At 63.2% G+C, this 109288-nt stretch carries 118 protein-coding genes and 2 tRNA genes (2 of these 120 cut by a window edge); 65 read left to right on the top strand and 55 right to left on the bottom strand.

What is annotated here, in order from left to right; genetic code table 11:
• A protein-coding gene (locus tag NDI54_RS08770; protein ID WP_310896075.1) for an acyl-CoA carboxylase subunit beta crosses the window boundary here: on the bottom strand, positions 1-383 show its 5' end (the start). 1381 nt of this gene lie to the left of the window's left edge; the window shows 383 of its 1764 coding nt (coding positions 1-383); it begins with the start codon at positions 381-383; its stop codon lies off the left edge, out of view.
• 107 nt (positions 384-490) lie between these two features.
• Between NDI54_RS08770 and NDI54_RS08765 the strand changes: the two genes are divergently transcribed.
• Complete coding sequence (locus NDI54_RS08765; protein WP_310896074.1) at positions 491-2491, top strand: PKD domain-containing protein; 2001 nt, start codon at positions 491-493, stop codon at positions 2489-2491.
• A gap of 17 nt (positions 2492-2508) precedes the next feature.
• Here the strand turns inward: NDI54_RS08765 and NDI54_RS08760 are convergent, their stop codons facing one another.
• A complete protein-coding gene (locus tag NDI54_RS08760) occupies positions 2509-3384 on the bottom strand; it encodes a class 1 fructose-bisphosphatase (protein ID WP_310896073.1) in 876 nt (291 codons plus the stop codon).
• Between the two features lie 280 nt (positions 3385-3664).
• Between NDI54_RS08760 and NDI54_RS08755 the strand changes: the two genes are divergently transcribed.
• Both NDI54_RS08755 and NDI54_RS08750 read left to right on the top strand, forming a co-directional pair.
• Complete coding sequence (locus NDI54_RS08755) at positions 3665-4522, top strand: 3-hydroxyacyl-CoA dehydrogenase family protein (protein WP_310896072.1); 858 nt, start codon at positions 3665-3667, stop codon at positions 4520-4522.
• A gap of 111 nt (positions 4523-4633) precedes the next feature.
• Positions 4634-5782: an acyl-CoA dehydrogenase gene (locus NDI54_RS08750; protein ID WP_310896071.1), complete on the top strand. Its 1149-nt coding sequence runs from the start codon at positions 4634-4636 to the stop codon at positions 5780-5782.
• On the opposite strand, the gene NDI54_RS08745 is transcribed toward NDI54_RS08750, so the two are convergent.
• Both NDI54_RS08745 and NDI54_RS08740 read right to left on the bottom strand, forming a co-directional pair.
• Positions 5779-6033, bottom strand: coding sequence for a hypothetical protein (locus NDI54_RS08745; protein WP_310896070.1), 255 nt, complete (start codon positions 6031-6033; stop codon positions 5779-5781). The genes NDI54_RS08750 and NDI54_RS08745 overlap by 4 nt on opposite strands.
• 73 nt (positions 6034-6106) lie before the next feature.
• Positions 6107-6397 carry a PadR family transcriptional regulator gene (locus NDI54_RS08740; protein ID WP_310896069.1) on the bottom strand — a complete coding sequence of 97 codons (291 nt, stop codon included), beginning with the start codon at positions 6395-6397 and terminating at the stop codon, positions 6107-6109.
• A gap of 87 nt (positions 6398-6484) precedes the next feature.
• Between NDI54_RS08740 and NDI54_RS08735 the strand changes: the two genes are divergently transcribed.
• From NDI54_RS08735 to NDI54_RS08705, 7 genes are all read left to right on the top strand, one after another.
• Complete coding sequence (locus NDI54_RS08735) at positions 6485-6772, top strand: DUF7111 family protein (RefSeq protein ID WP_310896068.1); 288 nt, start codon at positions 6485-6487, stop codon at positions 6770-6772.
• A gap of 204 nt (positions 6773-6976) precedes the next feature.
• Positions 6977-9388 carry an alkaline phosphatase PhoX gene (locus NDI54_RS08730; protein WP_310896067.1) on the top strand — a complete coding sequence of 804 codons (2412 nt, stop codon included), beginning with the start codon at positions 6977-6979 and terminating at the stop codon, positions 9386-9388.
• A 66-nt stretch (positions 9389-9454) separates the two neighbouring features.
• On the top strand, positions 9455-9877 hold the full coding sequence (locus tag NDI54_RS08725) for a hypothetical protein (protein WP_310896066.1): 423 nt from the start codon (positions 9455-9457) through the stop codon (positions 9875-9877).
• 132 nt (positions 9878-10009) lie between these two features.
• Complete coding sequence (locus tag NDI54_RS08720) at positions 10010-11545, top strand: TrkH family potassium uptake protein (protein ID WP_310896065.1); 1536 nt, start codon at positions 10010-10012, stop codon at positions 11543-11545.
• A 90-nt stretch (positions 11546-11635) separates the two neighbouring features.
• Positions 11636-11770, top strand: coding sequence for a hypothetical protein (locus tag NDI54_RS08715; protein WP_310896064.1), 135 nt, complete (start codon positions 11636-11638; stop codon positions 11768-11770).
• A 131-nt stretch (positions 11771-11901) separates the two neighbouring features.
• Entirely contained in the window at positions 11902-12780 is an 879-nt protein-coding gene (locus NDI54_RS08710; protein ID WP_310896063.1) for a shikimate kinase, read from the top strand.
• Positions 12777-13070 (top strand): chorismate mutase, encoded by a 294-nt coding sequence (locus tag NDI54_RS08705; protein WP_137682055.1) that lies wholly within the window; start codon positions 12777-12779, stop codon positions 13068-13070. Before NDI54_RS08710 ends, NDI54_RS08705 begins: the two co-directional genes overlap by 4 nt.
• Positions 13071-13259: 189 nt before the next feature.
• On the opposite strand, the gene NDI54_RS08700 is transcribed toward NDI54_RS08705, so the two are convergent.
• From NDI54_RS08700 to NDI54_RS08690, 3 genes are all read right to left on the bottom strand, one after another.
• Positions 13260-13646: a PIN domain-containing protein gene (locus NDI54_RS08700; RefSeq protein WP_310896062.1), complete on the bottom strand. Its 387-nt coding sequence runs from the start codon at positions 13644-13646 to the stop codon at positions 13260-13262.
• Entirely contained in the window at positions 13643-13888 is a 246-nt protein-coding gene (locus tag NDI54_RS08695) for an AbrB/MazE/SpoVT family DNA-binding domain-containing protein (RefSeq protein WP_310896061.1), read from the bottom strand. Before NDI54_RS08695 ends, NDI54_RS08700 begins: the two co-directional genes overlap by 4 nt.
• Positions 13889-14025: 137 nt before the next feature.
• Positions 14026-14706, bottom strand: coding sequence for a carbonic anhydrase (locus tag NDI54_RS08690; RefSeq protein WP_310896060.1), 681 nt, complete (start codon positions 14704-14706; stop codon positions 14026-14028).
• A gap of 215 nt (positions 14707-14921) precedes the next feature.
• On the opposite strand from NDI54_RS08690, the gene NDI54_RS08685 reads away from it, so the two are divergent.
• Positions 14922-15737: a tyrosine-type recombinase/integrase gene (locus tag NDI54_RS08685; RefSeq protein WP_310896059.1), complete on the top strand. Its 816-nt coding sequence runs from the start codon at positions 14922-14924 to the stop codon at positions 15735-15737.
• A gap of 830 nt (positions 15738-16567) precedes the next feature.
• Here NDI54_RS08685 and NDI54_RS08680 read toward each other — a convergent pair.
• The 6 genes from NDI54_RS08680 to NDI54_RS08655 form a co-directional block, all read right to left on the bottom strand.
• The gene (locus tag NDI54_RS08680) at positions 16568-18211 is read right to left on the bottom strand and encodes a hypothetical protein (protein WP_310896058.1); all 1644 of its coding nucleotides are present in this window, start codon (positions 18209-18211) and stop codon (positions 16568-16570) included.
• 249 nt (positions 18212-18460) lie between these two features.
• Positions 18461-18829 carry a hypothetical protein gene (locus tag NDI54_RS08675; RefSeq protein WP_310896057.1) on the bottom strand — a complete coding sequence of 123 codons (369 nt, stop codon included), beginning with the start codon at positions 18827-18829 and terminating at the stop codon, positions 18461-18463.
• Between the two features lie 471 nt (positions 18830-19300).
• Positions 19301-19678 carry a hypothetical protein gene (locus NDI54_RS08670; RefSeq protein WP_310896056.1) on the bottom strand — a complete coding sequence of 126 codons (378 nt, stop codon included), beginning with the start codon at positions 19676-19678 and terminating at the stop codon, positions 19301-19303.
• Between the two features lie 423 nt (positions 19679-20101).
• Positions 20102-20282 (bottom strand) — tRNA-Trp (locus tag NDI54_RS08665).
• Positions 20283-20336: 54 nt separating this feature from the next.
• Positions 20337-20564 (bottom strand): DUF5795 family protein, encoded by a 228-nt coding sequence (locus tag NDI54_RS08660; RefSeq protein ID WP_310896055.1) that lies wholly within the window; start codon positions 20562-20564, stop codon positions 20337-20339.
• 38 nt (positions 20565-20602) lie between these two features.
• A complete protein-coding gene (locus NDI54_RS08655) occupies positions 20603-21490 on the bottom strand; it encodes a DUF5794 domain-containing protein (protein ID WP_310896054.1) in 888 nt (295 codons plus the stop codon).
• 413 nt (positions 21491-21903) lie between these two features.
• Between NDI54_RS08655 and guaB the strand changes: the two genes are divergently transcribed.
• Positions 21904-23388, top strand: coding sequence for an IMP dehydrogenase (guaB, locus tag NDI54_RS08650; RefSeq protein WP_310896053.1), 1485 nt, complete (start codon positions 21904-21906; stop codon positions 23386-23388).
• A 297-nt stretch (positions 23389-23685) separates the two neighbouring features.
• Here guaB and NDI54_RS08645 read toward each other — a convergent pair whose 3' ends face one another.
• Complete coding sequence (locus NDI54_RS08645) at positions 23686-23910, bottom strand: hypothetical protein (RefSeq protein WP_310896052.1); 225 nt, start codon at positions 23908-23910, stop codon at positions 23686-23688.
• 87 nt (positions 23911-23997) lie between these two features.
• Between NDI54_RS08645 and NDI54_RS08640 the strand changes: the two genes are divergently transcribed.
• Positions 23998-24438, top strand: coding sequence for a GNAT family N-acetyltransferase (locus tag NDI54_RS08640; protein ID WP_310896051.1), 441 nt, complete (start codon positions 23998-24000; stop codon positions 24436-24438).
• A 138-nt stretch (positions 24439-24576) separates the two neighbouring features.
• Positions 24577-25368, top strand: coding sequence for a YihY/virulence factor BrkB family protein (locus NDI54_RS08635; RefSeq protein WP_310896050.1), 792 nt, complete (start codon positions 24577-24579; stop codon positions 25366-25368).
• 425 nt (positions 25369-25793) lie between these two features.
• Here NDI54_RS08635 and NDI54_RS08630 read toward each other — a convergent pair.
• Positions 25794-25867 (bottom strand) — tRNA-Lys (locus tag NDI54_RS08630).
• A 153-nt stretch (positions 25868-26020) separates the two neighbouring features.
• Here NDI54_RS08630 and NDI54_RS08625 point away from each other — a divergent pair.
• Positions 26021-27487: a DHH family phosphoesterase gene (locus NDI54_RS08625; RefSeq protein WP_310896049.1), complete on the top strand. Its 1467-nt coding sequence runs from the start codon at positions 26021-26023 to the stop codon at positions 27485-27487.
• Here the strand turns inward: NDI54_RS08625 and NDI54_RS08620 are convergent.
• The gene (locus NDI54_RS08620; RefSeq protein WP_310896048.1) at positions 27484-27789 is read right to left on the bottom strand and encodes a PRC-barrel domain-containing protein; all 306 of its coding nucleotides are present in this window, start codon (positions 27787-27789) and stop codon (positions 27484-27486) included. The two genes, NDI54_RS08625 and NDI54_RS08620, sit on opposite strands and share 4 nt — an antisense overlap.
• Positions 27790-27985: 196 nt before the next feature.
• Between NDI54_RS08620 and NDI54_RS08615 the strand changes: the two genes are divergently transcribed.
• Both NDI54_RS08615 and nth read left to right on the top strand, forming a co-directional pair.
• Positions 27986-28441: a redoxin domain-containing protein gene (locus NDI54_RS08615; RefSeq protein WP_310896047.1), complete on the top strand. Its 456-nt coding sequence runs from the start codon at positions 27986-27988 to the stop codon at positions 28439-28441.
• Positions 28442-28588: 147 nt separating this feature from the next.
• On the top strand, positions 28589-29272 hold the full coding sequence (gene nth, locus NDI54_RS08610; RefSeq protein WP_310896046.1) for an endonuclease III: 684 nt from the start codon (positions 28589-28591) through the stop codon (positions 29270-29272).
• Positions 29273-29277: 5 nt separating this feature from the next.
• On the opposite strand, the gene NDI54_RS08605 is transcribed toward nth, so the two are convergent.
• Positions 29278-29787, bottom strand: a complete 510-nt coding sequence (locus NDI54_RS08605) for a universal stress protein (RefSeq protein ID WP_310896045.1) — start codon at positions 29785-29787, stop codon at positions 29278-29280.
• A gap of 96 nt (positions 29788-29883) precedes the next feature.
• Entirely contained in the window at positions 29884-30366 is a 483-nt protein-coding gene (locus NDI54_RS08600; RefSeq protein ID WP_310896044.1) for a DUF7321 family protein, read from the bottom strand.
• Positions 30367-30453: 87 nt separating this feature from the next.
• On the opposite strand from NDI54_RS08600, the gene NDI54_RS08595 reads away from it, so the two are divergent.
• The 8 genes from NDI54_RS08595 (at position 30454) to NDI54_RS08560 (ending at position 35620) form a co-directional block, all read left to right on the top strand.
• A complete protein-coding gene (locus tag NDI54_RS08595) occupies positions 30454-31353 on the top strand; it encodes a DUF7319 domain-containing protein (protein ID WP_310896043.1) in 900 nt (299 codons plus the stop codon).
• A 64-nt stretch (positions 31354-31417) separates the two neighbouring features.
• Positions 31418-32074: a halocyanin domain-containing protein gene (locus tag NDI54_RS08590; RefSeq protein WP_310896042.1), complete on the top strand. Its 657-nt coding sequence runs from the start codon at positions 31418-31420 to the stop codon at positions 32072-32074.
• The gene (locus NDI54_RS08585) at positions 32074-32493 is read left to right on the top strand and encodes a DUF7318 family protein (RefSeq protein WP_310896041.1); all 420 of its coding nucleotides are present in this window, start codon (positions 32074-32076) and stop codon (positions 32491-32493) included. Before NDI54_RS08590 ends, NDI54_RS08585 begins: the two co-directional genes overlap by 1 nt.
• Position 32494: 1 nt before the next feature.
• The gene (locus NDI54_RS08580) at positions 32495-33361 is read left to right on the top strand and encodes a Rieske 2Fe-2S domain-containing protein (protein WP_310896040.1); all 867 of its coding nucleotides are present in this window, start codon (positions 32495-32497) and stop codon (positions 33359-33361) included.
• Between the two features lie 3 nt (positions 33362-33364).
• Positions 33365-34168: a cytochrome b gene (locus NDI54_RS08575; protein WP_310896039.1), complete on the top strand. Its 804-nt coding sequence runs from the start codon at positions 33365-33367 to the stop codon at positions 34166-34168.
• A gap of 4 nt (positions 34169-34172) precedes the next feature.
• The gene (locus NDI54_RS08570; protein ID WP_310896038.1) at positions 34173-34937 is read left to right on the top strand and encodes a cytochrome b family protein; all 765 of its coding nucleotides are present in this window, start codon (positions 34173-34175) and stop codon (positions 34935-34937) included.
• A 103-nt stretch (positions 34938-35040) separates the two neighbouring features.
• Positions 35041-35340, top strand: coding sequence for a DUF7315 family membrane protein (locus NDI54_RS08565; protein ID WP_310896037.1), 300 nt, complete (start codon positions 35041-35043; stop codon positions 35338-35340).
• A gap of 10 nt (positions 35341-35350) precedes the next feature.
• Positions 35351-35620, top strand: coding sequence for a DUF7314 family protein (locus tag NDI54_RS08560; RefSeq protein ID WP_310896036.1), 270 nt, complete (start codon positions 35351-35353; stop codon positions 35618-35620).
• 46 nt (positions 35621-35666) lie between these two features.
• On the opposite strand, the gene NDI54_RS21530 is transcribed toward NDI54_RS08560, so the two are convergent.
• The 4 genes from NDI54_RS21530 to NDI54_RS08545 all read right to left on the bottom strand — a co-directional run bounded on the left by NDI54_RS21530 (position 35667) and on the right by NDI54_RS08545 (position 38665).
• Positions 35667-35846, bottom strand: coding sequence for a DUF7317 family protein (locus NDI54_RS21530; RefSeq protein ID WP_455032222.1), 180 nt, complete (start codon positions 35844-35846; stop codon positions 35667-35669).
• A gap of 306 nt (positions 35847-36152) precedes the next feature.
• A complete protein-coding gene (locus NDI54_RS08555; protein ID WP_310896035.1) occupies positions 36153-36614 on the bottom strand; it encodes a DUF7313 family protein in 462 nt (153 codons plus the stop codon).
• Positions 36615-36655: 41 nt separating this feature from the next.
• Positions 36656-37369 carry an NAD(+)/NADH kinase gene (locus NDI54_RS08550; protein WP_310896034.1) on the bottom strand — a complete coding sequence of 238 codons (714 nt, stop codon included), beginning with the start codon at positions 37367-37369 and terminating at the stop codon, positions 36656-36658.
• 60 nt (positions 37370-37429) lie between these two features.
• Positions 37430-38665 (bottom strand): digeranylgeranylglycerophospholipid reductase, encoded by a 1236-nt coding sequence (locus NDI54_RS08545; RefSeq protein WP_310896033.1) that lies wholly within the window; start codon positions 38663-38665, stop codon positions 37430-37432.
• 111 nt (positions 38666-38776) lie between these two features.
• Between NDI54_RS08545 and NDI54_RS08540 the strand changes: the two genes are divergently transcribed.
• The 3 genes from NDI54_RS08540 to NDI54_RS08530 all read left to right on the top strand — a co-directional run bounded on the left by NDI54_RS08540 (position 38777) and on the right by NDI54_RS08530 (position 41101).
• Positions 38777-40000: a hypothetical protein gene (locus tag NDI54_RS08540; protein WP_310896032.1), complete on the top strand. Its 1224-nt coding sequence runs from the start codon at positions 38777-38779 to the stop codon at positions 39998-40000.
• Between the two features lie 67 nt (positions 40001-40067).
• Positions 40068-40616, top strand: a complete 549-nt coding sequence (locus NDI54_RS08535) for a hypothetical protein (protein WP_310896031.1) — start codon at positions 40068-40070, stop codon at positions 40614-40616.
• Positions 40616-41101: a metal-dependent hydrolase gene (locus NDI54_RS08530; RefSeq protein WP_310896030.1), complete on the top strand. Its 486-nt coding sequence runs from the start codon at positions 40616-40618 to the stop codon at positions 41099-41101. Before NDI54_RS08535 ends, NDI54_RS08530 begins: the two co-directional genes overlap by 1 nt.
• A gap of 23 nt (positions 41102-41124) precedes the next feature.
• On the opposite strand, the gene NDI54_RS08525 is transcribed toward NDI54_RS08530, so the two are convergent.
• The 4 genes from NDI54_RS08525 to NDI54_RS08510 all read right to left on the bottom strand — a co-directional run bounded on the left by NDI54_RS08525 (position 41125) and on the right by NDI54_RS08510 (position 46262).
• A complete protein-coding gene (locus NDI54_RS08525) occupies positions 41125-42495 on the bottom strand; it encodes a cryptochrome/photolyase family protein (protein WP_310896329.1) in 1371 nt (456 codons plus the stop codon).
• A 110-nt stretch (positions 42496-42605) separates the two neighbouring features.
• Positions 42606-43394, bottom strand: coding sequence for a methyltransferase domain-containing protein (locus NDI54_RS08520; protein WP_310896029.1), 789 nt, complete (start codon positions 43392-43394; stop codon positions 42606-42608).
• 247 nt (positions 43395-43641) lie between these two features.
• The gene (locus tag NDI54_RS08515) at positions 43642-44505 is read right to left on the bottom strand and encodes a 2-oxoacid:ferredoxin oxidoreductase subunit beta (protein WP_310896028.1); all 864 of its coding nucleotides are present in this window, start codon (positions 44503-44505) and stop codon (positions 43642-43644) included.
• Positions 44502-46262, bottom strand: coding sequence for a 2-oxoacid:acceptor oxidoreductase subunit alpha (locus tag NDI54_RS08510; RefSeq protein ID WP_310896027.1), 1761 nt, complete (start codon positions 46260-46262; stop codon positions 44502-44504). The genes NDI54_RS08515 and NDI54_RS08510 overlap by 4 nt, the downstream gene beginning before the upstream one ends.
• A 204-nt stretch (positions 46263-46466) precedes the next feature.
• Between NDI54_RS08510 and NDI54_RS08505 the strand changes: the two genes are divergently transcribed.
• Positions 46467-47102: an FAD-dependent oxidoreductase gene (locus tag NDI54_RS08505; protein ID WP_310896026.1), complete on the top strand. Its 636-nt coding sequence runs from the start codon at positions 46467-46469 to the stop codon at positions 47100-47102.
• A gap of 6 nt (positions 47103-47108) precedes the next feature.
• On the opposite strand, the gene NDI54_RS08500 is transcribed toward NDI54_RS08505, so the two are convergent.
• Positions 47109-47978, bottom strand: coding sequence for a universal stress protein (locus NDI54_RS08500; RefSeq protein ID WP_310896025.1), 870 nt, complete (start codon positions 47976-47978; stop codon positions 47109-47111).
• 635 nt (positions 47979-48613) lie between these two features.
• Between NDI54_RS08500 and NDI54_RS08495 the strand changes: the two genes are divergently transcribed.
• A complete protein-coding gene (locus NDI54_RS08495) occupies positions 48614-48718 on the top strand; it encodes a DUF211 domain-containing protein (RefSeq protein WP_310896024.1) in 105 nt (34 codons plus the stop codon).
• A 153-nt stretch (positions 48719-48871) separates the two neighbouring features.
• On the opposite strand, the gene NDI54_RS08490 is transcribed toward NDI54_RS08495, so the two are convergent.
• Complete coding sequence (locus NDI54_RS08490) at positions 48872-49321, bottom strand: pyridoxamine 5'-phosphate oxidase family protein (RefSeq protein WP_310896023.1); 450 nt, start codon at positions 49319-49321, stop codon at positions 48872-48874.
• 107 nt (positions 49322-49428) lie between these two features.
• Here NDI54_RS08490 and NDI54_RS08485 point away from each other — a divergent pair, with 107 nt between their 5' ends.
• Positions 49429-49719, top strand: coding sequence for a transcriptional regulator (locus NDI54_RS08485; protein ID WP_004592932.1), 291 nt, complete (start codon positions 49429-49431; stop codon positions 49717-49719).
• Between the two features lie 25 nt (positions 49720-49744).
• Here the strand turns inward: NDI54_RS08485 and NDI54_RS08480 are convergent, their stop codons facing one another.
• A complete protein-coding gene (locus NDI54_RS08480) occupies positions 49745-50161 on the bottom strand; it encodes a Rieske (2Fe-2S) protein (protein ID WP_310896022.1) in 417 nt (138 codons plus the stop codon).
• 103 nt (positions 50162-50264) lie between these two features.
• Here NDI54_RS08480 and NDI54_RS08475 point away from each other — a divergent pair, with 103 nt between their 5' ends.
• Positions 50265-51323 carry a saccharopine dehydrogenase family protein gene (locus NDI54_RS08475; protein ID WP_310896021.1) on the top strand — a complete coding sequence of 353 codons (1059 nt, stop codon included), beginning with the start codon at positions 50265-50267 and terminating at the stop codon, positions 51321-51323.
• Between the two features lie 85 nt (positions 51324-51408).
• Here NDI54_RS08475 and NDI54_RS08470 read toward each other — a convergent pair whose 3' ends face one another.
• The 5 genes from NDI54_RS08470 to NDI54_RS08450 form a co-directional block, all read right to left on the bottom strand.
• Positions 51409-52281: an aminotransferase class IV gene (locus NDI54_RS08470; RefSeq protein ID WP_310896020.1), complete on the bottom strand. Its 873-nt coding sequence runs from the start codon at positions 52279-52281 to the stop codon at positions 51409-51411.
• Complete coding sequence (locus NDI54_RS08465; protein WP_310896019.1) at positions 52266-52979, bottom strand: anthranilate synthase component II; 714 nt, start codon at positions 52977-52979, stop codon at positions 52266-52268. Before NDI54_RS08465 ends, NDI54_RS08470 begins: the two co-directional genes overlap by 16 nt.
• The gene (pabB, locus tag NDI54_RS08460; RefSeq protein WP_310896018.1) at positions 52976-54445 is read right to left on the bottom strand and encodes an aminodeoxychorismate synthase, component I; all 1470 of its coding nucleotides are present in this window, start codon (positions 54443-54445) and stop codon (positions 52976-52978) included. The genes NDI54_RS08465 and pabB overlap by 4 nt, the downstream gene beginning before the upstream one ends.
• Positions 54446-54514: 69 nt before the next feature.
• Positions 54515-55147 carry a helix-hairpin-helix domain-containing protein gene (locus NDI54_RS08455; RefSeq protein ID WP_310896017.1) on the bottom strand — a complete coding sequence of 211 codons (633 nt, stop codon included), beginning with the start codon at positions 55145-55147 and terminating at the stop codon, positions 54515-54517.
• Positions 55148-55197: 50 nt separating this feature from the next.
• The gene (locus tag NDI54_RS08450) at positions 55198-55995 is read right to left on the bottom strand and encodes a shikimate dehydrogenase (RefSeq protein ID WP_310896016.1); all 798 of its coding nucleotides are present in this window, start codon (positions 55993-55995) and stop codon (positions 55198-55200) included.
• 137 nt (positions 55996-56132) lie between these two features.
• Here NDI54_RS08450 and NDI54_RS08445 point away from each other — a divergent pair, with 137 nt between their 5' ends.
• The 7 genes from NDI54_RS08445 to NDI54_RS08415 all read left to right on the top strand — a co-directional run bounded on the left by NDI54_RS08445 (position 56133) and on the right by NDI54_RS08415 (position 64819).
• The gene (locus tag NDI54_RS08445; protein WP_310896328.1) at positions 56133-57494 is read left to right on the top strand and encodes a sodium:calcium antiporter; all 1362 of its coding nucleotides are present in this window, start codon (positions 56133-56135) and stop codon (positions 57492-57494) included.
• Entirely contained in the window at positions 57494-58846 is a 1353-nt protein-coding gene (locus NDI54_RS08440; protein WP_310896015.1) for a D-aminoacyl-tRNA deacylase, read from the top strand. The genes NDI54_RS08445 and NDI54_RS08440 overlap by 1 nt, the downstream gene beginning before the upstream one ends.
• A 102-nt stretch (positions 58847-58948) precedes the next feature.
• Positions 58949-60109: a cell division protein FtsZ gene (ftsZ, locus tag NDI54_RS08435; protein WP_310896014.1), complete on the top strand. Its 1161-nt coding sequence runs from the start codon at positions 58949-58951 to the stop codon at positions 60107-60109.
• A gap of 258 nt (positions 60110-60367) precedes the next feature.
• On the top strand, positions 60368-61606 hold the full coding sequence (locus NDI54_RS08430) for an ABC transporter substrate-binding protein (protein WP_310896013.1): 1239 nt from the start codon (positions 60368-60370) through the stop codon (positions 61604-61606).
• Positions 61603-64047, top strand: coding sequence for a methyl-accepting chemotaxis protein (locus NDI54_RS08425; protein ID WP_310896012.1), 2445 nt, complete (start codon positions 61603-61605; stop codon positions 64045-64047). Before NDI54_RS08430 ends, NDI54_RS08425 begins: the two co-directional genes overlap by 4 nt.
• A gap of 150 nt (positions 64048-64197) precedes the next feature.
• On the top strand, positions 64198-64377 hold the full coding sequence (locus tag NDI54_RS08420) for a protein translocase SEC61 complex subunit gamma (RefSeq protein ID WP_004592944.1): 180 nt from the start codon (positions 64198-64200) through the stop codon (positions 64375-64377).
• A 4-nt stretch (positions 64378-64381) separates the two neighbouring features.
• Positions 64382-64819 (top strand): transcription elongation factor Spt5, encoded by a 438-nt coding sequence (locus NDI54_RS08415; RefSeq protein WP_310896011.1) that lies wholly within the window; start codon positions 64382-64384, stop codon positions 64817-64819.
• 233 nt (positions 64820-65052) lie between these two features.
• Here the strand turns inward: NDI54_RS08415 and NDI54_RS08410 are convergent, their stop codons facing one another.
• Positions 65053-65352, bottom strand: coding sequence for a DUF7565 family protein (locus NDI54_RS08410; RefSeq protein WP_310896010.1), 300 nt, complete (start codon positions 65350-65352; stop codon positions 65053-65055).
• A gap of 111 nt (positions 65353-65463) precedes the next feature.
• On the opposite strand from NDI54_RS08410, the gene NDI54_RS08405 reads away from it, so the two are divergent.
• The gene (locus NDI54_RS08405) at positions 65464-66225 is read left to right on the top strand and encodes a PHP-associated domain-containing protein (protein WP_310896327.1); all 762 of its coding nucleotides are present in this window, start codon (positions 65464-65466) and stop codon (positions 66223-66225) included.
• Here NDI54_RS08405 and NDI54_RS08400 read toward each other — a convergent pair.
• The gene (locus NDI54_RS08400; RefSeq protein WP_310896009.1) at positions 66222-66728 is read right to left on the bottom strand and encodes a metal-dependent hydrolase; all 507 of its coding nucleotides are present in this window, start codon (positions 66726-66728) and stop codon (positions 66222-66224) included. The two genes, NDI54_RS08405 and NDI54_RS08400, sit on opposite strands and share 4 nt — an antisense overlap.
• Positions 66729-66764: 36 nt before the next feature.
• Positions 66765-67274 (bottom strand): CinA family protein, encoded by a 510-nt coding sequence (locus tag NDI54_RS08395; RefSeq protein ID WP_310896008.1) that lies wholly within the window; start codon positions 67272-67274, stop codon positions 66765-66767.
• 78 nt (positions 67275-67352) lie between these two features.
• Between NDI54_RS08395 and NDI54_RS08390 the strand changes: the two genes are divergently transcribed.
• Together NDI54_RS08390 and NDI54_RS08385 are read left to right on the top strand one after the other, a co-directional pair.
• Positions 67353-67496 carry a hypothetical protein gene (locus tag NDI54_RS08390; RefSeq protein ID WP_310896007.1) on the top strand — a complete coding sequence of 48 codons (144 nt, stop codon included), beginning with the start codon at positions 67353-67355 and terminating at the stop codon, positions 67494-67496.
• A gap of 38 nt (positions 67497-67534) precedes the next feature.
• Positions 67535-68653: a pyridoxal phosphate-dependent aminotransferase gene (locus NDI54_RS08385; protein WP_310896006.1), complete on the top strand. Its 1119-nt coding sequence runs from the start codon at positions 67535-67537 to the stop codon at positions 68651-68653.
• A 15-nt stretch (positions 68654-68668) separates the two neighbouring features.
• On the opposite strand, the gene citE is transcribed toward NDI54_RS08385, so the two are convergent.
• Genes citE through glmS form a run of 5 tightly spaced genes read right to left on the bottom strand, consistent with a single transcriptional unit; the run spans position 68669 to position 73939 of the window.
• The gene (gene citE, locus NDI54_RS08380) at positions 68669-69709 is read right to left on the bottom strand and encodes an L-malyl-CoA/beta-methylmalyl-CoA lyase (RefSeq protein WP_310896005.1); all 1041 of its coding nucleotides are present in this window, start codon (positions 69707-69709) and stop codon (positions 68669-68671) included.
• The gene (mch, locus tag NDI54_RS08375; RefSeq protein WP_310896004.1) at positions 69706-70782 is read right to left on the bottom strand and encodes a 2-methylfumaryl-CoA hydratase; all 1077 of its coding nucleotides are present in this window, start codon (positions 70780-70782) and stop codon (positions 69706-69708) included. Before mch ends, citE begins: the two co-directional genes overlap by 4 nt.
• Positions 70775-72043: a methylaspartate ammonia-lyase gene (locus tag NDI54_RS08370; RefSeq protein ID WP_310896003.1), complete on the bottom strand. Its 1269-nt coding sequence runs from the start codon at positions 72041-72043 to the stop codon at positions 70775-70777. The genes mch and NDI54_RS08370 overlap by 8 nt, the downstream gene beginning before the upstream one ends.
• Positions 72033-73496 (bottom strand): methylaspartate mutase subunit E, encoded by a 1464-nt coding sequence (locus NDI54_RS08365; RefSeq protein WP_310896002.1) that lies wholly within the window; start codon positions 73494-73496, stop codon positions 72033-72035. Before NDI54_RS08365 ends, NDI54_RS08370 begins: the two co-directional genes overlap by 11 nt.
• A gap of 2 nt (positions 73497-73498) precedes the next feature.
• Positions 73499-73939, bottom strand: coding sequence for a methylaspartate mutase subunit S (gene glmS / locus NDI54_RS08360; RefSeq protein WP_310896001.1), 441 nt, complete (start codon positions 73937-73939; stop codon positions 73499-73501).
• Between the two features lie 121 nt (positions 73940-74060).
• On the opposite strand from glmS, the gene mct reads away from it, so the two are divergent.
• The 6 genes from mct to NDI54_RS08335 all read left to right on the top strand — a co-directional run bounded on the left by mct (position 74061) and on the right by NDI54_RS08335 (position 80490).
• Entirely contained in the window at positions 74061-75251 is a 1191-nt protein-coding gene (gene mct / locus NDI54_RS08355) for a succinyl-CoA:mesaconate CoA-transferase (RefSeq protein ID WP_310896000.1), read from the top strand.
• Positions 75252-75321: 70 nt separating this feature from the next.
• Entirely contained in the window at positions 75322-75762 is a 441-nt protein-coding gene (locus NDI54_RS08350; RefSeq protein ID WP_310895999.1) for a TRAM domain-containing protein, read from the top strand.
• 203 nt (positions 75763-75965) lie between these two features.
• On the top strand, positions 75966-76526 hold the full coding sequence (locus NDI54_RS08345; RefSeq protein ID WP_004516850.1) for a TATA-box-binding protein: 561 nt from the start codon (positions 75966-75968) through the stop codon (positions 76524-76526).
• Between the two features lie 140 nt (positions 76527-76666).
• Positions 76667-79114, top strand: a complete 2448-nt coding sequence (locus NDI54_RS08340; protein ID WP_310895998.1) for an ATP-dependent DNA helicase — start codon at positions 76667-76669, stop codon at positions 79112-79114.
• A 74-nt stretch (positions 79115-79188) separates the two neighbouring features.
• Entirely contained in the window at positions 79189-79350 is a 162-nt protein-coding gene (locus NDI54_RS21525) for a DUF7563 family protein (protein ID WP_004516852.1), read from the top strand.
• Between the two features lie 51 nt (positions 79351-79401).
• Positions 79402-80490: an ArsA family ATPase gene (locus NDI54_RS08335; RefSeq protein ID WP_310895997.1), complete on the top strand. Its 1089-nt coding sequence runs from the start codon at positions 79402-79404 to the stop codon at positions 80488-80490.
• A 20-nt stretch (positions 80491-80510) separates the two neighbouring features.
• Here NDI54_RS08335 and NDI54_RS08330 read toward each other — a convergent pair whose 3' ends face one another.
• The 3 genes from NDI54_RS08330 to NDI54_RS08320 are packed head-to-tail and all read right to left on the bottom strand — an operon-like array spanning position 80511 to position 83146.
• Positions 80511-81335, bottom strand: coding sequence for an SDR family NAD(P)-dependent oxidoreductase (locus tag NDI54_RS08330; protein ID WP_310895996.1), 825 nt, complete (start codon positions 81333-81335; stop codon positions 80511-80513).
• 54 nt (positions 81336-81389) lie between these two features.
• Positions 81390-82199, bottom strand: a complete 810-nt coding sequence (locus NDI54_RS08325) for an endonuclease V (protein ID WP_310895995.1) — start codon at positions 82197-82199, stop codon at positions 81390-81392.
• 2 nt (positions 82200-82201) lie between these two features.
• Complete coding sequence (locus tag NDI54_RS08320) at positions 82202-83146, bottom strand: rhomboid family intramembrane serine protease (RefSeq protein WP_310895994.1); 945 nt, start codon at positions 83144-83146, stop codon at positions 82202-82204.
• Between the two features lie 141 nt (positions 83147-83287).
• Between NDI54_RS08320 and NDI54_RS08315 the strand changes: the two genes are divergently transcribed.
• Genes NDI54_RS08315 through NDI54_RS08305 form a run of 3 tightly spaced genes read left to right on the top strand, consistent with a single transcriptional unit; the run spans position 83288 to position 85980 of the window.
• On the top strand, positions 83288-83740 hold the full coding sequence (locus tag NDI54_RS08315; protein ID WP_310895993.1) for a DUF5788 family protein: 453 nt from the start codon (positions 83288-83290) through the stop codon (positions 83738-83740).
• Between the two features lies 1 nt (position 83741).
• A complete protein-coding gene (locus NDI54_RS08310) occupies positions 83742-85523 on the top strand; it encodes a helix-hairpin-helix domain-containing protein (RefSeq protein ID WP_310895992.1) in 1782 nt (593 codons plus the stop codon).
• Positions 85516-85980 carry a Mut7-C RNAse domain-containing protein gene (locus tag NDI54_RS08305; RefSeq protein WP_310895991.1) on the top strand — a complete coding sequence of 155 codons (465 nt, stop codon included), beginning with the start codon at positions 85516-85518 and terminating at the stop codon, positions 85978-85980. Before NDI54_RS08310 ends, NDI54_RS08305 begins: the two co-directional genes overlap by 8 nt.
• 24 nt (positions 85981-86004) lie before the next feature.
• Here NDI54_RS08305 and NDI54_RS08300 read toward each other — a convergent pair whose 3' ends face one another.
• Positions 86005-87024: a LolA family protein gene (locus tag NDI54_RS08300; RefSeq protein WP_310895990.1), complete on the bottom strand. Its 1020-nt coding sequence runs from the start codon at positions 87022-87024 to the stop codon at positions 86005-86007.
• A gap of 115 nt (positions 87025-87139) precedes the next feature.
• Here NDI54_RS08300 and NDI54_RS08295 point away from each other — a divergent pair, with 115 nt between their 5' ends.
• The 3 genes from NDI54_RS08295 to NDI54_RS08285 are packed head-to-tail and all read left to right on the top strand — an operon-like array spanning position 87140 to position 89608.
• Positions 87140-87847: an ABC transporter ATP-binding protein gene (locus NDI54_RS08295; protein WP_310895989.1), complete on the top strand. Its 708-nt coding sequence runs from the start codon at positions 87140-87142 to the stop codon at positions 87845-87847.
• Positions 87847-89082 (top strand): ABC transporter permease, encoded by a 1236-nt coding sequence (locus NDI54_RS08290; RefSeq protein ID WP_310895988.1) that lies wholly within the window; start codon positions 87847-87849, stop codon positions 89080-89082. Before NDI54_RS08295 ends, NDI54_RS08290 begins: the two co-directional genes overlap by 1 nt.
• Positions 89083-89128: 46 nt before the next feature.
• Entirely contained in the window at positions 89129-89608 is a 480-nt protein-coding gene (locus NDI54_RS08285) for a DUF5797 family protein (RefSeq protein WP_310895987.1), read from the top strand.
• A gap of 22 nt (positions 89609-89630) precedes the next feature.
• Here the strand turns inward: NDI54_RS08285 and NDI54_RS08280 are convergent, their stop codons facing one another.
• From NDI54_RS08280 to NDI54_RS08265, 4 genes are all read right to left on the bottom strand, one after another.
• Positions 89631-90659: a DUF5787 family protein gene (locus tag NDI54_RS08280; RefSeq protein WP_310895986.1), complete on the bottom strand. Its 1029-nt coding sequence runs from the start codon at positions 90657-90659 to the stop codon at positions 89631-89633.
• 80 nt (positions 90660-90739) lie between these two features.
• The gene (locus tag NDI54_RS08275) at positions 90740-91396 is read right to left on the bottom strand and encodes a double zinc ribbon domain-containing protein (RefSeq protein WP_310895985.1); all 657 of its coding nucleotides are present in this window, start codon (positions 91394-91396) and stop codon (positions 90740-90742) included.
• A 4-nt stretch (positions 91397-91400) separates the two neighbouring features.
• The gene (locus NDI54_RS08270) at positions 91401-91736 is read right to left on the bottom strand and encodes an NINE protein (protein WP_310895984.1); all 336 of its coding nucleotides are present in this window, start codon (positions 91734-91736) and stop codon (positions 91401-91403) included.
• A gap of 180 nt (positions 91737-91916) precedes the next feature.
• Positions 91917-92348 carry a bis(5'-nucleosyl)-tetraphosphatase gene (locus NDI54_RS08265; protein ID WP_310895983.1) on the bottom strand — a complete coding sequence of 144 codons (432 nt, stop codon included), beginning with the start codon at positions 92346-92348 and terminating at the stop codon, positions 91917-91919.
• A gap of 95 nt (positions 92349-92443) precedes the next feature.
• Between NDI54_RS08265 and NDI54_RS08260 the strand changes: the two genes are divergently transcribed.
• Together NDI54_RS08260 and NDI54_RS08255 are read left to right on the top strand one after the other, a co-directional pair.
• Positions 92444-92776, top strand: a complete 333-nt coding sequence (locus NDI54_RS08260) for an uS10/mL48 family ribosomal protein (RefSeq protein WP_310895982.1) — start codon at positions 92444-92446, stop codon at positions 92774-92776.
• Between the two features lie 63 nt (positions 92777-92839).
• Positions 92840-94111 (top strand): amidohydrolase, encoded by a 1272-nt coding sequence (locus NDI54_RS08255; protein WP_310895981.1) that lies wholly within the window; start codon positions 92840-92842, stop codon positions 94109-94111.
• On the opposite strand, the gene NDI54_RS08250 is transcribed toward NDI54_RS08255, so the two are convergent.
• Positions 94112-94564, bottom strand: a complete 453-nt coding sequence (locus tag NDI54_RS08250) for a type IV pilin N-terminal domain-containing protein (RefSeq protein WP_310895980.1) — start codon at positions 94562-94564, stop codon at positions 94112-94114.
• Between the two features lie 217 nt (positions 94565-94781).
• Positions 94782-96200 carry a geranylgeranyl reductase family protein gene (locus NDI54_RS08245; protein WP_310895979.1) on the bottom strand — a complete coding sequence of 473 codons (1419 nt, stop codon included), beginning with the start codon at positions 96198-96200 and terminating at the stop codon, positions 94782-94784.
• A gap of 184 nt (positions 96201-96384) precedes the next feature.
• Here NDI54_RS08245 and NDI54_RS08240 point away from each other — a divergent pair, with 184 nt between their 5' ends.
• Both NDI54_RS08240 and NDI54_RS08235 read left to right on the top strand, forming a co-directional pair.
• Complete coding sequence (locus NDI54_RS08240; RefSeq protein WP_310895978.1) at positions 96385-96717, top strand: 2Fe-2S iron-sulfur cluster-binding protein; 333 nt, start codon at positions 96385-96387, stop codon at positions 96715-96717.
• A 195-nt stretch (positions 96718-96912) separates the two neighbouring features.
• Positions 96913-97515: a DUF7110 family protein gene (locus tag NDI54_RS08235; RefSeq protein WP_137682131.1), complete on the top strand. Its 603-nt coding sequence runs from the start codon at positions 96913-96915 to the stop codon at positions 97513-97515.
• An 84-nt stretch (positions 97516-97599) separates the two neighbouring features.
• Here NDI54_RS08235 and NDI54_RS08230 read toward each other — a convergent pair whose 3' ends face one another.
• A complete protein-coding gene (locus NDI54_RS08230; protein ID WP_310895977.1) occupies positions 97600-98217 on the bottom strand; it encodes a stage II sporulation protein M in 618 nt (205 codons plus the stop codon).
• 136 nt (positions 98218-98353) lie between these two features.
• Here NDI54_RS08230 and NDI54_RS08225 point away from each other — a divergent pair, with 136 nt between their 5' ends.
• Together NDI54_RS08225 and NDI54_RS08220 are read left to right on the top strand one after the other, a co-directional pair.
• Positions 98354-99331, top strand: a complete 978-nt coding sequence (locus NDI54_RS08225; protein ID WP_310895976.1) for a phosphoadenosine phosphosulfate reductase family protein — start codon at positions 98354-98356, stop codon at positions 99329-99331.
• Between the two features lie 919 nt (positions 99332-100250).
• Positions 100251-101441, top strand: a complete 1191-nt coding sequence (locus NDI54_RS08220; protein ID WP_310895975.1) for an MFS transporter — start codon at positions 100251-100253, stop codon at positions 101439-101441.
• On the opposite strand, the gene NDI54_RS08215 is transcribed toward NDI54_RS08220, so the two are convergent.
• Together NDI54_RS08215 and NDI54_RS08210 are read right to left on the bottom strand one after the other, a co-directional pair.
• Positions 101442-103565 carry an acyl-CoA synthetase gene (locus tag NDI54_RS08215; RefSeq protein WP_310895974.1) on the bottom strand — a complete coding sequence of 708 codons (2124 nt, stop codon included), beginning with the start codon at positions 103563-103565 and terminating at the stop codon, positions 101442-101444.
• Positions 103566-103700: 135 nt separating this feature from the next.
• A complete protein-coding gene (locus NDI54_RS08210) occupies positions 103701-104570 on the bottom strand; it encodes an SDR family oxidoreductase (RefSeq protein WP_310895973.1) in 870 nt (289 codons plus the stop codon).
• 230 nt (positions 104571-104800) lie between these two features.
• On the opposite strand from NDI54_RS08210, the gene NDI54_RS08205 reads away from it, so the two are divergent.
• The 5 genes in view from NDI54_RS08205 to NDI54_RS08185 are tightly spaced (at most 9 nt apart) and all read left to right on the top strand, a layout consistent with a single transcriptional unit that may run on beyond the window.
• Complete coding sequence (locus NDI54_RS08205) at positions 104801-106153, top strand: ABC transporter substrate-binding protein (RefSeq protein WP_310895972.1); 1353 nt, start codon at positions 104801-104803, stop codon at positions 106151-106153.
• 9 nt (positions 106154-106162) lie between these two features.
• Positions 106163-107107, top strand: coding sequence for a branched-chain amino acid ABC transporter permease (locus tag NDI54_RS08200; protein WP_310895971.1), 945 nt, complete (start codon positions 106163-106165; stop codon positions 107105-107107).
• The gene (locus NDI54_RS08195; protein WP_310895970.1) at positions 107107-108255 is read left to right on the top strand and encodes a branched-chain amino acid ABC transporter permease; all 1149 of its coding nucleotides are present in this window, start codon (positions 107107-107109) and stop codon (positions 108253-108255) included. The genes NDI54_RS08200 and NDI54_RS08195 overlap by 1 nt, the downstream gene beginning before the upstream one ends.
• A 1-nt stretch (position 108256) precedes the next feature.
• Complete coding sequence (locus NDI54_RS08190) at positions 108257-109012, top strand: ABC transporter ATP-binding protein (RefSeq protein WP_310895969.1); 756 nt, start codon at positions 108257-108259, stop codon at positions 109010-109012.
• Positions 109005-109288, top strand: partial view of a branched-chain amino acid ABC transporter ATP-binding protein gene (locus NDI54_RS08185; RefSeq protein WP_310895968.1) — the 5' end (the start) only. It continues 454 nt past the right edge of the window; 284 of the gene's 738 nt are visible here — the first part of the coding sequence; its start codon is at positions 109005-109007; its stop codon lies off the right edge, out of view. The genes NDI54_RS08190 and NDI54_RS08185 overlap by 8 nt, the downstream gene beginning before the upstream one ends.

The raw sequence follows: 109288 nt of genomic DNA, 5'->3' as shown, positions 1-109288 counted from the left end.
CTGGGGTGCCACGAATCGAAGTTCGCGAACCGGCCGTCCTCGAAGTCGAGGCCGTCGTCGCCGAACCAGAGTTCGAGCCGATCGCGGACGAACAGTTTTCCCTGTTCTTCCAGGCGGTCCCGGTACTTCTGTGGGCCGCCGCGCTCGATGTCGTCGATTTCCTCACGGAGGCGCTTTTCGCGGTCCGTCGGTTCCGCGTCCGTCGCGTTGTCGTTCGGGACCGCTTGAGATGTCTCACTCTCGTCGGTCACCTCACGGACCAGCGTGGGGGTTGCCTCGTCGCCGACGTACACTTCGACGGTTCGACCTGTGTGTTCGGCGACAGCGGCTGCGATAGCCGACGCCTCCTCGCGCGTAGCCTCGGCTGCGATATGGACCCTCATACCATACCCAACGACCCCAGGGGTCACAGTAGTTGCCCCGCGTTCGATTATCACGTCTCGTAATGATGGCGCACCATTGATATCGGCTGCCGGAGTAGTCATGCATCATGAGCGCCATCGGCCACGCCCGAGAGGCACCTATGTCGACCGGGCGTCGCCGCCGGTGGCTCCCGCTTTTCGCCCTCCTGCTTGCGGTTCCACTGCTCACAGCGGTCGCTGCGGGCACCGCCGCGGCCGACGACACGGACCCGCCGGAGTGGGGCAACGCAACGCGTGGCAACGCGACGACAATCGACGTGTTTCTGTACGATAACGGATCGCTGGATACCGATACGATCGAGGCGGACGATTTCAGACTGACCACGGGTCGGATCGAAAACGTCTCGGTCGCGCCGATAAACGCGACGGGAGCGAACCGGTCCGGTGCACGTGTCTCGCTGCTGCTAGCGAACAAAGTGGACACCGACAACGTCACTGTCAGGCTCCGCGATACCGGTCGGATCACCGACGAAGCGGGCAACCGACTCCCACACGAGTCGGTCACCGCGACCGGGATGGATTCTGTCGTACCGAAGTACCGTTCGTTCGAGGTACGCCGCGTCAACAGTTCGACCGCCCGTCTCGCCGTCGGGGTTCACGAACCGATACGGCAACTGCAGATATCCATCGGCGGACAGTCGATCGACACGCTCAATATATCCGGGTTTTCCGAACGCACTGGGAACACGATTACCTACACCCGGGAGTACAGGTTCCCGGAAGAGGGGGAGTACTCCCTGCTTTTGCTGTCGGTGACCGATAGGAACGGGAACGACAACTCCTTCAGCCGCCAGCAAACCTTCCTGTATGACGGGTCCCCGCCGAACGTCACCATCACCGGTCCGGAGAACGCGACGGTCGGCGAGTCGGTGACCTTCTCTGCGGCGAATTCAACGGACGATCAGGGTGTCGATTCGATCCGGTGGCAGGTGGGGAGAGAGACGATTCTGACCGGTGAGAACATCACCGTCGCGTTTGCAACCCCCGGCAACCACGAGGTGACGGTGTCAGCCGCCGATCCGCTCGGGAACACGGAGACCGTGACCAGCGTCGTGTCTGTAACAGGGGACGGGACCGCTGGGAACGTGACCGTGCGGCGGCCGAACGCGACGACAGCGAATATCTCGGTGAACGGGACGGGCCAGTCCCAGCGGATACAGCCCCCAGACGGCGCACTCGTCAGCAGTGAGAACGGGACACTGGAGCGCCTTACCGTGACGTTCCTGCGCAACGAGTTAGCCGAACTCACCATCCGCTCGCGCCGCCCCGCCTCGTCGTTCGCGGCCGCGACGGACCACGCCGGCCTCAGCCGGTTCGACATCGACCACGGCTCCGTTCCGGCGGCGGACGTGACGTTTACATTTACTGTGCCCCGGGAGACGCTGGAAGCGACCGGTGTGGAGCCACGTAGCGTGACATTGTTCCGGAAAAACGACGGCTGGTCGCCGTTAGCAACTGAAATCGCGTCCCGGGGCGAATCACAGATTGTCTATCGAGCCCAGTCGCCGGGGCTCTCGACGTTCGTCGTGGGGGCCGAACGGACGACAGCAACGGACGCAGAAGCGGCGGCCGCCGAGTCGGAGCCATGGACTCCCGAACCCGAGACGACCGAAAAACCGACGGAAAACACCGGACAGCCGGATATCACGGTCACGAACGCGACAGCCGTTCCATCGACACTCGGCCCGGGCGAGCGGACCGTCATCACTGTCGAACTGACAAATAGAGGCACAGCGAGCGGCGATCATCCCGTCGTTGTCTCGCTCAACACGTCGATACTGACGACGCGAACGGTGACAGTGCCGGCCGGCGAGACGCGAACAACGGAGTTCGCCCGCACGGTCCCGGAAAACGCCACAGGGGATCTGACTGTTGACGGGCAACGCGTCGGGAACGTGACCGCTGCTGGCGGCGGCTTACCGATTCCGGCGCTGCCATCGCTCGGTGTCCCGAACCCGCGCTCGCTGTGGCCCGACGGCATCGTCGGGACAGTGCTGGGCGGACTACTGGGCGTCGCTATCGGTCTCTATAGCCTTCTCAAAGGGTTAGCGATCTATCTCGGGTACTGAAACGAAAACCGCAGGTGTCAGTCGATGTTCGATTCGAGACGGTCGATCAGGTCGTCGTTCCCGAGATACAGCGGCGTTCGTTCGTGTAGCTCGTCGGGTTCGACCTCCAGCAGTGACTGTTCGCCGTTCGAGGAACGGCCGCCGGCGGATTCGAGGATGTAGGCCATCGGCTGGCCCTCGAACTGGAGCCGCAGTTTCCCTTCGGGGCGGGACTCCAGTTCCGGATACGAGAAGACACCGCCGTAGGTGAGAATCTGATTAATGTCGGCGACCATTGCGCCGCCGTAGCGGAGTTTGAGTTCGTGGCGGATCTCCTCGGCGTAGGCCGCGAACTCGTCGGTCCAGGAGTCGATACCGCCGCCGAACCCGAACACTGTCGGGTCGTCCGGGACCGTTACGTCGTCGTCGACCATCCGCTTGTCGCCGTCTTCCAGGATGTACTCGCTGACGCCCCCCTTTCGAGCGACAACCATCGAGGTTATCGGTCCATAGATGACGAAGCCGGCGGCGAGCAGGTTAGTGCCGACCGTCGGCGGGCGCTCGCTGTAAACGCCGAAAATCGTTCCCATCCCGCTGTTGGGTTCGAGGTTGCTCGACCCGTCAAGCGGGTCCATGGCGACGTGCAGGCGGCCGTCCGTGGCTTTCACCTCCGCACGCTCCTCGCTGGCGTAGGTGGCGACGCCGTCGATACCGAGGAGCCGCTGTTCGAACAGTTCGTCGGCGCGCAGGTCGGCCGCGAGCTGGTCGTCCCCGCTGGGGTTGACGGAGTTGCTCTGGCCGCGGTGGTCGGCAACGGCACGGCGAACGTCCGGCGTTGTTTCGACGATGCCGTCGATGACTTCAGTAACCGTCTGCTCGGCTTCGGTGGTCGAGGTGTCGAGTGACTTGCTCATTTGTCAGATGTAGGGGGTTGTCCGGGCAGAGACCGGAGACGCGACGACCGGTCGAATTATTCGTCTGAACTTGCTGCCCGAAGGGTCTCTCATCACCAAATCGTTCTCCGGCACACCATAAGTATCTTTTCGCTGACATTTACTACAGTTCGAGTGAATCTTCGAGCGACCGTCAGCGATTGCCGCTAAGTGTGTGACTCCGTGACTCGGCTGTGGGCTGGTGTCTCGTCGGCTCACTACCGTCGGCAGACTTACACGACGGCCGGCCGAAGGTGGGACCATGCACCTCGAAGCAGTGGACACCGTCGGCGTCGTCGGGGCTGGGACGATGGGCAACGGGATCGCCCAGGTCTCGGCGACGGCCGGCTACGATGTCGTTATGCGCGACGTGTCCGAGGAGCTACTCGCCGGCGGGTTCGAGGACATCCAGGCGAGCTTCGAGAGCCTCGTCGCGCGCGGGACAGTCACGAAGGCGGAAGCTGAAGCGGCGACGGACCGCATCACAGGGACGACCGAGATGGACGACCTCGCCGACGCCGAGCTCGTGGTCGAAGCAGTGACGGAGGACATGGGGATCAAGCAGTCAGTGTTCGCGGATCTCGACGGGATCTGTAAGCCGAGGACCGTACTCGCTAGCAACACTAGCACGCTGTCGATCACGACTATCGCCAGCGCCACTGACCGGCCCGAACAGGTCCTCGGATTGCACTTCATGAACCCCGTGCCGGTGATGAAAGGCGTCGAACTCGTCGTCGGCGAGAAGACCAGCGACGAGACGGTGACGCTGGGTCAAGAGTTCGCCCACGACATCGGTAAGGAGACCTGGGAGGCCGACGACAAGCCCGGCTTCGTCGTCAACCGCGTGCTGATGCCCTGGATCAACGAGGGCGTCCGCGCCTACGACGAGGGCGTCGCCGACAAGGCCGACATCGACCGCGGGCTGACTCTCGGGACGAACGTGCCGATGGGGCCGCTCGAACTGGCCGACCACATCGGCCTCGACGTGGTGCTCGACGCTTCCGAAACCCTCTACGAAGAATTAGGTGACCGCTACAAGCCGGCGTACCTGCTCAAGCGGAAGGTCGCGGCGGGTGACCTCGGGAAGAAGTCGGGCCGGGGTTTCTACGACTACGAGTGAGCCGCCTTCGATGATGACCGGCGACGACGACAGTGGCGGTTCGAGTACGATACCCAGCAACGGGCCCGCCGTTGGCGAACAGTAAAGACCCGGCCCGCGTTAGATTTTGCCATGGACTTCAGTGCCACACAGGAACAGCGACAGATACAGGAGATGGTCGCGGAGTTCGTCGATGAGGAGGTCAAGCCGCGAGCGGCGGAGATCGACGACACCGACGAGTTTCCGTGGGACCTCGTCGAACAGATGGCCGACCTCGGCCTGATGGGGATGCCGATTCCGGAGGCCTACGGCGGGGCCGAACTTGACTATCACAGCTATGCGATGGCGCTGGAGGAGATTTCACGCGGGAGCGGCGGACTCGGGACTATCGTTGCCGCCCACATCTCGCTGGCCTGCAACATGATCTACGAGTTCGGCGACGAAGCGCAGAAAGAGACCTTCCTCACGCCGCTGGCCGAAGGCGAGGAGATCGGCGCGTTCGCCCTCTCGGAAGCGGGCGCGGGCAGTGACGTGCCGGCGATGGACACGACCGCCGAACCGATAGCGGGCGGGGACGCCTATCTGGTCAACGGCGGCAAGCTCTGGATTTCGAACGGCTCCGTCGCCGACACCGTCGTCCTGTTCGCCAAGACCGACCCCGAGGCCGGCAACAAGGGCATCTCCTCGTTCATCGTCCGGCCCGAGGAAGACGACGGCTTCATCGTCGAAGGCACTGAGCACAAACTCGGCGACAAGGGGTGTCCGACCGCCGAACTGCGGTTCGACGACATGCGTCTGCCGGCGGACCGCCGCCTCGGCGAGGAGGGCCGCGGGTTCGTCCACGCGCTCAAGACGCTCAACGGCGGGCGCATCACCATCGCGGCCCGCGGGGTCGGCATCGCACAGGCCGCACTGGACGAGGCGCTGCGCTACGCCCAGGACCGCGAGCAGTTCGACCAGCCCATCAGCGACTTCCAGGCTATTCAGCACAAACTCGCGGACATGGACACGAAGACCCAGGCCGCCCGCCTGCTGATGCACCAGGCCGCCGACAAGAAGATGGCCGGCGAGTCCTTCGTCAAGGAGGCCGCCCAGGCCAAGCTGTACGCGTCCGAGGTGTCCCGGGAAGTGGCGAACGAGGGCATCCAGATTCACGGCGGCTACGGCTACACGAAGGACTTCCCCGTCGAGCGGTTCTACCGGGACGCCAAGCTCAACGAGATCTACGAAGGCACGAGCGAGGTCCTTCGCAACACTATCGCCAGTGAGCTGCTCGACTAGGGAAACGACAGCAGCCCTTCGACGACGACCGCACGCGTGAAATAGAACCGCTTGCCGTCCGCGCGATAGCGGTTCGCGCTGATGGTGCCCAGCGCAAGGAGCACCGCCACGCCGACGGTGGCGGCGAGCATGCCGACGATAACTGGTTGCTGTTTGCCCGCGCGTGCGAACACGTACGTTGCGATGCTTGCGAGCGCCGCGAACGGGAGGGCGTCCAGACCTGCCAGGAGGAGTGACCGGGACAGGGACATATTTTCACGCTATTTCGCTCGCCGATAAAAAGATACCGCCACCCCTGATTCGCGGTGGTCGCCACACAGAGCCCTATCCGTCCTCGCCCAGCGCCTCGCGCATCCACTCGAACTGGTCTCGAAGCCGTCGCTCGCCGGCGTCGGTCAGCGAGTACTTGTCGGCGATACCGTCCTCGCGGTGGGCGACGAACCCGGCCGACTCCAGCGCGTCGAGCGCGCCGTAGAAGCTCTTCGGTTCGATTCGTGTGTCGTAGCGGCGTTCAAGCCGCGTCTTCAGCCGCTGGCCGGAGAGTTCGCCGTCCTCAGCGGCGGCCAGCAGAACGCACATGTCGCGCCGGCGGCCGCTCTGGAGCCACTTCGCCATAGGTGTCCGGTCACAGCCGCCCGGTTTCGCGTTTGCGGTTCCGAGCGGACCGCCAGGTTCGCATACCCCCACTCCCTAGGACCGCCGATGACTGACTCCGAACTCCCTGTCGAGGCGTCAGCCGACGGTATCACGGCCACCTACCGCGAAACGGCGGATGAACGGCTGCTGACCTTCGAGAGCGACACCGGCAGCGCCGCAATCGCCCAGAACATCGAGGGCTACGCGATGCTGAAGGTCCGGCCGACCGCCGACGGTGACGAACTGGAGCGGTACTACGGGTTCGACATGGCGCTCGACCACGCAGCGGAACTGCTGGGCCGGTCACCGCACGACCTTCCCGTTCCGGAGGCCGCCGCCGACATGGGAATGTAACGCTCACACGCTTGTTTTCGCGGGGTTGACGATTCTGGACTGTATCTCTGAGCAGTTGGTACGTATCTCGCAAAAATATATCTGCTTAGTTATCTTTTCACCATCCATCAGCTTCCCTGCTATCAATATTCATCTGTGACGAAAACAGACACATGCGAGCGTATTATAAACTGGTTTTAAAATACCATCCTGCTGAACACTTGCATGGTCGACTTTACTCGACGACAGGTACTCTCGAAATCGGTGGCGGCTGCGCTTGGGGCCAGCGTCATCGGTGTGGCAAGTGGTGACGAGGTCGAAGAATCCAACACAGACGGCGCGCCCAGCGTCAAGGGGGAACTCAAGCGGTTCTCCACGACAGCCTTTGGGGCCGAGGTAACGGGTCCGTTTGTCTTCCAGGACGGGTCACTGCTCTACAGTCTCCAGCATCCCGAGGGGGAGAACCCCGAACCGTTTGGCACCGCCGGCATCGGCTACTTCAGCGGCTTCCAGTTCGAACTCGACGGGAACAACGACGACTTCGACGAACTGTCGACGCCACAGTCCGAGGAAGAACAACGCCGGGTCCGGTCGGGCAACGGAAACTACACGGTCTTCGCCCACGGCCGAGACGAGATCAACGGCGGCCAGGAGCGCCTGGGCGTCACGCAGACGCCGGACGGGACCGACATCACCCTGGATAACTTCGAGGGGACACAGTACGGGGCCGCCGCGACGAACCCCGACTGCAACCAGTTCGTCCCGACGAACAAGGACGGGACCGAAGGCTACCTGTTCACCAACTGGGAGAACAGCCCGGGCAACGTCAGCAAAATCCCACTGAGCAAGACCCAAGGTGGCGAGTGGGTGGCTGACCTCGAAAACGCGTACAACCTGGCGAACACGGAGCCGCTTCGCGAACTCGGCGGCACGCGGATCAACTGCTACGGCGATCTGAGCCCGTGGGAGACGATGATCTCCTCGGAGGAGAACTACGCCCACCCGCGCGTCTCGCTGACCAACCAGGTCGGCGACATCGTCGATGCCGGCACCGGAAAGGGACTCATCGGCGGCTGCCAGTTCTGGAACCGACCGAACCCAACCGGCATCCAGAGCGCCGTCGACGACTACTACGGCGACGAGTCCTGGGGAATCCAGGGGTACTGGGCGCTGGACGGCGTGGAGTTCCTCGCGTACTATCTCGGTGCCGAGCAGTCGGACCAGACGGACTACCTCAACACCACCGAGCCGATCACCGACGTGTATCCGAACCCGTACCGCTACGGCTACCACATCGATTTCCGGGAGCCGACGGCCGACCCGCCACAGCCGATCAAATACTACGTGATGGGGCGGGCCTCCTGGGAAGCGCCGAACATTCAGGCCGACGAACAGACCGTCTACGGCTGTTCCGACGGCGACAGCAAGGGCATCTACAAGTTCGTCGCCGACGAGCCGATTCCGAGCTACGAGGACCCGATGGACGTGGCGGGGACGCTATACGCGCCGAAGATCACCAACGCACAGGCCAACGCCTCCATGGTCGGGACGCGCAAATCCCCGGCGCAGTACCCGCTCGACATCGAGTGGATCCCGCTGGGCCACGCGAGCAACGCGGAAATCGAGGAATGGATCGCCGAGTACGACGACGTTACGCAGGCCGACTACCTCGAATCCCACGCGGAAACCGACTGGGAGGAGGACCTCGAAGCAGCCCTCGAAGAAGCCGACCGGGCTGTCGTCGAGAACGGGAACCAGAACTACATCACGAACGAGGCAATCGTCGAGTGGGCCGACCAGTACTACACCGACGGCCCCGACAGCGTCGACGAGGAACTCCGCCGCGTTCCGTTCCTCGAAACCCGCGCCGCGGCCAAGGAGATCGGCGCATCCATCGAGTTCAACAAGGCCGAGGGCGTCGACAGCAGGGACGGCGCTGGCCCGGGCGACCCGGTGTATTTCGGTATCTCCGAGTTCAACGACGACCTCGCCAACGACGAGGGCGACATCCAGATGGATCGCGTCGACGGCGGCGTCGTCTACCGTGGCGAACTCGAAGCGGACTACAACATCTCGACGCTCGAACCGGTCATCGTCGGCCCGGACTTCACCGACGAACCGGAAGACGCCGACGACGCGCTCCGGAACGTCGACAACGTCTACGTGATGGACGACGGCCGCGTCCTCTGCTGTGAGGACGGCTTCGGCGGTCCGGCACGTTCCTACCCCAACGACTGTCTCTACGTCTACGAGCCGCCGGAATCCGAAGAAGACGAGGATGAGACTGGAGGCGGAGACGAGGAGGAAACCGAGGACGGAGACGACGAAACCGAGACACCCAGCAACAGCACTAAGACCCCCGGAAACAGCACTGAAACCCCCGGTAACAGTACAGACGCACCCAGCAACACCGAGACACCGGGGGACAGCACCGATGCACCGGGCAACAGTACTGACGCCCCCGGGAACAGCACCGATGCTCCCGGTAGCAGTACCGACACACCCGCCAACAGTACTGGGACTCCCCGCAACAGTACAGACGCCCCCGGAAACAGCACTGCCACTCCCGGGAACAGCACCAGCGGGAACGGAAGCAGCACTAGCACGCCCGGCAACGGCAACAGCAACAGTAGCTAACGAGTCGGCGCAACCGACTCAGTATCACTTGGACACACAATCCTAATTTTTGTACTACAGCAGACAATGACTCAAACCGACAACTCGAAGACAGTCACGGACATGGAGACGTATCGCCAGTACATCCTCGGCGTGCGCATTGTCGAGTGGACCACGACCGGTGGCGAGGTCCGGTATCGCTTCGAAGCCCCGGACCACCAGGGGATCGAGTTCGATGACCCCGAAACGGCGACGCTGTACGCCGACGTGTACTTCGACGTGAACGGCTTCCAGGAGGCCGGGACCGGCGAGCGTGGCGTCCCGCCGACGGTCATCCAGGCCGGTCGTGACACGCTCGTCGCCTACTTCCTCACCCAGGACGGCGTCGATGTCCACTGGGCCGCGTCGTTCTATGGCGAGAAACCGGAGAAGATCGAGCGATACGCCTCACGCGTCCGCAAACGGTCGAAGAAGATCCGCGAGGGGGCGAAAGAGCAGGGCCACGCCTGAGACGCGTCGGTGTCTGGCTCCCTGTGGGGTACTGTCACGGACCGTTCTACCACCAGACTGCGGACGAATCACTGGAACGGGAACTTTTTCCTGCCGGCAGTGTCACCGTAGGTCAATGATTGGAGGTCAGTGATGTCGGTCAGAGTCGACTGGCGACAGAGTGTCGCCTTTACCGGCAGCGTACTCAAGTACATTGCCGTCGCGATGCTGATACCGCTCACGATAAGCCTGATTTACCGCGAAGACATCGTCGTCTTTCTGGCCTCGATGGCCATCACCGTTGCCATCGGAGTGGGGCTGGAACAGCTAAATGACGACACGGACCTCGGTCCACGCGAGGCGCTCCTGCTGGTCGGGCTCTCGTGGGGCGCAGTGGCCATCGTCGGGGCTATCCCCTATCTCATCGCGGGTTACGGCACCGAATCGACGCTCCGGTATCCGGTCAACGCGCTGTTCGAGTCGACATCCGGGTTCACCACCACTGGCGCGACCGTTCTGGGGGAAATATCGACAGAAAAACACTCTCACGCGATTATGATGTGGCGGCAACTGACCCAGTGGCTCGGCGGCATGGGGATTATTGTCCTGATGGTCGCAATTCTCCCGGAAGCCGCGGTCAACGGCGCACAGCTTATCGAATCGGAAGCCCCCGGCCCGGAACTCCAGAAACTGACGCCGAAAATCGCAGAGACGGCGAGACTTCTCTGGCTGTTCTATCTCAGCTTCACTGTGTTGCTTGCAGTGCTTCTCATCGCCTTGCACTACCTCGGGTTCGCGCCGAATATGGACATCTACAACGCCGTCGCTCACGCGTTTTCGACGCTCCCGACCGGGGGGTTCTCGCCGCAAGCCGACAGCATCGCAGCGTTCTCGCCAGCCGTCCAGTGGGTTATTATTCCGTTTATCCTCATCGCCGGGACGAACTTCGCGCTGTTTTACTTCCTGACTCAGGGCAATTACGGCGCATTCGTCAGAAACCGGGAGTTTCAGGTGTATCTCGGTGCAAACATTGGGCTGACAGTCATCCTCGCGGGCCTGCTGTTTACCGGGTCCGCACCAGTACTCGAACTGGGTGGAACAACGGAGGGGGCCATCGAAAACTCGCTTCGGCAGGCGGCCTTCCAGATCGCGTCGTTATTAAATTCGACGGGGTATGCGACCAGTGACTTCGCGCAGTGGGGGACGACTGCACAGGCGCTGTTGCTGTTTGCCATGTTCATTGGTGGGTCCGCGGGGTCGACCGGCGGCGGTGTCAAAATCATCCGCTGGCTAGTCGTATTCAAGGGAATCCACCGCCAGTTGGTCACGACTGCCCATCCGAGCGCTATCAAGCCAGTCCGGTTCGGCGATAGCGTTATTGATGAGGATGTAATCAAAGCTATTTATGGCTTCACGCTTCTGTATCTCCTCACATTCGGCATCTCGACCGTTCTCATCATGTTCGACGCCAGTCGCGTCGGGATGGAGCTAACGCTGCTCGAAGGACTGAGTGCCAGCCTCGCGACAATCGGCAACATCGGACCGGGCTTTGGCTTCCTCGGCCCGTTCGGGAGCTATCTGTCGTTCCCCAGAACGTCGAAGCTCTTGATGATCTTCCTGATGTGGGTCGGCCGACTCGAAATAATCCCAGTGTTCGTGCTGTTCACAGGCGCATTCTGGACCGAGTAGCGACGCTCACAGAGGGGGACGCTATTTTTTTGATTCGTATCGATTGTGTGCGCCACAACCGTTTTACTATCACCGGCCAGTAGCTGTTGTATGGCACACGTCATCGACCAGTTCGACCATCCGGCCTGGCTGACGGCCGCCGGAACGCTCGCCGGGTACGGCCTCATCCTCCTGTTCATGTTCCTGCTGCTGTTCATCGTCCCGTATCTCCTGTTCCCCGCCTGAACCGCGCCAGTGCCGTCCGACGCTACTCGTATACAATCTGATTTCGACGCAATCCCCACGACTGCAGCCGTAGACCGACCCCACACAGGGTATCGCAGTTAGTAAATAGGTCCGTGCGGGAGTACACGACGATGGAAGGGAAGGCAGCAGCGCCCGCAGCAGGGACGGTCCTCAACGCACTGGCGACCGGTCGCGGTGCGGCGTTTGCTATCGACGAGTACACGACAGCCACCGTCGCGCTCTCGACCGAGACCGACGGTGTCACCGGCGAGGTCGCCGGCGCGCCGGACGCCGACACGCGGCTCATCGAACGTTGTGTCGAGTACGTCATCGACGCCCACGGCGGCCCACAGAACGTGGGCGTGCCGGCGGTCTCCGGCGGAACCGTGCGCACCGAGAGCGAGGTCCCGATGGCCTCGGGACTCAAGAGCTCCAGTGCGGCCGCGAACGCGACCGTCATGGCGACCCTCGATGCGCTCGATGCGACCGAACGGATGAGCCGCGAGGACATGGCCCGCCTCGGTGTCATGGCCGCCCGCGACGTGGGTGTCACCGTCACCGGAGCCTTCGACGACGCGTCGGCGTCAATGCTGGGCGGCGTTACCGTCACCGACAACGAGGACGACGCGCTCCTGGCCCGCGAAGAAATCGACTGGGACGTGCTCGTCTGGACGCCGCCGGAACAGTCCTTCAGCGCCGACGCGGATGTCGAGCGATGCCGCCAGATCGCACCGATGGCTCGCCTCGTCGAGGACCTCGCACTCGACGGCGACTACCAGCGGGCCATGACGGTCAACGGCCTCGCGTTCTCGGCTGCGCTGGACTTCGAGACTGACCCAGTGCTCGACGCCCTCGGGCACGTCGAGGGCGTCTCGCTGTCCGGGACGGGGCCGTCCTTTACCGCCGTTGGCGACCGGGCGGCACTCGAAGCCGTACAGGACGCCTGGGACGAGCGACCCGGCGAAACCTGGTTGACGACGACACAAACCGAGGGAACACACACAGTATGAGCACGAATCCGAACCCAGAGGACATGTCGCTGGACGAACTGCGCGACGAGATCCGGACGATCGACCGCGAGATCGTCGAGAAGATCGCACAGCGGACCTACGTCGCCGACACCATCGCACAGGTCAAAGACGAGAAAGGGCTGCCGACGACCGACGAACAGCAGGAGCAGGCCGTCATGGATCGCGCCGGCGACAACGCCGAACAGTTCGATGTCGATGCGAATCTCGTGAAAGCGATCTTCCGGTTGCTGATCGAACTGAACAAAGTGGAACAACGAGAGAGCCGATAGGCGATAGAAAGGCTGTTTTAGGGCTTTTAGACACTTTTTCGCCGGCCATGACGCCGAGCTTAGACGCTACCGTCCGAGTTTTGGGATCGATGAGCGACTGGAAGATTCGATCAAGTCTATCGCACACGCTGTCACGACAACTGCTGCGGGTTCCACGCTTCTTTCAACCGCTCTATCCTTAGCCCAGAGTTATTCCTCGTCAGATGGTTCGAGTGGGACTCGTTCGACCTCGATCTCTTCGTAGTCTTTCTCCGAAGAAAGTACGTCCATTTCCCGCGTCTCAGCAGTCGCCGCGTGGAACGCGTCGAACGGTGTCATTCCCTCGTCGTAGTAGTTGACGGCTTTCAGCACGACCTGTTTCTCTTCCTCGTTCCGCACGGGGACGAGTTCGAGCAGGTTTGCCACCAGCGGAACGTAGTCGAACTCGTAACGTTCCCGAGCGAGGAGGAGTTCGAGATACGAGAACGGTGACGTTTCAACATCGTATTCCGCGAGGGCGTCCTCTGCGGGGCCCTGCAACCAATCAGTATCTTTGGCGAGTGCGAGAAGGAAATCCGTTTCGACGTACACCGTCATCTGTTGCCGCCAGCTCCCTCAGCTTCGTCTTTCGCCGCCGCCTCGATATCCTCTCGAATTTCTTCGACGGATGCATCGTGAAGTTCGCCCGCCGCATCGCGGACAGCGGCGAGTGGGTCGTCCGCGACCGGAATCAGCTCGATCCTGTCCTCGTACATAACGATGTGATACTTTTGACCGTACTTCTCGCGCACCTCCTTCGGGATGTACAGCCGGCCCTGCCCATCTGTCTCTGTTGACATAGCTGGTGCTACGTTACCACGTTCAAAGAATCTTACCACTAAATCCTGACTGGTGGTGTTCGGTGGGGTGTTTCAGTATCTTGTATGGTGAATTCCACTCATTTGAACAAGGTCGAACAGCGGGAATTCCGGTAGTACTAGTACGCCCAGAGCCGGTTGATCCGCGATTCGATCTCCGGATGTGCCGTCCGGAGCGTGTCGACATCGGTTTCGCCGTCGACGTTGATGACGTGGATTTCACCCCGTCGGCCATCGTACGCGTCCTGAAAATCGTAGACGACGCCGAACACGTCGACCTCGTCGGGAACGTCGTCGCTGTTGCTGAGGAATTCCACTTGCCTGTCGACGTTGTACTCGACGAGTCGGTTGATAGCAGCCGCTCGTTCGATATCATCGGGGAGCAGCTCCACACCGGGCGCAAGGTGTGGCTTGAGAACGCTAAGACAGTGCTCGATCCCCGCCGGTTCGTCGAGTCCATCCGTCAGGTCGTCGTAGGTCGCCGTCACCGCGCCACAGCCGGTGTGTCCGACGACAACAGCGGTTTCAGTCATCGTGTGTTCGATTGGATACAACACGTCACCGGACACCGCCTCGCCGGATGCGGTCCGTTGGATGACTCGGTTCCCGATGTTGCTACATGTAAAGAGATGGCCCGGCTCGTCGTTGCCCCACATATGGTCCTGAAGGACGCGCGAATCGGAGCAACAGACCGTGACAGCGTCCGGCGTTTGCGAGTGCTGGACGCTGTCGAACCGGTCCCGGAACGCCGCCGCGTGGTCTGCGTTTCCGGAAAGTAAATCGTACAAAAGCTGGCTCATGCGTGGGCAGATACCCGCCATGAAGTAAACTCATGGGGCTCTCATAGTGTTGTCTGCCCATCGTCAGCAAGAAATGGGGTCGGAGGGATTTGAACCCCCGTGCTACTACGTAGCACACGACCGCGTTGTCTCCTGATTTCTGGCCTCGGAGAGTTGCAGAGAACCGCGCCACAAACTGTCGGGTGGTCAACAATAGTCAAGGATTTGAACCCCCAATGATGGACCCAAACGTCGACAACCCCGAAGAAAAGACAACTCCCCGACAAGCCCGCAGACAATTCCTCAATGCCAGAAAAGGAGAATACAAACAATCCACCAATCGGTCATACGAGTACCCCACCAAACACTTCGTAGAATTCTGTGAAAAACACGGAATCGACACCACAGGCGAAATCAATAGCTACGCGCTGGAGAGCTGGAAAGAAGCCCGGAAACAAGAAGACCTGAAACTAATCACCGTCCATAACAATGTCAAACACGTCCGCGTCTTCATCCGGTGGTGCGAACGGAACCAACTGATTGAACAGGGAACCGCCGACCTCATGGACATACCTAAGGTCACAAACTCCCAGAGCGTCAGCGAAACCACAATAGAATTGGACCACGCCGAACAGGTGCTCCGCTACCTCAACACCTACGAGTACGCCAGCCGCCAGCACGCCGTCTTCAAAACCCTCTGGCACACTGGTTGCAGAGCTTCGGGGGCGATTGCCCTGGACCTACGGGACTTCAAGCCTGACCACGACGGAACCCCCATACTGAAATTTCGAAACAGAAAATCAACCGGGACGCCACTGAAAAACAAAGACGCCAGTGAACGGAACGTTGGAATCAGCGAGAACCTGCGGGATGTTCTCGTAGACTACATTGAGGGCAAGCGGCACGATGTGAGAGACGACTTTGACCGGAATCCCCTGTTCACTACCCGGAACGGTCGGGTCCGCCGACAGCGTATCTACAAGAACTACCAAAAAAAGGGCGGGACCATCTGGGGCTTGACCAGCATAATCGGGAGGTTGAAATATGGATAGATGAGGCAGACGAACCCGAATCAGCCCCAGATTCGTCGGATGATTCGCAGAAGCAGACCTCTCTCACAGGTGCTAAGACAGAGGACCAACCGTACGTGGTTATCCCCGATGACAGCCCATTCCGTTACCACCATGTCAATATGGACAAAACAGATGAAACGGAATGTGGTCTTCAGTTCGCGGACCGAGAATCACGAAGATTTAGCGAACCTTCCGACGCGTTTGACGAGTGCAGCGACTGCTCAATAAGAAGTTCGGAGGACATGACCAACGAACAGTTAATTCGCTGGTTCGGGGAGCAGGCTGGATTTGACCATAATGATGGTACTCCCACGTATATGAGTCAGGAACAAATGACCGCATTGAGAGACTATGTTTTGGAGCTTCAAGACACGGTAGAGTCAGAAGGAAAGGAAGATTCTGACGACATGATGGTCTTCAATTCTTAAGAAGCCAGAGTAGGGAATCAATCCGTTGAGCGGTTTAAAAAGTGTAATTTTCTTTTATATACTAATCTCTGTTTTATTGCAACGAGAACGGCGCAGTCTATCGATTCTCGCACCATAACATAGGTGGGTGTGTGTTGGGGTGCTATAACAACACTACTGTTAAGAAACACAGTACAGAGACACCAAGAACATAGAACAGTGGTGTCCCCAAATCACCCTTTACGCTGAACACAGTTTCTCGTAATACTCTCATCTGTGGGGTGTCAGAACGGGTTCTATTCTTCCGAGGGATATGGGCCAGATAACTCTCATCGTTGACTCTCAGTTCGTTTAGAGCCGACTTTTTTCGGCGTCTGAATACAGCGAGAAGCGGCCGGCGGGTTACCGTGGCTTAGGTGGCACTACCGCAGGAATGTCGTAGTATTCTACGATTCCTTTCAAATGTTTCCACGTTACCTCCAGGTCAAACTGGTCGCCGAATTGAGTTTCACACCACCCCCACGCGAGTGACCAGCCACCGATTGTGAGCAGTCGATTTGCAACGTTAGAGAGTTCAATATGACTGAGAGTTTCAATACCGTCATGTTCTGCTTGGTGCTGGAGTTTCGCAGATTCAGTATTCTGCTTCCATTGTGAGGTTTCGGACCGTCTGAATTTTCTCTTCCTCTTCAAGGTCGGGGCCTTCACGCTGGAACCAGATTTGCCGGTATTATACCCTTCATTCTCCAAGTAATGAAGCGCATCTTGACGGCACCCATCTTCTCCAGTCAAAATTAGGCCCAAGTCTGAGGCCTGCTGAGAGCTGGCCTGGAAGATGATTGAGCTACCACTTTTCCCGCCGATGATGACGACGTGGTCACCTGGCTGGTAGGTCCATTTTGTGTAATCGGTTTTCGAGAGTTGGAGAGGTGCATGTTCGTGGTCCTTGATGAATTCCTCACCGGCACAGCCTCGCGCCCCATAGAAGAACGCTGGAATCAAGACATAAACTGGTCTACCATAGCTACCGCCGGTAACCTCCTTTCGGCTGAATGGTGACCCCTTCACTTCCAAGACCGCAACACTCCGAGAGTCCCCCTTGGCGAGTGCATACGGCGAGAACTCTTTGGCGTTATACTGGAGCCATTTGATTGTATCTGCCGGGTTATTGGGGTATTGCTCTTGTTCAATAAGTGGGGTTCCAATGTCTCGTTCGTCCGATTTGAACTCCAGCACGGTCTTCTCGCTGTTGAGAACCCGGAACAAGTCGTAGGGTGGGTCAAGTGTTGTTTGTGAATCAACTGTCAGCGACCGATGCGTAGTGAACACATTGCGAAGCACCGCCTCATACGACTCGGGAATGACCGGTGTGGCTTCGTTGGTTTCCCGGAAGATACGGTCACGACCCCAATCGGGTTTTATTTCGACTTTCCGTAGGCCGGTATTCGCGTGTTCGACGCTGGGAAGCCGGAACAGTCGCTTGGCGTAGTACAGACCACAGTCTAACTCCGCGCCATTATCGGTACAGAACATTTCAGCCAGTTCCTTGAGCCGTTCCCGTTGGTCTTCACCAGAAACGAATCGGGGTACATGGACGTGAATCGAGCGATTTCCCGAAAAGTACAGCGTACATGTATGGAACGGCACGCCAAGATAGTCTTCAACGAACTCGCAGAACCATTCAATGAGGGTAGCTGGCCCTTCCTCGTGATACACGTCGCTCTCGATATGGACGGGGTAGAAGACGCGGTCGTCGGCTTCACACTCGTCTTGGAGTTCCGTTGCTATCGAGGTGTAACCCTTGACTTCGTAGCCGCTCTCGAAGTCACTTTGCCGTTCGTACTGCTCGCGACTCAAGAGGTACACTGGGCTGGCCGTCTCAGCGTCATTGGGAATAGACTCGAAGATGGTTCGAAGTTTCGGGGCGCGCGTCGGCCCTTTGTCGTCTGGAAACCCGTACTGAATACACGGGATATGCTCCCACTCGTCAGGGATAGTTTTAGTTAGCGTACTATTCGAAGCGTTGTTACTGCCGGATTTGCTCATTATGATTAGAAGTCGGGGTTGGTCCAAGCGAGAAGCGCGCCTTCCCGCTGAGTCGGAACTATAGTGTCGGAGAACTGGGAGTCGGATACACCAGATAATTCTTTTATATACTGGTTGGTCTGGCCTATTGTACTATCTCGCTTCCCTCTTGCATTTCTCGCACCATAACATAGGGGTCGGTGGTGTGTGGTAGTGGAATAGAGAAGAGAGACCCAGTTGTTACTCTGACCTACTCTCTCCTGTCGGGGTCTACTTCACAAGGTCGGCATGGCTGTTGCTGTTTCGGGGAGTCCCAATGTTCAAAGCCCCTACAGGCAGCTGTCCGGTCACCCCGATGATGGTCAGGTTCTCCTCAGCAGCCTCACTGAGACAGTCAACGGTTCCTTGCCGACCGTCGCCATCAAGAACATGCAGGCACTTCACGCTGAACTCGGGTCGTTGTAGCAGCTTTGAGTAAACCACTTTTTTGAACGAGGTCACAGAGAAGTATGCACCATCTCCCTCGACGTGAAAGCCAGTCTCTTTCTCATGAGGTTCCCGCTGAGGGTCTTCGGAGAACTGTGTACTGATTGATTCAACAGCTTTGCAACTCTTAGGGTTGTAGTTTTCTACAGACATGATTGTCAGAGGGGATGTGTAGTGCGCTATTCCTTGTTTGAAGGAACTACGTCAATTGAACAGCATCTGCATAAGCACGTGCAAGTTAGAACCTTGCGTTAGACTGTTCCAGTGGGTCTATCTGTTATTTTCGACAGCAGAAACAAGATAGAAGAGCGTTTCTCTTCCCTCTTATACAACTCTCGTCAGGGGTCTTAAACATATGCATTATTTTATAATTTTCATCTGATTTTGAGAGGTTGTAGTTAGGTCGCCTTCTCGCTGCCCAGAAACCATCCTCTACCTGATTCCTTTGTTACTGTACTAATCATAGAAATAGAAACAATCTATACCCGACAGACTATACTTCTCCTCCCATATCTGGGATAAGATGGTTTAGACACCACTGTTAGATTTGAATCAAACGACTTTGTTGAAATATCTACTAACTGATAAAAATTTTATACTTAGTACAGAGCGTGAATTCAACGGCTATTTTTCTTCAGACCACGCTTCATCGATATTGGATTTGAGGTCTTTTTCGTCAATTCCTTCTACATTAATTTCCACGCCTTCGGCTATAATATATTCTATATCATTATTTTCAGAAATATAGTCATACAATATATTAGCAAGAACTCCAAGAGTAATGCCAGAACCTACCTGTATGGAAACATCGACTATTTCGGTAGGCATAGGCGCGGACAAATCATAGCCTGATGAATACAGAACAGACACATCTGCATGCTCAGTGTGAGAACGAATTGCTTGATTTTCAGCATTTAGTGAAGATGCTAAACTTTCTGCTGCTGATGCAGTCCCTTCGGACTCAGGATTAAATATCAACTCCAACTTCAGCTCATCTGACATCTGTTGTTTCGCTTATGGTTGTAATGTGTAATAAACCATTACACTTGTCTGACTTACAACCTGGTAATAGATAGTTCGTATGTTGTATAAGCGCGCTATATTTACCACGACTACTAAAACGTCAGACTTCCTGAAAATTTCAACAGGCCCAATCAAACCCAAATCCGTGTATGGTCTGGGCACGTTCTCGCTGGCGCGCACTTTCTGGAAACGAATTTCTCGAAACAATTGGCCGGAAACGATTGTCTGACCGATAGCTCTATGCTGCTACTCTGTGAAGTCTAAATAACCACCAGACAGCGAGGGCGATGCATCGCTTCGGGGTTCAAATCAATTCTGGAATCTTCGAATTCTGGGTTGATGGGAAATCAGAATGCCGGTAGAACCGCTCGCAAGGCTGTTTCGAGCGTGAAACGCGAGAAATGGGGTCGGAGGGATTTGAACCCCCGATCGGCTGATATCTCCGTCCTGCGCCTCGGAACTCCAGAGGGTCATCGTTGCGAACCGGTGATCAGCCGGCCGCTCAGTATATCAGCCCTTGGAGTGTCGTCCCAGGCGCGTGGCCTCTGGAGTCAGCCGCCTTCCCGGACTAGGCCACGACCCCGCACTCCGGCGTAAGCCGACTCGCATTAAAGGGATTTCGATTGGCAGACGGCGGTCAGTCCCGGTCGGTGTCCGACCAGTCGCATTCCTGGCACTTGTAGCCGGTGACAAACTCCATGGCAGAGGGCATGTATCCCACGGAGATGACGTTCTCGCCGCATTCCGGGCAGTCATCGTCGGCGTCTTCGATCGGTTCGGCGTCCATGACGCTCTCGCCTTCGATCAGTTCGGCCAGGCTCTCCGGGGTCTGCATCCGCCCCTGCACAACGCGATTATTGCTCATACCAGAGGGCCGGGCCTAACGGGCCTAAAAGTTCCTCATCAGAGCCACGGGGCGCGCTCCTGGTCGGGTTCGTACTCGACAGCGGCCCCGTCGTCGGTCTGCTCGTCGGCGGCGACGCCCTGGGACGCGCCGCCGTCGGAGAAGGCGGCGGTGAGGTCCACGGCATCGGGGCGGTACTCCGTGTGGCGCGTGCGGGCGTTCTCCGGATCGAAGGAGAGCAGCGCCGTGACGGCGAGCACAGCCAGCGCCACGGGAGCGTCGGTCGGCATCACACCGAGGACGGAGAGGGCGAGCACGCCGAGGGCGACGGCGCTGCCGAAGCGGAAGCGGTCGATGTCGACGGCGTTGCGGAGCCATGGGCTCGCCAGCGCGACGGCGAGCGCGAAGCCGATACCGACGCCGGTGGTGGCGGCCGCCCGGAGCAACACGCCGGGCTCAATGGCAGTGACCAGCGTCGCGCCGGCGGGGTCGAGGCTCGCCAGCAGGCCGAGTCCGACGATGACGGCCGGCCTCGGCAGATACTCGCCGATACGCGCGCTCGCCGTCTGGGCGGCGATAGCGAGGATGACGAGGCCGGCGAACCGTTCGAGGGTCGCGAGTTCGACGACACCCGCGATGGTCGGGGCGAGCGCCGCTTCGATAAGGGCAATCGGCATCAGTACGGCTCCGATGATGAGCACCGAGCGCGCCTGCTGCCGGGGACCGCCTTCGAGTTCGGCCAGCACGACGGCGACCGTGGCAGACCCGCCGAACACCAGCAAGCCGACTTCGAGGACACCGGTCCAGGTCGACAGCGCCCCCGCGAGGACCAGCACCGGGAAGATGCCGTCGACTAACGGGAGGCCCATGACGGTCGCCAGGAGCCGGCCGCCGCGGCCGACCTGCTGCTCGATGTCGAGCGCAATCGGGTGTCTGGAGATACTCATGTCGTGTTACGGTCGAGCGTAACCCAACTCCCGTCGGGGGGTTCTCGCTCGGTCCTGACGGGCACGACAGAACTGCCAGAACTGTTTACCGAACCGCGTGAACGTTGTGTTGCCCGACGCTATCGGCGTCGTCTGACGGGCAGTACCGTTCCGCGCGAGTTCGGTGAGTCGCATGTTTATAATTATCCTTCATTCCCACATAACCGTTGCGTGAGAACTGGGCACACACGCCACCGTTTCTCCGGAATCGGCCGTCGTTTGTGGACGGATGTCGCACCTTTGAGGAGAATGCATGACAAATGAGGTGGTATGGGATGGTTTTCGGACGGTCGCTCCCTGTGTGAGTGTGGCACCGAGCCCCATGTAGCGCCGAGTCTCGCAACGTTTTTGCCGGGCCGTCGTGGACGATTTACATGGCGAACGATTCCGAGCCTTTCTCAGAGAAGCTCCGAGTACCGGAGGCGCTGACGTTCGACGACGTGCTCCTCAGACCCAAGGAGTCCCGCGTCGAGCCGGACGAAGCGGACACGGCGACACGGGTGTCGAAGTCCGTCGAGCTGACCGTGCCGGTGCTGTCCGCGGCCATGGACACCGTCACCGAGAGCGACATGGCGATCGCGATGGCGCGACAGGGCGGTCTCGGCGTCCTCCACCGCAACATGAACGCCGACCAGATGGCGACCGAAATCGAGCGGGTCAAACGCGCCGACGAACTCATCATCCGCGACGTGGTGACGGCCAGCCCGAACCAGACCGTCCGCGAGGTCGACGAGATGATGGAACACGAGGGGGTCTCCGGCGCGCCGGTCGTCGACGACGACACCGACGAAGTGCTGGGCATCATCTCCGGGACGGACATCCGGCCGTACCTGGAGGTCGGCGAGGACGACGCCGTCACGGACGCGATGACCGACGAGGTCGTCACCGCTCCCGAGGACGTGACCCCGCGGGAAGCGCTGGAGCTGATGTATGACCACAAGATCGAGCGCGTTCCCATCGTCGACGACGAGAACCGCCTCGTCGGGCTGGTCACGATGCAGGGAATCCTCCAGCGCCGCGAGTACGATCAGGCCGCCCGCGCCGACGACGGCTCGCTTCGCTGCGGTGCCGCTGTCGGCCCCTTCGAAATGGATCGTGCACAGGTCGCAGACGAGGCCGGCGCAGACATTCTTTTCATCGACTGCGCGCACGCCCACAACGCCAACGTCATCGAGAGCGCCCGCGAAATCAAGGCCGAAGTCGAGGCCGACGTGGTCGTCGGCAACATCGGCACCCGCGAGGCCGCCGAAGCTGTCGTTGACTTCGCCGACGGCGTCAAGGTCGGCATCGGCCCCGGTTCCATCTGTACGACCCGCGTCGTCACTGGTGCCGGGATGCCACAGATTACGGCCGTTTCACAGGTCGCCGACGTGGCGAGCCAGCACGACGTGCCGGTCATCGCCGACGGTGGCATCCGCTACTCCGGCGACGCCATCAAGGCCATCGCCGCCGGTGCGGACGCCGTCATGCTCGGCTCCTACTTCGCCGGGACCGACGAGGCACCGGGCCGCGTCATCACGATGAACGGCAAGAAGTACAAGCAGTACCGCGGCATGGGCAGCGTCGGCGCAATGAACGAGGGCGGCGGCGACCGCTACCTCAAAGACGACGAGGAGGGCGAGGAGTTCGTCCCCGAAGGCGTCGAAGCTGCGACGCCGTACAAGGGCTCGCTGGCCTCCGAACTCCACCAGCTCGTCGGCGGGATGCAGTCCGGGATGGGCTATGTCGGGGCCGAGACGATCCCCGAGTTCAAGCAGCGCGCAGAGTTCGTTCGGGTCTCCGCGGCCGGCCAGCAGGAGAGCCACCCACACGACGTGATGATTACGGACGAAGCGCCCAACTACAGCCCCGATAGCTAACTGCGCACTGATCCAGAAAGAACAGAACCGCGACCGACTACAGCGCCGTTTCGCAGGCCGGACTACACGCCTCTTTTTCGGCTGCGTTCGAGTCGGGGAAGGCTTTGAACGACGCACCACAGTTCGCGCAGTCGAACGTATCGAAGTCGGACATAACGGGCGGTCGTACTAACGCCGCGAAAAAAATTATTGCGGCCTCCCGGCGTCGGCAGGCTCATACGGATTGGTGGAAATTATTTCCGGAAAGTGCCGACACCGGGGTCAACACAGACCGGTAAACCGCTCCAACAATCCGTCTCAGTCGTAGTAATCCTCGTCCAGCGGGAGTTCCGTTCCGGAGGAAGTGACCTTGCCGACGGCGGTTTGCAGGGTCAGGGTCTCGCTACACTCGGGACAGATAACCGCCACGTCGACCTGTAGGGTATCGCCGGATTCGTAGATGCCCAGAACCTCCGCATCCGAGGCGTACAGATACTCCGCCGACAGTTCGTGCTCGTGCTCGCGAGCGTAGTCGTACGTCATACATCCCTGCTACACTCGGGTCTGTGTTGACGGTTTCGGCGACTCCCAGTAGCAGCACATACGGGCACCCCTCCCCAAGAGACGGCCATGAGCGACTACGAGATCAAGGTCGGCACTTGGAACGACCTTTCCGAGGGTGCGACGGCCGTCCGAAGGGCGGTATTCGTCGAGGAACAGGGCGTCGCCGAGGCCGAGGAACTGGACGGGAAGGACCCGGACGCCGTGCAATTCCTGGCCCGCGACGGGGAGTCTCCGGTCGGGACCGCCCGGCTTCGGTTTCCAGAGCCCACAGTTGGCAAGGTCGAACGGGTCGCGGTCCGCAAGTCACACCGGGAAGCCGGCGTCGGCTCGGCACTGATGCGGGCCGTCGAGGACGCCGCTCGTGACGAGAACGCGACGAAGCTCAAACTCCACGCACAGACTCGGGTCGAGGCGTTCTACCGACAGTTGGGCTATGAGACGGTCAGCGATCAGTTCGAAGAAGCCGGCATCCCACATGTCGAGATGCGCAAGCGGCTGGATAGCTGAGCGGGGCACGCGGTGGACCAGCAAGCCGAGTGACCCGTCAAGGACACGGATGGCGTCACGGGCAACCGGGCGTAGCCAGCTTCTGCCGTATCTTATTCAAGTACAAACATGTTTCCCTGATTCGATCCTTTCGACGGTATGTTGCGACGAACCGAGAAGGTAGCCACCGCGAAGACGGTCGCTCGCATCGCCTACGAGAGCGACATCAGGTACATCGCGACATCGCTGGCGTACTACGCGTTCATCTCGCTGATGCCGGTCCTACTGCTGGTTCTCGTCGTCTTCGGCCGGCAACTCGGCGGCGTCATCTCGGCCTCGGAGGCGCAGTTCCTTACCCCCGACACACAGCAACTGGTGTACGAGGGGTTGACAACAGCGTCAGGACGGACAGCGGCGACTGTCCTCTCCGTCGTCGTCCTGGCGTGGAGCGGTGCCAATGTCGCCGTCGGCTTTCTGACAGTCGTCGAGCGGATCGAGGCCGCGACGGAGCGTCCCCTCGGGCGGCAGGTGTACGACGCTGTGACCGTCCTCGGGACGCTCTCGGCCACGGTTCTCGTCATTATCGTTCAGAGCGTAGGTTTGGCTCTCTTTGCGACCGGCCCCCTGAGCGTGGTCGCCGGGTTCGCCGTCCTGTTCGTCGTCCTGACCGTGACGCTGTTGCCCCTGTATTTCGTTCCGTCTCGCGTCGCCAGTACCCTAACCGATGCGCTCCCCGGCGCGATGACGACCGCTATCGGGTGGACCGTCCTTCACGCAGCGATTCAGTTCTTCGCCGCCAACGCCGGCCAGTACGCGATCTATGGCGTCCTCAGCGGACTGATACTCATTCTCACGAGTACGTACGTGGCCGCGATCGTACTGATGGTCGGTGTCGTCGTCAACGCCGTGCTCGCGACCGACACTGACGACCTCTACGACGTGAGCGGGTGAGCCTGTGGGTAGCACCGCCGAAGTCCGTCGAGAGCCCTCTTTCCGATGACCGTCTCGCTCGCTTTGGCGTCGATAGCTGGGAGGGACACAAACCGGACCAAGGCAGTCGGTATCACCCAGTTCGACCGCTACGGCTTGTCGGGTGCAAATCCCACAGCACAGCAGTCGCTCACGGATTTTTCGCCGCGAGTGTGCTCGACCAGGGATTTGAACCACGGTCGGACGTGCTCGCTTCGCTGTGCGCGACCTCCCTGTTCCAAATCCCTTCCTATCGAATTCGCGCCGCTCACGGATTTGTTCGCGGCGAAAGAATACGGGCCGGAAAGGATTTGAACCACCTGCACGCCGCTCACCTTCGTTCGCTCGTGCCATCGTTCAAACCCTCCGTTGCCGCTTCGCTCCTCACGAACTGTTCGTCGCAGAAGCGGGCCGGAAGGGATTTGAACCCTCGACCGACGGCTTAAGAGGCCGTCGCTCTGCCAGACTGAGCTACCGGCCCAGTGTACTCAATTCTCTGGACGGCCCGGTAAAATAGGTTTTCATTCGGACGCCTTGTGTCGGTCGGTCTCACGCCGCCCACCCCGTCGAACGGGGAGGTAGCGGTAGAAATAGCTGGCATTAAAGAGGCTCGACGCCAAGCGAACAGACACTAATGAGTACAGCCAGCGGCATCACGATGGCCTCTATGTCGACCTACGCCATCCTCGGGTGTGGGAGTGTTGGCCACGCCGTGGCGGAAGAACTCGTCGAGGAGGGGAAGGACGTACTCATCCTCGACGCCGACGAGGGGCGAGTCGAGGCGCTCCGCGATCAGGACCTCAACGCACAGCAGGCGGACATCTGCGAGGCCGACGTTGCCCAGACGGTCGCCGACCGCGATGTGGTGCTCATCATGTCCCCGGACGTGGACGCCAACGCCGAAGCGGTGCGAAACATCCGCGAATCCGGCGGCGAGCAGTTCGTCGTCGCCCGCGCTGACGACCCGGTATCGGCCGACGAACTCACCGAACTCGGCGCGGACGTGGTCATCAACCCCTCCGCGGTCATCGCGGACTCGGCGCTTCGGGCGCTGGAAACCGGCGAGCTGGAGTTCAAGGCCTCACAACTGGGGGACGTTATCGACGGGACCGAGGAACGCATGGCGATTCTCATTCACCGGTCGCCGGACCCCGACTCCATCGCCTCGGCGGCCGCACTGCGGGCCATCGCTGCGAGCCGCGATATCGAGGCCGACATCATCTACGAGGGCGAGATCGGTCACCAGGAGAACCGCGCGTTCGTCAATCTGCTGGGCATCGAACTGACCTCGAACGAGGACGTGGACCTCGACGAGTACGACACGTTCGCGCTGGTCGATGTCGCCAAGGGCGGCGAGCCGGCCATCGAGTCGGTCGACATCGTCATCGACCACTACGAGCACGAACACGAACTGGAACACGACGCCGCCTTCTCCGATATCCGGCCGAACATCTCGGCCACCTCGACGATTCTGACGAAGTACATCCAGGAACTGGACCTCAATCTCGACCAGAGCGTCGCCACGGCGCTGCTGTACGGCATCCGCGCCGAGACGCTAGATTTCAAGCGGGATACGACGCCGGCCGATTTGACCGCCGCGGCGTACCTCTATCCGTTCGCCGACCACGACACGCTCGAACAGGTCGAATCGCCGTCGATGAGTCCGGAGACGCTAGACGTACTCGCCGAGGCCATCCGGAACCGCGAGGTTCAGGGGAGCCACCTCGTCTCAAACGCCGGCTTCATCCGGGACCGCGACGCGCTGGCCCAGGCGGCCCAGCATCTCCTTAATCTCGAAGGGATCACGACCACGGCGGTGTTCGCCATCGCCGACGACACCATCTACCTCGCCGCTCGCTCGAAGGACATCCGGATGAACATCGGGAAGGTGCTGTCGGACGCGTTCGGCGGCATGGGCGAGACTGCAGGCCACTCCACCGACGCCAGCGTTGAGATACCGCTTGGCATCTTCACGGGACTAGATACGAGCGACGACAACAGAGATACACTGCTTGAACTCACTGAAGAAGCAGTCAAGCGGAAACTGTTCGAAGCGATGGGCGTCGACAGTTCCAGTAGCGAGAGTTCGAACGGAAACTAGGCGGGGACTTCCTCTTCTTCGTCGCCGGCCTCGGGCTGGCGAAGCCGTTCGACGATATCACTGACGATGACTACATCGCCGACGGCCTGGACCCATCGATACGGGATGATAACGCCTCGGGCCGCGTTTACGTCCGCGTCGAACAGTTCCGTGTTGAGTTGGTGGAGCGCCAGCCCCGTCACCTCTTTACGGTCCAGTTCCAGACGCAGGTCCTCGACCTCGCCGACAAAGACGCCGTTTTTCGAGTACACCTCACGACCCACGAGGGCTGTAATCTCCTGTGGCGGATTCTCCGTTCCCATACGACGGTGGTTGGTCGGGCGGCTTATAAAGTTTCTTTGCGAGTGAACAATCGCGTAGTTCGGCGTGGCAGTCTCGTCGGAGATTGGGACACCAGCCTCTGAACTGCCTCTGATCCGTCGTATCACTGTCCCTGAACAGGCAACCTCCACTCGTGCGGTCCGCGGGGTTTTTGCGCCGGGTTCTCGTTCGGACGGTATGCTCACCCCCGGCGACCCAGCCCCGGACTTCGACCTGCAGGGGACGGCAGACGACGGCGTCGGAGCCTACCGGCTGTCAGCCGCGACGAGCCATGCGCCGGCAGTCGTGGCGTTTGTTCCCGGTGACGACGCCGAGTCGCGGAGTCTCCTCACCGAGTTGGCCGAGACAGACTGGGCGAGCGTCTCGGACGCTGTCGCTGTCTTCGGTGTTCTCCCGGCTGGTATTGATGACTGCCGGTCGCTCGCCGCGGCGTTGTCGCTGCCATACCCACTGCTGTCCGACACGCACGGCGTGGCTACCCAGTTCGGTGTTCGAAAGCATGACGGGAGCGTTCAGCGGGCGGCGTTCGTCGTCGACCAGCAGTGTCGTGTTCGTGTCGCCACAGCCGTCGGCGATTCGGGGGAGACCGCGCCGGACCTCGATACGATTCGTCGCGGCCTCGCCGAGTTGTAGCTACTCGGCGCGTTCCAGTTCTCCGGCCAGCAAACCGAACAGGGACACGTCCTCGCGGTGACCGTCGCGTAGCCGTTCCCCCAGATCCGGGGTGAGCCAGTAGCCACAGAACGACACGCCAAAGGCGACCCAGCACTGCGCTGTGGTATGGGAACGCCGTTGGATTCACGCGAGCAACAGGCAACGGAGGTCGTCGACCGGCTCCACGAGGAATATCCCGATTCGACTATCTCGCTGAACTACAGCAACCGCCTGGAGCTGCTGGTCGCCGTGGTACTCTCGGCGCAGTGTACCGACGAGCGGGTCAACGAAGTCACCGAAGCCCTGTTCGAGAAATACGAGAGCGCCCAGGACTATGCCGACGCCAGCGAGGAGCAACTCGCCGAGGACATCTACGGGATCACGTTCCACAACAACAAGGGCGGCTATCTGAAGGGGATCGGCGAGATACTGTCCGAGGAACACGATGGCGAGGTCCCCGATTCAATGTCGGCGCTGACCGACCTGCCGGGCGTCGGCCGCAAGACGGCCAACGTCGTCCTCCAGCACGGCCACGACATCGTCGAGGGCATCGTCGTCGACACGCACGTCCAGCGTATCTCACGGCGACTGGGACTCACCGAGGCAGAGCGCCCGGAGGCCATCGAGCAGGACCTGCTCGACGTGGTGCCCAGCGACGAGTGGCAGCAGTTCACGCACCTGCTCATCGACCACGGACGAGCGGTGTGTGGGGCACGCTCCGCGGACTGTGAGGCATGCGTGCTCGCGGACATCTGTCCCTCGGAAAAAGGCGACAGCGATATCGACCTCGCCAGCGGCGAGGCGTGGTAGGCCGGTCACTCCGTATCTCCGTCTCCGAGCCGAACGGTGAGCACCGGCACGTCTGACGTTCTGACCACTTTCTCCGTGACACTACCGAGCAGGTACCGTCCGACCCCGGTCCGCCCGTGGGTCCCCATGACGACCAGGTCGATATCGTTCTCGGCGGCGTAGTCGAGGATGGCGCTATGTGGGACCCCACTCTCGACGGCGGTAACGGTGTCTACCGTATCGACCGCATCCGCCGCTGCGTCGACGATGGCCTCGGCCCGCTCACGGAGGTGCGCTTGGACACTGTGGTCTTCTCCGACCATGCCCGACTCTGCCATGCCCGGTTCCTCCGCTATCATTCCGGTCGAACCGGACGCTGGACCCGCCGCAGTCATCCCGATATGTGGGGATGTCGTGTCCAACACAGTCAGTATGTGTAGCGTCCCGTCGTAGGTTTCGGCGATGTCGCGGGCGTGCTCCAGCGCCACGTCCGCGCCGTCGCTGCCGTCCGTGGGGAAGAGGATCTGTTCGTACATTGTTACCACAGGCTGGATTTGACAGCCAACGATAATGAAACCGCCAGACGATTCGCAGAACCCGAGAACGCAGACGACCGGTCCGGATCCTGGCCCTCAAGCGACGTACCGGAGCGCGTACCGAGCGATACCGACCAGGTACGCCAACAGCCAGAAGATGACGTATCCGAACACGCCGATACGGAGCCGTGAGCGCCAGTGACTGAACGTCTCGTCGCCGATCTCGTCCAGCAACAGGTCTTCGTCGTACTCGTTGTAGAGGTCATGTTTCCGTTTCGCGCGGAAAATGCGGACAATACCCGTCCCGCCGAAGGCCAGCAGCGCGTACGCTTGCAGGCCAAGCATCGCGTGGACAGCGGACAGGCCACCGAGCTGGTCCGGGAGGCGCGGGATCATCCAGAACACCATCGGAACAGTGGTCAGCACCAGCCCCGTCGTGACGAACTTCAGGTGATGGACGAGCACGTCCCAGGTGACCGGCTCGGTTTCGATGATGTAGTACGCGCCGTACAGGAAACAGGGGAGGCTGAGCGTCACCGACAGTAACACGACAGTGGCTACGAGGCCGTCCGACACCATAGGCCGACCTAGGGACAGTGCTCGCTAAAGACTGCCGGATGCAGAAGGTCAGAACTTGTAAGCCGTCGCGGTCCGTACAGCCGGCCAATGGCCGACCCGGACTCTACGTCTCCCACGGAGGACGAGCGCGGGAACACCCCTGCGGACGCAGTTTCCGCCGAAACCGAACCCGGCGAGACCGAGGCCGAGAGCGGCGACGATGTACCAGCCGATGGCGACGACCAGGACCTCGATACGGAGGCCCTCCGGAAACAGGTCGAAGAAAAGTACGACTTCGACAACTTCGGCCCGGCGGACATGGCCGAAATGACCGCCGAAGAGTGGGACGTGGCCTTCGACGAGGATTCCTGGATCACCGGCGACGAACTCCTCGACCGGGTCACGCGGGACCTGCGGACGCGGGTAGCGAACCGCGATGTATTCGCTCGCATCGAGCGCCATCAGGACCCGCCGCGGGTGCTCGCGTACTCTGATGAAGGGTACGCAGTCGTCTACCCAGACGGGAGCCTCGAAGGGGAGGGGACGGTTATGCGCGACGTAAAGCCCACGGTCGCGCTGAGTTCGATGGATTCCTACGACGTACCGGATGAGGTCCCCGACAGGCCGCTTCCCGAGCCAAAGGAGGTCCCCGAGGGCGGCGGCGAACTCGGTAACTGGATGCTCCAGGCGATTGCCGGGGCGCAGTTTCTCGCCGGCTTCGCCTTGCTTGCGGGGGCAGTACTAGCGACCGCTGGCGTCGTCGGCAACAGGGGGACCAGTATCGCCCTGCTGGTGGTGGCTGGCGTCGCCTTCATCGGCGTCTCTCTCGTCCTCTTTTTCACCGTCGCAAACGCGAGGCTCTCTGACACGTTCCGGGCCGAGGAGTACCGGGACAGACTGCGGGCCATCGGACTTGAGGACGGCGAACGGCCGGAGTTCGTCCCGGAACTCGGCCCACAGAATACGGGGTCTGAAGACGGGGCAAGCGAGACCGACGAAGCCGGGTAATGACGGTTCCTGCGGGTGGTATTCGGTGGGTTTATACAAACTCAGTCCTGATTCCAGAGTGTATATGAACAGACGGGAGTTCGTCCGGACAGCAGGGGGGGCCGCCGGCGCAGCGGCGACCCTCAGTGCCACCGGCGCAGCCGCCGCACAGGAGGACGGCGGTGGCGGTGGCGAAACCGTCCCGGACTACGGCGGTTACCTGGATTCGGTCGGGAACTTCGACGGGTCGACCGTCGACGCAACCGGGCAGGACACGGCAACTGTCGAGGTCGGCGTGCAGGCCAACGGCGGCGCGTACGGGTTCGGCCCGCCCGCGATTCACGTCGACAACGGCGCAACCGTCCAGTGGGAATGGACGGGCAACGGCGGCGGCCACAACGTCGTCTCGGACGGCGACGGGCCGCTCGATTCCGGCAGTACGACCTCCAGTGCTGGCGTCAACTACGAGCACACCTTCGAGGAGGACGGCATCTACCCGTACCTATGTGTCCCACACGAAGGACTCAACATGAAGGGCGCTGTCGTCGTCGGCGAGGAATACCCGACACAGACAATCGGCGGCGGCGGTCCGGTCGAGGTCGACCCACACTACGCCGGCGTCCCGATCCAGCCGCATTACGTCGGATTCGGCGCTGGACTCGCGGTCATCATCCCACTGATCTACACGTTCTTCCAGCTGAAGTACGGCGAGTCGCCCCACACTAGCGGAGGGAACAACTGATGGCGTCCGAAGGCTCCACCTACGGCGATATCCACCGGTACGAACCGCCACGCGAGAGCACAGCGGCGGCCGTCGGCATCGTACTCCTGACGGTGATTCAGGTCGGTCTCGTCGGCCTGTTCACCTACGGCATGATCGCCGGCTGGGCGTCCGGTATCGGCACGACGTTGACTGTTCGCCTCATCGAGGCCAACATGTTCATGGGCGGTGTGTTGACGGCGATTTTCATCGACCTGTCGTTCATCATGCTGCTGTACCGCAAGGAGTTCCTCCCGGACGTGATGATCGTCAAGAAGCGCCGTCGCAAGTGGGAAGACCTCTACATCCGTCAGGAAGACGTGGACGGAGAGACGATGGCGGACGGCGACAAGTTCGCAGAGACATTCAAACGCGCAGTGTACCCATACTACAAGAAATAACATGCCACTTGATGAAGACAAATACCCGGCCGAAACAGGCCGTCGCCGCTTCGTAAAGGGCGTCGTCGGAAGCGCGGCTCTCTCCGGCGTCGGCGTCGGTGGCGCTGCAGCCGTTGACGCGACGACAGACGCCGCCGGCGAAGGTGGCGGGACGACCCCGTTCGTCGCCGTCGAAAACACTGACGGACCGGCCCCGCGCGGGATGCCGATCATCCCCATCGAAATCAACGGCGGCGAAATCAGCGGCTTCTGGCCGGAGTACGACGAGAACGCTGGCGCGGCTCTCGCACCGGACTTCGGCGGGAGCGGTATCGACTACTCCTCGCAGTGGTTCCAGTACTGTGGTATTCAGAGCACTGCAGCTATCTACCCGCAATCCGAGCGGAACAACACGTTCCTCAACGACACTGGGACCTTCTCCTGGCAGGGCGAGTACGAATCCGGCGCACCGCTCACGGTCGATATGTTCTCCGACTACCAGGAGTGGGGCAACGGCATCGGCGACCCCGGCGTCGGAAAGCCTGCAAGCGTCGTCTGGCGGACCAACAGCGAGGGCAAGAACGGCGCTCCGGTCCAGATAATCAGGTCGGTCGAAGTCGAGAAGATGGCCAACGGCGAGGGCGAGTACGCGAACCTTCCCGGAAGCGTTCAGTCGTTCGTCTCCGAGGCGACCGACCAGGGCTTCATCGCCTGGCTGAACAAGTGCACGCACTTCTGCTGCGTGCCCGGATTCAAGACCCAGGAAGGGAGTGCGAACTTCGGCGGCGCAAACTCGATCTACTGTCAGTGCCACCAATCAGTGTACGACCCGTTCAGTCCCGTGCAATCGACGTTCGTGGCGCTGCCACGCCCACCACAGACGGAGTAACCAATGAGTCTCGAACGCAAAGACGAACACGACCACAAAGGCTGGATGGAATCGCGCGAGCTGACGCCGGTCGAATCGGTGTATCTGACGGTGCTCATCTGGCTCGACAAGCGGCTGCGCGTCGTTGACTACCTGGAGATCCTCGAAGATCTCTACTACAAGGTCAACATGCAGATGCCGAAGAGCCACACGGAACAGTACAACCTCGACAACAAGTTCTGGTACTGGTACCCGCTGTACGCACTCGGATCGTTCTCGACGGTCGCGTACATCGTCGCCGCGATATCCGGCGCGTTGCTGGGCTTTTATTATGCACCAGCCGCCGCGGCCGCTGACGGGTCACCGACCGTCGCGTACGATTCGGTGCTGCTCATCATGGGACAGCTCAATCTGGGCTACTTCCTGCGCTCGGTCCACCGCTGGGCCGCCCAGATTATGGTCGCTGCCGTGTTCCTTCACATGCTCCGCGTGTACTTCACCGGGGCCTACAAGGAACCGCGCGAGCTGAACTGGCTCATCGGGATCGTCCTGATCTCGCTAACCCTGGTGTTCGGATACACTGGCTACCTGCTGCCGTGGAGCCAGCTCTCGTTCTGGGCCGGCCAGATCGGCGTCGAGATGTCCCTCTCCATCCCGCTTATCGGTGAGTGGGTCGCACAGCTGATGTTCGGCGGGTTCACACTCTCGCAGGCCACGCTACAGCGCATGTACATCCTGCACGTGTTCTTCCTGCCGTTCATCACGACTGCAATCATCGCGGTCCACATCGGCATCGTCTGGATGCAGGGGATCGCTGAACCACACTAATACTATGAGCGACAACGACACAGACGACGTTCGCACGGACGGTTCCGGCACCGGTATCGTCTCGCCGGACGACGAGACTCCCGCGTGGTCCGAACGCAAGGAGCGGACCCAGGGACTCTCCCGGCTGACTTACGAGTACTTCGAGCGGGCGCGCCGCGAGGACCAGGACCTTCGACAACAGTCGGACTACGTCGAGCGTGACGTGCTCGCGTTCCCGGCCTGGCCCCACGAGATGATGCGCAACATCGCGCTGACATCCTTCTTCGTGGGCATGATCCTGTTCGTCTCGGCGACACTGCCCCCGGAAATGCCGAACGCCGCCAACTCCAGCGTGACGCCGGCGATCATCCTGCCGGACTGGTATCTCTACTGGTCCTTTGGCCTGCTCAAGCTCGGCCCGCTGAACCCCGAACTGAGCATCCTCGGCGGCTCGAAGCTCATGGCTGACCGAACCTACGGTGTGCTGGCAAACGTCGTGGTCGTCGGCTTCGTCGCCATCGTCCCCTTCCTGAACAAGGGGTCCGCGCGCCGCCCCGTCGAGCAGCCGTTCTGGGCTGCGGTCGGGATGTCCGGCGTCATCTTCAGTCTGACCATCGCCGCGCTGTCCATCAAGAACCTCGTTCCGATGGACTCGCACCTGCTGTTCGACCTGACGTTCCTCGTTCCCATCGTCAGCGCCACCATCACCTACGCGGTGCTGAAGACGATGCGCGAGGGCTACATGTTCGATCTCAACCGCCGATACTACCGGCTGCGACCGCCGAAGTAATCGGCCGGCGACGCCGACGGGTTCGTTTTTTCGCCTGTTCTCCGCTCGCCCCAGAGCGACGCGTCTCGCCGCAGTAAAGTAGCTCCCGTCCGTATATAGGGCGATGACAGAGCGCGAGTCAGCGGGATCTGACGAGGGGTCCGAGCGGCGGGATGTCGTGGTCCCGCTCCGCGTGTACAAGGCCGTGACGGTGTTCTCGACGTTGTTTGCGATCGGCAGCGTCGTCGCCGGATTCATCCTCGTCGACGTGGCGACACAGCGGGCGGCAGCGCCCGCCTCGGAAATCGACGTTCCGGTCGGGATCGCTGGCATCGCCTGTATCCTCGCTGGCACAGTGGTCTATGCCTTCTCGACGCGGTTCCGAACCGAGGAAATGGGAAAGTCTAAAGACGACGCTACCTAACGTTCAGATAATGGCTGACGAGTTCATGAAGGGGTTCGCGTGCCTCATGGTCGGCGGACTGGGTTGGATGACCATCAAGGGCTGGTACAACACGCCGAGTTTCGAGGGGGCACAGCTCACCGGCGAACTTACCATCGAGGAACCGACCGTGTTCGATCAGATGGCGCTGTTCATGGGCGATGCGTTCTTTTGGTTCGCGGTTCTGGGCGCACTGACCTTCTGGGTCGTGCTCCCACTGGTCAGCGAGTTCCAGACGTACCTCAGCGAACGCTCGGCGTAACGGTCAGTCAACACCGTACTTCTTTCTACAGACGCTGATACCGGTCTCAGTTCGCCGTGTGGTCAGAAACCGTGATGCTGTCTTCGTCGCGTACTTGAATCCCGCGTGAACGAAGCGCCACTGCGAACTTTGTCGGTGACACCCCACTATACGCTGCTCCTTCTTCGAGTGAGAGTGTTTTCCCGCGATACAGTGTCAGTGCCGTTGTGAGGGATCTGTGTGACATCTTCGTCTACAACGACACAAACACGGTAGAGGTATTAAACTATTTCGGCATATACTAGACCAATCAGTCGTAGAAATAGCTATTTATTGGATATTCATTTTCAAAATAGCACAGAAACTGTATGATAGTGTACTATGAGTATGGAAATAGTCTGCAGACCGCATACGGAAGGCGTTGATACTGTCAGCTATACCATTGCGAGGTGCTTGTCATCCGAGTGTGGCGACATTCGTCGCAGACGTACAGCCGACAGCCAACTACCGATGTTCGCGAGTGACGGAAAAAGACGGAAACGCGGCGACAGGTTCAGACGATGGCGCCCCAGGGACCCTTGATGATCCAGAACAGACTCTGGTAGCCCGCGTACATGAACACCACGAGGGCGGCGACGATGGCCCCTTTCGGCCGTTCCAGTGGGATATCACGGCGCGCTTCGACTTTTCGGGACTCGAACTCGAAGAAGTCAGTGATGACTGCGCCCAGCACGAGTACGGACAGGACCATCCCGCCGTGATGATGCATCGTCATGTAGAAAAACGACAGGACGACCAGTGCGATGTTCGTGAACACGTGTGCCGGATGGCGGCTGAGCGCGTCCGCACCGTCGTTTTCGTACTGTTTGACGTGGCGTCTGTGGGCGAGCTGCCGGGTCAGGAAGTTGGCAACCACCACTCCGAAGATGATGTATTCGATGAGGAGCGCGCCGCCGACTGTGGGGCTCCCCAGAATGGTATCCAGTGGCCCGAAGAACGTTACGGATGGCTGCATATGCAAAGCTCTGTCCACCGTCCATTAGTGTCTTTCCAATCTCACTCGAATCTAGACTGGCTTTGGTCGACGACCGCGGTTCGAACGGGGGAGCCGAGCGAAATCGTGATACGCTCCTGATAGGTGACGGTCCGCGAGATCCGGTCATCGACCAGCAACTCCACAGTCGCCTCGTCGCGCTCAACCGAGGCACTGAGACCCGGAATCGGCAGCACCCAGTGGTCCGGGTCGGTCGCAAACGGCGCAATCGGTGCGACCACTGCCTGGTTCGACGGCGTCAAAATCGGGCCGCCGACACGGTGGGCGTAGCCCGGCGAGCCGGCGGCCGTGGCGATGACGACGCCGTCGGCCCGGAACTGGCCGATGCGGTCGGCCGTCGACGCGATAGTGAACTCGGAGATACGAGCGGCGTCGGCGGTGACGAGCGTTACGTCCCAGAAGGCCTGCTCGACCGCCCCATCAGGCATCGTTACACGGAGGACGGGGTGTGTTTCGACACGGGCATCCGAAAGCGCTGAGACGGCGTCGGCAGCGTCGGCCCGCGGTACTGATCGGACGCCGCGGCCAGCCGCAACCGGCAGCACGAGGGGGTCACCGTCGGCCCGTGCCACAGCAGCGACGGCATCCTCGCCGACAGCGACGAGCCGGTCAGTGGTTGGAACCGAGCCATCGCTACCCCGTTCGACAGCCACGCCGGCGTCTCGAAGTACGTCTGCCAGGGCATCGTCACCGACTACACCAACGGGGGTTCCCATCACCAGACAGTCCGGGCCGGCGGAAAAAAACCTGCCGCACTTCGCCCCGCTGTGTCGGCCTCAGATATCGAGGCGACGGCGCGCGTATTCGGCGAGAATCGGCACATCAGAGAGGTGGGTTAGCTTCGCAATTGCCCGACGGTCGCCGCCGTTGATCTGCCTGAGGGTGTCCTGTCCGGTACTCCGGAGGTCGTTCATCAGCTGATCGTACCGGTCGTTGGGGGCGAGATACAGCAGTTCCGTCATCATCAGGCGGGCGTTGTGCTTCGGAGCGACCTCACTGTGCCAGAGTTGGTCGTAGACAGAGAGGTTTTCGGCGGAGGTGTCGGGTTCATCCGGTTTGAGCGCCGAATCCGCCGTCGCGGCGGCGGCACGGGCTGACTTCATTCCCTTGTGGATGCCCTCGCCCCACAGCGGGTCGACGGTCGGGACGGTATCGCCGATAGCCATGAAATTGTCCGTGCTCATCGAGTCTGGGGGTTGAATGTGGGCCGAGCCGCGGTGGGCCTGCGTGCCCTCGATTTTTTCGGCGTCGTCGAACCGTGGATCCGAATCGAGCCAGTAGTCCAGATAGTCGTCGATGCCCATCCCGTCTTTCGCGTACTTGTCGTGCGATTCGTTCTGAATGTAACAGAGACCGACTTTCGCCGTGTCCTCGCCAGTGTGGAAGATCCAGGAGTAGCCACCCGGGGCGAGATCGTGATCGAGCCGGAGCATCATCGCGTCCCGGAGGTCGGCGTAGTCGTCGTGGTCGACCTCGAGGCCCTCGAACTCGTACTCAACGCCGATGGCCTGGTGGTCGCGCTGGAGGTCACACACGTCGAGTTTCTTCGCCAGCGGCGCGGCGGGGCCGGTCGCGTCGATGACGATGTCGGCGGACACCTCTTCGTCGCCGTCGTAGCGGACGCCGACGATCTCACCGTTCTCCATGATCGGCGCGGACACGCGGGAATCAAAGCGGTAGGTCGCACCCTTCTCCCGGCCTTCCGAGACGAGCCACTGTTTGAACTCCGCGAACTCGAGGACGGCCCCGGTCTGGTTGCGGACGTAGTGGTCGTTGGGAGACTCAAGTACGACGTTGTCTGTGTAGTTCATCACCACGTCGTCAGGGATCCCGAAGCCCGTCATCGCCGACATGAACGTCCCGGCAGTGGACTTGTTGCTCTGACGCGGGAACCCGTCTTCGGGCTCGGTTTCGAGAACAAGCACCTCGTAGTTTCGCTCCGCTAGATCACGGGCACACTGCGCCCCCGCAGGCCCGGCCCCGGCTATCACCACGTCAAAGCGCTCGCGCATGGTTGTGGGTATTCCCTGTCGGTAATCAGTCTTTCCGAATACACCGACAGCAGTCTCGAAAGGGTAAAGACGGCCCCACTACCATCACGGGAACACCCGGGGCGACATACAATGGTTCTCAAGACAGGCGCGGGCGTGCTCGCGGACAGACGGCGACTCCCCACGGCGCTACGGGCAGTGCTGGGATATTATGCGGATACTGGCGTCTTCGACGCCGCCAGCCTCTCACTGAAATCCGAGATCGACGACCGCACCGAGGCGATGGTCGACGACGTGACCGACCGCATCGAGGACGCGCTCGAAGACGAGTTCGGCCGTCCCGTCGACTTTTCCTACGACACGAAGCTCATCCTGCCCGCACAGCTGACGCTTGGCTACGTCTACCGCAAGGCCCGCCAGCAGGCCCCCGGTGACCCCGTCATCGATACCATCGCCGATGGGGTCCCGAAAGTCGACGAGACGGCCCTTGAACAGGGGCCGGCACAGGACCTCGCGCCCCGCGAGATGGTCGTCCGGGCCGAGCAGATGACCCGCCTCTCCATCGAGGCGCTCATCGACGGCGACATGCGCGACGCCATCAACGACGACGAGTTCGAGGACTTCGAGGTGGAGTTCGAGGCGGGCGAGGGCAACCCCTCGAAGGGACACGGTGAGCGAAGCGAACCGTGGAGCGGAAGCGAGGCCGACCGCCGCCGCGCCGCCGAAGTCGCCCAGTCCGCGCTGCAGTCTCATCTCGACGGCCTGTTAGCGGATATGCCGCCGGTCGTCGAGAGCGCTTATCAGTGGGCTGTCGACTACAGCGAGGCCCACCAGGACCGAGACGACCACTTCCGGGAACTGATGACCGCTGCGGAGAACGGCGACGAGGACGCGAAGACTGCCATCCGTGACGAGTACAAGTTCGCAGAGTATGACGAGGAGCCGGCGACGCTCACAGAGACGGAGAAGGAACTCCCCTACAGCAAGACCCAGTACGCCCGCGTCGGGGTGCTGTACGACGGCATGCTCGATCTCTATCGGCTTGCCGGCCTCGACATCGACGAGGAGTTCGCGAAGGCTATCGTCCTCGCCATCATCGGCGCGCAGGTGTGGCTCGACGACGTGGACGACTACGACGACGACCGCGCGGAGGGGCAGTTGACGCCTGTCACCGCCGAGTACCTGCTCGCGCCCGACGACGAAGCCGCCTATCGGCGCGTCGTCGATGTGACCGAACAATACCTCGACCTTGCGAAGACCTACGCGACAGCCGCAGACTCGCCGCTGACCGGCGTTGCCGTCGAATACATCTACCGTTCCGGCGACCCGGACGTGCTGCCCGGCAAGCCTGAGTAGTCGCGGGAGGAGGACGGTTCGGCTCAAGCGCCAGAGTTTATATCCCGCTGCCCCCACCGAAATATGAATGTTTCACTCGTGGGTGGGCCGACTCGCTGCGGTCGGCGTCCTCCTCGTCGCCCTCTTTGGACTGATGGTCGCGTTCGGTGCAATCACGCCGGCCCCGGCGCTTGGTGACTACCCCGGTGAGGAAGAACTGGCCCAAGACTACGACGGCCACGTCGGCGACTACGTCCAGGTGACCGGCACTGTGGTCGGGACCGACCCCGTCGAAATCGCTCTCGAATACGACTACACCGATGCCGGCGAGCGCCACAGCGGGACGATCACGGTCACGGTCCGCAATGTCGAGACAACCGTCACTGACGGCGAATCGCTGCAGGTGTACGGTACGCCTGGGCCGGACCGAACCATCACCGCCGAGAACAGCGTGAGCGTGCCGGCGACGAACTACACTGCGATGTACCTCGTCTCCGCGCTCGCCGGCCTGTGGACACTCTGGCGACTGGTCTGTGGCTGGCGACTTGACTGGCAGACGGGCGCACTGGTCCGACGCGAGGAGTCTCGCAGACCGGCCCAGGCACTCCTCGACCGGGTACAGGAGGTGCTTGCCTGATGCCGGACCTGCTGTCACACGCCTTCATCGCCTTCACCATCTGTACGCTTCTGTCACTGCGATACGACTGGCTCAGCGGCGAGTACGTCACCGTCGGGATGGCCGGGGCGTTCATCCCCGACATGGCGAAGATAAAGCTTCTCGTAGACGCTGCAACCGTCGAGGCAGCACTGGACCTCCCGTTCGGCTGGCTGGGCGTCCACACGCTTGGCGGGGCGTTCGTTTCCGTCCTCATCGGCACTGTCGTCGTGAACCGCGCGGACCGACGGCGTGTGTTCGGCCTGCTGTCGCTGGGTGCGGCCAGCCACCTGTTCGCCGACGCGCTCCTGCTGAAAGCATCCGGGCGCTCATATGAGGTCCTGTGGCCCCTGACGCAGTACCACCCGCCGACGCCGGGGCTGTATCTGAGCACGGATGTCTGGCTCACCGGCGTTACCGGAATCGTTGCAGTGGTGGCGTACCTTCTGGCGCGGTACAGGTCGTAGTGCCACTCCGGCCTCCGCACCTCTCACCGCTTCCCGAGTGCCGTCTCGAACACCCGTTGGGCTCGCTCGTAGGCGGCGTTTCGGTCGACGATTGGATGGCAGTAGTCCGGCGCGAGTTCCTCGCGTTCCTCGTCCGAGAGCGTGGGCCAGTCGACGATCTTGGTCGCCGGAACGCCGCGCAGTTCCGGGACGTACTCGGTGACGTAGTCCGCGCCGCTGTCGTACTTGTGCATCTGTGCGACGGGATCGAAGATACGCACGTCCACGGAGTCGGTCCCGGTCGAGGCCGTCCACTGCCAGCTGGCGGCGTTGGTCGCGGGGTCGTGGTCGACCAGTCGCTTACGGAAGTGTCGCGCCCCATCGCGCCAGTCAACGAGCAGGTGCTTCGTGAGGAAGGAGGCGACGTTCTGGCGTGGCCGGTTGTGGATGTACCCCTCCCGTTCGAGCTGGCGCATGCCGGCGTCGACAAGCGGGTAGCCCGTCTCGCCGCGCTTCCAGGCTTCGAAGTTACCCTCGTCATTTCGCCACGCTATTCGGTTCGGGAAGGACTTGTAGTTCTCCGACAGCAGCGTCGGGGTGTAGTACAGCAGGTGGTAGCTCTGTTCGCGCCAGGAGAGCTCATAGCGGTACTTTTGGATGTTGCGCTGGGCGTCGCCAGTCGCTTCCGTATGCCGTTCGGTTGCGTCCCGCCACATCTCGCGGATGCCGATCATTCCTGCGGCGAGATACGGTGACATACGGGAGACGGCGCTCGTGGGCCGTTCGACGGCGGCCTGCATGTCGTCGCGGGTGTCGCTGTACGTTTCGATGCCGTCGGCGAGAAAGCCGTCGTACCGCTCTCGTGCGCCCGCATAGCCCGCCGTCGGCAGGTCGATGTCCACATCTATGGTCGGCGCAGTCGTCGGGTCCGAGACGGCCACGAGCGAGTCCGAATCTGGACCGTCGACCGGCGGTAGCTTGTGGTGGGCCTGCCAATCGTCGTAGAAACGGCTGTGGTTCTCGTAGCGGCTATCAAGCCTCGCCGGGTCGACGAGGACGAGGTCGGTCAGCGATTTTGTCGGGAGTGCCCCGTCGACCCGCTGCTGGCGGTTCTGACGGACAGGCCGGTAGTGATCGTTGTAGTACACCCGGTCGGCATCGTACTCCGACACGACCTCCGAGAGAACGTCGACGGTAGAGCCGTCCCTGACGAGCAAGTCCCCGCCGTGGTCGCGGTAGGCCTGTTTCAGTGCCCGGACACCGTCAAGCAAGAACGCCCGCTGTCGCTTGCCGATGTTTGACAGCAGGTCCGTATCGAAGACATACACCGGCAGCACTGCGTCGTCCGCGGCGGCAGCAGTCAGCCCCCGGTTGTCGGGTATCCGGAGGTCCCGCTGGTGCCAGAAGACGTTCATACTGCTCGTTGGGGATGCCGGCATATGGGTTCGAACCCGATTCTATTGTGTGTGAGACCGGAGGCCACGACGCTGTCCGCGTTCGCTGGTACTGACTCGCGCTGTGGCCCCTACGCTGGCTTGCGGACGAGATAGCAGTACTGTGTGAAACTGAAGAACGTCTCCCCGCGGGCGTCCTGCTCCCGAAGGTCATCAGCCCAGGCACGGGCCGCCTTGGGGCCGATTGCCCCGTGGTCTGCCGCGTAGTCCTCGATGAACGTCATGAGATGGGCCGCGAAGGTGTCCTCGTCCAGTTGGGTGTTGACGATGGCGTTCGGTTCAACCCGGGAAACTGTCAGTCCGGCTCCGTGTAGCTGCGGAGCGAGGCGGGACCCCAACCGCGGGTGCTGGCAGTGGTCGTCGAAGGCGTCGAGAACTCGGGCCATCCGCTCCGGGTTCGGGCTCCGCCAGACCAGCGACGCGAAGTCGGCGTCACAGACGACGGCGGAGCCGCCGGGTCGGAGAATACGGGCCAGCTCCGCCACCGCTGTATCGACGGCCTCCAGGTACTCGAACACCTGTACCGCGACGGCCGCGTCGACCGATTCGTCGGCCATGGGGAGGTCCAGCGCATCACCCCGAGATAGCGTCACTTGCGACAGCGGACCACAGCGCTCCCGGGCGAGTGCGAGCATCGCCTCGCTCCGGTCGATACCGTAGACCTGTCCCTCTTTCCCGACTGCCCAGCCGATTTCCGCCGGCTCGAAACCCGGACCACAACCGATAGAAGCTACCTCGTCACCCGATTCGAGACCGAGCATCTTCCTGACCCGTTCCCGCCGCGCCGTTGCTGCGGGCGTTCGATATATGACTGCCTCCTGGCGCGCTTCCGCCTCGTCGTAGTCGAGTGTCCCGCCCATTTCCGCACACTGCTCATTCAACTGTCATAAATAAAACTGTTCGGCAGTGTTGCACTCGCATCAACTCGGTCCCGGGATTTAATTCTGAGAAATATCTCGTTCAGCAGTAACAGAACCGAAAGTAGCATACGGCGGCCTGCGGCCGCCGTTTCACGACTTCGCGGCGAACGCCGCGAAGTCGCCTTTTTCGCCCACGTTTTTATGCCGAGCGGTGCGCTTCGCGCACCGCTCGGCATAAAAACGTGGTCTAGTAGAACTCGCGGACGAGATCCATCGCGCCCTCAGGCGCGCCGTCTGGGATCTCGGCCATCGAGCCTTCGACGCCCTCGCGCTCCTCGAAGGGCACCGAGTCCTCGTCCTGGTAGAGGACGCCCATGTACTCCTTGTCGCTTTCGAGGATCTTGTCCTTGGCCTGATCGCGGTCCGACGGGTCGTGGTCGGTCTCGTCCAGGTCGACGATGGCGTCGCGGAAGTAGTCGTACGTGTCCACGTCGTTGAACGTCACACACGGCGAGTAGACGTTCACGAAGCCAAAGCCGTCGTGTTCGACGGCCTGCTTGACGATCTCTGCGTGTCGCTGTGCGTTCGAGGAGAACGACTGGGCGATGAACGTCGCACCGGAGGCCAGCGCCAGCGCCTTCGGATTGACCGGCGGCTGGTTCGGCCCGTCGGGCGACGTGGAGGTCTCGAAGTCCTCGCGGCTCGTCGGCGAGGCCTGGCCCTTGGTCAGCCCGTAAATGCGGTTGTCCATCACGACGTAGCTCATGTCGACGTTCCGGCGCACGGCGTGGATGAAGTGGCCGGCACCGATGGAGTAGCCGTCGCCGTCCCCGCCCGAGACCATCACTTCGAGGTCCGGGTTGGCCATCTTCACGCCGATGCCCACCGGCAGGGCGCGGCCGTGGACGCCGTGGAGCGCGTAGCTGTGCATGTACGTCCCGATCTTGCCGGAACAGCCGATACCGGCGACGATGAAGGTGTTGTCGGGGTCGTTGCCCGTCTCCGCCAGCGCCTTCATCATGCCGTTCATCGTCCCGAAGTCACCGCAGCCGGGACACCAGGTCGGTTGCTTGTCGGATTTGAAGTCTGTGAAGCGAACGTCGGAACTCATTGTGTTGCCTCCGCAGGTGTGTCAAGCGTTTGCTTGATCTCTGTCGCCAGTTCGTCCGCCTTGAACCGGACGCCGTTGTACTTGTTGATGCGCTGGACGCGTTCGAGGACATCGTGTTCGATGATGTCCGCGAACTGCCCCGTGGCGTTACATTCGACGACGATGACATCCTCGGCGGCCTCGATTTCCTCGGTGAGGTCCGGCCGCGGGAAGATGTACGGCACCGAGAGGAACCGCACGTCGTAGCCCTCGTCCTCCAGCAGCGTCAGCCCCTCGCGCAGGGCTCCCTCGTTGGAGCCCCAGGAGATGACCAGCGTGTCGGCGTCGGGGTCGCCGAACTCCCGGTAGTCGAAGTCCTCCTGTTCGCGGGCGGTCTCGACTTTCCGCTGGCGCTTGTCGACCTGCTCGATGCGAACCTCCGTGTCCTCGGTCCGGCGACCGAGTTCGTCGTGTTCGAGGCCGGTCGTCATGTGCGCGCCGTCGGTCGTCCCGGGGAAGGCCCGGGGCGAGACCCCGTCGGCGGCCGCGAAGTGGGCCTGGAAGCGGCCCTTCTCGTCGAGCCACGTGTCGATTTCGTTCTCGTCGACGACCTTCCCGCGGTCGATTTCGACCTCGTCCATGTCGAAGGTGTCGGGCGAGAACGTCTGCTCGGTCACGGCCATCGCGAGGTCCGAGACGAGGAAGACAGGCGTCTGGTACTTCTCGGCGAGGTTGAACGCCTCGACGGTCTTCCAGAAGCACTCCGAGACCGTGGTCGGGGCGACGACGAACCGCGGAATCTCGCCGTGGCCGCCGTACAGCGTCATGTTGAGGTCGCCCTGTTCCTGTTTGGTCGGCATCCCGGTCGAGGGACCGGAGCGCATCACGTCACAGATGACCAGCGGCGTCTCGCTGGTGGCGACCAGCCCGAACGTCTCGGTCATCAGGTCGATACCCGGCCCGGACGTGGCGGTCATGGCTCGGGCACCGGCACGCGCCGCGCCAAGCGCCATGTTGATCGCCGAGAGTTCGTCTTCGGCCTGGACGACCTTCCCGCCGAACTGGTCGACACGGCCGGTCATGTACTCCATCACGTCCGTCGCCGGGGTGATGGGGTAGCCGGAGTAGAAGCGACAGCCGGCGGCGATAGCACCCATGCCGATGGCCTCGTCGCCGTTGAGGAGCACGTAGTCCTCGTCGGTGGTCTCCATATCGTAGTCGAACTCGCCGTACTCTTCTTGGACGTAGTGCTGTCCCTTCCGGGCGGCTTCCTTGTTGTTCTCGACGATGGCTTCACCCTTGTCGCCGAAGCGCTTTTCGAGGCTTTCATCGAGGTTCTCGATGGGGAAGCCGGTGACCTCACACGCCGCGCCCAGCGCGACGACGTTGAGCATAATTGCCCCACCCGCGTCCTCCGCGAGTCGTTTCAGCGGTACTTCGAGCGCCGTCGCGTCGCCGGGAACCTCCACGTCCTGCATCGTCGAGCGCTCGCCGTCGTAGATGATGACGGAGTCCTCGTGGAGCTCCTCTTCGTTCTCGTGGATGGTGCGCTCTGTGAGTGCGATCAGGATGTCGAGGCGGTCGACGACACTCTCGACGCGGTCGACTGATGTCCGTACCTTGTAGGCAGTGTACCCACCACGGATGCGGGAGGCGAAGTCCTTTGAGGTGAAGACGTGTCGACCAGCCCGGGAGAGTGCCTGCGCGAAAATCTTCCCGGTGGAGTCGATTCCATCGCCGGCTTCGCCGCCGATGGCCCAGTTCAGGTCCTCTGGCATTATATCGCACGGGTAGCCAGCGTGGTAGGAAAAGCCTTCCGTAACCGCCCGCAAGCGGGAAACTCGGATCCGAGTTAATATTGAGATATTCCGTCTACCAACCGCCGTTATTTCTCGTATATCGGGACACGGAGGCTCCCCTTTCAGCATTATAGAACACGTGGCGACCGTAACCGCCTTGGCCGGTCACGGCAACTCCCAAGTATGGATGAACGAGTCCTCGACGTTGTCGTTGTCCGGGATGTCGGACCGGACACCGTGGCGATTGATTTCGAAACGCCGGACGCCTTCGACGCACAGCCGGGCCAGTTCGTCAAACTGACCCTGACCGTCGACGAGGAGGACATCTCGCGGTTCTACACGATTTCCTCGCCGACGGTCGAGGAAACCTTCGAGATCACCGTCGGTATCGACCCCGACGGCGAACTGGCTCCCCAACTCGGCGCGCTCGACGCCGGCGACGGCGTCCGCATCGCCGGCCCGTTCGGCTCTGATTACTACGAGGGCGAGAGCCGCGTCGTCGTCCTCGCTGGCGGTCCCGGCGTCGGCCCGGCCGTGGGTATCGCCGAGCGTGCGCTGGAGGATGGCAATGAGGCCGCCGTCGTGTATCAGGACGACGCACCGGTCCACGAGGAGCGACTGGACGCACTTCGGGACGCCGGGGCGCTCGTTTCGGTCATCGACGGCGACGAATCGCTCGTCGACCCAGTGGCCGAGGCCATTGAGGACGGCGGCCAGGTGTTCATCTACGGCTTCGCGGACTTCCTCGACGCCGCCACGGAAGCGCTGGAAGCCGCCGGTGTCAGTACCGACGACGCGAAGGTCGAGAACTTCGGCTAGCGAGGCCTACGCTTCGTCGCCGGCATCGGGCGACCGGACAGTCAGGACGGGCACCGGCGCGGTCCGGACGAGTTTCTCCGTGACGCTCCCGAGCAGGTAGCGGTCGATGCCGGTCCGCCCGTGGGTCCCGATAACGACGAGGTCCACGTCGTTGTCGTCGATAGCTTTGAGGATGACCTGATAGGGAATCCCGTGGGCGACGGCCGTCTTGACAGCCCCGACGCCTTCCTCGTGGAGGCGCTCCGACGCGGTGGCGACGGCGTCTTCGGCGACGGACTCCAGTTCGTCGATGATGACGGTCGACCCCACGTCGATCCCCAGCGAGCGCGTGTCCACGGCCGACAGGACGTGGACGGTCGCGTCGGTCTCGCTCGCGAGCGCCGCGGTGGGTTCGATCGCCGCCTCGGCCCCGCTGCTGCCGTCGGTCGGGAGCAGGATGTCCTCGAAGGCCACCGCACCCGACTCGGCGTCGGCCTTGACAGACAGGACAGGCACGTCGGACAGGCGGACCACTTTCTCGGTGACGCTGCCGAGCAGGTAGCGCCGGACACCGGTGCGACCGTGGGTCCCCATGACGACGAGGTTGACGCCGGTCTCGTCGGCGTAGTCGAGGATCTCGTCGTGGACGACGCCCTCCCGCACGGCCGGCGTCACGTCGATTCCGTCGGCGTCAACTGCGCCGGAGTGAGCGTCGATGAATGCCGCCGCCGGCGAGTCGCCGTCTCTGTCCCACTCGTCGTCGCGTGGTCCGTGTTCGTCGACCACGGCGAGGACGTGGACGGCCGAGCCGTACTGCTTTGCGAGGGTCACCGCGGCCTCGAAGGCCCGCTGGGAACCAGGGCTGTCGTCGATGGGGACGAGAATAGTATCGAACATCGCGTATCGGCCCGGTGTTCGCCGGCGAGTGTGATAAAGTGTCGTGACGGGAGCAGGTACGAGAGGCAGTCACCGGTAGAGCGCGACCTATTGACGCATGTTGTACTCCTTTCAGCCGATGGAGAGTCGCTTACCCACGCAGTTCGGTCTGCGAAATTCTGCTGTCGGCCCGAAATCGAGAATTCGGTTTTACCCCAGGTTTCGGACCTTCAGACGGACGGATAGGCCGCTCTGGTGATCTGCGTATCGAGGAGTCCAGTGGGAACGCGGCAGAAGACTTAGTACGCGCTGTGCCGGTTTTATCGCACGGAAAGCGTATGGTGCTTACTGAGGTGACAGGCGTTCTCTGTATCCTTGTCGGGGGATATGCATTGGCTCGGCCACTGTCGATCCGCAACTATCCAAGCGCAACCCAGTGGGAGTCAGAACCTGAAACGGCGAAACAGGAACAACGCGCATACGCCGCTATGACTGCGTTCTTTGCGATTCTGGGCGGTATCGTTCTTCTCATTCTCGGTCTACTTGGCTACGGTCCCTGAACAAAATGGATGGGACGGGCCATGGGGGCGCAGTCAGGGGATGGAAGCCGTGTCTGCCACCCGCACATTGAGGGAAAACACGGTCGACCTGGAAGCATGGCAACCGTCCGCCGACTCGTCATCGACGTGCTGAAACCCCACGACCCGCCGCTGATCGACTTCACCGAGCGCATTACGCCCAACACAGCGTCGCCGGCGTGACCGCCTCGCTGGTCGAGCGCCTCGAACACGTCCTCGACCGGCCGTGTGTGCCACGGCGTGGTACTCCCGTCGGGATACTCGTCGGGGTACCAGTCGAGCGATTGCGGTCCGCTCGCGCCGGCCGACTGCGACCCGGTGTCCGGCATCGACCGTTCAGGTGCCGCGCAGAACTTCCTCGCGGGCGGTCAGGTCGTCCGGCACCAGCCGGAAGAACTCGAAGGTGACCTCGCGGACCGGCCGGTCGAACACGTCGACGAGCGGGATGTCGACGCGCTCGAAGCCGTCGAGGACCTCGCTCGTGATGGCCTCGCGCGACGCGTCTTCGAGGCGGCCGCTGGCGACGACGCTCTTCGATGGCTCATCGCCGTCGTCGTATGTCACAAACGTCACCGGACGGCCGTCGAGATGACCCTTCTCGCTGTCGCGGTTGGCGGCCAGCCGGAAGTAGAAGACCGACTCCTCGGGGTCGTAGCCATACGAGACGGGGGCCGCGTACGGGGCCGTCTCCTCGTCCACCGCGAGCGACAGCACCCCCGTTCCGCCGACGCCGAGGAACGCGTCCCGGTCGTCGGCACTCATCTCGGCGCGGTTCGTTTCAGCCATGTATCAGATAACTCACCGGCGTTAGATAAAGCCCCACGCACGGCCGGGTCAACCCGGACGCTCGCGAACGGAATAAGACCTATAACGGTCGGTTGCCAACTGTTCCCATGCGCGAGGCAAGTCGGACGACGCGCCAGCGCATCGCTGACCAACTACGCGACGAAGCGATGGCCGCCGGGACAATCGCCAACGAGTTCGAAATACAGACCAGCGACGCGCTCACACACGTAGAGCACATCTCGAAATCCTTAGAATCGACTGACGAACAGCTCCTCGTCGCGCCGCCGGAGTGCGAGGAGTGTGGCTTCACCGACTTCGACGACCTGACGAACCGACCAAGCCGGTGCCCGGAGTGTAAATGCGAGGCCGTCTCGGAGCCGGCGTATCGAATAAGCTGAGTCCGGACACTACCGATTCCGACCGTTAGTTCCCGGAGAAGCCGATGCGACCGCGCGAGGAGAGGTCGTGGTCGCCCGACGGCCCCTGGTTTTCGAACTCGTATCGGTCGTCGGTGAGGTAGACGACGCCGTCCTCCGTGGTGATCGACACCTCTTCCAGAACCGCCCCCTCACAGGGACCGTAGTTGCACAGCCCCGAATCGGATTCGAACGTCGCCCCATGTTTCTCACACACCAGTTCCCCGTTGCGGACCGTCGCTCCGTCGCCCTTGTCCAGTCTGATGTCTGTCCAGTGGGGGCAGTAGTTCTCGAACGCGACGACGGCGTCGGACAGTTCGACGATGATCGCCTCCTTCGTGTCGAAGCCGTCCCGAACAGTGAACAGAAAGGTTCCGTCGTCGGGCACCTCGTCCAGCGCGACAATCCGGCTGTCCTCGTCCATAATAAATAGCGGTACGGCAGTCAGTCGTTTCAAACCGCCGGTCCCTGCTCTGACTATCGAACCCGTGTCAACTGTTATCGGGGTGCGCTGAGAACGCCACGCCATGGGCGACCTCGTCATTTACGGTTCGTACGGCTATACTGGAAATCTCATCACACGGGAAGCTATCGACCGGGGGTTGGACCCCGTACTGGCTGGCCGGAATCGGGACGAACTCACGGACCAGGCGATCAAACTGGGCTGTGAGTCCGAAGTCGTCGCGCTGGACGAGCCCAAGGTACTCGACATGGTCCTCGACGACGCCGACGCCGTCATCCACTGTGCCGGCCCGTTCAGCCGGACGTGGGAACCGATGGTGGCGGCCTGCCTGCGAACCGGGACGCACTACCTCGACATCACCGGGGAACTCGACGTGTTCGAGGCCATCCACGAGCGGGACAGCGAAGCACGAGAGACCGGGGTGATGCTCCTTCCGGGAACCGGTTTCGACGTGGTCCCGACGGACTGCATGGCCGCCCACCTCGCTGACCGGCTGCCCGAGGCCGACACGCTGGAGCTGGCGTTTCACGCCGAGATGGGCGTCTCGAAGGGGACTGCGAAGACGATGGTCGAACACATCGACGGTGGTGGGGCGGTGCGCCGCGACGGCCGCATCGAACGGGTGGCTGTCGGGAGCGAATCGCGCGAGATAGACTTCGGCTGGGGACACGACGACATGCACGCCGTGTCGATCCCGTGGGGCGACGTGTCGACGGCGTACCACACCACCGGCATTCCAAACGTCACCGTGTACATGTCGATGCCGCCCGCGATGGCCCGACAGCAGCGGTTCGCGGGGCTGTTCGCGCCCGCTCTCGGCTTCCCGCCGGTGCAAGCCACGCTCAAGTGGCTCATCGAGCAGACCATGGACGGACCTGACGCCGAGGAGCGTGCGAGCGACCCAACGTTCGTCTGGGGCGAGGCCCGAACCGACGACGGCGACCGGGTTGAGTCCCGGCTGCGGGGGCCACACACCTACGACCTCACCGCGGCGACAGCGGTCGAAATCACCGAGCGGGTCCTCGACGGTGACGCGCCCGCCGGGTTCCAGACGCCCGCTGGCGCGTACGGTCCCGACCTGATTCTGGCTATCGACGGTGTCGAACGCGAAGACGTTGCGTAAGTCTCATACGGACTGCTGTACCTGTTTTCTCCGACGGCCGCCCGACTGCAAGCGGCCAATACGGAAACGGCTACAGCAGTCCGTATCAGTAGTGACGGTCCTCGATGCGTTCGTCGAACAGCCGTTGAAGGAGTTTCGTCATCGGTCCGGACCCCACAGAGATGCCGTCGACGGTCGCGATGGGGCGGATTTCCCACGTCGAGTTGGTGAGAAACGCTTCATCCGCGTCACGCAGCGCATCGAGCGAGTAGTGGCCGGTTTCGACGGGGAAATCTTCGCCGCGGGCGATGTCCATCACCACGTCGCGGGTGACTCCCGGCAGCAGGTCCAGATCCGTACTCGGCGTCCGGAGGCCGTTGTCCGTGACGAAAAAGAGGTTGCTCGTCGCCCCCTCGGCCAGATTGCCGTCCATGTCCCGAATGAGACACTCGTCGGCGGGATTGCTACCGGCGGCGGCCTTCCGGAGTTCGAGCCGGCCGAGAATCCCGTTGAGGTAGTTGTGGGTCTTCGCGTCCGCCGGGACGGCCTCGCTGGGAATCCGCCGGGTCCGGACCGTCTGGACGGACGCCGGCCCGTCCCAGACGCGCTCGCCGTCGAGCCCGCCCCGCTGGAGTTCCTTGCAGATCACCACGACCGTCGGGTCGACATCGCTCCCCGGCGTGAGCTTCCCGGGCTGGACGCCCCGTGTGACCGACAGCCGGACGTACGCCTCTTCGATGTCGTTGGCCGCGAGCGTCTCGGCGACGCGCTCCCGGAGGTCGTCGGGCACGGCCTCATCAAAACCCAGCGTCTCGGCCGTCCGCTGGAGGCGCTCGCGGTGGGCGTCCCACCGGAACGGCTCGCCGCCGTAGGCTCGGAGCGTTTCAAACGCCGCGTCGCCGTACATGAACCCGCGGTCGCGCACCGATACCGTCGCCTCGTCCTCGGGGACGAGCGCCCCGTCTACGTGGTATTGCATAGCAGGCAGAAGTTCTCGATCATGGTCTTGCCGTGGTCGGTCAGAATGCTCTCGGGATGGAACTGGACGCCGATGTGCGGTCGGCTGCTGTGGCGAACGCCCATGACGACCTGGGACTCGTCCGTGCCGTCGGCGGTGACAGAATCGGACGCATCTGGCGTCCCATCGGCTCCGCCGGAGCCGTCTTCGCTGACGGTGTACGCCGTCTCGGTCAGCACGTCGGGGAGGTTCTCGCGGTCGACCGCCAGCGAGTGATAGCGGCCGACCTCAACGGGGTCCGGCAGGTCCGCGAACACGCCGGTGCCGTCGTGGGTAACCGACGACGATTTGCCGTGGACGACCGCCTCGGCGTGGCCGACGGGCGCGCCGTTGGCCGCACACAGCGCCTGGTGACCGAGACAGACGCCCAGCGTCGGGTATTCCAGCTCCTCGAAGATCGGCATCGAGACACCTGCGTCCTCGGGCGTCCCCGGCCCCGGCGAGACGACGATGCCGTCGGGGTCCAGTTCGCGGATGTCTTCAACGTCGATGGCGTCGTTGCGCCGGACGATTACGTCGTCCTCGGTCCCGCCGAGCCGCAGGACCACCTCGCCGACGTACTGGACGAGGTTGTACGCGAACGAATCGTAGTTGTCGACGACGAGGACGGTGGGGGCGAGCGCGTCGGGGTCACCGGCTGTCGCACCAGCTCCACTCATTGCTGATCCTCCATCGCCAGATCGACGCGCCGCCCCAGCGCCTCATCGACGGCGTTAATCAGTGCGCGGCCCTTGTCCAGCGTCTCCTGGTACTCTCTGTCCGGGTCCGAATCGTGGACGACGCCAGCGCCGACGCGGAGGTGGTACTCCTCGGCGTACCGGACCAGGGTCCTGATGACGATGTTCAGCGTCGCCCGGCCGTCGAAGCCGAACAGGCCGATAGAGCCGGTGTATGGCCCCCGCCGGGTAGTCTCCACTTCGTCAATTATCTCCATCGTCCGGGGTTTGGGCGCGCCGGTGATAGTCCCGCCGGGGAACACCGCGGCGATGGCGTCCTGCAGGGTCGCGCCGTCGCGGAGCCGCCCCTCGACGACCGAGACGAGGTGCATCACCTCGGAGTAGCGGTCGACGCGCCGGTAGTCCGACACCTCGACGCTGCCGAATGAGCTCACTTTCCCGAGGTCGTTGCGTTCCAGGTCGACGAGCATCGCATGTTCGGCCCGCTCCTTTGCGTCGGCGAGCAGGTCCGCCTCCAGTCGGTCGTCTGCTTCGGGTGTGCCACCTCGCGGGCGGGTGCCGGCGATGGGTTCAGTCTCGATTCGGTCGCCGTCGCGGTGCAGGAGGAGCTCCGGGCTAGCGCTGACGAGGTCGACACCGGGGAACTCAAGCAGAGCGGAGTACGGTGCGGGATTAACCGTTCGAAGCGCGTCAAAGGCCTCGACCGGGTGGACCGCGGCGGGGGCGCGAAGGCGCTGCGAGACGTTTGCCTGGAAGGTGTCGCCGTCGCGGATGTACTGCTTCACTGTCCGGACACGGTCGGCGAACTCCTCGCGCGTGCAGTCGCTCTCGAACGTTGCTTCGTCTGCCTCGACCGGCGGGTCCCCGACGGCAGGGTCGCCCTGTTCGGCCGCCCGAGCCAGATCAAGGGCGTGTTGCTTGCCGAACTCGTAGGCCAGTTCCGGCGTCTCGAAGTCGCCGATCCGCGGGCAGGCTGTCACGCGCAGCGTCACCGATTCATCGCGGGGTTCTTCCCATGCGGCGAAGCGGTCGTAGCGAGCCACCTGCAGGTTCGGGAGCGCGCGGTCGGCGTCGGCGCTGTCGGGCAGTGACTCCAGTTCCCGCGCCACGTCGTAGGATAGCCACCCGACGGCTCCACAGGGGTACGGCACGTCACAGTCGCCGCGGACCAATCGCTCGCCGTCGAGGAACTCGGTTAGCGCGCCGAGAGTCGCACCCGCTCTCGGATCGACCTCGCGGAAGTCCGCCGGGGCCGTCCCGAAGTAGCCCCAGCCCGACTGACCGCCGGTGGTCGCCAGATACACGCCGCCAGTCTCATCGCGCGCCCGCCGGTAGGCGAGAAACGGGTCGTCGACATCTACGCGGACCTCGACGGGGACGCGCGCCTCCGGGGACGCGTCGGCTGCGAGGTCGGTGAACGCGGTCCGGTCGGTTGCGACCGATGGCATTAGCGAACGAAAACAGTGCGGCGACTAATTCCCTTGCGGTTCGGCACAAACAGATGGAATGCCTGCCCCTCAGTAGTCTTGTGCTCGCTCGATCCAGCCCGAGACGCGACTCTCCGAGAGGTCAGTATCGGCAGCGATAGCAGCCGCGTCCGCTCCGGCCAGGTCGCCCACCGTCTCGATACCGATATCCACGAGTCGGTCGGCGTAGGCGGGTCCGATTCCCTTGATGTCGGTGACGGGCGCAGTGCTTCCCTCGTCTTCGGTCTCGGCCGATTCGTCGTCGGTCTCGGCCGTTTCATCGTCGGCCCCAGCCTGTTCGTCGTTGGCCGGATCCTCTTCAGCCGCAGCCGATTCTTCGGCAGCGGAGACAGCCGAATCATCGGCCCCGTCTTCGTCAGATGTCTCGGCCTCTGTGGCGGCGTCAGCGGTCTCAGCCGATAACTCGTCGTCGGCCGTAGCCGGGGATTCCGCGGTCGCCGCCTCGTCAGTGTGAGCGGACGTGTCACTCTCCGTGGCCGACTCAGCACCCGCAGTGTCGGAGGTCTCGGTAGTCGTCGCGGTGTTCGTCCCTTTGACGGCGTCCTCGTCTTCAGTAGAGGGCTCTCGTTCGACGGTCACGTCCACGTCGCGATTGGTCCCTGACGCGGATGACCCCGTCCCGTCAAGCCCGAGAGCGGATTTCAATTTCTGAAGCAGACCCATACATGGACGTATTTATCCCCAACACAAATCTCTTGCTGGTGGCCGTTTCGCTACAGGCTCTCGCGTAACTGCCCGTTCATCCGGTCTACAGGTGCGTCTTCGCCGGTCCAGAGTTCGAACGCCTCGACGCCCTGATACAGGAGCATCCACGCGCCGTCGACCGTCGTCGCGCCCGCGGCCGCCGCGTCCCGCAGCAGTCGGGTCTCGATCGGCGTATACACCGCATCGAGTACCGCGAGGTCGCCGTGTAGCGCGTCCGCGGGCACCGGCGTCTCGTCTTCCTCCATGCCCACACTCGTGCAGTTGACGAGGATGTCAGCGTCAGCGAGCAGGTCCGAAAGCGAATCGAGTCCGTGACCAGTCGCGTCCGGGACATCTTCGGCCAGCGCGTGTGCCTTCGATTCGGTCCGGTTCGCAATGTGGACCGACAGCCCCTCGTCGGCGAGGCCGAACGCGACCGCGCGCCCCGCGCCGCCAGCTCCGACGACGACAGCGGTTCCGGACAGCGACACGTCGTGGTGTGCCAGCGCCCGGACCGCGCCGACGGCGTCCGTGTTGTAGCCCGTCGGCGTTTCGCCGGTGAAATCGACGGTGTTGACAGCGCCGATCCGCTCGGCAAGTGGCGCGGGATCGACGGCGTCGAGTACGTCTTGCTTGAACGGAATGGTGACGTTGAGACCGTCGATTCCGAGCGTCGCTGCCGCCTCGATAGCGTCGGCACCGGAGTCGGCCGCCGGTTCGAACGTGACGTAGCGCGCGTCAAGATCCAGTGCTTCGTAGCCCGCCTCGTGCATCGGCGGCGACAGCGAGTGCCCGACCGGGTTCCCGATGAGACCGTAAACGTCCATACCAACGCCAGCGTCCCCCGGTGGTATGAACGCCACGCTCTCCCGCGAGTGGTCAGGGTGCTCAGCCGACACTTTCGCAAGCTTTTCAGCCGGACCCAGCCACATCTGAGGTAGTGAGTCGTCTTCGTCATCCGCTGGTGCAGGTCGCGGTAACAGTGTCTCTGACACTCGGCTGGGTCTATTTGTTCGTCACTGGTACCGAAGTCGGGAACGTGGCGACCGTTGCCGTCAGCGGGATCGCCGTCCTCGGGGCGTCGTTCCTCCTGGCCTGGGGAGCCGAGACGGCCGAGAAAGACGTGCCACGGTCGTTTGCCATCGCCGTGCTGGCTGTTCTCGCCGTGGCCCCGGAGTACGCTGTCGACGCGCTGTACGCCTGGAACGCCGGGGCTGGCGGGGCAACAACAGAGGCCTGTAGCCAACTTTCCGCACAGGCCATCGAGAACAGCGCGACGCCGCTGGCCCGCGCCTGTCACGACGCGAACCTGGCGATTGCGAACATGACCGGCGCGAACCGCATTCTCATCGGCATCGGCTGGGCCGGCATCGCCGTGTTCACTGTCTGGCGCGCCGCGAAGACGCGGGACCCCGCAGTAAAGAAACGCGACGGGTTCCTGAAAGACGCCGTCCAACTGGACACCGACATCGCGACCGAAATCTCGTTTCTCTTCCTGGCGACGCTGTGGGCGTTTCTCGTTCCCTTCGGCGGCGGTATCGGTATCTTCGATACGCTGTTTCTGGTCGGTCTGTACGTCACGTACATCGGCCTCGTCCTCAAGTCCGACATCGAACACAGCGAGCACACCGTCGGCGTCCCGAAGTACTTCCAGGAGTGGTCGCTGCCGTGGCGGCCCATCGTCGTCCTGCTCCTGTTCGGCTACTCTGGCGCGATGATTTTCACGGCCGTCGAGCCGTTCGCCCACGGACTGGAAGAGATCGGCGTCGCCAACGGCATCCCCGAGTTCTTCATGATCCAGTGGGTCGCCCCGCTCGCCAGCGAGTCGCCGGAACTCATCGTCGTCGCCGTACTGGTCAACAAGGCCCGGTCGACGGCGGGGTTCAACGCGCTCATCTCCTCGAAACTCAACCAGTGGACGCTGCTCATCGGGACCATCGCGGTGGTGTACTCCATCGCGCTCGGCGGGTACGGCGTCCTGCCGTTCGACGCCAGACAGGGCGCGGAGATCTGGATTACCGCTGCCCAGTCCTTCTTCGCGCTCGCCATTCTGGTCAACTTCGAGATCAGTATCCGCGAGGCGGTCGGACTGTTCCTCCTGTTCATTTCGCAGGTGATCCTGGAGTTCGCCATCATCAGGGACCTCGTCGCCCTGCCGATATCGAGTCATGGCCTCCTGCTTGCGTACACGGGAATGTACCTCGTTATCGGCGTGGCGCTGTTCGTCCAGCGTCGCGAGGCGCTGAAACACCTGCTCGGGCTGGCTGGTGACGCCGTCCGGTCCGCGGTGGGCCGAGAGCCGGTCCATCCGGAGAACGCCGACTGATGCTCGGGATCGTCGTCTCACAGGCTGACGCGGCGTCGGTTCACATCGGCGAGCAGTTGCGCGCTCTGCGGGACTGGGACACCAGCGTCGACGAGACGCGGCCCGACGCCGAGGGCGGCGGCACAGTGTATCGCACTGACAGCGTGGAACTCCGCGAGTTCGAGGCGCTGCATCTGGACATCGAAGACATCGGGGCGGCGTTCGACGACCTGGACCTGCTGGTGTTCGCCTCGAAACACGCCGGCGAGACCGAGGAACTCCTGACGGCCCACCACACCGGGAACTTCGGCGTCGCGGAGTTCGGCGGCGAGGACGGACACTTCGCCCGCGCCTGCCCCGGCGCACACGAGGCCGTGGTTTCGGCGCTCCAGCGCCACGCCCCGCCCGAGTACGAGGTCGGGATGGAGTGTACTCACCACGGCCCGACGACCGTCGGCGTCCCGTCGATGTTCGTAGAGGTCGGGAGTGCTGAGCCACAGTGGGAGGACCCCGATGCCGCCGAGGCTGTCGCCCGGGCGATACTGGACCTCGCGGACGAACCGGCTGACAAGCCCCGGGAGAACGGGACGCGTCGCCACCTCCTCGGCGTCGGCGGCGGCCACTACGCCCCGCGATTCGAGCGGGTCGTCCGCGAGACGGACTGGGCAGTCGGCCACATCGCCGCCAACTGGTCGCTAGACGCCCTGGACGAGTGGGCCGACAGCGACGCGGAGCGCGACGCCGTCCTCGAACGCGCGTTCCGGGCCAGCGCGGCCGACTACGCCCTCATGGAGGGCGACCGCCCGGCGCTGCAGGAGACCATCGAGTCGCTCGGCTATCGCGTCGTCAGCGAGACGTTCGTTCAGGAGACGAGCGGCGTCGACCTGAGCCTCGTCAAGTCACTGGAAGACGCTATCAGACCGGTCGACAAGGGACTCAGATTCGGCGAGCTTGCGCCCGGCGACGGTGAGTGGACGATGCTCGACCTCCCTGACGAACTCATCGCGGACGCACGCGGCGTCGACAGCGAGACGTTGCGTGAGACGATAGAGCGCCGGTCCATCGCGTACGGAACCGAACAAAACGGAACCGTCCTCACAGGGCCGATTGTCTGTCCGGAGGACACTGAACTGCCGTCCTTCCTCGCCCCGATTGTCAATATTCTCGAACAGCGCTTCGACAGCGTCGAGCGACGCGCGGACGAACTGGTCGCCCGCGAAACGGCGTTCGACCCGGACCTCGCGCGAACGGCTGACATCCCTGAAGGCCCGAAGTTCGGGAAACTCGCATCGGGCCAGCCCGTCGAAATCGACGGAGAGGAAATCGACCCGGAGCGGTTCCAACGCGAGCGTATACGTCGATATACGCTGTGAACACCGCCGTGTCAGCCGCCGAAACGGAGATTCAACACGTCAGACGCTCGTCAGACAGAGGGGAAAACTAATAACTATTCGTCTGCAAGGGGGTTTTAAATTATGGATTCGATAATTGACGACGCTATCGACGAGGCTGAACAAGACGGGGAGGACGCGGCTGGCGGCAGCGACGACGAAACGACATCGTCGCCGACCCAGGACATGTCCACGTCGGGAACGATGTCCGACGAGGAGCTGTCGAGCGTCGTCAAAGACCTTGAAACGAAAATCACCGTGGTCGGCTGTGGCGGTGCCGGCGGGAACACGGTCACCCGGATGATGGAGGAAGGCATCCACGGGGCCAAGCTCGTCGCCGCAAACACCGACGCACAGCACCTCGCCGACGAGGTGGCCGCCGACACCAAGATTCTCATCGGCCGCAAGCGCACCGGCGGTCGCGGGGCCGGCTCGGTCCCGAAAATCGGCGAGGAGGCCGCACAGGAAGACATCGAGGACATCCAGCAGTCTATCGACGGCTCGGACATGGTGTTCGTCACCGCAGGGCTTGGCGGCGGCACCGGGACCGGCGCGGCCCCGGTCGTCGCACAGGCCGCACAGGAAGCCGGCGCGCTGACTATCTCTATCGTCACGATTCCGTTCACCGCGGAGGGTGAGCGTCGCCGTGCAAACGCCGACGCCGGACTCGAACGACTCCGTTCGGTTTCGGATACGGTCATCGTCGTGCCGAACGACCGCCTGCTCGACTACGCGCCCAGCATGCCGCTGCAGGACGCGTTCAAGATCTGCGACCGCGTGCTGATGCGCTCGGTCAAGGGCATGACCGAACTGATCACCAAGCCCGGCCTCGTCAACGTGGACTTCGCCGACGTTCGCACGATCATGGAGAACGGCGGCGTCGCCATGATCGGCCTCGGCGAATCCGACTCCGAGAACAAGGCCCAGGACTCCATCCGCTCGGCGCTGCGCTCGCCGCTGCTTGACGTAGAGTTCGACGGCGCGAACAGCGCCCTCGTCAACGTCGTCGGCGGCCCAGACATGAGCATCGAGGAAGCCGAGGGCGTCGTCGAGGAGATCTACGACCGCATCGACCCCGATGCCCGTATCATCTGGGGCGCGTCGGTCAACAACGAGTTCGAGGGCAAGATGGAGACAATGATCGTCGTCACCGGCGTCGAGAGCCCGCAGATCTACGGCCAGAGCGAGGCCGAACAGGAGAAGGCCGCCCAGCAACTCGGCGAAGACATCGACTACGTCGACTGACGGCCGCGTCGACCGCGGCCCGGGACTCGACGGCCCCGATTTTCAAAATCAATACCCAGATAGACACGCACAAGCGGTAGCTGGTTCCCCATCTACAGTTTCTGCTTATTCTCTTCTAATAGGGGTTCTACAGCGCTATATCGACGACTCAGCTCCGACAGAGCGCCGACACAACAGTGGAAAAGTACACGAACAATAACTATTAGTATCAATAATCGTAACGAAGGGGATTTATATTGATATCATCTGCTCGTTCGCATGGCGATGGATTCACGCCGCAGTATCCTCAAGAAAATGGCGGGAACGGGGGTGCTGGGCGTCTCGTCCGGGTGTCTCGGTTCGCTCTCCGGTCGGGGTGAAACAGTACAGTTCGGTGCATTACTTCCGCTCAGTGGCTCACTCGAACGCCTCGGAACCCACGGGAAACGGGCGACCGAACAAGCGGTCGCCGATATCAACGACGCCGGCGGTATCAACGGAGCCGAAGTCGAGCTTACCGTTCTTGATACTGAGGCAAGCGTCGAAACGGCGACCGAACAGTATCGCTCGCTCGTCGAGCAGGGAATCGTCGGATTCGTCGGCGGTCTCATCAGCGACGTGTCGATAGCACTCGCACCGGAAGCAGCATCGGATGCTGTCATGGAAGTCAGTCCTGCGAGCACGGCCCCACAGCTATCGACTGCGGGCCGAGCGAACGGCGCGAAATACTTCGGGCGGGTGGTCCCGAGCGACGGGGCACAGGCCGCGGTGATGGCGAAGGCGCTTGCCGACCCGATGCACGTCGGCGCTGACTCGGTCGCGCTGTTGAGTATTGACAACTCGTTCGGCGCTGGCCTCGCCGAGGCCCAGAAGGAGACCCTCGATAGCGAGGTCGTCGCCGACGTTCGGTTCGACCCGACGGCGGAGTCGTTCGACGATGTCATCGGTGCTGTCTTCGAAAACGACCCGGACGCGGTCGGCTTTACCTGTGCTGCCGGCCAGGAGCAGGGCGTTCTCGATGCCTACGGGCAGTCCGATCATGATGTGCCGTGGGTGTTCTCCTCGGGGATGTTCGGCGGTGACCTCCCGTCGTACTACGAAGGGTTCTACAGCGCGTCGTTCTCCTCGGGGCGAACGGACGGCTACTTCGACCTGGTGCGGCGGTTCACCGACATCGACGAGCCCGCAGCGTACGCGGTCAACGCCTACGACGCGCTGTTCTTGATGGCGAGTGCTGCCGAGAAGGCCGGAGAGAGCAGCGGTCCGGCAATCGCCGAAACGATCCAGTCGGTCTCCGGCGGGTCGGGCCACACCGTCTCCGTCGGTGATTTCGACCGCGTCCGGTCGCTCGTTGAAGCGGGCCGTGACGTGAACTACCAGGGCGCGTCCGGTAGCGTCGACCTGACCGACGATCTGGAGCCGCTGAGTTCGTACGTGATCGAGCGGGTTACCGACGGGACAATCGAGTCGCTGGAACTGCTGCAACCGCAGTACTTTGAATCAGGAGGTGGCCGATGAGTTCGCTTCACAAGCGGATTATTGCGGCGACGGAGCGGTCACTCCCCGACAGTATCCGAACGCGATACGCCGCGAAGTTCGGCGTCCTGTTGCTCGGTGTGGTTCTCGTGCTCGCGCTCGGCGGGGCGGCCATCCACCTCGAAACGCAATCGCTGGTCGAGGGCCAGACCGAGGACCAGATCCGCGGCGTCGCCGAATCGGAGGCCAGTTCCATTTCGGACTGGGCCGCGACCAAGCAGTCGACGGCGTCGTTCCTCGCGGACTCCGTCAGCGACCGGTCCGCGTCAACGTCGGCGACGGACCATCAGCGGTGGCTCGAACAGAAGCTCATCGGGCTCCCCGGTGACGTGCGGTCGCTCCATTACGTCGACGCCGACGACGGGACCGTCATCGCCAGTACCGACGACGATCTGAACGGGGCGTCGCTCGCCGCCGTCGACCAGCCGTGGACCGACGACAGCGGCGCGGTCGTCTCCTCGGGGCCGACGGGCTCCTCCAAGCCCTACAAGCGCGGGAACGAGCCGGTCATCGCGTTCCTCCAGCCCGCCGGCGACGGCAAATACATGGTCCTGACTGCTTCGCTCGAATCGCGCTCCCACGGGTTCACGTCGCCGTTTGCGACCGGCGACGTGAAGGTCGTCGGCTCGGACGGCACCATCATTCTGGACAACCGGAAGGCATCGATCCTCGAAGCGTACGAGGCCACCGGAGACGGAACAGCGACGGCCGTTGAGTCGGCCCTCAGCGGTGAGACGGGGTACGCACAGGTCTCGGCCAGAACGGGCATGGACGAGGGCGAGTACGTGATGGCGTACACGCCGGTCACCGGTACCGAGTGGGCGTTGCTGTATCACGTCCCGGCGAACCAGGCCTTCGCGCTCCAGTCGGCGGTCTCTGAGAACATCGCGCTCCTCGTGGCGCTAGCCGTCGGGGCGCTGTTCGTCGTCGGCATGACAATCGGACGTGGGACCGCACAGGCGCTCTCCCGCGTGGCCGAAACCGCGGAGGACATCGCCGCGGGCGAGATCAACAGCACCCTCCCCGAGACCACACGCGTTGACGAAATGGGACAGCTGTACAACTCCTTTGCGTCCATGCAGTCGTACCTGACGACCGCCGCAAACCAGGCCGATGCGCTCGCCGAAAAGCGGTTCGACGACCCGGCGCTCGACGAGAGCATCCCCGGTGAGTTCGGGGCGGCACTGGAGGAGATGGGCGAGGACATCCAGACGCTGATTACCGATGTCGAGGCCGCCAGGGACGAAGCGGAAGCGGCGAAGGAAGACGCCGAATCGATGGCGTCCGCCCTCGAATCGAAGGCGGCCGAGTTCAGCGACGTGATGGACAGATCGGCGGCCGGGGACCTCACCCAGCGGATGGCGACCGACAGCGACTACGACGCCATGGTCGACATCGCCGAGAGTTTCAACGAGATGATCGCGGAACTCGAACGAACGGTCACCCGCATCGAAGGGTTCGCCGGGACCGTCGACACCTCGACGGAGGCGATTTCGGCGAGCGCACAGGAGGTGCGGTCGGCCAGCGAGCAGGTGAGCGAGTCGGTCCAGCAGATCGCTGACGGTGCCGAAGAGCAAAACGAGAACATCCAGCAGGTGAGCGACGAGATGACTGATCTGTCGGCCACTGTCGAGGAAATCACGTCGTCGACCGACGAGGTCGCATCGAAGTCACAGCAGGCCGTCAACGCGGGCGAATCTGGCCGTGAGTACGCCCAGCAGGCCGCTGCCGAGATCGAGACGCTGGAGCGGAAGTCCAGCGAGGCTATCGAACAGGTCGAGTCCCTCGCCGAAGAGATGGAGCGGATCAGCGAGGTCACGACGCTGATCGACGAGATCGCGGAGCAGACGAACATGCTCGCGCTCAACGCGAACATCGAGGCCGCGCGCGCCGGCGAGGCGGGCGAAGGATTCGCCGTCGTGGCCCGTGAGATCAAGACGCTCGCCGAGGAAACGCAGGACGCGACGACCGACATCGAGTCGATGATCGCGGAGATCCAGTCCCGAACGGACGCCACCGTCGAGGACATGCAGGACATGGGCGAGAGCGTCGACACCGGCAAGGAGACGGTCGAGAACGCGACGGACGCACTGGCCGACATCGTCCAGCGAGTCGACGAAGCGAACGACGGCGTCCAGGCGATCAGCGACGCGACCGACGAGCAGGCGGCCTCGATGGAGGAGGTCGTCTCGATGGCCGAAGAAGTCGGCTCGATCAGCGAAGAGACCTCCGCCGAGTCCGAAAACGTCGCCGCGTCAGCCGAGGAACAGACCGCCTCGATCACGGAGGTCACAGAACGGATTCAGTCGCTCTCCAGTCAGGCAAGCGACCTCAAGGGCCTCATCGACCAGTTCGAAACCGGACGTGTCGGCGACAGCGAAGGCACGCGCGGACGCGGCGAGGCTGCACCGACTGACGACTGATCGGACTGAACCGAACTGTCGTTCCGACGACCCGCCATTGCTGTTAGCGAAGCGCTCTTGCTGGGACCGTGTACGGGGCACACCGTCACGGCCGCGGACTCGTCGCCGCGCACCACAATATAGAAAAGCCACCAGTGGGTACGACCCGCTATGGACGTTCCATACGATCTCACCTCCTACATCCGCGTACTCAAACTGGCGAGTACGCCGTCGTGGGAGGAGTTCTCCCAGATCGCGAAAATCGCCGGCGCGGGCATCGCGCTGGTCGGACTGCTCGGGTTCATCATCTTCGCCGTGATGACCTTCATCCCTGGCAGCAAGCCGGTGTAAACCGATGGGCATCTACGCAGTCAAAACCACGGCCAGCCAGGAACGCACCGTCGCCGACATGATCATCTCCCGCGAAGAAGACGAGATCCACGCCGCGCTCGCGCCGGACTCGCTGACGAGTTACGTGATGGTCGAAGCCGACAATGCCGCGGTGTTCGACCGCATCCTCGACGAGATCCCCCACGCCAACGGCGTCGTACAGGGCGAGTCCTCGATGGCGGAAGTCGAGCACTTCCTCTCGCCGAAACCGGACGTGGAGGGCATCGCGGAGGGCGACATCGTCGAACTCATCGCCGGCCCGTTCAAGGGCGAGAAGGCGCAGGTCCAGCGGATCGACGAGGGCAAGGACCAGGTCACTGTCGAGCTGTACGAGGCGACGGTCCCGATTCCGGTTACCGTGCGTGGTGACCAGATTCGGGTGCTGGATAGTGAAGAGCGCTGAAAGCCCTCTTCAGACAGTTCGAGCGGCGAAGCCGCGAGAACATAGCGAGGAACGGTAGTTCTCGGACCACGTGAACGGGCGTTTTGCGCCCGTGAACAGACAGTGAAGAGCGCAGCGATGCGCTCCTCGATGCATCGGAACAGAGAGCGAAGCGGCTCGTGAGAGAGCGGAGTAGTCAGTTTTCAGTGACGTAACAATTGCGTCCCCGCCTCCGTCTTCAAAAACCCGCAGTCCTACGCTTCGCCGCCTTCCAGTCGGTCGATGACCTCGCTCATGTTGGCGACGGCCTCGACGGACTCCTTGATCTGTTCGCGGCGGCGGACCTGCGCGGCGGAGGCGTCGTAGGCGCGGACGTACTCGGCGCGGGAGTGTTCGTCGAAGGCGTGCTTGATGGCGAAGTAGCCATCGGGGACGATAGCGCCACACACCTTGCACTCGATGCGGTCGTGCTCGACCGACTGATGGATGATGAGTTCCTCGACGCTGTCGAACTGTCTGTCGTCCCCTTCGATGTCGCACTCCCAGCGTGGCATTTGCTCAGTGGCAGGCGACGCGGGGGTAAAAACCTTGGCTGCACCTGTCAGCGGTCTGTCCCGCAGACTGCCGAAACGGAAACCCCTAATGGCACCACGGAGATAGCGTTCATCGTGCAAGAGGGGTACGCCGTCGACCTTCACGTAAAAGTACTCGACGAGGCAGTCGTCGAGCGTGCGAAAGCACGGGGACTCGACGCGCTGGTGTACGCGCCGCATTTCACGCGGCTGCCGGAGATACGGCGGCAAGCCGAGGCCTTCTCCGACGACGAGCTGACGGTCTTCCCGGCCAGAGAGATATTTACCGGGACTTGGCAACAGCGCCGGCACGTACTTGGCATCGGCCTTGACGATCCGATCCCGGATTTCATTACCTTCGACGGCGCGATGCGGGAACTCGCACGCCAGGACGCGGCCGTCCTCGTCCCCCATCCCGGCTTTCTCAATGTGAGCCTCGGACTGGATGACATCGAAGCCTACGCGGGGACCATCGACGCGCTGGAAGTGTACAATCCGAAGCAGTTGGGACACCACCGGGACCGCGCACAATCGTTCACGTCGGATACAGGACACAAGCCGTTTGCCTCGTCGTATGCGCACGTCCGCGGCACCGTCGGCGAGGCGTACGTGACCTTCGCCGAGGCGTTCGACGACGTGACGAGTCTCAGTGCCGCGCTGAAAAACGACGCGGAGCGGACGCTGTTCCATCGTGACGGCATCTCACACAATTTTCGGCGGGCAGTCGAGTGGGCGCATCTGGGGCTGGAAAACACCTGGGGGAAGTTCGACCGGCTGATGTTACAGGGCACTGAGCCAACCCATCCCGATCAGGTCGCCTACGACGGACGGTTCGACGACGTGAAAGTGTACTAAACCAGGAACGTGCTGTTCTCGACGACGAAGGTCCGAACTGTCGGCGGCAGGTACTGCGGAAGGACATGAATCAACAGCCCCACAGCGGCCAGTTCGAAGATGGTAATCGCGACGGTGACGATCTCCGCGTACTCACTGGAGGTCGTCACGCCTGTCGGCGACCCGTACTCTTTGTCCGAGATTGGATAAAACAGCGCGATGCCCCGGCGGGATCCGAAGTAGTCGAGCACGTAATGGGTGAGGACGCCGAGCCACACCCACTGGAGATTGCCGCCGTGATACAGCGGATGGGCCAGGAATATTATGAGGACAGGCAGGTTATGCAGCGTCTTGCGGTGCTTGCCGAAGGCGGTGTCGACATCGGGAAACAGTGCGCCCAGGACGACGGGGAGAAACACTTCCGCGATTGTCGCGAACGTCGTCACGTCGCCCGAGGGGTCCAGCACGTAGCCCAGTCCGATACTCAGGAGGACGGCGTTCAGGACGTGCCCGCGTTTGTTCATCTACCGGACCGTCCGTGTCCCTGGTAAAAGACCTTACTACTCCTGTAGGGCGGTTTCCAGGTCCCGGAGCGCCTGTGTCGCGATGGCGTCTTTGACCTCACGGCGACTGCCGTCGAACTCGTAGCGGGTGACAGTGACGCCGGACTCGTTGGTCCCCCACGGCGCGGCCTCGGCGACGGCGATATAAACCGTACCGACGGGCGTCTCCGGCGTCCCGCCGCTCGGTCCGGCCACGCCGGTCGTAGCGACGCCCCAGTCGGTTCCGGCGGTGTCACGGACGCCCTGGGCCATCTCCGCCGCGACCGGCTCAGAGACCGCGCCGTGGGCGTCCAGCGATTCCCGCGAGACGGCCAGTAGCTCTCGCTTGGCCTCGTAGGAGTACGTGACCAGCGAGCGGTCGAAGTAGTCGCTGGAGCCGGGCACGTCCGTTATTTTCGACCCCACCAATCCGCCGGTACAGGACTCCGCGATAGCGACCGTCTGGTCGGCCTCTCGAAGGCGCTCCCCGATGCGCTTCTCGACGGGGGCCGCTGTATCGTCTGCCATTGGCGGTACTTGTCGTGACAGGCGAATAAGCGTTCAGGGGAGCGGGGATACTTTCAGTTCAGAGACACAACGGTGCGTATGACCTATCAGACGACGCTCGGCTGGTCACTCGTTACATCAGGCATTGTGACGCTGCTTCTCTGGGTCCTGCCGGGGTCGGACCTCCTGTGGGGAGTGCTGTTGCTGGTCCTTGGCGGGATAACGCTGTACGTCCGCCAGTAGACAGAAAAGCAGACGGGGCCGGCAGCCGGAGTGGCCGTATGGACTACACGGAACCCCAGTTCTTCCGGGTCATGCAGTACGCGGCCCGGGCCGACCGGGACGTGGTGGACATGGTGTCGGGCAACCCCGACTGGGACCCGCCGGAGGGGCTTCGGGACGGGCTCAGGGACTACGCCGAGGCCCCGGCCGACGACTACCAGTATCCGCCCAGCGTGGGCCTGACGGCGCTCCGGGATGAAATCGCGGCCCGTCGCGGCGTAGACCGGAACCGGGTGGTCGTCACGAACGGCGCAGGTGAGGCGAACCACCTCGCCATGACCGGTGGGCTCCACCACTTCGACGGCAACGAGATTCTCCTGACGGACCCCGTCTACCCCTACTACGCCGGCCGGGCGAACTTCATCGGCGCGGACATCTCTTTCGTCCCGGTCGACGAGCGAAACCGACTGGACCCCGCAGACGTTCGGGCAGCCGCGAGCAAGGAGACGGCGGTCATCGTCGTCAACTCGCCGAACAACCCCACCGGTGCGGTGTACGACGCCAACGCGATGGCCGAGTTCGCGGCCATTGCCGAAGAGTACGACGCCCTGCTTCTCAGCGATGAGGTGTACGACCACTTCGACTACGCCGGGCGGTTCAGTTCGGCGCTGCACGCCGACTCCGACCACGTCGTCGCCACCAACTCCCTTTCGAAGACGATGGCGATCACTGGTTTCCGTGTGGGCTATGCGATCTTCCCGCCGGAGGACGGCCCGACCGGCGCGCTCCTTGAGCGCGCTCGCACCCAGCACATGCTCACGAACGTCACCGGGAGCCGCCCGGCGCAGTACGCCGTCCTGCGGGCGCTGAAGACCACGAGCCCCGACTACTACGCCGCCTGCCGACGGCGGCTCGAAGCGCGCGTCGACGCCTTCTGTGCCGCACTGGCCGAAGCCGGCGCAGAGTACAACCGCCCGGACGGCGGCTTCTACGTGATGGCGCGGTTCCCCGACTTCCCAGGGTCCTTCGAGAACGTGTACGAACTCATCGACGAGGCCGGCGTCGCCGGGATGCCCGGCGAGGCCTTCGGCGAATCCCGGAGCGACTGGATACGGTTCGCGCTCGTGACGCCACGCGTCGACGAGGCGGCCGAGCGGCTGGCGGACTACTTCGAATAAAAAGCGGCCGCCGGTTCAACCGAAAATCAGTTCCACGTCTCTTGTCCGCGCCAGCAGGTCGTCGTCGTAGTATTCATCGGTCTGGGCGGGGTGGGTCTCGTCGATGGCCCGCACGGTTTTGACCGTATTCGCGAAGTTCTTGTATGTCGCCTCGTCGACCATCTGGCCGTCGACGACCACCGCGCCGGTCCCCGCCCGTTTGGCCTCGTTGAACGACTCGATCTTGTGGAGATCCCGCTCCAGTTCCTCGGTCGTCGGCATGTGGATGCGGTTGGCCTGCGTGGTCTGTTTGGGGTGGAGCGACCACGAGCCGTCGATGCCGATTGTCGCCTCGTGTTCCACCTGGTCGGCGTACCCCTCGGCGTTGTAGTAGGTGACGCCGGCCCGCTCGTGGAACAACTGGTCGAAGGGGCCGCCGATAGAGACGATGTCGGCGGCGCTCGTCTCGTTCGAGAGCGCTTCGAGCAGACCGTCCCAGCGGGGCCGCTCGCCGTTGAGGGCGCGGCCACCCAGTTCCGCGGTGTAGTCGACTGGCCCGAAGACAAGCCCCGAGAGGCGGGAATCAGCCGCGTACTGGCAGATTTCCCGGAGATCCGAGCGCCCGGGGGCCGTCTCCAGAATAATTGCCATCTCCAGCGTCCCCTCATCGAGGCCGGCGTCGCGCTCGGCGTCGGCGATGACACCGGCGGCGTCCCGCACGTCGTCGAGGCGACCGGTTTTCGGGAAGACGAAGCCGTCCAGTTCCTCGCCGACTTCGGCCGCCAGGCGAGTCACCTGCTCGATGCCGCGCTCGCGGGCGTCGGCGTCGTCATAGGCCCATTCGACCCGCGGGAGGATGTCGCCGGCGAAGTCGTCGGCGTGGTCGGGGATGTGTTCGATGATGTTGTCGACGGCCTCGTCTTTCATCGACGGCGCGGTGCCGTCCTCGATGTCGGGCACGAGCCAGTCGGGGGTCTGGAACCCCTCGCTGGTGAGTCCCGAGATGAGGAACTTCGCGCTGTTGTCGTTCGGTATCGCGGCTGGTGCGGTCTGGAATGTGCGACAGAGTCGTGTCATGTGTCTCGCTGGATGAGTGCGGTTCGCCGGCCCGAGTAGACCGGGGTCTGCTCCTGATTGAACGCGACGTGTTCGAACGTGACCGCGCCGGCCCGCTCCGGCCCGGCGTCGGGGTCGCAGTCGAGGACGCGGGTGAAGCCGTAGATAGTGTCCCCGGGCGTGACGAAGTCGTGGAACCGCTCGTCGGCGAACCGGTGTTCGCGGTAGGTCGCCTCGTCCGAGCGGGCGTGGGCCAGCGCAATCGAGCGGGTCACGTCGCCGTAGGCGACGATGTCGCCCGACGGCGAGTCGGCCATCTCGTCGCGGTTGTGGTGCTGGCGGGCGGTGTTGAGCGTCGAAAGCGGGAGGCCGGCGACCAGTTGGTCGTCCATCGTCCGGCCGCGTTCGTGGCGGTAGGCGACGGCGGCGTTCTCCTCGCTGGCGATGTCGAGCGCCCGTTGAAAGTCCTCGAAGCGCTCGCCGTCCGGAGAGACGAGAGCGTCAGGTATCGCCGGCCCGCCCTCATCTTGCTCGCCAACAGCCCCACCATCGGTGGCCGCCGGCTCGCGTCGCGGAATCATGTTCGTCCGCCGGTAGGACACCAGCGTCTCGCCAGTCTCGCGGTTTCGACCCTCTGTCTCCCAGGTGACGATGCCGTACTTCGGCCGGGAGGAGGACGTTCGGGTGTCGACGACGGTCGAGGTGACCGACAGCGGCGTTCCGGCCGTCGCCGGCTGGTGGAACTGTACGTCGTCGCGGCCGAGGAAGTACCCGCCCTTCTCGGAGAGGTCCTCGACGGTGATGCCCATCACGCACGCAAGCAAGTAGTCCGGGTGGACCGGTCGTTCCTCGAACCCGCGTTCCCGGGCGGTGTCGGCCCGCCAGTACGCCGGATCGTGGTTGAGCGTCTGGCCCATCCACTGCTCGCTGCCGTGCTGGGAGAGTCGGAGACCGGGGTCGTGAGCGAGTTCGTCGCCCTCGGCGAAGAACTCGAAGAAGTGGCCCTTCTCACGGGTCTCAGCCTGGTCAAGCAACGCGTTGAACGTCTCGCCGTCCGAGAGGTCCATAGCGTCTGGGTCAGACCAGTCAGTCATCGGCCGGCACCTCCCGTGTGGCTTCACGGCGTGCAAGCGCCCGCCGCATCTCGTTCGTGACGACCATGAAGCCCTCGTCGAAGCCCATCCCGGGCTTGGCCAGCACCTGCGCGGCGTCGGTAGCCAGCGCGACGTGGGCACAGGCCCGCGCCGAGGTCACGGTCTCGTTGCACGTCCCGCCGACGTAGGCCCGGGTGTCCGTGCCGTCGCAGTACAGCACCGCCTCGGCCGAGCGCTGGATGCTGCCCAGGTCCGGCGTCTTGATCTGAACGAGGTCGGCCGCCTCCGCGTCGACGAACGCCTGCACGTCCTCGAAGGTGTTGCACCACTCGTCGGCGACGATGTCGACCTCGACGCCGGCGTCGGCCAGCCCCTCGCGGAGTTCGGCCATCTCGGCGATCTGGTCGGCTCTGTTGCCGGCGTCCATCGGCCCTTCCACCTGCAAGGGATACGGCGCGGCGGCCTCCCGGAGCGTCTCGAAGTAATCGGTCACCTCGGTCCGGTCGTACGGCGGCCCGAACACTTTCCCGAGGATGCCGTACACGTCGACGTGGAACCGCGGCGAGTACGACTCGGGACCGAGCGCGGTCGCGCGGTCGGAGAGCCAGGCGAGGTACTCGCGCAGGCCCTCGCCGTCCTCGCCGACCTTCTCGACGCTGTTGAACAGGCCATGGGGCAGGACCGGAACGCCCTTGATGAGCATCTTCTCGGCGTTGCTGCGGCGCTCGTCGCCGGATTGCCCGAACACCGGGACCGGCGAGGTCGCGGGCTCGGTGTCGTAGGTATCGGCGAGCACGTCCGTCGGCGTCACGCCCCGCGCTTGGGCGGCGGCGTTCAGCAGCGCCTGCGAGACGCCGTACCGAACGGCAGTGTGGAGCTGGTCGCCGCCCGACCGTTCGGCCTCCATCTCCTCCAGCATCGTCGCGTTGGCCCCGAACTGCGTCGCATCCTGTCCGCGGAGCGCGTCGGCGACGGGACCTTCGACGACTGGGCGGTATTTCTCGGCCCGGAACAGCGGGTCGCGGCCGCCGGCTCCGGAGTACTGGACGGCGGCGCAGTCGCCGGTCGCGACGGAGCCGTCGGCGAGTTCGATTTCCACGATGAGCGCCTCGCCGGCCTCGCGGATACGGTCGAACCCCTCGGTGACTGGCTGGCCGTCGTAGGCGAACCCGCTCTGGGTCGCCCCGTCCTTGATCGCCTGCTGGTCATCGAAGAAGAACCCCGACAAGCCGGGAACCGTTCGAACGGCCTCAATCCGCATCGCTGGCACCTCCCGCGGGGTTGTTGTCGCCGGTCGGACGCCCGATGAGCTTCCCGTCGCTGATGGCGTCCACGTCGTCGGCGACCATCCGGAACGACTGGTCGCGGCCTTCGGTCTCGGCCCGCTCGCCGAGCCGCGCGGCGTGGATCTCCTTGATGTCGTCCGGGAGCGCGAGGTCCGCGAATTCGAAGATGCGGACCCGCCCGTCGTCGTCTCTGGCCGGCAGCACCGCGCCCTTGGCTGCGTCGCTGGGCGCAAAGGGCACGTCCAGCGCGCCGCTGTCGAAGGCGTTGATGACCCCTCGCGCCACGTCGCCGTCGCCGGCCTCGTAGATCGCGTCCATCAGGTGGCGCGTCTCCCGTTCGATGAGCGCCTGTTCTTCTTCGATACCCCCCAAGTCGATGTCCTGTTCGATCATCATGTCGATAAGCTGTCTCGTCGTTCGCAGTCCGGCCGCGTTAGCTTCTTTCGTCGGCACGCCCTGGAACTCCTGGGCGGACTTCGTGATGACTTTGTCCGGCTGGGCGACGGCCGCCGTCGCGCCGCCGAGACTGATGACGCCGTTGGCCCGCGCCTCGTCGGGCGGGAAGCCGCCCATCCACTCGTGGAAGACGGTCGTGACGGTCACCTCGTCAGGGAGATACTCGTTGCCGAGCTTCCGCAGCGCGCGGAGTGCGGCAACGTCCTGGACGAGGTTGCCGACCTGTCCGTAGCCCAGTGTGAGCGACCGGACGCCCTGTGTCGCGGCCAGTTCTCCTTCCACGAGCATCACCGCGATGGCGATGCTCGGCGGGACGAGCGTGCCGGTCAGCGGACCGAAGGGCTCGCGGTTGATCGTCACGCCGCGTTCGGTGTAGGCCCCACAGAGCCGGTCCACGAACTGCCAGTGTTCGATGGTCGTTGCGAGGTCGTGCCGTTTCGTGTACGGAATGTTGTAGGAGATCGGCCCGCCCTCGAAGCTCTGGAAGCCGCCGGCGAGCGTGACCATCGCCAGCAGCCGGGCGTCCGGCGTGCCGTGGCGAACCTCGACCGGGGCGTCTAGCGCCCGGATGAGTCGGCGGCAGTCCTCGACACCGTGGTTCACCGCTGGGAAGCCGTTGAGTTCGTTCTCGTCGCTGCCGCGGGAGGCGGCCAGTCCCTCCTCGGCCTTCTCGTACTCGTTGTCGCGCGTGTACGAGTCGATGGTCGTCGGGAGGAGGTCTGCGCCGCCCTCGTCCTGGAGGTACCGCAGGAGGTCGATCTGCTCTTCGAGGCAGGGGACGCCCGCACGTGGCTGGAGGAGCGGCTGGTCGGCCGACTCCAGCACCGTGGCGAACTGTTTGGAGGCCGGCAGCGACTCGTGGAAGGCAATGGCTTCCTCGAAGTCGACTTCCCGGCCCGTGTGCCAGTTGTCCCTGAGATCGTTTGCGATGCGCTGTAGCTGGTCGTCGGTGAGTCGTTCGTCTGTTGGCATGGTCACCCGTCGACCCGTATCTGCTCCGCCTCTGTGGTCGTCAGCTGCAGGTCTTCCCGGAGCATCTCGATGGCTTCTTCGGGGTCGGTTTCCGCGTCGAAGACGCGGTCGAAGCCCATCTGTCGGAAGGTCGCCTGCGTCTCCTCGAAGTCGGACTGTCCGACCGCGAGGTTCCCGCCGACGTAGGTGAGCACGTCGAGCCCGGCGGCATCGAGTTCCTCGTGCAGCCCCTCACAGTCCTGGCGAGCGTGCCCGTACAGGGAGGATACCAGTACTGCCTCGGCGTCGTGAGATTTCGCGGCGGAGACGAACTCGTCCTGTGAAGTCTGGACACCGAGGTTGATTACCTCGAAGCCAGCGGCCGAGAGCGCCTGCTCTAGAATCGTGATGCCGACGACGTGTGCGTCGGAGCCAATCACGCCGAGGATAACGGTCCGGGGCATGTACTACGTCGTGGTCGGCGGGTGGTGATAAACCTAATGGTCTTTCATGATAATACGGCCTTAAGGAATTTATAATGATTTACCACGAAGGTTTATCCCGTCGCCCCGTCGTGGTTTGCCTATGGGTGCGCTTGACGACTTGCGTGTGCTCGACCTGACACAGGTCCTCGCCGGACCGTACTGTACGATGTTGCTCGCGGACATGGGCGCGGACGTGGTAAAGGTCGAGCGCCCCGGCGGCGACCTCATCCGGTCGAACCCGCCGTTCGTGGCCGACGGCGACGAGGAGGCCTACGGCGGCTACTTCCAGAGCGTCAACCGCGGGAAGCGGTCGCTCGAACTCGACCTCGGAACCGAGGCGGACCGCGAGGCGTTCCTCTCGCTCGTCGAGCGCGCTGACGTTGTCGTCGAGAACTTCAAAGCCGGGACGATGGAGAAATTCGACTGCGGTTACGAGACGCTCCGGGAACACAATCCGGAACTCATCTACTCCTCGATTCGGGGCTTTGGCGACCCGCGAACGGGCGAAACTCACCGCCAGGGTCAGCCCTCTTTCGACCTCATCGCGCAGGCGCTGGGCGGCGTCATGGAGATCACCGGCCAGCCGGATGGCCCGCCGACGAAGGTCGGCCCCGGCGTCGGTGACATCTTCACCGCCGCGCTGAACGCCGTCGGCATCCTCGCGGCCGTCCATCACCGCGAGCGCACGGGCGAGGGCCAGTACGTCGACACCGCGATGTACGACTCGATGGTGTCGTTGTGTGAGCGGACGGTGTATCAGTACTCCTGTGACGGCGAGTCCCCGACCCGCCAGGGGAACTCCCACCCGACGCTGTTCCCCTACGACTCCTTCGAGGCCGCCGACGGCCACGTCGTCATTGCAGCGTTCTCCGACGGCCACTGGGAGGCGCTGTGTGACGCGATGGACCGGCCAGATCTGGCCGCCGACTACCCCGACGCCGGCAGCCGGATTGCGAACCGCGATGCCCTGCGCGGCGAGATCGCCGACTGGGCTGCCAGCGTCGAGTCCGACACAATCCTCGAACTGCTCGAAGGGCGCGTGCCGGCCGCGCCGGTTCAGAACACGGCCGACATTTTCGACGATCCGCACATCCACGCCCGGGGGATGCTCGCCGATGTCGACCAACCGGGCGCTGACGAGCGGATGACTATCGCCGGCAGTCCGATCAAGATGACCGAGACCATGCCCGCACCGAGCGGTCGCGCGCCGCTGTTAGACGAGCACAGAACGGAACTGCTCGACGAGGCTGGGGTCGGTGCTGAGACCAATCGGGTCGAAAGCGATGACTAACCGGTAAATTCCGGCAATTTTCACCACATCAGGGCAGGACCATTATCTATCATGAGCCGTAGAATAGGCTATGGTCGAAGTTCCAGACGCACTCAGTACATTGTTCAGCGCGAAAGTAGAGACAGACGGGGACCGGTACGTCGTCGAAATCCCGAAAAGCGAAGTGTCCCACGGCGCGATTGCGCCGGGTGAGACCTACCGGGTCGGCCTACTCTCGCAGGTCAACGGCACGTCGTCAGCCGCGCCCCAGCCACAGGAGCCCGAACAGGACACCGATCCGGCGCGAGCCGACACCGGCGTCCCGCAGCCGCCGGTCGACGAGGGCGAAATCCGAAACGTGACCATCGAATCGCTGGGCGACCAGGGTGACGGCATCGCCAAGGTGGAGCGCGGCTATGTCGTCATCGTCCCAGACGGTGAACCGGGCGACTCGCCGACCGTTGAGATCGAAACCGTGCAGGAGAACGTCGCATTCGCCAGTGTCGTCGATAACGACGGCCAGAGCGTATAGCGGCACTCTGATTTTTCATCGGTTCGGTTGACTGGTCGGAGCAGTGGCCTCGCAGGACCGGACTGCAGGGTCATAGCGGGCCGTTCGACGGACGTACCCCCACTTGAATGGAATCTGTCGGACGTGGTAGAGGTCGAAGAACGACTAGTAATCACAGCATCACAAACGTTTATATGATTTAAATCCGGTATTTAAAACACTATATGGTCGACCCAAAAGAGAGCATTGACATCGAAAATGTCGTTGCTTCGACCGGTATCGGACAAGAACTCGACCTTGAGAGCGTCGCGATGGACCTGGAGGGGGCCGACTACGACCCCGAGCAGTTCCCGGGCCTCGTGTATCGGACACAGGATCCCAAGTCCGCAGCGCTCATCTTCCGGTCGGGCAAGATCGTCTGTACGGGTGCGAAGTCGACAGACGATGTCCACCAGAGTCTCCGTATCGTCTTCGACAAGCTCCGCGATCTGAACATCCAGGTCGACGACGACCCCGAAATCGTCGTCCAGAACATCGTCAGCTCCGCGGACCTCGGGAGCTCGCTCAACCTCAACGCCATCGCCATCGGCCTCGGCCTCGAAAACATCGAGTACGAGCCCGAGCAGTTCCCCGGTCTCGTCTACCGGCTCGACGAGCCCGACGTGGTCGCGCTGCTGTTCGGTTCGGGGAAGCTCGTCGTCACCGGCGGGAAGCGCAAGGAAGACGCCGAGGAAGCCGTCGACACCATCGTCGAGCGGCTCAGCGACCTCGGTCTGCTGGACTAACGACGCGGTGCCAGTGACTGGGCGGCCGTCAGTCACAGCCCGTTTTTCGGTTCATCGCCGCCCCACCGCTGTTCACTCACAGCGACGGCGACGGACTGGAACCCCGCGGTTCAAATACCAAGACGACCAAGCCCGCTTCAATGGCAGACCCCGCCTCGACGGGCACGGAGTCCTGGCGCACGTATTTCGGCTTCGACGAGCCCTACGAGAATCAGGCCGACGCCGTCGAACGAGCCATCGAGGCGGGCAAGGCGCGCGGCTTTCTCGCAATGGAGGGGCCGTGCGGGACCGGCAAGACGATGGCCGCGCTCACCGCCGGCGCGACGCTCGTCCGCGATACGGACCTGTACGAGCGGCTGGTCGTCGTCACGCCGGTCAAACAACAACTCCAGCAGTTCGTCGACGACCTGCGGACGCTGAACGCCGGTATCGACGAGCCCTTCGACGGCATCTCGCTGGTCGGCAAGCGCGACCTCTGTCCGTACGGCCGCGAGGGACAGTTCCCGGACGACGTGGGCACACACGACCGCTGTGAGGACCTCAGAGAGGCGACGGCGCGGTTAGTCGAGGACGACGGGCGCTCGGACGGGGCGGCCGTCGCGGACGCCGCAATCGCCGGTGAGGCCGACGACGATCAGTGGTGGGACCCGCGGAAGGGCCAGGACCTCGCCGCGGCCGCACGCCCCGACGCCGTTGATCAGTCGACGCTCGGTGACGACACGCTCCGGACCGCCGGCGCGGCCTCCCCGTACCGAAAGACCCAGCCCACGGCCCCGGAGTCGATGGCTGAGGGGTCGGACCCGCCGCTGTACTGTCCGTTCGAGGCGGACTGGTACGCCCGCAACAAGGGGTCGCCCGTCGACTTCTCGGCCGGCGAGGGGCACGTGGTGACGATGGACGACTACCTGCCGGCAGCGACGGAGCGCGGGACCTGTCCCCACCGGGTGATGAGCGTCATGCTGAACGAGGCCGACGTGATCGTCGGGAACTACAACCACCTGTTCGACCCCGGCTCTCGGCCGCTGCTGTCGGACGTGCTCGACGATCAAACGCTCGTCATCGTGGACGAGGCCCATCGCCTCGAAGAGCGCGTGCGGGACCTCCTGTCGGACCGACTGGGCCGCCAGACGATTGTCCAGGCGCGCAACGACTGCACGACGCTCATCCAGCGCGCCCAGCAGAGCGCGGACCACAAGGCACAGGTCCGCGAGGTGCTGTCCGCTCGGGAGGTTCCGCTGGACGCGGTCGACCAGGCACGGAAGTTCTACGACGACCTCGTTCGATGGCTCGATGACCGCATCGAGGCGTTTCTGGACGCCGAACACGAGGGCTGGCGCGCGGACCCGTCGACCCTGCCGGAACACGATAGGGAGATTCCGCTGCGGGACCCCGACACGGTCGAGCAGGACGAACTGACCGAGTGGGCCGAGCGGAAGGGGTACGACGGCTCGCTGTGGCGGTCGCTGTCGAAGGTCGGGGCCGCTGTCGAGGACGCCATCGACCAGCTCGGGCTGACCCGCCAACCGGTGTGTGCCGCCGTCGGCGTGCTGGCGGGCCAGTGGTGGGAGCGCGACCACGCGACGTTCCTCCGGGAAATCGAACTGGAACACTCACCCAGCCATGGGCAGAGTCTCGAATCCGATTACCAGGCCGTCTACACGCCGGGACTTCTCTGTTACAACTGCATGCCCGCGACGGCGCTGCGGAACGTCTTCGACGACCTCGGCGGCGGTATCCTGATGAGCGCGACCCTGGAGCCGCTGGACGTGTTCACCAGAGTCTCGGGGCTGGATTCGATGGCCGAAACGGGGTCGGCGGACCCGGACGAACAATCGGGCGACGGACGGCCGGTCCGCACGACGACCTACGACCTGCCGTTCCCGCCCGAAAACCGGGCGTCGTATCTCGTCGCCGCCACGCCGTTTACCGCGCGCAACCGCGGCGACCCGGAGACGATGCGCCCACTGGGCGACAACTGGAATCCAACACGGGACGAGTACGCACAGGCACTGCGTGCGCTGGCCCGCTCGCCGGGCAACGTCATGGTAGCGATGCCGAACTACCGGGAGGCCCGCTGGGCCGGCGCGTACCTGCAAGAGGCCGTCGAGAAGCCGGTCCTCGTGGATGAGTCGTCCAGCAACGAGGAGACAGAGCGCCTGAAACGCGAATTCTTCAGCGGCGACGGGAAGGTGATGGTCACGTCGACGCGCGGGACGCTCACGGAGGGCGTCGACTACGACGGCGAGAAGCTATCGACCTGTGCGGTCGTCGGCATTCCGCTGGTGAACATCGGGTCGCCCCGCGTCCGAGGCGTCCAGCGAGCCTACGGCGATGCCTTCGGCGAGGACAACGCCTTCGAATACGCTCTGACAGTCCCGGCCGTCCGGCGCGCGCGCCAGGCCATCGGTCGCGTCATCCGCGGCGTCGACGAGGTCGGGGTGCGGGCGCTGGTCGGGCGCAGATACACTCCGGACGCCCGCCATTCGGTGTATCCGTACCTGCCCGTCGGCGAACGCGAGGAGTTCACCCGGATGACGCCCGATTTCCTCGCGAGCCAACTTGACTCGTTCTGGGCGGACCACCGGTGAGTCTCCTGTCGATTAACCGGAAGATATCGTTGGCAACGGAAGGCATATACATTGTGGAACGAGTGTACCTATAGATGCCCGAGTGTCAGAACTGCGGCGAATTCGTTACCGAGCAGTACGTACGGGTTTTCACACCAGAAGCCGTCGAAGGCCATGGCCCCCGGGTCTGTCCGAACTGCGAGGACAAACTCAGGGATGGCGCGGATGTGCGTGAAGCACGCTCTTCGAGACAGTAGGACATCTCCTTTTCGGGAAGTACTCAAGGCCGGCGGGACGTAGCTCCTGCTATGAGCGAACTCGACGTTGAGGCGGTCGACGACATCGACGCACCCGCGGGAATCGATGCGGCGGAGTACGTCCTCTACGGCGGGAAAGGCGGCGTGGGCAAGACGACCTGTGCCGCAGCCACGGCGCTTGCGTCCGCGCGCGACGGCACGGCGACGCTCGTCGTCTCAACGGATCCCGCCCACTCGCTGTCGGACACGCTGGAGGCGGACATTCCGGCGACGCCGACGCGGATCCGCGAGGACATCCCGCTGTACGCCGCGGAAATCGACCCCGAAGCCGCTGTCGGCGAGGGGCCGCTGGGGATGCAAGAAGACGCGCTGGGTGGCATGGGCGAACTGCTCGGCGGCGACGGGATGTTCGGCGGGAGCGCGGGCGGCGCAGCGGGCGCTGGCCAAGGTGAAGACCCCATCGGCGGCGAGGAGGGGCTGCTCGGCGGGTCGATGCCGGGGGCTGACGAGGCCGCTGCGCTTCGCCTCCTGCTGGATTACGTCGACGACGACCGCTTCGACCGCGTCGTCATCGACACCGCGCCGACAGGTCACACCCTCCGGCTGCTAGAGCTCCCCGAGACGATGGATTCGATGGTCGGGAAGATTCTGCAACTCCGCGAGCGCTTCTCCGGGATGATGGACAGCCTCGGCGGGATGTTCGGCGACGACCAGGATGTCGACGCCGAGGCCGGCATCGAGGACCTACAGGAACTGTCGGACCGCATCGAACACCTGCGGTCGATTCTGCAGGACCCTCGGAAAACGGACTTCCGAATAGTGATGGTCCCCGAAGAGCTGTCCGTAGTCGAGTCCGAGCGCCTGCTCGCGCAACTCGATGAGTTCAACATCCCCGTCAGCACGGTTGTCGTCAACCGCGTGATGCAAGACCCCAGTGAGGTTCTGGGCGAAGACGTGGACATCGCCGGCCCGAACCACGCCGACTGTGAGTTCTGCGCGCGGCGCTGGCAGGTTCAGCAGGACGCACTGGCCCGGTCACAGGATATGTTCCGCGGCCACGACGTGCGCCGCGTGCCGCTGTTCGCCGAGGAAGTGCGCGGCGAGCGGCTGCTGTCGGTCGTTGCGGCCTGTCTGGACTGAAAGAGGGGAGCTGGGTCGGCTTAGCTCGTGAGCTTCCGAATGACGCCAAAGGCCGCATCGCGCCACCGCGCCGGCAGGTAATCCAGCATGAGAAGCAGTTGTGCGCCCTGGCCGACGGGGTACCGCGGCTCGGGGTCGCTGGCGCTGGCGGCGTCGCGGATGGTCAGTGCGACCGTACCGGGTGTGACCGACAGCGCGTCCTGGATACCGACGAGACTGGAGTCCTCCTGGGCCTGATACAGCCAGTCGTACGCGCCGGTTTTGTCGAGGCTATCGAGTTCCTCGTCAGCGCGGTCGTCGAAGTTGGTCTCAACCGGGCCGGGTTCGACCAGCACCACGTCGATGCCGAACTCCTCGACCTCCATCCGGAGTGCGTCGCTGAGTCCTTCCAGCGCGAACTTCGAGGCGGCGTAGCTCCCCTGGCTGGGGAAGGCGATCCGGCCCGCGACGCTGGAGACGTTGACGATGGTGCCGTTCTCGCGAGCCCGCATGTGCGGGAGGGCTTCGCGGATAAGCCGATGCGGGCCATAGACGTTCACGTCGAACTGGTCGTGCAGTGCCGCCGTCGACACGTCCTCGACCGCGCCGAACTGCGGGTAGCCGGCGTTGTTCACCAGGCAGTCAAGGCGGCCCTCGGCGTCGATAAGGGCCTCGACGACCCGCTCGCATTCGCGGGGGTTCGTCACGTCGAGTTCGGCGGTCTGACAGCCCTCATCGTCGAGGTCTTCGATGTCCGATTCCTCACGGGCGGTCGCCCAGACAGTCCAGTCGTCGGCCAGGAACGCCTCGGCACTCGCCCGCCCGATACCCGAGGACGCCCCCGTAATCAGCACCGTCTTCGCCATGTGTTGCCCGGGAGAACACACCCCGGGAAGTTATACTGTCGGTTATCGGACGGCTTACTCGACTGATCCCTTCGCCTCGTCGGCGTAGCTGTCGGCGAGCCGGGTGGGTTCGGGGAGCTTGTAGCCGTCGGCTGTTGCTTCGACGAGGTCTGCCGCAGTCGCGGCGCTGACGCGGTGGCCGGGACTGACGATGAGCGGATTGATGTACCGGTTCGGTGAGTCGTACTGACGCGTCTGGACCGCATGGCCGATGCCCGTCCCATCGGGACAGGTTTCGACGCTGTCGTCAGCCGCAATCGGAATCCGCACGCCGTCCGGGTACGTCTCCTCCAGCGATTGCTCCGGTGTGCCACAGAGGAGGCTCTTGGCGACGCCGACGGCTGGTACGTCCATCGTGACGCCGATATGAGTCGCCAGCCCGGCCTCCCGGAAGTGGATGCGGCCGCTGCCATCGACCAGTACCACGTCTGGCTCGTGGTCCAGTTCGGCGAACGCGGACAGAATCGCGCCGCCCTCGCGGAACGACAGCAACCCAGGGATGTATGGGATTTCGGTCACCTTGACCGCGCTGACCCGCTCGATGACCTCGCCGTTTTGCAGGACGACGATCGCCGAGACGGCCTTGTCGTCGACGAACGCCTGGTCGACGCCGGCGACGAGGGGCGCGTCCGCCTGATCGTCGGTGCTGGGGCTCAGTGTCGTCTGGTCGTCGTCGGGTGCATCCCCCACAGATGCGATGGCCGCTGGCGAGAACTCCATATCGTTCTCGAACCGCGCCGCCTCGGCGATCTCCCGCTGTAGCGCCTCCATCTCCGCCTGCGAGAGCGACGGGTCCGGGACGAACTCGGGGCGAACCGGCTCCATGGTCACGGGCGACGGCGGCCGGGGCCGCCCGGGCCACCGGGTCCGCCGGGACCGCCCGGCCCGCCGCCACCGCCGAACTGGATCTGGCCGGGCATCCGGGTCTGGCCCTTGATCTTCTGGCCGTACCAGAGGCCGATGACGAGACCGATGAGGTGGGCGAGGTGGGCGATGTTACCGCCGAGCAGCCCGGCCCCCTGCATGCTGAACGTTCCGGCGATGCTCAGCAGGAAGTAGAAGCCGGTGATCGCCCAGATCGGGACGGGGATCAGGAAGTACAGATACACGCGGAGGTCCGGCTTCAGGACGGTCAGGAACGCCATGATAGCCAGTGCCGCGCCGCTGGCCCCGAGGACGCCGGCAGCCGTTCCCTGGACGGTTTGTATTGCAATCTGTCCGAGGCCGGCGAGTGCCCCGGAGACGAGGAAAAAGATAGCGAACTTCTTCGACCCGACCTGTTGCTCGACCAAGCGGCCGAAAAAGTAGATGATGATGCCGTTCCCGAAGATGTGAAACAGCGTAAACGGCTGGTGAGAGAACACTGACGTGATCCACGTCCAGACGTACTCCGGGTTGTTCGGGTGGAGGACGAACAGCGTCTGGAACGCATCCCGGCCAGCGGAAATGAGGACGAGGTGCTCCAAGATGAACACGATGCCCATAATCGCCAGGAACAGGTACGTGACGTTCCCGCGGAAGTACGCCAGCGGGCCGCCCGGTCCGGTGTCGATTCCGAGTCGGTCGGCGACGCCGCCACCCCCGGATTTCTGGCCGGTACTTACGCTCTCGTCGAACCCGCTGTCGAACACGCCGCCAGGGTCACTCCAGTTGTCTAAACCGGGGCAATCGTGCGCCTCTGGCAATCTGTGTTCCGCACAGTAGGTCCCGCCACAGTGCCCACACTGGTACGGCATGTTCTCCTGCTTTCCACAGGCATCGCACTCCGACATTGGGGTGATGTACGGGTGGGTCGTGGAAAGGGATTGTGTTTATACGAACGGGTCCCCACAGCCGGGCGCACGTCGACGTGGGCACTGTTGAGATGGGAGCGAGCGAAGCGGGTAAGGGACCCCCGATCCAATACAACGGTAGTGAAAGAGTTCGAGCGCAAACAGTTGCTGGAGCGCATCGAACGCGACAGCGCGACCGTCGGTGCGGAGATCCCCGACGAGATCGCCGTCCAGGGCGAGGAGATCGAACTCCAGTCGTTCGTCTTCGAGATCAAGCGCCGGGAGACGATTCCGCGGGGCGAACGCGAGCGCGTCGAGCAGGCCAAGAAGAACCTGCGGCGCGAGCGCCTCCAGCGAAAGCAACGCATCGAAGACAACGAGGTGAGCTACGAGCGCGGCGAGGAACTCGCCACGGCCATCATCGGTATCGACCGGGCGCTCAACGCGCTCGAACAGCTCGGTGCGGCGAATATCGAACAGGAAGCCCAGGCACAGGAGACGGCCGACAGGAAGCGCTGGATGAAGTTCCTCCAGAAAGCCCTGGGCCACGAGGACGCGGACTCCGGCACGGGTCGTGCCGGGCGGAGTTACTAACATGAGCCGGAACGACGAGATCGCGACACTGCTCGAAGAGTTCGCCGATCTGCTGGACGCGAACGGCGTCGAGTACAAGCCCCGGGCCTACCGCCGGGCGGCCGAGAACATCAGGGACTATCCCGGAGCAATCGAGGGACTGGCCGCCGAAGGTGAGGACAGCGTCGGCGAAATCGACGGTGTCGGCGACGCCATTTCCTCGAAGGTTGTCGAGTACTTTGAGACCGGCGAGATCGAGGAGCTAACGGAACTCCGCGAGGAACTGCCAGTCGAGATGGACGCCCTCACGGCGGTCGAGGGCGTGGGGCCGAAATCCGTCGGCTCGCTCTACGAGGCGCTTGGAATTACCACCCTCGATGAGTTGGAGGCAGCCGCCGAGGCCGGCGAGATACAAGAGGTCTCGGGCTTTGGCGCGAAAACGGAGCAGAACATCCTCGACAACATCGACTTCGCCCGCGAGGCCCACGAGCGCTCGCTGCTGGGCGAAGCCCGCCCGTACGGCGACCAAATTCGGGCGTACATGGCCGCCGGGGATGCTGTCGAGGAGTGTGCCCTCGGCGGGTCGATCCGGCGCTGGCGACCGACCATCGGCGACGTTGACGTGCTTGTCGGGAGCACCGACGCCGAGGCCGTCATCGAGCGATTCGCCGGCTGGGATGAACTCGACCGCGTCATCGAGTCCGGCGACACGAAGGCGAGTGCCTACGCGGATGACGTGCGGGTCGACCTGCGGGTCGTCGACCCCACAGAGTTCGGCGCGGCGCTGCAGTATTTCACCGGCAGCAAAGACCACAACGTCGCGGTCCGCAACCGCGCCATCGAGCGGGACCTGAAGGTCAACGAGTACGGGGTTTTCAGAGAGGTTCGAAGCACCTCAAGCAGTCGGACTGCGTCCGACGACGATGTCGAGGGTGTTGAGGATGACGACCAGCGAGCCGGCGAACTGGTAGCTAGCGAGAGCGAGGAAGCGGTCTATGACGCGCTTGGGATGGAGTGGGTCCCGCCGGAACTCCGCGAGAACCGAGGCGAAGTCGAAGCCGCCGCCGACGGGTCGCTCCCGGACCTGCTGGCCGAGGGCGAGGTCCGCGGTGACATCCACACCCACACGAACTGGTCCGACGGAGGCAACACTATCGCGGAGATGGTCGAGGGGGCCGCCGACTTCGGCCACGACTACCTCGCCGTCACGGACCACGCGACCGGGCCGGGAATGGTCGGCGGCGTCGGCGTCTCCGACGAGCAACTCCGCGAGCAAATGGGCGAAGTCGAGTCAGTCGCAGCGGACGCCGACATCGACGTGTTCACCGGCGTCGAGGCCAACATCGCCGCAGATGGCACTCTCTCCGTCGCCGACGACCTGCTGGCGGATTTGGATGTCGTGGTCGCCTCGTCACACGCCGCACTGGACGGCGACGGCACCGACCGCCTCGTCACGGCCGCGGAACACCCCGATGTGAACGTCATCGGTCACCCGACGGGTCGGTATCTCAACCGCCGTGAGGGGCTGGACGTTGATATCGACCGTCTCGCCGACGTTGCTGCCGCCAACGACACCGCACTCGAAATCAATGCCAACCCCGCTCGGCTGGATCTCGGCGGCGGCGCGGTCAAGCAGGCCATCGAGACCGGTGCGAACGTCGTAATCAACACGGACGCTCACAGCCCGCGAAACTTCGACCTCCTGCGCTACGGCGTCCACACGGCGCGGCGGGGATGGGCCGAGACGGACGACGTGCTGAACACCCGTGACGCAGACAGCCTCCGCAAATTCCTCGATGCCTGAGGACGGGACCCAGGAGCGGCTCGTGGTCGATGCGATGTTGGGGAAACTCGCCACGTATCTGCGGATGTGTGGCTACGACACGGCCTACGCGCTGGATCGGGACGCCGAAGCCGACGATGCCCTGCTCGACCTGGCCGTTAGCGAGGACCGACAGCTGATAACTCGGGACACGGACCTCGCCGCTCGCGCGCCGGACAGCGTCCTGCTCAGCGAGCGGGAAATCGAAGGTCAGTTGCAGGAACTCGCCGACGCCGGCTTCCGACTCTCGCTCGCGCCGGAACCGGCCCACTGTGGGGTCTGCAACGGGCCAGTCGACGAAGTCAAGCCGGAGGAACCGACGCCGGAGTACGCGCCGAATGCGAACGACGAGACAGTCTGGCGCTGTACCGACTGCGGCCAGCACTTCTGGAAGGGGAGTCACTGGGCGTCAGTCGAAGCGACACTGGACGGGCTCTAAAAGACAGAACGTCCACGGTCGTCGCTACAGTCCTTCAGCCACGGCGACGGCCTCCTCGGTCGTCCCCTCGATGACCACGCCAGTCGTAACGTCGTCTTCGGTCCAGTAGACGACAGCGCTGTCGTCGCGCTCGATGGCTGTCGCGTTCTGACCGTTCACCTGCACCGCCGTTCCGTTATCCGCGTCGTCCAGATAGCTCGACGCGCCGGTCGCGGTCAGGACCGTCACGTTCTCACCGCCAGCGTCGTACTGCTGGGCCACAGCCGTACTCTCGGGCCGGCTGATGTACCGGGCTTCCTCGAAAGCCCCAGCTTCGTATGCCGGCAGGTCCAGATCCGTCGCGGACTGCGCGGCGTCGTAGGTGTCGTAGGTCTCAGTGGTGGTGACGGCGACCCGGTCAGCCGGCGGAGCGAACTGGCTGTCGTCGATGCTGACGTTGAACTTCGTCTCTTCGACGACCACTTCGGTCCGGTTGGTCCCGTCGTCAGTGGTCAGTTTGTGGACGCGGTAGTCTTCGGTATCGACCCACAGCGTCGTGTTCGGCGCGTCGAGACTCTCGTTGGTCGGTTCGAGGTCGAGGACGTACGTCGACTCGCCGTCGACTTCGGCGGTTCCCCGGAGCGTCGCAGTGACGTTCTCTTCGGGAACCGGGTCCGTGGTGTCGTTCATCACCGCCGGGTCCTCGGGCAGTTCACGGCCGTAGGACTTGTTCTCGCCGACCGCCCAGACGACGGTCCCGTTCGTCCCCATTTCGTAGGACCGGTCTTCGCTCGTGACGGCGGCCCACGTCTTGTTCGGCTCGGCAGCGGCGTACTCGACTGTGGCCGTCGTCGACGCCGAGTCGTTCGCCACGGTCACGGTCGCTGTTCCGGTAATCGTCTCGGCTGCGTCGTAGCGCTGCTCGGCCCCGTCCAGCACCTCATCGCCGGACGGCTGTCCCATCTGGCTGAGGCCGGAAACGCCAGCGACCGCACCGGCTGCCAGTAATCCAATGGTGACGAACACCGCGACGATAGCCAGTCTCCGTCCGGTATCGGCTGTCATTACCCGGGCTTAGGACTGGAATGGTAAGTGGGTTCCTCCTATCAAAATTCGGACCACTCCGGCCGAATATAGCTACGCCGAACCCCTCATTGCTATCCAGTCCGTACCCAGGGCCGTGAGCGAGTCAGCGAACACAACCGTTCGTGTCGACGGCGTCAGCAAGCAGTACGACCTCGGCGGGACGGTGACGGCGCTGGACGACGTGAGCCTGGACCTGTCGGCGGGGTCGTACACGGCGGTGATGGGACCGAGCGGCTCCGGCAAGAGTACCCTGTTGAACCTCATCGGCGGGCTGGACACGCCGTCCTCGGGGCGGGTCGTCGTTAACGGACAAGACGTTTCGGCGGCTAGCGAAGCCGAGCGGGCAGACATCCGCGGGACTGAGGTCGGCTTCGTCTTCCAGACGTTCAATCTCATGCCGCGACTTTCCGCGGTGGAGAACGTCGCCCTGCCGCTGGTCTTCGACGGCTGGGACCGAGCCCGTCGCCGCGAGCGAGCGGTGTCACTCCTTTCCGAAGTCGGACTCGCTGACCGCACCGGCCACGTCCCCGCGGAACTCAGCGGCGGCCAGCGCCAGCGGGTCGCCATCGCCCGCGCGCTGTCGACCGACCCCGCATTGATTCTCGCCGACGAGCCCACCGGCAACGTCGACACGGACACCGGCGCGCAAATCCTCGACCTGTTCGACGACCTTCACGCAGCGGGCAACACGTTCCTGCTCGTGACCCACGAACGCCACGTGGCCGAGCGGGCGGAGCGAATCGTCCACGTCGAGGACGGTCACATCCAGTCAGTCGAGGACGTGTCCGGAGGGCAGCACTGATGGACACCGGCGAGAGCGTGCGCATCACGCTCCGGTCTATCAAGGCGCATAAGCTCCGGTCGGCGCTGACGGTCGTCGGCGTCGTCATCGGCATCGCATCGGTCATCACGTTCGCCACGTTCGGGGCCAGCGTCGAGGCGGAAATCGTCGGTGACATCGAGACCTCGAACGCTGGCAACATCTACGTGTTCGGGACCCCGTCGGGCGACGACGACTTCGACCGGACGCTCCAGCCGGTGTTTACCGAATACGACGTACAGCAGTTGGAGGGGATTGCGGGCGTGCAAGCGGTGCTCCCCCGGGGAATCGTCCAGACACAGTCGATACAGCACGGGAACCAGACGCTGGCCAGACAGCAGGTCACGGCGGTACGGCCGGCCAGCATCAACGACGGCGTCCTCGTCGACGGTCGCTCCTTCGAGGCTGCCGAGGAGGCCGTCGTCGTCAACGAGCGCATGGCCGGGTCGTTCTCGGAGAACCTCACGGTCGGCGAGCGGGTCACCATGGCGATGCCCGACGGCAGCGAGCGCACCGTCACTGTCGTTGGCGTCGTCAACGGGACCCGTGGCGAAGTCCCGGTCAGCGATTTCGCCCGTCAGCCGCGGGTGTACGTCCCCATCGACCCGTTCTACGAGTCGGTCGTCGAGAGCCCGTCGGCGGGCGTGCGACAGCGCGCGTACCCGCAGGTGACGCTCGTCGTCGACCCGCGGGCGATCCCGGAGACCCAGTCGGCCATTCAGACGTACATCTCCGGTGACGCCGACGCGCGGTCGCTATCAGCCGACGACACGGAACTGGTCGCTCGCTCGGGCAACGACTTCGTCGAGGAGATCAGCGATGTCATCGAGCGAATCACGCGCTTTGTCACCGGTATCGCCGTCATCGCGCTGGTCGTCGGCGCGATCGGCATCGCCAACGTGATGCTCGTCAGCGTCACCGAACGGACCCGGGAAATCGGCATTATGAAAGCCGTCGGCGCGCGCAACCGCGACGTGATGCAGGTATTCCTCGTCGAGGCCGCGCTGCTCGGAACACTCGGCTCGCTGCTCGGCGTTCCCCTCGGCCTGCTCGTCGGTTACGGCGCGACCCGGTACGCCGAGGTCACGTTCTCGCTCGCACCGCTGTGGATGGTGCTGGCGGTCGGCGTCGGCGTGCTGGTCGGGGTCGTCGCCGGCCTCTACCCGGCGTGGCGAGCGGCTCGGGTCGACCCCATCGACGCGCTCAGACACGAGTGAGTGGGATTCAGAACACCGAAATACGTGGTCGTCGTACCGACTGGCGATGACCCTCTCGGAGGAGGCCCGCGAACGGCTCACCGACATCGTCGAACTCCAGCCGACGAAAAACGGCGAGTTACAGGAGCGCTGGGACATGGACAGCGGCAGCGAGGTACACCAGTACCTCGAATCCGAACTCAAGGAGTACTACTACCGCAACGACAACAGCCTCATCTGTGCGACACCGGAGGCGACAACGCTCATCGACGGCGAGGACTCGGAACGGATACAGACGGTGACGGTCACCCCGCTCCAGCAGGCCATCGTCGACGTGATCGCCGGCCCCGACGAGGAGAGTCAGAGCGTCGTCGCCGTGTTACACGCGCTCCGCGAAGTCGGCGAGGACCGCGACACCGACGACGTTCGCTCCGCGCTCCGCAGTCTCGCGGACAAGGGGATCGTGGAGACAGTCGAGAAGACCGTGCCGACGTTCAGGCTGGCCGTTCCGCGCGACGAGCTTGACATCGAACTGTCCGAGGAGTGAGTCCGTACTGCTGTTTTGTCCGCTACTCCGCCAATCCCGGCCGCTGACGGCGGCGTCGCCGGTCTAATACCCGCTGTATCGCTTTGCCCGGCCCGCCGTCGAGCGGCCACGCCTTCGACCGCCACGCCGGGGGCTCCGGTTCGTAGGACGGACACTGCCCCCGACATTCCGCCGCGGTCGGCAGACAGTCTTTCGCCACACAGTGAGGATACACGCCGGTCTCGTCGGCATTGAGTTGGAAGTGGCGGCAGTCGGGACGCATCGTGTCCGCGTACGCGCGCCACCCGCGAGCGTACGCTCGCTCAGCAATGGCAAGGCGTCGCTCTCGCTTCCAGTCGGTGTCCGCGTACTCGAACCGTGCCGCGCTGGTGTCGTCATCAGGTCGGTCCAGAATACGCGTTCCGGGCTCGTCGACCGACAGCGACCGCGGCTGCCAGACCGCTTCAGCCGTCCCCGTCTCTGGGTCGACAGTCAACACGCCGGCGGCTGCGGGCAGGTCCGCCAGCAGAATCGGTTCCACGCGCTCCTCTGTCGCCGCCGTCGCAACCCACACCTCGTCGGCCAGCGACAGGGCGATGTCCCGCTGTAGTTGGGGAACGAGGTTCCTGGCGGCGCTGGCAGTGAGGTCGGGCTTGTTCTCGATGGCAACGATCCGCCGGAGCCAGTCCGGATACGGACGAATCCGACGGATTTCGATGCGATTGCCCTGCTTTCGGGTTTCGATGGCCTGCCGGTCAGCCGCTTCGTGAATCGACTCACGGACGTACCGCCACGGATAGCCCGGATCCGGGAGGGCGTCGCGGTAGTACGTCCAGTCGGCCGGCGCGTTCTGAAGCACGTGCAGAATATCTGAATCGAACACTTCCGCCCCGAATTTCGCGCGCTCCCGGAGTCCACTAGGGTCACACTCCAGTACAATCGTGTCCCAGCGGCGGTGTTTTGTTCCGAACTGTCTGGCGACCAGCACCGCCGTGTCGCTGGCAGGTGACCACGCTCGCTCGGCCCACTGACAGACAGATAGCTCGAAAGCGAACTCGGAGTCGGCTAGCACAGTCCACAGTTCGTGGGGGGCTCTAATGAGAGTCTTGATACAGGTGGTGTGCCGAACCGCTCAAAAAAAGGAAACGCTAATTACTGCTCTTCGAGGGAGACCGACGGGACATCCGCGATATCCGCGTCTGGTTCTTCTCGGAGACAGGTGTTACAGTAGTAGTTTTCGCCTTCGAAGTCCGAGAACACTGTGATCCCGAAGACGACAAACTCCTTGCCGAAGGCCCGTTTGTGTCCCGACCCTACCGATTCGAAACAGATGCTACAGCTCTCGGAACTGTTCGAAACAGCGGTCGTATTAACTGTCTCAGTCCATCCGACTGTCGAGACGGAGTGGCGTTTTTCAAGCCTGTCACGAACCGGTGGTAGAAGCGCTAATCCGATGGCTCCGTACAGGAACGTCAGGAGTACAGAAGACACGATACCGTCGCTGAAATCAACGAGACTCCCGAGCGCGGCCAGCAGGAACAGCGCGCCGAACGCGATCTGTACGTAATAGAGCGCTTCGGAGTCGATATCAATACCGCTGGACGAGGTCCCGTCGTGTCTGACCCCACAGTTCGGACAGATTTCTGCCTGAGCTTTGATGGAGTCTCCACACGATTCACAGTACACCTCTGCTGCCCCGCTGTTTGAGGGACTGTCAGTGTTGACCCCACAACTCGGACAGATGACTGCCGACTTCTTTACAGAGTCTCCGCAACTGCTGCAATACTCTTCGTCAGGAGCGAGAGACATCTGTTTAGGTGTACGTCTGTGCGAACTCCTCGTCAGACTTCGTCAGGTAGAGGATCCCCTCAATGAGTCCGACGATTGCTGGGATGAACGTCCAACAGAACAGCAGATACAGGATTCCCATGCCCGTATCACCCATGTAGAACTTGTGCACGCCCAGCCCACCGAGGAGGATCGCGAGCAGACCTGCGGTCGTTCGGTCCGGCCCGGCGTCGCTCCCGGTCGAACCGCTGCTCTGGCTGACGCCACATTCCGGACAGATCTCTGCCTCAGATTTGATAACTTCACCACAACTGGAACAGAACTGTTCGTCTGCACCCTTCGTTTGGTCTTGAGATGCCATGCTTGCCTTATAATTCTAATTCTATATAAGGTTGGGGAACGGCTTATTAGATTTGATTATTGGCATTAAGTACAAGTTATAGTATATTTGGAAATTTACATTTAATACCGAATGACAGCGCTCCGAAATAACGAAACCAGCGGCTCACCACGGCGGCGTTCCGCCTGGGTCAGTGACGCGCTACGCCTCGTCGTCTTCCCGTTCGTCGAGGAACTCGTGTGCCTCTTCGAGTATCTCGCGGGGGCCATCCTGCGTGACCGTATTGATGGCCTGCTCGTAGTCGCGCCACTGCAGGTCGCGGTGTTCTGTGGACAGTTCGGCTGACGCTTCGAAGGACTTCGCGACGAACAGGTGGACCGTCTTGTGGATGGTGTTCCCGTTCGCTTCGAACACGTAGTCGTAATCTTTGCGGAACCCGTCTAAAAGCCGGAAATCACCGATTCCGGCCTCCTCTTTCACTTCGCGTATGGCGGTCTGCTGGAGCTCTTCCTCGCCCTCGACGCCGCCCTTGGGGAACTCCCAATCGCCGGGTCGGCTCTTGAGCAGGAGGTACTCCCGCCGGCCACGCGTATCGCGAAAGAGGATGGCTCCCGCGCTCGTGGCCTCGATCATTACCGAATTTTAGGACACCGCTACTTAAGAGAATATCGGAGACACAACGGAAACAGATGGCCTTTTGTCACTCGCGGCAGAGTGTTCGTCTACAGATGCCCTTCGTCACGACGCTGACGTTCACGAGCGGGGACCGACACCGCCTCAACGACACAGTCACAGAGATCAAAGAGAGCGCCGAGCACAAGGGGGTCGAACTGAAAGGCCCACACCCGAAACAGCCACAGGAGTTGCGGGTTCCCCAATCGAAGACGCTGGGACCGAGCGGTGGCCGCTTCGATTCCTGGACCCACACTGTCTACACCCGGACAATCGAAATCGTCGGGTACGAGGAGTTCGCCCGGAACGTCACCCAGCGGACCTTCCCGAAATCCATCCACGTCGAGGCCGGCGTCGAACAGCGGACGCAGATCGGCAGCGGCTCGTAACCACGGAACTGCTGTCGGTCCGTCCTCGGTTTCTTATAAGTAACTGTGGGTCGTTGTGCCGGCATGAACGAGACTCACCAGGAGCGGCTCAGGTCCCTCCGGCGCGAACTACACAGCTATCCTGAACCCGCGTGGCGGGAGTTCCACACCACCAGTCGTATCGTCGACGAACTCGAACGGATCGGCGTCGACCAGTTGCATATCGGTCGGGACGTGCTCGATGGCGAGGCACGGATGGCGGTCCCCGACGACGGCGAACTGGAGGCCTGGCAGGCGAAAGCTCGAGCGGCCGGCGCTCGGGAAGACGTACTGGACGCAGCTACTGGCGGGTTCACCGGCGCGGTGGCCGTCCTCGAACGAGGCGAGGGGCCGACTGTCGCGCTCCGGGTCGACATCGACGCGCTTCCGATAACTGAGTCAGACGGCGCGACACACGCCCCGGCTGCAGAGGGGTTCCGCTCAGCGAACGAGGGGTACATGCACGCCTGCGGGCACGACGCCCACGCGACGATTGGCCTCGGTGTGCTGGAAGCGGTGAAAGAGAGCGACTTCACGGGGACATTCAAGATCGTCTTCCAACCGGCCGAGGAGGTCATCGGCGGCGGAAAGGCTGTCGCGGAGAGCGGCCACCTCGACGACGTGGACCACTTGTTGGCAATCCACATCGGTCTCGACCATCCGACCGGTGAAATCGTCGCTGGGGTCGACGGGTTCCTCGCTGTCCGGCAATTCAGAGCGACGTTCACTGGGGAGTCGGCCCACGCAGGCGGGCATCCGGCACAGGGGCGGGACGCTGTGCAGGCGCTCGCCACGGCTGTCCAGAACCTCCATGCGATCCGCCGCCACGGTGACGGCGCGACACGGGTCAACGCCGGGGTCGTGGAGGGCGGCACAGCGACGAACATCGTCCCCGAGGAAGCAACTATCGAGGGGGAAGTCCGCGGCGAGACGACCGCGCTCAAGGAGTACATGAACGAGCGGGCCGACACCGTCATGTCATCCGCGGCCGAGATGCACGACTGCGAGGTCGCTGTCGAGACGATGGCGGAAGCGCCGAGTGCGGTGAGCGACGACGCGCTCGCGGACGTGGTGTACGACGTGGCGGAGTCAGTCACTGGCGTCACCAGTCGCCTGCGGACCGACGACCTCGGCGGCAGCGAGGACGCCACCTATCTGATGGACCGCGTGCAGGACCACGGCGGAACGGCGACGTTCGTCGGCATCGGGACCGACCACCCCGGCGGCCACCACACTCCAACGTTCGATGTCGACGAGGACTCGCTGGCTATCGGTATCGATGTCATCAGCGAGACGGTCAGCCGACTGAGCGAGTGACTACGGCGCTTCCCAGCTGGCGAGCTGGATAGACTGGTCGCTGTCCGGTGATTGCCAGTTCAGCGTGACCGACGCCTCGGAGAGATCAGCGGCCTTCGAAAACGTCACCCGGGACCCGGCCGTGATTTCCGAGCCGGCCGCCGGTGCACCGCTGAGGCTTGCGAAGCCGTGCTGTCCGTTTGCCGTCGAGGCTCCGCTGACGGTGATGTACAGACTCCCGGCCCGAATCGAGTCACCGCTTCGGTGTTCGATTATCAGACTGTCGGGGCTCCCCGCCTCGTAGTCGAACGTAAACGCCGCTTGCGGTGTGTTTTGCCCGAGGTTTTCGGAACCTAACCCGAGGAAGAATGTCGCTGCCGTCGCCGCTAACAGGACCGTTATTGCGACCATGAGGATGACCCCTACCACTGGTGAGACTGCGCTATCGTCGGATTTGAATCTACGTGCTACCATTATTGCCCCCACTCAGGTGACGGTCGACACACTGTCGCTGTTTCGGCGACCCCCCAGTCGACCGACCCAGAGTGACTTCAATTAGATATCATATTGTTACTCAATAAATCTTTTTCATTTGCCAGGAGGTTGTTGATCTAACTACTCGGTACTGTCCCCTCCCCGAAACCGAAAAGTGCCGTCCAGAAAATTCGACGCCGATGCGTGACTGCCCTACTCAGTACTTCGGCTCTGCGCCGGTGACTGCGTAAATGTCGTCCATGATCGAGTCACGTTCGCGCTGCCACGCCTCGAAGCCGTCTCGGTCGCTGGGGTACGATTCGTAGTGCTCCAGCAGTCGGTCGGCCGCTTTCTTCGTCTGATAGAGGTCCCGAATGGTCCCCAAGTGGCCGATACTCTTGACGGCCATCTTGAGTTTGAGTCCGAGCCCGATGCTGGTCGAGCCGCCGTACAGCGCTTCAGCGAGCTTCTCGCCCGGCAGCGCGGCCAGCAGCGCCATCAGGTCGTCCACGTCGTAGGCGGTGGTGAAGATGTTGTACACGTCAAGCGCCGCGTACCGGGCCCCGAAGTGGTCCATCACGCGCTCGTTGTACTCCCAGAGCGCGGCTTCGTCGTCCGTTCGGCCCGATTCGATGGCTTCGATAGCCTGTTCGGCGGCGTAAGTTCCGGCGTAGGCCGCTCCGGCGATCCCCCCGCCGGTGGTCGGGTTGACGTGTCCGGCGGCGTCGCCGACGGCCATGAACCCGGGTGCGACGGCGGAGTCGTACGGCCGACGGGTCGGCAGCGCAGCCCCGAGTTTGTCCTGTACCTCCGCGCCCTCGAACTCGCTTCGGCCCCGGAGGTCGCGTTTGAGGTCGTCGACCAGTTCCATCGGCTCCTCGTTCATCTGGAAGCCGAGGCCGGCGTTGATCTCCGTGTCCGTGCGCGGGAAGTACCAGAGGTAGCCAGCGGAGCGCTCGGTCGGCTTGAACACGAGCGCATCGTCCCATTCGACCGGCTCGTCCACCTCGATTATCTCCCGGTAGGCCGAGCAAAACTGCGAATACTGGACGTTCGTGTCGAAGGTCGCGTCTTCGAGGTCGGTCTTGTCCTGGAGGATCGAGAGCGCGCCGGCCCCGTCGATGACGATGTCCCCCTCGTAGGTGACAGGATCGCCCTTCCGCATGGCTGTCACGCCGGTCACGCGGCCGCTATCGTCTTGCAGTACGTCCTGCACGACGGTGTCGTAGTGGAACTCCACGCCGCTGTTGTTTGCACCCTCGATGAGACAGCGACCGTACTCCCAGCGGTCGATGACAGCGAGTTCACCCGGGACGGGGATTTCGAGGACAGTGTCCTCCTGTGGGATCTCGAACCGACCGTGGTCGACACCCGTGTTCGTAAAGGCGGGTTCGAGTTGGGACTTCGGAATCGCCTCGGGGAAGTCACTGGCTCCTTTGAGCGCGTCCCCGCAGGCGATGTGGCCGGCCTCGGTCTCGTCTTTGCGCTCCACGACGACGACATCGTAGCCCGCGTCCGCGATTGTCGCGGCGGCGTAACAGCCGGATGTCCCGGCCCCGACGACGACAACGTCCACGGAAACGGTCCGTGCGGTCGCCGACTCTCGTCCGGCGTTGCCGTCCTGGTGTGTGGTCATGCACTCCCGTCCTGCCCGGAGAGAGAAAATTATTCCGACTATCGGTTTCACGGACTGCTGTCACTGTTTCCCGCGGTGACCGGTGGCTGGGCACGACTGCTGGGGCGATGGCGTACAGCGGTCGGTTCCACATCAGGGCGGCGGGTGATAAAGAGTTTTGCTGGGGGGTATCAAAGGGCCGAGCATGACCGAGTACACGGTGACGTTCGTGGGGACGGGTGAGGAGATCACCGTCTCCGAGAAGGAGACGATCCTCTCGCGGTGTATCGAGGATGGTATCGCACAGGAGTACTCCTGTCGCGTGGGGATGTGTCTGGCCTGTTCGGCTGAAATCATCGAGGGGTCGGTCACCCAGCCGGCCGCCCGCGGACTGACCGACCGGGAGCGGGAGAACTACGCGCTGACCTGCATGGCGCGACCGCAATCGGATCTGAAACTCGACCGGGGGAAGTACCCGCCGAGCATCGAAGGGGACGCCAGCCCGGAGGACGGCGACCCCACACCAGCGGACGATTAGTAGGCACTGAATACTGCTAACAATTGTCCTACTAGAAGGTCTCTAAATACCTTTAATATGGGGTTCAGATATGGCCTGATATAGAGCGGTGACACCGCGAATGAAGGACAGGTCATATAAGCAAGTGGCCCCTATAGAGTAGTGACTACAGCGTCAGCGGACGGCCTTCGACGACTGACACACGCTTCCCCAACCATGACCAGCCGCGTATACAGACTTCACTCGACACTTGAACTGCCACTGGAAGACGCCTACGATTTCTTCGAGGATCCGGACCTTCCCCCCGAAATCGCTGACATCGACATCACCCGTCGAAATAACACGCTTATCGTCAGCGCCGTCGCCAAGGACGACTCCATGAGCAAGTACACTCCGACGGCCCAGCTCAAGGCCAGCGTCACGGAAAACCGGGTGTACGAGGAGGACCCCGACGAGATGGGACCGCCCGGGGCCGCGAGTACCGGGAGTTCAGGCGGCGGCCCGCAGTGGGGCGCACTCGAAGAGGAAGAGGAGGAGATCGAGTCCGAACTCGTGGAGTACGCCTGTTTCAAGGGCGACCGCGAGACGGTGCTCCAGAACACCGCGCTACAATACGCGATGTTCGAGGTGCTGTGTGATGTCGCGAAAGTCGCGGAGAAAGGTACGCTAACCGCGATTGCGGCGGTCGACGAGGAACTCGAAGCCGTCCGCATCGTCGACGGGGAGGAGCGGCCCGCGGCGATCAACGTCGCAGAAGAACCCCGCGACGGGGACGAGGAAGAGGGCGTCAACTGGCGCGACAACGAGTTCATCTCGTAACGCTGTCTCCTCGAAGTCCGGTCACTTATCTTACTCCGTGCAGCCGGTGCTCCGGTCGTCTATCCGTTGTCGTGGGGCGAACTGTCACTCCATCGCGATGCCCGAGAGATCGGCGTCCGTGAACTGCGACGCGATCTCGATCGTGAGGTTCGCTTCGATGTAGGCTGCGATCACGATGAGCACAGCGGCCGTCGCGAGTAGCCAGCCGGCTTCCCGGATATCCTGTCCGGTGACGAGTTCGGGCGCACGCCCGCGGATGTACTGAATCGTTTGCCACCCAAACCGGAGGCCGACGGCAGCGACAATAAGCAATGCCGGGATCTCGATAATTCCGTGGGGGACGATCAGTGCGGCCACGACGACGGGGGAGACCTGATTGAGCGCGATACCGACGACGACGCCGATGACGAGGCCGTTCAACACCAGCGACAGCACCGTCATGGTCCCGAGCGAGACGGCACCGAGTGCCATGACGAGCAACGCACCGAGATTGTTGATCGTCAGCGAGAGCGTGGTTAGTTCGGCCGGCATGAAGGGGTTCTCGCCGGTCGTACCCGGATTCTGGAGCCATTCGGCGGGTATCTGACTGCCGAGCGCGTACCCGACAAGCACACTGACAACCAGTATCAGCGCAGCGACGGGGACGTAGTACAAGAGCCAGCGGTGAAAGAGGCGGGCTGGAAGGCTTGGGCGGTCGTCCATATCATCCCTTTTACACCACCAGCAAAAAACCCGAGTGACCCAGTGTGGCGCGGACAGCGTTTTATTTGCCACCGTCTCACACACCTGTAGAAAATCCAAAAAGTACTTGACACTCGTAATTATATCTCATTACACTATGTCCGAATCAGCAGAGTTCCCGGACTATCTGGACGTTGATTACACTGACGGGGAAGGCGAAGACCCCGAGGAGTACCCGACTGTCAACCACAAGATCGAGAAGGCTATCGAGGTCACGAAGGCCGGCCTCGAACAGTACGAGAACCCGGTCGTGATGTGGACGGGCGGCAAGGACTCGACGCTGACGCTGTATTTCGTCAAGGAGGTCGCCGACCGCTTCGACCTCGAAGTCCCGCCGGTCGTCTTCATCGACCACTACCAGCACTTCGACGAACTCATCGACTTCGTCGAGCACTGGGCCGACGAGTGGGACCTCGATGTCATCTGGGCGCGCAACGAGGACGTGGGCAACTACGTCGACGAGAACGGCCTCGAACCGGGCGACGACATCCCCATCGACGAACTCTCCGAGCACAACCAGCACCACGTGCGGAACATCCTCGAATACGAGGAAGACACGTTCCCGTTCCTGCTTGACACCTACGTCGGTAACCACCTCCTGAAGACGGTGGCGCTCAACGACGCCATCGAGGAGCACGATGTCGACGGCATCCTCTCGGGCATCCGCTGGGACGAGCAGGAGTCCCGCGCCGACGAGACGTTCTTCTCGCCGCGTCACGACCCGGATATCTACCCGCCCCACGACCGCATCCAGTCGATTCTCCAGTTCGCGGAGGCCGACGTGTGGGAGGCCTTCTGGAACTTCGTCGTCCCGGACACCGTCGAGGGCTACCCCGAGGACGGCTACGTGCCACAGGGCCAGGACGACCTGCCCGAGGGCATCGAGAAGGAAGACGTGCCGGTCTCGCCGAAGTACTTCGCCGGGTTCCGCTCGCTCGGGAGCGAGGTCAGCACCGACAAGTCCGCCGAGGAGCCCGCCTGGCTGCAGGACATGGAGAACACGACCGAGCGCGCCGGCCGCGCCCAGGACAAAGAGGACCTGATGGAGCGCCTGCGCGACCTCGGCTACATGTAAACGGGCGCAACCCCTCGCTGCTTCTGCGGTATTCTTTTTATTGACCGATAGCCCCGCCAATGGTAGCGGATAGATCGTCTGTGCCAGACCCCACATCCGGGTCCGCAAAAATGAATGTCGCGTGGTGAGGCGTTGCTACGACCAGAGCTCACCTCGACCTCGAATGTTGGGACTGTATCACTTCGACACGAGTCGATGTAGCTCGCTTCGGTGGGGAGTCCGAGCGCCATGTGACCTACACAGTTCGATTTCAGACTATGCTCGCGTCTTCCGGTTTCCACACAGGAACGGCCACACACGTCGACCAGGGATTCCATTTATTTCCTTGTTCATCCTTTCTGAACGGTGCAATTATCTGTTCGACTGACCGAGACAACCCACGCTAAGCCGCCATATAGCCTGAAATCAACCATTTTAGAGATTATAGACGATTGTCGAGGAAAGGTTTAGGTACTGTCGAATGGTACCCGTACATGAATGAGTTCAGACCAGTACAACTGTCCGAACTGCGGGACGGAACTGAGCTACCAGACCACGAAGCACAACGGCTGTTCGAACTGCGGCTTCGTTCCCCCGCACAGCGCTGAGTAACGAGATCGAGCTAGCGGACCCCTGCGCCGATAGCCTGCGAAACTGCCTTCCGGGGCGTCCCGACAGAAAGCCACCGCGGTTAGCACCGACGCTTCGCATCTGTCCCCTGTGCGATCCTGCCGCGAAGGAAGCTATTGCTTTCGGTCGCTACGTTACCGACCATCCCGTTATCGTTCGACTGGTTGCCACTCGAAATGGGCGCGGAGTGTATCTGGTCCGAACAGCCGAGGGAAACTGTGCGGGAGAGTCGGTCGGTAACCTATACGTATCAGTCCGGGGACTGGTTGAGTCCGGTACCTATTTTTTTAGGCTCGCCGTATCCACACCTGTGACTAACCGCACGGAACGGGGGATTCTCGCCGGCGTGATCTTCGCCGTCTTGCTCGCGCAGGTCCTCCTGTATCCGGGGGTCGACAGACTGGTCCGGACGTTGGGAGCGACGACGGATCTGAACGCCAGCATGTGGTTCCTCGCCGCCGAGTTCGGGGCCTTCGTCGCCTTTGCCGGCGTCTGGGGCGCGCTCAGTGATTCGGCCGGACGACGAAAGCCGTTCATTATCGGCGGGGCGGCCGCGAGCGCGGTGCTGTACGCCCTCCTCGCGTGGCTCCCCGGTGCAGTGTCGCTCCCGTTTGTCGGCGTTCTGGTCCTGCGGGTGCTTCAGGGCGGGGCCACGATCGCCGCGTTCTCGCTGGCCATGACGATGCTGATGGACCTCGACGGCGGCCACGGCAAGAACATGGGGGCGGCCGGTATCGCCATCGGCAGCGGCACAGCGCTTGGCGCGCCGCTGGGCGGCCAGTTGTACGAGATACAGACGACCCTGCCGCTGTATGCAGCAAGCGGGCTCTCGCTCGTCGTCGCAGTCATCGCCGTCTTCGTGACCGACCGCGCACCGTCGGGGGACCGGTCGGGGCTGGCTGCGACCGTGTCCGGCCTCAGACGGCGGCCGACGCTCGGCGTCCCATTCGCCTTCGGCTTCATCGACCGGCTCACAGCGGGCTTTTTCGCACTCGTCGGGACGCTGTATTTCAGGGAGACGTTCGAGCTGGGGCCGGGCGAAACCGGCATCATGCTGGCGCTGTTTTTCGCCCCTTTCGCCCTGCTACAGTACCCCTTCGGCGTGCTCTCGGACCGTATCGGCCGAACGATTCCTATCGTCGCCGGGTCGGTACTGTACGGCCTCACCGTCGTCGGCGTCGGGCAGGCTCCGACAGTCACCATCGCCGGCGCGGGGATGGTGCTAACGGGCGTCATCGGCGCGCTGATGGCCCCGGCGACGATGGCGCTCGTCTCGGACCTCGCAAGCGAGACGGAACGCGGGACCGCCATGGCCGGGTTCAACATCTTCGGCAGCGTCGGCTTCCTCGCCGGCATCCTCGTCGGGGGGACCGTCGCGGGGGCCTTCGGCTACCCCATTGCCTTCCTCGTCGCCGGCGGCACGGAAGTCGTTCTCGCGGTGCTCGCGCTACCCGGACTGCTGCGGCTCGAAAAGCCGACCGAGGACGCCGTCAGTGGCTGACTAGGACGCTTCGCGCACTTCCTCAAGCGCCTCGGGGTTCTCGATGCTGGACATGTCGCCCAGGTCTTCGCCGCGGTAGACGCCGGCAATCGCCCGGCGGATGATCTTCCCGCTCTGGGTCTTGGGGAACTCGTCGACGAACAGCACCTCGCGGGGCCGGAACGGCTTCCCGAGTTCTTCGCCGACGGCAGCGCGGATGGCCTCGCGGAGTTCATCGGAGGGTTCGTAGCCCGGTTCGAGTACGGTATAGAGGACGACGGCAGTGCCGGTGGTGTCGTCCGGCGCACCGACGGCGGCGGCCTGGTTCACCGCCTCGTGTTCCATCGCCGCGCCCTCGACCTCTGCGGGGCCGACCTTCCGCCCGGCGACGTTGAGCACGTCGTCGGCCCGGCCATGCAGGAACCAGAGGCCGTCCGTGTCTTTCTGTGCCCAGTCGCCGTGGTTCCAAACATCGTCCCAAGTCGACCAGTACTCGTCGAGGTAGCGCTCGTCGCCGCTCCACAGCGAGCGGGTCATCGACGGGCAGGAGTCCCGAGCGACCAGATAGCCGCGCTCGTGGGTATCTGCGATGGACTCGCCGTCGGAATCGACGATGTCGATGTCCATCCCCAGTCCGGGACCACCGAGCGTGCAGGGTTTGAGCGGCTGAATCGGCATCGGCATCAGGAAACACCCCATGATCTCGGTCCCGCCGGAGATGTTGATGATGGGGCAGTCCTCGTTGCCGACGTTCTCGTAGAACCACAGCCAGCTCTCGGGGTCCCAGGGTTCGCCGGTCGACCCGAGCAGGCGAAGGCTGGAGAGGTCGTGGCCCTCGAGCCACTCGTCACCCTTCTTTCGCAGTGCCCGGACGGCTGTGGGAGAGACACCGAAGGTGGTGAGGTCGTGGCGGTCGATCATCGCCCAGAAGCGGTCCGGTTCGGGGTGGTCCGGCGCGCCCTCGTACATGAAGACGGTCCCGCCGAAGGCGTGGTTCCCGAGCAGCGTCCAGGGGCCCATCATCCAGCCGATATCGCTCACCCAGAAGAAGCGGTCGCTGGGCTTGTGGTCGAAACCGAAGTGAATCTCTTTGGCCGCCTGCATGAGCGCGCCGGCGTGCGTGTGGACGATGCCCTTCGGCTTCCCGGTCGTTCCAGAGGAGTACAGCAGCATGGACGCCTGATTACTCGGGAGTTCCGTGGCCGCGTACTCGTCGTCGGCCGTCTCTATGGCTTCCTCCCACCACTCGTCGCGGCGGGTCCAGCGAATCGTCTCGTCGGGGTTGTCGGCGACGCCGAGGCGGTCGTAGACCACGGTGTGTTCGACTGGTGTTGTCCCGAGTTCGTCGCCGGCCTGCTTGATGGCCTCGTCGGCGCTCGCCTTGAGGTGGACTTCGGATCCCCGGCGGTAGAAGCCGTCGCCGGTGAACAGCACGGAACACTCGGCGTCGGCGATGCGGGTCGCCGTCGCGTCGACGCCGAATCCGGAGAAGATGGGGACGGCGATTGCGCCGACTTTGAGACAGCCGTACAGTATCGATGCGACCTCTGGAACCATCGGCATGTACAGGCCGACGGTGTCACCCGTGCCGACGCCAACCGACTCCAGGTAGTTCGCCACTTTGCTGGCCTGTCGGTTCAGTTCGTGGTACGTGACCTCCCGCACGTCGCCGGGTTCGCCCTCCCAGATGAGGGCTACCGTGTTGCGGGTCGGGCTGTCCCGGGCCGCGTGCCGGTCCAGTACGTTGTGGGCGGCGTTGATGGTTCCGCCGGGGTACCAATCGGTGAACTGTGGGCCGCCGCGGCTCGCGGTTTCACCGTCTTCTCGCGGGCCTTGCCCGCTCGAACGGTCCGCGGAACTCTGTTCCGCGCTACTCGCGCTGTCCGGGGCGCTGTGCGCCCCGCTGTCGTCTCGGACCTCGTCGTATTCCTCGAAGAACTCAATATCGAGATACTCCGGGAGTACGTCCCAGAACCAGTCGACGCCGGATTCCGGTTCGTCGGGGAGGTCCGTAGTCGTTCGCTCGATGAGTTCGTCGTAGTCCTCGATGTCGTAGGCCTGCATGAACTCCCAGACGTTCGTCGACTCGATGAACGCCCGGCCCGGTTCGTGGACGATGGTGTCGGTGTGTTGTTGCTCGCTCATTGGCTGTGTGTTTGCTAGAGAGTTACAGACATGTACCGCGGATTGGTATGTGGTGCGTCCGTCCGGCGGTCGTGGTTGGCCAAGTCCGCACAGCGGGCGGTGGACGGTAGTGAGTCATGTTCACACAAATACTTCTCACTCGTAGGTCTTTGTCATTCCGCCGTCGAACAGCAGGTCGCCGCCGTTGAGGTGGTCGGCGTGGGACGAGAAGCCGAACACGAAGAGGTTCGCCACGTCGATGGGGTCCATCATCTCCTTGACGCGGGCCTGGCCCAACATTACGTCATCAATGACCTCGTCGACGCTGATGCCGCGCTGCTCGGCGGTGTCGGGAATCTGGTCGACGACCAGCGGCGTCTTCACGTAGCCCGTACTGATTGAGAAGCCCCGGAGGCCGCCGCCGCCCTCGGCGGCGATAGACTGGGTGAGTCCACGCAAGCCGAACTTCGAGACGTTGTAGGCCACCTTATCGGAGGTGACGTAGTGGCCGTGAACCGACGCCATGTTGCCGATTGCGCCGACGCCGTCGTCGGTTCCGCGGATGTGGGGGATGACCCGCTTCGAGAGCGCGAGCGGGGCGCGAAGCATTACGTCGTGCATCTGGTCGTATTTCTCCATCGGGAAGTCCTCGATGGCGTCGATGTGTTGCAGGCCGGCGATGTTGGCGAGGTAGCGCACCGTGCCGTGGGACGCGGCGGTCTCGACGATGTCGTCGATGTCGGCGTCGTTGCCGAGATCGCCAGCTACGGTTTCGACGGCCCCGTCGAGATCGAGGTCCGCCGCCGTGGCCGCCACTTCGCCGAGGCCGTCTTCGTCGATGTCCGTTGCGACGGCAGTCACTCCGTTGGCGGCCATCGCCAGCGCCGTCGCCCGGCCGATACCTGACCCGCCGCCGGTTACCAGACAGACCGTGTCGCTCGTGTAGTGGTCGTCGTCGACGAACAGGATCGACGACTCGTCGATGGGCTCGACTTCGAGCCGCTCGTGTGAGGTACTGGATGCCATTCGATCACATGTTTTCTAGACACCGCCGAATAGGGGCGGGTTGACATGTATACCCGACCGGACGATATGGCGAGAACAGCAAGTGGCTGGGACCGAAGCCACAGCGATCCGTGGTTTACGTGTAAACCTCCCGTTATTCGGGGGTTACGTCGGAAGAATCAGTCATCCCTGTGAGCGTGGCACACACCACGTGACGAGACAGCCCGGACGGGGCTCATCGGGACACACCTATGAAACAAAGTGCTAACACGGATCATGACAGTGAGGGTATCGGCAGGCGACAACTGCTCGCGGCGGTCGGCGGCTCGGCTGTCGCCGCGGCGCTCGCCGGCTGCTCGACCCTGCTGAGCGACGGCGAGGCGGCCGACCAGGGTGAGCAGTCCGGCGGCGAGATCTCGGACGAACCGATAGCGGCCGGACTGTTGACGTTTACACGGGGCGCACCGGGCGTCCTCGGCATTCAGGCCCAGCGCGGGGCCGAGCTGGCGGTCCAGCGTATCAACGAAGCAGGCGGTATCGGCGGGCAACGCGAGATCGAACTCGACGTGGTCAACGAGGGATCGAACGCGCTCGACGGCTACAACCAGTTCATCGAGGAGGGCAAGGAGGTCACGTTCGGCCCGATTTCCAGCGGGACCCACAGCCAGATCGCCCCCGAGGTCGAGAAAAACGAGGTCATCAACGTCGGCACCGACGGGACGGTGACGACGCTCTACGAGGAGACCGTCCCCGACCCGACCTACTCCTTTCGCTTCCAGAACTACGACATCATGGAAGTAGTGACGATGGCTCGTGAGGCCGTCGAGCGCATCGGCGCGGACAACATCTCGACCGTCGCCGGCGTCAACCCCGGCTACTCCTTCGGCGAGGACGAGATGCAGGTGTTCACACAGGCCATCCAGCAGCTCACGGACGCCGAAATCGTCTACGAGGGGTTCCCGGAACTGGGCGCAAGCGATATGTCCAACCACATCACCTCGATCAACAACGAGGAGCCGGACGTAACCTTCTCCAGTCTGTGGGGCGGCGACGTGACGACGTTCGTCCGGCAGGCGAACGCCAACAACATGTTCGAGAACACGACGGTGTTCGGGACGACGCTGTACAGCGCGGCCGGCGACGTGCCGGGCGACGCGCTGGCGGGCACAGACATCTACTCCGGGTCGCGCAACTACTACTGGGGCCTGCCGGCGCTGGGTAACTGGCAGCCAGGCCAAGAGCTATTCGACGCTGCGACACAGCAGGACGGGGTGACAGTGCCGACGGCTCACTACATGAGCGGCTACGGCGCAGTCACCGCGTGGGCGACAGCCGTCGAGAAGGCAATCGACCTGCTCGGGACCTATCCCAGTCAGGAGCAGATCGCGCAAGTCCTGGAGGGCCACGGCTTCTTCACGCCGGCCGGCTACCACAACATGGCCGAGGACCACCAGGGGGCGTCGAACTCCTTCGCCGGGCAGATGGTGTACGACGACGACCTCGGCGCAGCCCGGCTCAACGACGTGAACACCTACGCGGCGACCGAGACTGCGCCGCCGCCCGGTGTCACCGGCAGCGACTGGCTGGAGAGCTGGAGCGCCTGAGATCGAGCCATGGCCGTAACACCCACAGCCGCGCTCGTCCAGACGCTCAACGGCATCCAGTTCGGGTTCATCCTGTTCATGATAGCCTCTGGACTGACCGTCATCCTGGGCATCCTGGACGTGTTGAACCTCGCCCACGGGGAGCTATTCTCGTTCGGTGCCTACACGGCAATCGGCGTGTTCGGCTTCGTCATCGGCGTCGTCGGCCCGCCGGGCGACGGCCTCGTCGGGACGGCCGTGTTCCTCTTTGCGGTCATCGCCGCCGTCCTCATCACGGCGGCCATTCTCCTGCCCGTGGGGACCGTCCTCGAAGCGGTGTTCCTGCGCCAGATTTACGACCGCGACCAGGTCTACCAGCTGGTCCTGACGTTTGCCCTCCTGCTTATTCTGCTCGACCTGAAGAAGTTCATCTGGGGGGACCAGTCCCTCAGAACCGACGCCGTCTACAGCGCGATAAACACCATCCCGACCAGCGAACTCATCGGGCTGAACTACCCGACCTACAACGTGTTCGTTATCCTCGTCGGCATGGCCTCCGTCGTCGGCCTGTTCTGGTTCTTCGAGCGGACCAAGACCGGCCGCATCATCCGCGCAACGGCCATCGACCGCGAGATGGCGACCGCCATCGGCGTCAGCACCGACCGCGTGTTCACGCTCGTGTTCGCCCTCGGAGCCTTTCTTGCCGGCTTCGCCGGTGCGATGGCCGTGCCGCCGACAGCGGCCACCCTGGAGATGGGGACCAATCCGCTCGTCCTGTCGTTCGTCGTCATCGTCATCGGCGGCCTCGGCAGCCTCCGGGGCGCGTTCGTCGGGGCCTTGCTGGTCGGCGTCATCCGTAGCTGGATGATTACGCTGTACCCGCCGGGCGAAATCGCCGCACCGTTCGCCATCATGGCGCTCATCCTGCTGGTCAAGCCCGAAGGGCTGTTTGGCACCTGGGGTGAGACGGCGTGATGCCGGAGCGGACCGACCGCGACGGGACGCCGGCGTATCGGTTCCTCGGCGTTGAAGTGACGCGGCGGGAGGCCGTGTTCCTGCTGATCGGGGTCGTCTTCCTGTTTCTCGTGCCGGACCTGACGACCCTCTCAGACAGCCTGCAACTCAGCGTCATCCATCAGGGCCTGCTGTTTGGCTTCGCGGCGGTCGGCCTGAACCTCCTGCTTCGCCACACCAAACTCACGTCCTTTGGCCACGCGGCCTTCTTCGGCACTGGCGCGTACGCCACCGCAGTTCTCGCGCGCTACGCCGGCGTCCAGAGCGTCGGCTTGCTGTTGCTCGGCGCTATCGCGGCTGCGACGGTGATGGCGGCCATCATCGGCGCGCTGTCGCTGCGCCACACCGGGCTGTACTTCGCGCTGCTGACGCTTGCGTTCGGCCAACTCCTGTACGCTATCGCGCTCGGCCAGAGCGCACTCGGTGGGAGCGACGGGCTCCCCATCCGGCCCGGGCCGGCCAATCAGCCGCTTCTGTTCGGGACTGCGTTCAGCCCCGACGTGTATCAGGTGCTGACGTACTACCTGACGGTGGTCGTCATCCTCATCGGCCTGTTCGTGATGTACCGCATCACGCAGTCGCCGTTCCGCAACGCCCTGGACGCCATCGGGCAGGAGCGGACCCGGGCACGGTTCATCGGCCTGCCGGTCCGCCGATACGTCTGGGTCGCGTTCGTCATCTCGGGCATCTACGGCGGCGTCGCGGGCGGGCTGTTCGCCGTCGTCCGGCAGTACATCCGCCCGGAGGAGTCGCTGTTTTTCCTCCGCTCGGGCGACATCCTGTTCATGGCGATCCTGGGCGGGTTCCGGACGCTCGTCGGGCCGCTGCTGGGCGGCGTCGTCCTCGTCTTCCTGCAGGACGTGGGCCAGGACGTTACCCAGTACTACGACTTCCTCACCGGTGTGATCCTCCTGATACTGGTGTATGGCTTCCCGCGGGGCATCGTCGGGTCGCTGCAATCCGGCGGCATCGTCAGCGCCCGCCTCGGGGAACTGCGCCGAGAGCCCTCCGTCCTCTCGACGTGGGGCCGGACAGCCGTCGAGACGACCGAGCGCAAGCTCGCCGAGTCGATGACTAGCCTGCGGATAATCCTCTTCGGAGCTGATTGAGATGCTCGAAGCACGCAACCTTCGCAAATCGTTTGGCGAACTGGTCGCAACTGACGATATCTCCATTGAGTTCGGGAAAGAGGAGGGCGAACTCGTCTTCATCGTCGGCCCGAACGGGGCCGGGAAGACGACGTTCATAAACCTCCTGACGGGCTTTCTCTCGCCGGACGAGGGCTCTATCGTCCTCGACGGCGAGGACATCACCGGCATGTCGGCCGACGGCCGCGTCGACGCCGGTATTGCCCGGAGCTTCCAGGTCGTGAAAGTGTTCGAGGAGATGACCGTCCGGGAGAACCTCCGAACTGTGGTGCTAACCGAGCAGGGCAAGACCTGGAGCCTGTTCTCGATGGCCGACGGCCATGCGGAAGTCGAGACTAAGGTCGACGAACTGCTGGCGAAGTTCCGACTCGAAGACGCCGCCGACACCGTCGCCGAAGAACTCCCCCACGGCGACCGAAAACTGCTGGACGTGGCGATGTCCTTCGGCCTCGACCCGGACTACCTCCTGCTCGACGAGCCGACCTCGGGCGTGTCCACCCGCGAGAAGGAGTACGTCATCGAGACCATCGTCGAGGTCGGTCGGGCCGAGGGCGTCACGACGGTCACCATCGAACACGATATGGACATTGTCACCGAGTACGCCGACCGCGTCGTGGCGCTGCATCAGGGAGCCGTCCACGGCGTCGGTCCGCCGACGATGCTCGAAACTGACGACGAACTCCGGCGGCTTCTCCTGGGGGTCGGCGCGGATGAGTAGCGAGCCCCTGCTCTCGGTTCGGGGCCTCAGCGCCGCTGTCGAGGGGTTCCAAGTGACCGAGGACATCGACCTCGACGTGAGCGCCGGGGAGGCGGTCGGCCTCGTCGGCCGCAACGGCGCGGGCAAGACGACCACCTTCCGGGGCATCATGGGCTTGACGCCGGTCTGGAGCGGGTCGGTCCGGTTCCGGGGCGAGGAGCTGACTGACATCCGCTCGGAGCTGATTCCCAAGCGAGGCATCGGCTACCAGCCCGAGGACCGGAAGCTGTTCACCGG

Source organism: Haloarcula terrestris, from assembly GCF_031624315.1.
Lineage (GTDB): Archaea > Halobacteriota > Halobacteria > Halobacteriales > Haloarculaceae > Haloarcula > Haloarcula terrestris.
Note: the sequence above shows the minus strand (reverse complement) of the source record. Positions and strands in the feature narration are given on the sequence as shown.

Excerpts from the sequence above, each read along its gene's own strand:
- NDI54_RS08765 (WP_310896074.1), top strand. The coding sequence starts at position 491 with ATGAGCGCCATCGGCCACGCCCGAGAGGCACCTATGTCGACCGGGCGT.
- NDI54_RS08760 (WP_310896073.1), bottom strand. The coding sequence starts at position 3,384 with ATGAGCAAGTCACTCGACACCTCGACCACCGAAGCCGAGCAGACGGTT.
- NDI54_RS08755 (WP_310896072.1), top strand. The coding sequence starts at position 3,665 with ATGCACCTCGAAGCAGTGGACACCGTCGGCGTCGTCGGGGCTGGGACG.
- NDI54_RS08750 (WP_310896071.1), top strand. The coding sequence starts at position 4,634 with ATGGACTTCAGTGCCACACAGGAACAGCGACAGATACAGGAGATGGTC.
- NDI54_RS08745 (WP_310896070.1), bottom strand. The coding sequence starts at position 6,033 with ATGTCCCTGTCCCGGTCACTCCTCCTGGCAGGTCTGGACGCCCTCCCG.
- NDI54_RS08740 (WP_310896069.1), bottom strand. The coding sequence starts at position 6,397 with ATGGCGAAGTGGCTCCAGAGCGGCCGCCGGCGCGACATGTGCGTTCTG.
- NDI54_RS08735 (WP_310896068.1), top strand. The coding sequence starts at position 6,485 with ATGACTGACTCCGAACTCCCTGTCGAGGCGTCAGCCGACGGTATCACG.
- NDI54_RS08730 (WP_310896067.1), top strand. The coding sequence starts at position 6,977 with ATGGTCGACTTTACTCGACGACAGGTACTCTCGAAATCGGTGGCGGCT.
- NDI54_RS08725 (WP_310896066.1), top strand. The coding sequence starts at position 9,455 with ATGACTCAAACCGACAACTCGAAGACAGTCACGGACATGGAGACGTAT.
- NDI54_RS08720 (WP_310896065.1), top strand. The coding sequence starts at position 10,010 with ATGTCGGTCAGAGTCGACTGGCGACAGAGTGTCGCCTTTACCGGCAGC.
- NDI54_RS08715 (WP_310896064.1), top strand. The coding sequence starts at position 11,636 with ATGGCACACGTCATCGACCAGTTCGACCATCCGGCCTGGCTGACGGCC.
- NDI54_RS08710 (WP_310896063.1), top strand. The coding sequence starts at position 11,902 with ATGGAAGGGAAGGCAGCAGCGCCCGCAGCAGGGACGGTCCTCAACGCA.
- NDI54_RS08705 (WP_137682055.1), top strand. The coding sequence starts at position 12,777 with ATGAGCACGAATCCGAACCCAGAGGACATGTCGCTGGACGAACTGCGC.
- NDI54_RS08700 (WP_310896062.1), bottom strand. The coding sequence starts at position 13,646 with ATGACGGTGTACGTCGAAACGGATTTCCTTCTCGCACTCGCCAAAGAT.
- NDI54_RS08695 (WP_310896061.1), bottom strand. The coding sequence starts at position 13,888 with ATGTCAACAGAGACAGATGGGCAGGGCCGGCTGTACATCCCGAAGGAG.
- NDI54_RS08690 (WP_310896060.1), bottom strand. The coding sequence starts at position 14,706 with ATGAGCCAGCTTTTGTACGATTTACTTTCCGGAAACGCAGACCACGCG.
- NDI54_RS08685 (WP_310896059.1), top strand. The coding sequence starts at position 14,922 with ATGATGGACCCAAACGTCGACAACCCCGAAGAAAAGACAACTCCCCGA.
- NDI54_RS08680 (WP_310896058.1), bottom strand. The coding sequence starts at position 18,211 with ATGAGCAAATCCGGCAGTAACAACGCTTCGAATAGTACGCTAACTAAA.
- NDI54_RS08675 (WP_310896057.1), bottom strand. The coding sequence starts at position 18,829 with ATGTCTGTAGAAAACTACAACCCTAAGAGTTGCAAAGCTGTTGAATCA.
- NDI54_RS08670 (WP_310896056.1), bottom strand. The coding sequence starts at position 19,678 with ATGTCAGATGAGCTGAAGTTGGAGTTGATATTTAATCCTGAGTCCGAA.
- NDI54_RS08660 (WP_310896055.1), bottom strand. The coding sequence starts at position 20,564 with ATGAGCAATAATCGCGTTGTGCAGGGGCGGATGCAGACCCCGGAGAGC.
- NDI54_RS08655 (WP_310896054.1), bottom strand. The coding sequence starts at position 21,490 with ATGAGTATCTCCAGACACCCGATTGCGCTCGACATCGAGCAGCAGGTC.
- guaB (WP_310896053.1), top strand. The coding sequence starts at position 21,904 with ATGGCGAACGATTCCGAGCCTTTCTCAGAGAAGCTCCGAGTACCGGAG.
- NDI54_RS08645 (WP_310896052.1), bottom strand. The coding sequence starts at position 23,910 with ATGACGTACGACTACGCTCGCGAGCACGAGCACGAACTGTCGGCGGAG.
- NDI54_RS08640 (WP_310896051.1), top strand. The coding sequence starts at position 23,998 with ATGAGCGACTACGAGATCAAGGTCGGCACTTGGAACGACCTTTCCGAG.
- NDI54_RS08635 (WP_310896050.1), top strand. The coding sequence starts at position 24,577 with ATGTTGCGACGAACCGAGAAGGTAGCCACCGCGAAGACGGTCGCTCGC.
- NDI54_RS08625 (WP_310896049.1), top strand. The coding sequence starts at position 26,021 with ATGAGTACAGCCAGCGGCATCACGATGGCCTCTATGTCGACCTACGCC.
- NDI54_RS08620 (WP_310896048.1), bottom strand. The coding sequence starts at position 27,789 with ATGGGAACGGAGAATCCGCCACAGGAGATTACAGCCCTCGTGGGTCGT.
- NDI54_RS08615 (WP_310896047.1), top strand. The coding sequence starts at position 27,986 with ATGCTCACCCCCGGCGACCCAGCCCCGGACTTCGACCTGCAGGGGACG.
- nth (WP_310896046.1), top strand. The coding sequence starts at position 28,589 with ATGGGAACGCCGTTGGATTCACGCGAGCAACAGGCAACGGAGGTCGTC.
- NDI54_RS08605 (WP_310896045.1), bottom strand. The coding sequence starts at position 29,787 with ATGTACGAACAGATCCTCTTCCCCACGGACGGCAGCGACGGCGCGGAC.
- NDI54_RS08600 (WP_310896044.1), bottom strand. The coding sequence starts at position 30,366 with ATGGTGTCGGACGGCCTCGTAGCCACTGTCGTGTTACTGTCGGTGACG.
- NDI54_RS08595 (WP_310896043.1), top strand. The coding sequence starts at position 30,454 with ATGGCCGACCCGGACTCTACGTCTCCCACGGAGGACGAGCGCGGGAAC.
- NDI54_RS08590 (WP_310896042.1), top strand. The coding sequence starts at position 31,418 with ATGAACAGACGGGAGTTCGTCCGGACAGCAGGGGGGGCCGCCGGCGCA.
- NDI54_RS08585 (WP_310896041.1), top strand. The coding sequence starts at position 32,074 with ATGGCGTCCGAAGGCTCCACCTACGGCGATATCCACCGGTACGAACCG.
- NDI54_RS08580 (WP_310896040.1), top strand. The coding sequence starts at position 32,495 with ATGCCACTTGATGAAGACAAATACCCGGCCGAAACAGGCCGTCGCCGC.
- NDI54_RS08575 (WP_310896039.1), top strand. The coding sequence starts at position 33,365 with ATGAGTCTCGAACGCAAAGACGAACACGACCACAAAGGCTGGATGGAA.
- NDI54_RS08570 (WP_310896038.1), top strand. The coding sequence starts at position 34,173 with ATGAGCGACAACGACACAGACGACGTTCGCACGGACGGTTCCGGCACC.
- NDI54_RS08565 (WP_310896037.1), top strand. The coding sequence starts at position 35,041 with ATGACAGAGCGCGAGTCAGCGGGATCTGACGAGGGGTCCGAGCGGCGG.
- NDI54_RS08560 (WP_310896036.1), top strand. The coding sequence starts at position 35,351 with ATGGCTGACGAGTTCATGAAGGGGTTCGCGTGCCTCATGGTCGGCGGA.
- NDI54_RS21530 (WP_455032222.1), bottom strand. The coding sequence starts at position 35,846 with ATGTCACACAGATCCCTCACAACGGCACTGACACTGTATCGCGGGAAA.
- NDI54_RS08555 (WP_310896035.1), bottom strand. The coding sequence starts at position 36,614 with ATGCAGCCATCCGTAACGTTCTTCGGGCCACTGGATACCATTCTGGGG.
- NDI54_RS08550 (WP_310896034.1), bottom strand. The coding sequence starts at position 37,369 with ATGGGAACCCCCGTTGGTGTAGTCGGTGACGATGCCCTGGCAGACGTA.
- NDI54_RS08545 (WP_310896033.1), bottom strand. The coding sequence starts at position 38,665 with ATGCGCGAGCGCTTTGACGTGGTGATAGCCGGGGCCGGGCCTGCGGGG.
- NDI54_RS08540 (WP_310896032.1), top strand. The coding sequence starts at position 38,777 with ATGGTTCTCAAGACAGGCGCGGGCGTGCTCGCGGACAGACGGCGACTC.
- NDI54_RS08535 (WP_310896031.1), top strand. The coding sequence starts at position 40,068 with ATGTTTCACTCGTGGGTGGGCCGACTCGCTGCGGTCGGCGTCCTCCTC.
- NDI54_RS08530 (WP_310896030.1), top strand. The coding sequence starts at position 40,616 with ATGCCGGACCTGCTGTCACACGCCTTCATCGCCTTCACCATCTGTACG.
- NDI54_RS08525 (WP_310896329.1), bottom strand. The coding sequence starts at position 42,495 with ATGAACGTCTTCTGGCACCAGCGGGACCTCCGGATACCCGACAACCGG.
- NDI54_RS08520 (WP_310896029.1), bottom strand. The coding sequence starts at position 43,394 with ATGGGCGGGACACTCGACTACGACGAGGCGGAAGCGCGCCAGGAGGCA.
- NDI54_RS08515 (WP_310896028.1), bottom strand. The coding sequence starts at position 44,505 with ATGAGTTCCGACGTTCGCTTCACAGACTTCAAATCCGACAAGCAACCG.
- NDI54_RS08510 (WP_310896027.1), bottom strand. The coding sequence starts at position 46,262 with ATGCCAGAGGACCTGAACTGGGCCATCGGCGGCGAAGCCGGCGATGGA.
- NDI54_RS08505 (WP_310896026.1), top strand. The coding sequence starts at position 46,467 with ATGGATGAACGAGTCCTCGACGTTGTCGTTGTCCGGGATGTCGGACCG.
- NDI54_RS08500 (WP_310896025.1), bottom strand. The coding sequence starts at position 47,978 with ATGTTCGATACTATTCTCGTCCCCATCGACGACAGCCCTGGTTCCCAG.
- NDI54_RS08495 (WP_310896024.1), top strand. The coding sequence starts at position 48,614 with ATGGCAACCGTCCGCCGACTCGTCATCGACGTGCTGAAACCCCACGAC.
- NDI54_RS08490 (WP_310896023.1), bottom strand. The coding sequence starts at position 49,321 with ATGGCTGAAACGAACCGCGCCGAGATGAGTGCCGACGACCGGGACGCG.
- NDI54_RS08485 (WP_004592932.1), top strand. The coding sequence starts at position 49,429 with ATGCGCGAGGCAAGTCGGACGACGCGCCAGCGCATCGCTGACCAACTA.
- NDI54_RS08480 (WP_310896022.1), bottom strand. The coding sequence starts at position 50,161 with ATGGACGAGGACAGCCGGATTGTCGCGCTGGACGAGGTGCCCGACGAC.
- NDI54_RS08475 (WP_310896021.1), top strand. The coding sequence starts at position 50,265 with ATGGGCGACCTCGTCATTTACGGTTCGTACGGCTATACTGGAAATCTC.
- NDI54_RS08470 (WP_310896020.1), bottom strand. The coding sequence starts at position 52,281 with ATGCAATACCACGTAGACGGGGCGCTCGTCCCCGAGGACGAGGCGACG.
- NDI54_RS08465 (WP_310896019.1), bottom strand. The coding sequence starts at position 52,979 with ATGAGTGGAGCTGGTGCGACAGCCGGTGACCCCGACGCGCTCGCCCCC.
- pabB (WP_310896018.1), bottom strand. The coding sequence starts at position 54,445 with ATGCCATCGGTCGCAACCGACCGGACCGCGTTCACCGACCTCGCAGCC.
- NDI54_RS08455 (WP_310896017.1), bottom strand. The coding sequence starts at position 55,147 with ATGGGTCTGCTTCAGAAATTGAAATCCGCTCTCGGGCTTGACGGGACG.
- NDI54_RS08450 (WP_310896016.1), bottom strand. The coding sequence starts at position 55,995 with ATGGACGTTTACGGTCTCATCGGGAACCCGGTCGGGCACTCGCTGTCG.
- NDI54_RS08440 (WP_310896015.1), top strand. The coding sequence starts at position 57,494 with ATGCTCGGGATCGTCGTCTCACAGGCTGACGCGGCGTCGGTTCACATC.
- ftsZ (WP_310896014.1), top strand. The coding sequence starts at position 58,949 with ATGGATTCGATAATTGACGACGCTATCGACGAGGCTGAACAAGACGGG.
- NDI54_RS08430 (WP_310896013.1), top strand. The coding sequence starts at position 60,368 with ATGGCGATGGATTCACGCCGCAGTATCCTCAAGAAAATGGCGGGAACG.
- NDI54_RS08425 (WP_310896012.1), top strand. The coding sequence starts at position 61,603 with ATGAGTTCGCTTCACAAGCGGATTATTGCGGCGACGGAGCGGTCACTC.
- NDI54_RS08420 (WP_004592944.1), top strand. The coding sequence starts at position 64,198 with ATGGACGTTCCATACGATCTCACCTCCTACATCCGCGTACTCAAACTG.
- NDI54_RS08415 (WP_310896011.1), top strand. The coding sequence starts at position 64,382 with ATGGGCATCTACGCAGTCAAAACCACGGCCAGCCAGGAACGCACCGTC.
- NDI54_RS08410 (WP_310896010.1), bottom strand. The coding sequence starts at position 65,352 with ATGCCACGCTGGGAGTGCGACATCGAAGGGGACGACAGACAGTTCGAC.
- NDI54_RS08400 (WP_310896009.1), bottom strand. The coding sequence starts at position 66,728 with ATGAACAAACGCGGGCACGTCCTGAACGCCGTCCTCCTGAGTATCGGA.
- NDI54_RS08395 (WP_310896008.1), bottom strand. The coding sequence starts at position 67,274 with ATGGCAGACGATACAGCGGCCCCCGTCGAGAAGCGCATCGGGGAGCGC.
- NDI54_RS08390 (WP_310896007.1), top strand. The coding sequence starts at position 67,353 with ATGACCTATCAGACGACGCTCGGCTGGTCACTCGTTACATCAGGCATT.
- NDI54_RS08385 (WP_310896006.1), top strand. The coding sequence starts at position 67,535 with ATGGACTACACGGAACCCCAGTTCTTCCGGGTCATGCAGTACGCGGCC.
- citE (WP_310896005.1), bottom strand. The coding sequence starts at position 69,709 with ATGACACGACTCTGTCGCACATTCCAGACCGCACCAGCCGCGATACCG.
- mch (WP_310896004.1), bottom strand. The coding sequence starts at position 70,782 with ATGACTGACTGGTCTGACCCAGACGCTATGGACCTCTCGGACGGCGAG.
- NDI54_RS08370 (WP_310896003.1), bottom strand. The coding sequence starts at position 72,043 with ATGCGGATTGAGGCCGTTCGAACGGTTCCCGGCTTGTCGGGGTTCTTC.
- NDI54_RS08365 (WP_310896002.1), bottom strand. The coding sequence starts at position 73,496 with ATGCCAACAGACGAACGACTCACCGACGACCAGCTACAGCGCATCGCA.
- glmS (WP_310896001.1), bottom strand. The coding sequence starts at position 73,939 with ATGCCCCGGACCGTTATCCTCGGCGTGATTGGCTCCGACGCACACGTC.
- mct (WP_310896000.1), top strand. The coding sequence starts at position 74,061 with ATGGGTGCGCTTGACGACTTGCGTGTGCTCGACCTGACACAGGTCCTC.
- NDI54_RS08350 (WP_310895999.1), top strand. The coding sequence starts at position 75,322 with ATGGTCGAAGTTCCAGACGCACTCAGTACATTGTTCAGCGCGAAAGTA.
- NDI54_RS08345 (WP_004516850.1), top strand. The coding sequence starts at position 75,966 with ATGGTCGACCCAAAAGAGAGCATTGACATCGAAAATGTCGTTGCTTCG.
- NDI54_RS08340 (WP_310895998.1), top strand. The coding sequence starts at position 76,667 with ATGGCAGACCCCGCCTCGACGGGCACGGAGTCCTGGCGCACGTATTTC.
- NDI54_RS21525 (WP_004516852.1), top strand. The coding sequence starts at position 79,189 with ATGCCCGAGTGTCAGAACTGCGGCGAATTCGTTACCGAGCAGTACGTA.
- NDI54_RS08335 (WP_310895997.1), top strand. The coding sequence starts at position 79,402 with ATGAGCGAACTCGACGTTGAGGCGGTCGACGACATCGACGCACCCGCG.
- NDI54_RS08330 (WP_310895996.1), bottom strand. The coding sequence starts at position 81,335 with ATGGCGAAGACGGTGCTGATTACGGGGGCGTCCTCGGGTATCGGGCGG.
- NDI54_RS08325 (WP_310895995.1), bottom strand. The coding sequence starts at position 82,199 with ATGGAGCCGGTTCGCCCCGAGTTCGTCCCGGACCCGTCGCTCTCGCAG.
- NDI54_RS08320 (WP_310895994.1), bottom strand. The coding sequence starts at position 83,146 with ATGTCGGAGTGCGATGCCTGTGGAAAGCAGGAGAACATGCCGTACCAG.
- NDI54_RS08310 (WP_310895992.1), top strand. The coding sequence starts at position 83,742 with ATGAGCCGGAACGACGAGATCGCGACACTGCTCGAAGAGTTCGCCGAT.
- NDI54_RS08305 (WP_310895991.1), top strand. The coding sequence starts at position 85,516 with ATGCCTGAGGACGGGACCCAGGAGCGGCTCGTGGTCGATGCGATGTTG.
- NDI54_RS08300 (WP_310895990.1), bottom strand. The coding sequence starts at position 87,024 with ATGACAGCCGATACCGGACGGAGACTGGCTATCGTCGCGGTGTTCGTC.
- NDI54_RS08290 (WP_310895988.1), top strand. The coding sequence starts at position 87,847 with ATGGACACCGGCGAGAGCGTGCGCATCACGCTCCGGTCTATCAAGGCG.
- NDI54_RS08285 (WP_310895987.1), top strand. The coding sequence starts at position 89,129 with ATGACCCTCTCGGAGGAGGCCCGCGAACGGCTCACCGACATCGTCGAA.
- NDI54_RS08275 (WP_310895985.1), bottom strand. The coding sequence starts at position 91,396 with ATGTCTCTCGCTCCTGACGAAGAGTATTGCAGCAGTTGCGGAGACTCT.
- NDI54_RS08270 (WP_310895984.1), bottom strand. The coding sequence starts at position 91,736 with ATGGCATCTCAAGACCAAACGAAGGGTGCAGACGAACAGTTCTGTTCC.
- NDI54_RS08265 (WP_310895983.1), bottom strand. The coding sequence starts at position 92,348 with ATGATCGAGGCCACGAGCGCGGGAGCCATCCTCTTTCGCGATACGCGT.
- NDI54_RS08260 (WP_310895982.1), top strand. The coding sequence starts at position 92,444 with ATGCCCTTCGTCACGACGCTGACGTTCACGAGCGGGGACCGACACCGC.
- NDI54_RS08255 (WP_310895981.1), top strand. The coding sequence starts at position 92,840 with ATGAACGAGACTCACCAGGAGCGGCTCAGGTCCCTCCGGCGCGAACTA.
- NDI54_RS08250 (WP_310895980.1), bottom strand. The coding sequence starts at position 94,564 with ATGGTAGCACGTAGATTCAAATCCGACGATAGCGCAGTCTCACCAGTG.
- NDI54_RS08245 (WP_310895979.1), bottom strand. The coding sequence starts at position 96,200 with ATGACCACACACCAGGACGGCAACGCCGGACGAGAGTCGGCGACCGCA.
- NDI54_RS08240 (WP_310895978.1), top strand. The coding sequence starts at position 96,385 with ATGACCGAGTACACGGTGACGTTCGTGGGGACGGGTGAGGAGATCACC.
- NDI54_RS08235 (WP_137682131.1), top strand. The coding sequence starts at position 96,913 with ATGACCAGCCGCGTATACAGACTTCACTCGACACTTGAACTGCCACTG.
- NDI54_RS08230 (WP_310895977.1), bottom strand. The coding sequence starts at position 98,217 with ATGGACGACCGCCCAAGCCTTCCAGCCCGCCTCTTTCACCGCTGGCTC.
- NDI54_RS08225 (WP_310895976.1), top strand. The coding sequence starts at position 98,354 with ATGTCCGAATCAGCAGAGTTCCCGGACTATCTGGACGTTGATTACACT.
- NDI54_RS08215 (WP_310895974.1), bottom strand. The coding sequence starts at position 103,565 with ATGAGCGAGCAACAACACACCGACACCATCGTCCACGAACCGGGCCGG.
- NDI54_RS08210 (WP_310895973.1), bottom strand. The coding sequence starts at position 104,570 with ATGGCATCCAGTACCTCACACGAGCGGCTCGAAGTCGAGCCCATCGAC.
- NDI54_RS08205 (WP_310895972.1), top strand. The coding sequence starts at position 104,801 with ATGAAACAAAGTGCTAACACGGATCATGACAGTGAGGGTATCGGCAGG.
- NDI54_RS08200 (WP_310895971.1), top strand. The coding sequence starts at position 106,163 with ATGGCCGTAACACCCACAGCCGCGCTCGTCCAGACGCTCAACGGCATC.
- NDI54_RS08195 (WP_310895970.1), top strand. The coding sequence starts at position 107,107 with ATGCCGGAGCGGACCGACCGCGACGGGACGCCGGCGTATCGGTTCCTC.
- NDI54_RS08190 (WP_310895969.1), top strand. The coding sequence starts at position 108,257 with ATGCTCGAAGCACGCAACCTTCGCAAATCGTTTGGCGAACTGGTCGCA.